Source organism: Massilia sp. YIM B02443, from assembly GCF_030411955.1.
Lineage (GTDB): Bacteria > Pseudomonadota > Gammaproteobacteria > Burkholderiales > Burkholderiaceae_D > Telluria.
Genome location: NZ_JASNRA010000008.1, coordinates 112,891 through 216,280, shown reverse-complemented (window position 1 = coordinate 216,280; position 103,390 = coordinate 112,891). Strand labels below are relative to the sequence as shown.

The following is a 103,390-nucleotide window of genomic DNA, read 5'->3' as shown; positions in this document are numbered from 1 at the left end:
TTCTACTTCTGATCGCGCTCTTTTTGTGGGGGGATTACCGCTGGGCGTTCAGTGTTCAGGTTTTACGCTGCTCATCACGATCTTCGTGGGTTTGGCGTATGGAGCGCTGAAAGCCCTGCTGGGACCGCCAAACGACGATCGTGCATGACGAGTCTGCTTCCGAACGTTTGCTTTGTGTCGATCGCTGACTATCGAGACAGTGGTGCTGCATGGACCCAGCCTGTAGGCCGCTACTCATCGGCAGCAACGGCAAGCAAATCCGCTCAAGGCTTCCGAAACACGACCACATGCTGGATCGGCAGCGACTTGATACTGCGCTCCCACTTCAGGCCATGCGCCGTGGCTTCACGCCGTATCTGCTTCTCGCTCATCTTGTGCAGCGCTTTGATCGCGACTGCCGGGTCCTCGGCGCGATACTCGACAAAAACGACGCGCCCGCCCGGCTTGAGGGCGCCGACGATGCTGTCGAGGACTTCCGCGGGATAGGCAAGCTCGTGATAGACATCGACCATGATGGCCAGATCAACGCTGGCCGGCGGCAGTTTGACAGTGGTCTCGCTGCCCAGTACCGAGACCACGTTGCGCACGCCGCGCTTTGCCATCTGGCTGTCGAGCATGCGGATCATTTCCGGCTGCACGTCGACTGCATACACACGTCCGCCCGGCCCGACCTGTTTCGCCAGCTGCCAGGTGTAGTAGCCGCTGCCGGCGCCGATGTCGGCCACCGTCATGCCCGGCGCCAGCGCCAGTTCGCGCAACAGCAATTCCGGCCGCTCCTCGCGTGCACGGCTTTCGCGCTCGAGCCATTGCGCGCCCTCCCATCCCATCACGCCAGCGATCTCGCGGCCCATGTAGCGCTTGCCGATGCCATCCGGACTGGGGACGACGCGTTCATAGCGCGTATCGGCGGCGGCTGCCTGTGCCACGGCATCGATACTGGCCGATGACAGCAGCGCCAGCGCCGACAGGCAGGCCAGCAGGATGGGGAGCGCACGGCGGGTGCGGCAGTTGCGCGGGCTGGTGCGGTGCATGCTCGGTGTTCCCGTTAGCCGCGAATCTTCGCCACCAGCTTGGTGGTCGACCGATCATGCTCGAAGTCGATCGCCACCGCCCGCCCGCCATACGCCAGCACCGCCTTGCCTTCCGGGATCTGGTCCATCGTGTAGTCGCCGCCCTTGGCGTAGATGTCGGGCCGCCCTTCCTGCACCACCTCGAGCGCCGTGTCCTCGTCGAACTCCACCACCAGACTCACCGACTCCAGCGCCGCCAGCACCGCCATGCGGTCGGCCATCGTATTGTGCGGACGGTCGTCGCCCTTGCCCAGGCGCTTGACCGAAGCGTCGGTGTTCACCGCCACGATCAAGGAAGCGCCCAGCTCGCGCGCCTGGGCCAGGTAAGTGACGTGGCCACGGTGCAGGATGTCGAACACGCCGTTGGTCAGCACGGTCGGCTTGGGCAGTTGGGCGATGCGCGCAGCCAGTTCGGCGCGGGTGCAGATCTTGTTTTCGAATTGAGGCATAAGAATGTAAAAGCAAATGTCAGTGTTTCGGCGGCTCGGCGTCCGGTTCTTCTTCGATCGCCATCGACAATTCTGCCGGCCGCGCGGCGCCACCCTGCCCCGGCTCCTTGCGCTCGCCCGAGAGCTTGATCTGCAGGCGCAGGCCGTTGGCCGAATCGGCGTTGCGGATCGCTTCGTCGTAGCCGATCAAGCCCTTGTTGTACAGCTCGAACAAGGCCTGGTCGAAGGTGCACATGCCCAGTTCGCGCGACTTGTGCATGATCTCCTTAATGTTCTGGAAGTTCCCTTTCAGGATCATCTCGCCGATGGTCGGGGTATTCAGCAGGATCTCGATCGCCGCCTTGCGTCCTTTTCCATCCTCGGTGCGCACCAGGCGCTGCGAGACGATCGCGCGCAGGTTCGACGACAAATCCATCAACAGCTGATTGCGCCGCTCTTCCGGGAAGAAATTGATGATGCGGTCCATGGTCTGGTTGGCGTTATTCGCGTGCAGCGTGCCAAGGCACAGGTGGCCGGTCTCGGCAAACGCGATCGCGTGCTCCATGGTCTCGGTATCGCGGATCTCGCCGATCAGGATCACGTCCGGCGCCTGGCGCAGCGTGTTCTTCAGCGCGTTGTGCCACGACAGCGTGTCGACGCCAACCTCGCGGTGCGTGATCAGGCAATTCTTGTTCTTGTGCACGTACTCGACCGGGTCTTCCACCGTGATGATGTGGCCGGCCGAGTGGCTGTTGCGGTAGTCGATCATCGCCGCCAGCGTGGTCGATTTGCCGGAACCGGTGCCGCCCACCACCAGCACCAGGCCGCGCTTGGTCATCACCACGTCCTTCAGCACCTCGGGCAGGTCGAGCTTTTCGAAGTTCGGGATTTCGGAGGCAATGGTACGCACCACCATGCCCACGCTCTGCTGCTGCACGAACACGTTGACGCGGAAGCGGCACACGCCGGGCAGAGAAATGGCGAAGTTCGACTCCATCTCGGCCTCGAACTCGGCGCGCTGGCGCTCGTTCATCACCGACAGCGCCAGCGCGCGCGTGACCTCGCCGCTCAAGCGCTGCCCGCTGAGCGGCTTCATGCTTCCCTGGTGTTTCATACTGGGCGGAAAGTCCGCCGAAATGAACAGATCGGAGCCGCCCTGGTGGTGCATCACGGTGAGCAGCTTGTGGATATAGGCCTGGGCTTCCGCCGGGCCGAACGTCGAGGACATGCGGGGCCTTTCTGAAAAGATGCAGGCGTCCAGCACTGCCCGGCAATTATATCGACTATCATTCGTTAAAATATTATTTCATGGCGGATGCGACGCCCCGCCAGGGCGCGACTTGTACGCGCGCCAACCAGAGACAGACAACTATGACACTGACCGAGCTGAAATACATCGTCGCCGTGGCCCGCGCCAAGCACTTCGGCCACGCGGCCGAGGCCTGCTTCGTGGCCCAACCTACCCTGTCCGTCGCCATCAAGAAGCTGGAAGACGAACTGGGCGTGACGCTGTTCGAGCGTGGCGGTTCCGAAGTATCGGTGACGCCGCTGGGCGCCCAGATCGTGGCCCAGGCCGAACGGGTGCTGGAACAGACCGCCGCCATCAAGGAACTGGCCAAGCAGAACAAGGATCCGCTGGCCGGACCGCTGCGCCTGGGCGTGATCTACACCATCGGCCCTTACCTGCTGCCGCCGCTGGTAAAAAACCTGATCGACACCGTGCCGCAGATGCCGCTGGTGCTGCAAGAGAACTACACGCATAAATTGCTGGAACTGCTGCGCCAGGGCGAGCTCGACGCCGCCATCATGGCGCTGCCGCTGCCGGACCACGGCATGTCGGTGCAGCCGCTGTACGACGAGCCGTTCATCGTGGCGATGCCGAAGAACCACCCATGGGCGGGCCGCAAGGAAATCTCGGCCGAAGACCTGAAGACCGAAACCATGCTGCTGCTGGGCGCCGGCCACTGCTTCCGCGACCAGGTGCTGGAAGTGTGTCCGGAAATGGCGCGCTTCTCGGCGCCGTCAGCCGGCAACGGCATGCAGCGCACCTTCGAGGGTTCGTCGCTGGAAACCATCCGCCACATGGTAGCCAGCGGCATCGGCCTGACCGTGCTGCCGCGCGCCTCGGTGGCCGACCTGAAGGATCCGAACGGCTTGCTGACCTACGTGCCGTTCCTGCCGCCGGCGCCGTCGCGCCGCGTGGTGATTGCCTGGCGCAAGAGCTTTACCCGGCGCGCGGCGATCGACGCCGTGATCCGCGCGGTGGGCGAATGCAACCTGGCCGGCGTCGAGATGGTGGCGCTGGAGGCGGCCGCCTGAGCCGCTGTCCTTACTGGCCCGCCGCATTTGAACGCGGCGGGGCTTTCCTGCTTATGCGCGCTTGATCAGGCTGGTTTCCTGCGGCGGCGCTTCTTCCTCTTCCTCGGCCTCATTGCTGGCGTCGCTGCCCGCGCGCTTGCCGATCACCTCCAGCTGGTCGTCCGAGAACAGCACCGTCCTGGTCTGGAACGCCAGGCGCACGCCCGCCGCTTCCAGCCGCTCGTAGATGGTCAGGTACAGGTTCTCTCGGATGATGACCTGGGTATCGAATTCCTTGACGTCGATGTACGAAAACACCTCGATGTTGAAGGCGCGGTCGTTGATGCTGCCCAGCCGGGCGCGGCCGCCTTCGGCCATGTTCTTTTCGCCTGCGATCACGCCCTGCACGATGGTGATCGCTTCGCGCAGCTTGTCCGACGGCGTGTCGGGCGCGATGGCGATGACCGGGTTGAACAAAAAGCGGTCGCGCTTGGCGAAGTTCTCGATCTGGCGCGCCGACAGGTCGCCGTTCGGGATCGTCACCACGGTGCGTTCGCCGGTGCGGATGCGGGTCGAGCGGATGCCGACGTCTTCCACCGTGCCGACCACGTCGCCGACCTTGATGAAGTCGCCCACCTGCAGCGGCCGGTCGGCGATCACGGTGACGCTGCCGACCAGGTTTTCCACCGTCTTCTGGGCGCCCAGCGCCAGCGCGATACCACCGATCCCCAGCGCCGCGATCCCCGTGGTGACGTCGATGCCGAAGGTGTCCAAGATGGCGATGCCGGAGAACACCAGCAGCAAAATCTTGGCGCCGCGCCGCAGCAGCGTGATCACGGATACGATCTGGCGCCGTCCGCTGGCCTGCATGCGCGCGATCGCCAGCTCGGCCACCGCGTCCACCAGCCGCAGGCCGAACCACACCACCGCGATCACCGACACGATGCCGGTGTAGCGCAGCAGCGTCTGGCGCGCCACGATCGAGACCGGCAGCGTTTCGGCCCAGTTATAGAACACGAACACCGCGATCAGCAGGCTCAGCGGCGGCAAGGCCGCCTCGCAGAAGCGGTAGGCGCCGCTGGCCGCCGGATCGGGCACCATCTTGCGCATCGCCGCCACCACCAGCGCCGACAGCATCCACAGGCCGCCGAAGGTCATCACCGCCAGTCCGATCAACAGCGCCCAATCCTTGAGCGGCGCGCCGGCCACCGCGACCTCGTTCTGCTGGGTTGCCTCGGGCACGGCCGGATTGCGCCTGGACTCGGCCAGCACCTCGGTCATGGTCTCGCGCGAAACGCGCCAGATCTGGTGGTCGCCCTCCTGCGTGCGGCGCAACAGGATCGGCAGTTTCTGGTCCTGCACCTTGATCTGGCCCACGTTCTCGCTATCGAGCGGCAATTCGTCGTCGATCTTGCCGGCGGCCTCGTTCGACAGACCGGCGAATGGGTCGAGCGAACCGCCGTTGTCGAGCAGGGTCTGGAAGGCGCGCGCCTGGTCGGCGGGGGCCAGGCGCTGGCGCCCGGCCGGCACGTCGAAGTACTCGGCGGCGCGGTCGAAGTCCTTGCGCGCCAGCGCTTCGATCAGGCCCGACACGGCCGAGCGCGGCGTTTCGCGGCCCAGCGGATCGGGCTGGACCGCCGGCGCCGCCGGTTCGGCCGCATCCTGCGCCAGCACCGGGGCGAGCGGCATGGCCAGGGTGATCAGGAACAGGATCAGCAGTCTGATAGAAAGGTTTTTGCTCAAAATGACTCCTTTGACTTGCAGGAAGCGCGAAGGCTTACGCTGATTAGGTGCAGGTCGCGGACGCCGGCGCGGCCGAAGGCCAGGCGCGGGCATGAAAAAAATGAAGCGACGCATGAAGCGACAGGTAGTGCAAACAGTTGGTGCGACGCAGTCGTTCGCACCTTGAGCCAAGCTCATGTCTGATGGCCAAGTCTAGCATTGGATGGCGCAGGCACCCGCACGGTTGCGCCTGCCCGAGCGCGGCGCTGCAGCTTTCTTCATGCACCGTTCATGGTGATTCCTGGTAGCGCCAGGATTGCAACAATCACCATACAATGATCATCAGAAAAAAACCAATGGCAACCTTCCGGGACTTCACGTGATCAAATCCCCTACTCTCTGGCTCATCCTCATCAATGTCGGCGTCGCCCTGCTCATGGTGTACCGCGGCGTCGACCCGATCCATCCCACCCCGCACGACCTGACGACTTGGGGCGGCAACCTGGGCGCCTATACGCTGACCGGCGAATGGCAGCGTCTGCTGTATGCGATGTTCCTGCATGGCGGCGCCCTGCACCTGGCGCTGAACATGTTCCTGCTGTTCCAGATCGGACGCGTGTCCGAAGCAGCCTGGGGCCGGCTGCGCTTCCTCGGCATCTACCTGGTCACCGGCCTGTTCGGCGGCCTGGCCAGCGCCTGGTGGAATGCGCGCGAGGCGGTGAACGTGGAAAGTTCGCCGCTGCAGATGGCGCTCGGCTTCGTGGCGGCGCCCAATATGGTGGTCAGCATCGGCGCTTCCGGCGCCCTGCTCGGCGCGGCCGGCGCCCTGCTGGTGCACGCGATGCGCGCCGGCGACCAGTCCCACGTCGACCGCAACGTGATCCTGCAGGTGGTGCTGCTGAACATCGGCATGGGGTTCCTGATCAGCGGCACCGACAATGCGGCGCACGTGGGCGGCGCGCTGTCGGGCATCCTGATCGGCGCCGGGCTGATGGGCTCGCGCGATGGCGCGCCACGCTTCAATCCGGTGGTGCAATCGGCCGCGGTGTTCGGGGTGATGCTGCTGGCGCTGGGCGGGCTGGCGTTGAAGGCGGTGCCGGAGGGGCTGGAGCAGGTCGCCGCCGCATTCCACAAGGCCGATGTCGAGCACGAGCGGCGCGAAGAACGGGCTGCCAGGAAACGGCAGGCCGAGCAGGCCTTCGAGCAGGAGCGGGCGTCGATTCCGGCGCCGGTGTCTGTGCAGCTGGCGTCCGGCGCACGTGCCGCACTGCCGGACGGTACCGTCTCCGAAACCTTCCTGCCCGATGCCGACCTGCTCTACGTCGGCAATGCGGAGACCAACAGCGTCGCCAGGATCAGCCTGGCCAGCCTGGAAATACTGAAGCAATGGAAAGGTCTTGCAGTGACGCCTGACAAGGAGTCCGGCTGTTCGAACAACCTCTGCCGCGGCATCGGCGCGGCCGGCATCGCGCCGTCGAAAGACGGCAAATGGGCCATGGTCAGCTCGCTGGTTCCCGACTCCTTGTCCAGACTGGACCTGGAAAGCGGCAAGGTGCTGTGGTCGGTCAAGGTCGGGCGTTATCCGCGCGATGTCTTCCTGAGCGACAACGAGCAGTACGCGTTCGTGGTGAACGGTCCCGACAACTCGGTGTCGGTGGTCGACATCGCGCGGCAGCAATTGCTATTCACTAAGCCGATCGGCAAGGAAATCGACGCTGCATTCGGCCGCCCCATTGGCGCCGTCAAGGGCAAGGGCGTGCTGTATCTTGCCGACGTGGCCGATAATGCCATCGCGACACTGGACACCGAACGGCCGAACGAGCTCAAAAGGGTCATCGAACTGGGCGAGGTCTGGCCTCACCTGCTGGCCCTGTCGGCGGACGGCAGCAGGCTGTTCGTTTCGGGCCGGGGTGGTTTGTACAGCTTCGACACGCGCGATTTCAAGCGCACTGACAGCTTCCGGACCTGCATGGATACGGATGTCATCGAATTCGCCGTAAGCCCGAATGGCGCCTGGCTCGCCGTTCCAGGCAGCGCGCCGGGAACGATAGGCATCGTCAGCACGCGCAGCCAGCGTACCGTGCGCGCCGTTCCAGCACCAGGCGAGCGTCCCGTCATGGGCTTTACCAAGGATGGCGGCGCGCTGATCGCGCTGAACAGGAGTTTTTACGGCGCCACCCTGCACCGCTTCGACCTCGCCAAAACGCTTGACGTCAAGCAGCTCACCGAAGAGCACGGCGACGTGTTCTGCTCGCGCGAACTGGGCGACGACGAATGAAAAAAGCCGGCTCGCGCCGGCTTCCGATGACCTCGATGCCGCGATCAGCCACGCTGGCGACGACGCGCCGCAGCCAGTCCCGCCAGCAGCGGCAGCACCAGCGCCAGGCTGGCCGGTTCCGGCACCTGCGCCACGATCGAGAAGCTGTCGCCGGCCTGCATGCCGGTGGTGTCCAGCACCCAGTCGAACTGGCCGAGGTTGCCGAGCGGATTGCCGAAGTAGAAGTCGGTGGTCTCACCGTGGCTGAACTTGATTTCGGCGTTGCTGGCGGTGTGGTTCACCGAGCCGATGGTGCCGAAGCCGGCGGTCACGCTGCCGTTTGAAGCGAAGCTGATGCCCTGCAGGCCGAAGTTGAACTTCGGCAGCGACAGCAGGGTCATGTTCTTGATGATCGCGTTCATGCTCAGCGGGCCGGCCAGGTCGGCTTCTTCCAGCACGAAGTTCAGGCGCGCGCCGCTGAAGTCCATCAGCTCGAGGTCGAACGAGACCAGGCCGGCCTCGCTGTAGTCGGCCACGGTGTTGGCCGGCACGCCGGTGCTGCTGACCAGCAGCGCGGCATTGGCCGAGGTCGAAAATGCGCAGGCCACTGCAGCCGCGGCGATGAGTTTGGTGAATTGCATGTGAGTTCCCCTGTGTGTGATTGGTGGCTGCTTACAGCGGGCCTTTGCCCCACGGACCCGAGATGGCGAAGGTGATGCCCGGGGTCTGGATGTTGACGAACAGCTGGCGCCCAAGCGGGTCGAAACAGGCGCCGGCGAATTCGTTGCCGCGGCCGTCGCCGGCGAGCGAGGCCAGCTTGCCCGCGCCCTGCAGCTGGGCGGCCGTCAGGTTGACGTTGTTCTTGGCGAAGATGTAGGCGTCGCCGGCCGAGGTGATGCCCATCAGGCGCTGGCCATAGCCGAACTGGTCGGTGATGGCGCTGGACGCGTCTTCGCAGATCAGGATCGCGTTGCGCGGGCTGACCGTCAGGTTGTCGCCCATATTGCCGACCAGCGGGCTTGGGCTCGAGTAGATGCACTTCATGGTCTGGCGCGCCAGGTCCAGTTCCCAGATCGCGCCGCGGCTCACCAGGCCGCCCGAGGTGTCCATCACGTACATCTTGCCCTGGGTGTACCAGATGCCTTCGCCGCGATTCATGCGCAGCGCGCCCTGGGTCCAGCCCTGCAGGAACGGGCCGGCGGCGTTGCTGATCGCCTGGCCGTTGAGGCCGGTGGCGTTGCCGCGATTGGCGTCGGGATTGGCGATGCGCACCCATTCCAGTTCATAGGTATCGTTGACCGAGGCGGTGGCCAGGTTGACGTTGTTCACGCCCTTGACCTTGGCCATTTCCAGCACGCCACCCATGATCAGCGAGCCGGCGGCGCCGCGCTTGACGTCCGGCACATAGCGGTAGAAGCCCGACTTGCCCGACGAATCCTCGGTCATGTAGACGGTGCTGTCGGTCGGGTCGACCGCGGCGGCCTCGTGCGCGAAGCGGCCCATGCCGACGATCGGCTGGCCGCTGGTCTGCAGCGGGTCGGCCGCGACTTCGAACACGTAGCCGTGCTTCTTGCCGGCGGCGCTGACGCTGTCCGAGCCGATCTCTTCGCAGGTGAGCCAGGTGCCCCACGGGGTGATGCCGCCGGCGCAGTTCTGCTGGGTGCCGCCCAGGCTCGGGGTCATGCTGACCCAGTCGTTGTCGCGGAACACCAGGTTGGTGGTGCCGCCGCAGGAGCGGTTGCTGGAGCCGTTGCCGACGGTGCCACCGTCGTAGACGCCCGGTGCGTTGATGAAATTGCCAGCCGAACCACCGCTGATCTCATGATTGCGCACCAACACCAGTTCGGTGCTGCGGCCGACCTTGCGGGTCTGGACGACACCCATGCCGTCATGGCCGCCAGGGCACGGCTGGCCGTTGGCCATCAGGTCGCCGCGCCAGCCGAAAGTTTTATAGCTGAAGCCCGGCGGCAGTTGCAGCAGCGGCAAGCCGGTGGTCAGGTCGTTGACCGGGGCGATCGGACCATAGGGGCTGGCGATCAGCGTGGTGGCGCCGTTGGCGGCCATGGCCTGCTGGGCCTGCATCGCGGCGAAGGCGCCGACGAACGGCAGCGCGCCGGCGCCCGCGATGCCCTTGAGCAGGTTGCGTCGCGAGGACGAGATGTCGTTGTTGTTCATGTGAGCTACTCCAATCGTTGGTGTCGCCGGTGGTCCGGCCTGTCGTGTGATTGGTCGGCGCCACGCATCGGCCCGCCCGGCCCATACCACCCCCGGCATGGACCGATGCATTAAAACAAACAAAGATGTCGTTCTTGTGACAACAAAATGGCAACATTCATGCATACAAGATGCCGCGAAACCATGGCCGTGTCATGCAATGTGCATCGGCTGGTGCAGCGCACGCCTGGACGGCATGGCGCGATCAAGGGAGTAGAATCGCTGTCTTCTGCTCAACAGTTCTTGCAACACAAGACGCGACTTTCCATGAACAAGCTGGCGCTGTATTTCCGCCTGATCCGGGCCGACAAGCCGATCGGGATTCTCCTGTTGCTGTGGCCGACCCTGTGGGCCCTGTGGATGGCATCCGAAGGCGTGCCCGACTGGCACGTGCTGCTGATCTTCGTGCTCGGAACGGCCTTGATGCGCTCGGCAGGGTGCGCGATCAACGACTACGCCGACCGCGACATCGACCGCCACGTCAAGCGCACCGTCGACCGCCCGCTCACCAGCGGCAAGATCCGCGGCTGGGAAGCGGTGATGGTGGCGGCGGTACTGGCGCTGGTGTCGTTCCTGCTGATCCTGCCTTTGAATACCCTGACCAAGCAGCTGTCGGTAGTGGCGGTGGTGGTGGCCGGCACCTATCCCTACTTCAAGCGCTTCTTCGCGATCCCGCAGGCGTATCTGGGCATCGCCTTCGGCTTCGGCATTCCGATGGCCTTCGCCGCGGTGCAGAACGGGGTGCCGGCGGTGGCCTGGTGGCTGCTGGTGGCCAATGTGTTCTGGGCCGTGGCCTACGACACCGAATACGCGATGGTCGACCGCGACGACGATCTAAAAATCGGCATCCGCACCTCGGCCATCACCTTTGGCCGCTTCGACGTCGCCGCCGTGATGCTGTGCTACGGCGCGGCGCTGGCGATCGACCTCGTGTGCGGCTGGCTGCTGGGACTGCGCTGGTGGTTCGTGGCGGGCATCGCGGTGGCGGCCGGGATGGCGCTGTACCACTACTTCCTGATCCGCGACCGCGAGCGCATGGCCTGCTTCAAGGCGTTCCGCCACAACAACTGGCTGGGCGCCGCGATTTTCATTGGTGTCGCACTAGATTATGCATTGAGTTAATATTGTCTTAAATACCATTCAGTCCGGGCATGTTTACGCATGCCCGGTTTCAACGATAACTACCAAGAGGCCTTAGCATGATTCAAAAGATCCCGACCCAGACCGGCACCCGCGACCAACTGGTCAACGACCTGAAAACCGTGATCAGCGACGCCGAAGCCTGGCTGCGCAACGGCGGCCAGCTGACCGGCGACGAACTGAAGGCGGCCAAGGCCAAGTTCGAGCAGACCCTGTCCAGCGCCAAGACCAGCCTGGTCGACATCGAAGAGACCGTGGTCGAGCGCGCCAAGGCGACCGCCAAGGCCACCGACGAATACGTGGCCGAGAACCCATGGAAGTCGGTCGGCCTGGGCGCCGCGATCGGCATCGTGATCGGCATGCTGATCGCCCGTAAATAAAGGGCAATCGCCATGACCATCACCGCGACCATCGGCCGCATCGGAGCCAACCTGCTCGCCATGGTGCGCACGCGGCTCGAACTGGCGGCCATCGAGCTGCAGGAAGATACCCATCGCCTGTTCGGCTACCTGGCCTGGGCCGTGGTGGGCGCCTTTTTCGGCGTGGTCGCGGTGCTGCTGGCCATCCTGTTCGTGCTGGCGGCGTTCTGGGATACCCATCGCCTGCTGTCGATCGGCATCATGATCGCCCTGTTCGCGATCGGCAGCCTGGTCGCCATCGGCCGCGTGCGCGCCGGTCTCAACAGCCGTCCGCCGCTGCTGGCCAATACGCTGGCCGAACTACGCAAGGACGTCGCCGCCATCAAGGGAGAAGCGCATGACCAAGTCTGAACAACTGGCCGCGCGGCGCAAGCTGCTGCAGGCCGAATGCGCCGAGCAGCGCCTGCAGATGGGCCACGAAGTGGCGCAACTGAAGGCGCCGTCCGAGATGAGCGGCGCCACCGGCGTTGTGGCGCGCAACAAGGGCTGGGTGCTGGCCGGCGTCGGCCTGGGGCTGGGCTTCCTGGTGACCAAGCCGAAGTGGGTGGTCGGTGCGGTGACGGCCGGGGTGTCGGCCTATAAGCTGGCGCAGCAGGTGCTGCCGGTGCTGGGGTGGCGCAAGTTCGAGGTGCACTGAGCTCGGGCTTTTAGCCGCCTGGGTACGGTAGCGGTATGCCGGCTGAACTTGGATTCCCGCCTCCGCGGGAATGACGTGCTAAAGAACGTGGCCCATCGTTTCTATCGTGGTCCGCAACGTGAGCACGTATAGTCCGCGAAGTGAGCACGTATGGTTCGCAACGTCAGCACGTGTAGTCCGCAACGTGAGCACGTCATTCCCGCGGAGGCGGGAATCCAAGTTTGCACGCGCAGCCGATAGCGCAAACAGCACCATCAATCCTTGCCCAGCTCTTCACCCAGCTCCTGACCACGCGCCGCGGCCGCCTGCATCGCCGCGACGATCGCTTCCTTCACGCCCGCCGCCTCCATGCTGGTGATCGCCGCATGCGTAGTGCCGCCCTTCGAGGTCACGCGCTGGCGCAGCACCTCGACCGTTTCGTCCGATTGCGCCGCCAGCTGCGCCGCGCCGGTGAAGGTGGCCAGCGCCAGCTCCCTGCCCTGCTCGGCATTCAGGCCCATCTCGCGCGCCGCCTGCTGCATCGCTTCCAGGAAGAAGAACACATAGGCCGGACCGCTGCCCGACACGCCGGTGACCGCATCGATCTGGGCCTCGTCATCGAGCCATACGGTCTTGCCGACCGCGCGCATCACGGCGTCGGCCGCGTCGCGCTGGGCTGCGCTCACGCCAGCCTGCGCCGCCATCCCGGTCACGCCCATGCCGATCAGCGCCGGCGTGTTCGGCATGGTGCGCACGATGGCGTCGTAGCCGCCCAGCCAGCGCGCCAGGTCGCTGCTGCGAATGCCGGCCGCGATCGACAGCACCAGCTGGCCTTTGAGGTGCGGCGCCAGCGCCGCCGCCACCTCCCGCATCTGCTGCGGCTTCACGGCCAGCACCACCACGTCGCTGTCCTCGACACCGGCGTCGATCGCCGTGGACGTGCTGGCGCCATACTGCTGCGCCAGGCGTTCCAGCGATTCCTCTTTCGGATCGACCACGTGGATGGCGGTGCCTGCCTGCTTGACCAGTCCCGCGATCAGGGCGCTGGCCATGTTGCCGCCGCCGATGAAGGCAATTTTCATGTGCTTCTTTCGATATGCGTTAGTCGTAATGGCGTGCGCCGAAGATGGCGCTGCCGATGCGCACGATGGTCGCGCCTTCGGCGATCGCCGCATCCATGTCGCCCGACATGCCCATCGACAGGGTGTCGAGCGCCAGGCCATCGGCGCGCAATGCGTCGCTCAATTTGCGCAGGCGCGCAAAGGCGGCGCGCTGCTGCTCGCCGTCGGTGGCGCGCTCGGGGATCGCCATCAGCCCGCGCAGGCGCAGGTTCGGCAGCTGCGCCACCGCGCGTGCCAGCTCGGGCAGCTCGGCTTCGCTGGCGCCGCTCTTGCTCGCTTCGCCACTGATGTTTACCTGCAAACAGATATTCAGCGGCCCTAGTTCCGGCGGACGCTGTTCGGACAGGCGCTGCGCGATCTTGAGCCGCTCGACCGTGTGCACCCAGTCAAAGCTGGACGCGATCGGGCGCGTCTTGTTGCTCTGGATCGGGCCGATGAAATGCCACTCGACCTTCGCATCCGGTTGCGCGCGCGCGACGTGTGCGATTTTTTCCAGCGCTTCCTGCAGATAGTTTTCGCCGAACGCACCTTGTCCGGCTGCCATCGCTTCGAGCACCGCTTCCGCTGGGAAGGTCTTCGAAACAGCCAGCAATTGCACGTCTGAACGCTGCCGTCCGGCAGCCTGCACGGCGGCCTCGATTGTCGCTTCGACAGCTTGCAAGTTGGCGGCGATTATGGACATAATGATTTTCTGTGGGAAATATTTTTTAGACGAGCCGAGACGGCGCCAAGCGGCATTTGCGGCACAGGGATTATAAATGGACATTTCGGAATTACTCGCGTTCTCCGTGAAGAACAAGGCCTCGGACCTGCACCTGTCGGCCGGCCTGCCGCCGATGATCCGCGTGCATGGCGACGTGCGCCGCATCAACCTGCCGCCGCTCGAGCACAAGGACGTGCACGGCATGATCTATGACATCATGAACGACGGCCAGCGCAAGCAGTACGAAGAAGTGCTCGAGTGCGACTTCTCATTCGCCATCCCCGGCCTGGCGCGCTTCCGCGTCAACGCCTTCAACCAGGAGCGCGGCGCCTCGGCCGTGCTGCGCACGATTCCATCCAAGATCCTGTCGCTGGAAGAACTGAATGCGCCCAAGATCTTCGCCGACCTGGCCCTGAAACCGCGCGGCCTGGTGCTGGTGACCGGCCCCACCGGTTCCGGAAAATCGACCACGCTGGCGGCGATGGTGAATCACCTCAACGAAAACGAGTACGGCCATATCCTCACCATCGAGGACCCGATCGAATTCGTGCACGACTCCAAGAAGTGCCTGATCAACCAGCGCGAAGTCGGCCCGCACACGCTGTCGTTCAACAACGCGCTGCGCTCGGCGCTGCGCGAAGACCCGGACGCGATCCTGGTCGGCGAATTGCGTGACCTGGAAACCATCCGCCTGGCGCTGTCGGCGGCCGAGACCGGCCACCTGGTGTTCGGCACCCTGCACACCTCGTCGGCCGCCAAGACCATCGACCGTATCGTCGACGTGTTCCCGGCCGAAGAAAAGGAGATGGTGCGGGCGATGCTGTCCGAATCGCTGCAGGCGGTGATCTCGCAGACCCTGCTCAAGACCAAGGACGGCTCGGGCCGCGTGGCCGCGCACGAGATCATGATCGGCACGCCGGCGATCCGCAACCTGATCCGCGAAGCCAAGATCGCGCAGATGTATTCGGCGATCCAGACTGGCAGCAACGTCGGCATGCAGACGCTCGACCAGAACCTGACCGACCTGGTGCGCCGCAACGTGATCTCGACCGGCGCCGCGCGCGCCGCGGCCAAGATCCCGGAAAACTTCCTCGGCTAACTTTTCAATAGAGGCGCACGATGGAACGCGACCAGGCATCCAAGTTCATGTTCGACCTGCTGCGCCTGATGGTGAGCAAGGGCGGTTCGGACCTGTTCATCACGGCGGGCTTCCCGCCGGCGATCAAGATCGACGGGCGCATGACGCCGGTGTCGAACCAGGCCCTGACGCCCGGCCACACGGCCGACCTGGCGCGCGCCATCATGAACGACAAGCAGTCGGCCGGTTTTGAACTCACGCGCGAAGCGAACTTCGCGATCACGCCGGGCGACCTGGGACGTTTCCGTGTGTCGGCCTTCATGCAGATGGGCTGCGTGGGCATGGTGCTGCGTGTGATTACCACCGCCATTCCCAAGTTCGAAGACCTGGCGCTGCCGGACGTGCTGAAGGACGTGGTGATGACCAAGCGCGGGCTGGTGATCATGGTCGGCGCCACGGGCTCGGGCAAGTCGACCACGCTGGCGGCAATGGTCGGGTATCGCAACGAGAACAGTTACGGCCACATCATCACGGTGGAAGACCCGGTGGAATTCGTGCACCCGCATCGCAATTGCGTGATCACGCAGCGCGAAGTGGGCGTCGATACCGACAGCTTTGAAGCGGCCCTGAAGAATTCGTTGCGCCAGGCGCCGGATGTGATCCAGATCGGCGAGATTCGTGATCGCGAGACGATGGAGCATGCGATTGCATTTGCCGAGACCGGCCACCTGTGCCTGGCCACGCTGCACGCCAACAGCGCGAATCAGGCGCTGGACCGCATCATCAACTTCTTCCCTGAAGAACGGCGCCAGCAATTGCTGATGGACTTATCGCTGAACCTGAAAGGCCTGATCTCGCAGCGCCTGATTCCGAAGAAGGAAGCCAAGGGACGCGTTGTGGCGATCGAAATCCTGCTCAATTCTCCGCTGATCTCGGACCTGATCTTCAAAGGCGAAGTCCATGAGATCAAGGAGATCATGAAGAAGTCGCGCGAGCTGGGGATGCAGACGTTCGATCAGGCGCTGTTCGATTTGTATGAGGCTGATCGCATCACTTACGAAGACGCACTACGTAATGCCGATTCGGTGAACGACCTCCGACTGAACATCAAGCTCAATAGCAAACATGCGAAAGACCGCGACTTCTCGAGCGGCATGGACAAACTCGGATTAGTGTAAGCGTCACCATTCACCTGCTACCTTAGCACCGTCGTTCCCGCGAAGGCGGGAACCTAAGTTCCTCGCGCACCGCCCACGTATCCAATTCTTCCACTAACGCTTGACCCGCAAATGCCTCGGCCCCACCCGACGGCTATGTATGTTTCCGCACCGAACGTCTTTACGATAAGGCGCACTCTGCAACTGTGATTCACCGCAGCTTGCAGAATATGACCGCGCCCACCGCCACCACGCCTGACCCCGTACCTCCCCTGGACCCGGCGGCGCCAAAAAAGAAACGCCGCAGCCCCCTGCTGTCGGTCACCGCCTGGAAGCAATTCGCCGGCCTGGCCAAACCCTACTGGCAAGGCGAAGAAAAGAAAAAAGCCTGGAGCCTGCTGATACTCCTGATAATCCTGATGCTGGTCGAGACCAAGCTGGCAGTCATGCTGAACGAACAGGCCGGCGAAATGACCTCGGCGCTGGCCGCCAAGAACGGCGACCGCTTCTGGAGCGCCGTGAAATTCTGCCTGCTCACGCTGGCATTCGCGGTACCGGTCTACGCGTTCTACTATTACATGCGCGACGTCTTCGCCAACGGATGGCGGCGCTGGCTCACCAGGCGCTTCCTCACGGGCTACCTGAACGGCCGCAAATACTACGAACTCGATGCCGACAAAGACATCGACAATCCCGACCAGCGCATCAGCGAAGACATTAACACCTTCACCGGCAGGTCGATCCACTTCCTGTTGATTTTCATCGGCTCGATCATGCAACTGGTAGCGTTCAGCGCCGTGCTGTGGTCGATCTCGCACGTGCTGGTTGGTGTGCTCGCACTGTATGCGACCATCGGCACCGCGATTGCCCTCTATGTCTTCGGCAATCCGCTGATCCACCTGAACTTCTGGCAGCTGCGGCGCGAAGCCGATTTCCGTTTCAGCCTGATTCGCATGCGCGAAAACGCTGAATCAATCGCGTTCTACCGCGGCGAAGAACAGGAACGGGCACGCATCCATCACAAGCTCGACAAAGCGATCCACAACTTTGCAAAGCTGATCAAGAAGCAGCGCAACCTGAACCTGTTCCAGCGCACCTTCAGTCAGCTCACCCTGGTGCTGCCCGGCGTGATCCTGGCCGGCGGCGTGCTGTCGGGCGAACTCGAAGTCGGACGCGCGATCCAGGCGGCCGGCGCTTTCACCGCCGTGCTCGGCGCCGTCGGCGTCATCGTCGACAACTTCGAAAGCCTCAGCCGCTTCATCGCCGGCATCGACCGCCTGCAAGCCTTGTCACGGCTGGTACTGGGCGATGCCGCGCCTGCCGTCCCTGGCGAAGACAAGCACCCGCGCATCCAACGGCAGCTGGGCAAGCACCTGATGCTGCAATCGCTGACCCTGCATCCGCCGCAATCCGACCGCGTACTCATCAAGGAACTGAGCCTGACGCTCAAGCCGGGCGATGCGCTGCTTATTACCGGCGACAGCGGTTGTGGCAAGAGCTCGCTGCTGCGTGCGATTGCGGGACTGTGGCAGACGGGCAGCGGTACGATCCATCATCCGCAGATGGAACAGTTCTTCTTCCTGCCGCAGCAACCTTATCTGCAGTCGGGCACGCTGCGCAGCCAGCTGATCTATCCGAGCGCCCAGTCGCCGCTCAGCGACGCGCAGTTGCTGGCCATTCTGGAACAGGTACACCTGCCGCGTCTGGCCGAGCGCGTTGGTGGTCTGGATGCCGTGCGTGACTGGGACAAGCAGCTATCGGTCGGCGAACAGCAGCGACTGGCCTTTGGGCGCGTGCTGGTGCATGCGCCGGACATCGTCATCCTCGACGAAGCTACCAGTGCGCTCGACAGTGCCAATGAAGCCGCGTTGTACACCTGCCTGCGTGCGAGCGGGACGACGCTGATCAGCATCGCGCACCGGCCGGCGGTGCTGCGACACCATACCCATGTGCTGCACCTGGAGGGCGAGGGAAAATGGGAACTCCTCGATGCGGTCGATTATCGGTTCGATGGCGGGCTTGGCGATCCGGTTATTGGCCAAGCGCACTTTCAGCCAGAGCGGCAGGCGTCAGGCATGGCGGTGGCCGAGTTCTCGGCAGCGAGCAACGGTCGGACTTTGGTCGAACTTTAAAGCAGTGTGCGGGCGATCCAGCACGTTATTGAAAGTCGCCGGATCAGTGTCGAAAATTGGACGCGCAGTAATTAAACCTATTGTCCAGTTCGTGTCCGCTTTTCGGCACTGCCCGGCATTGCCCATAAGATGTCGGGTTAGCCATCTCAACAGTAAAAACTATAGAATTGGCGATCATGGCCTGAAATAAAGAAAATTTATCTCTTTAGAAAAGCTATAGCCTTACCGAATAATAAAGAGCTTTTGCCATACCCTTTGCTCTTCCCTTAATTTCCTGCTGATCCCATTTGTCTGAATTTAGGAGTGCGGCTCCCAGTGGATAATTTATTTCACGCAAAAAATTTATTTTTTCAACCGGATCTTTTGACGCTAAATTCTCTGCGTTTGTTCGGCTGTCGGTTAATATAAGATTCCCAATATTTCCAACCAACTCCTCACTTACCCCTTGCCGAATCTTCGTCTCAGGCAATAAATGTTCAATAGTAAGGCTCTCATGTTGAATATTTAATCCGTTGGCATTTTCCCCAAGTTGTTTCGATAATGCATATTTAACAACTGGTTTATTTTTGGTTAAATTGGATAAATAATTCAGTGCAACAAACTTAACTTCGAATTCTTCAAACCCTGGAATTTTTCTTTTAAGAGATTCGAATAAACTATTTAACGTTGATTGAATTTCTGCTTCAGAAGATGCTTTCGTCAACTTTATAGCAAAATTAGAGTATGTTGTTGCAATAGTTCCAGACGATCTTTGAGAAGTTATGGCATTGAATACAAAATGAAAGAATTCGATTTTTCTTAGAGAATTCTTAAGATTTTTGAGCGAAAGTCTGCCATCTTCGTAGCTTCGGAGTAATGCAAGAATCATTGAGTATTGTTGCTTCACCTTGAAAGTATTTAAAGCAATCAATGATTCTTTTATTTCGTGTTCTTCCTTACTCCATTTGGCTCGACTCGGATGTAATAACTTGCAATAGATCGTCGCTACTTGAACCAACTTCTTTAACAAAATTGCTGCGTTACCATCTTCAGTGGATACATACTGTGATATCTCAGAGAATAATTTTTTATCCGTTGTATAGGCATGCTCGGAAATCCAATAATGCAGTAAAAAAGCATCCAAAATATCTGAATCATTAGTATCGTCGAATTTTTTCACTAGGCTATTCCAAGATTCCTTGGGAGAATCCAATCTGCTATTTGCAGATTTCATCTTTTTAAGCAACAAATTCTTAACGAGATCAGAGGTTTTTAAATCTCGCCCCCGAGCGTTTAATGTTTCAAATATCAAATACGCATCCTCTTCATTATCAAGCTGAATAAATACCAGCTTAAGCGACAGAATTTTATCGCGCAAAACCTTTAATTTTTCAATGGCTTCTGGATTCAGATCAGAGAAAAGATTAGACTGGCTATTATCGAGTGATAGCGGAATAAAGCTGACCAGCTTGTTAGTTATCAATTCAAAAGCCAGCTTCAAATTCTGTTCTTCAACGCCGACTTCGCAGTCAATATCTAATCCGTGAAAGCTTTGGATGTGATCCTGTAGATAAGGGAACGATGTCTCCGCATGAATCACAAATTCTTCTGAATTTTCAATATTAGGCTTTTCGATATATTTATGCACCCCTTTGGCCAGATTCGCCTCACCCAGTGCATTAAATGCATTGCGTACCGCCGCTAACATTAATGTTATTGTGGTAAGTCGCTGCTGACCATCAACTATACCAAAATATGGTTTTCTGGACTGATAGACAACCATAGATCCAATGAAGTAGTTTTCCGTAGCTTCATTTACAACATCATTCCAAAAATTTTCTACCTCATCACGCTCCCAAGAATACGGGCGTTGGAAACGAGGGATTTGAAAGTATCCAAGGGAGAAAATGTCTTGAATTTCTTTGTCATGCGCTTCTATTTTCATTTGATTTATATCAATGCCGTCAAAACTACGGGATAGGTTATGATCGCATTGGTGAATAATTGAAGTTTTTTAAATCACCACCTATACGTTCATACTGAAAATTTAAAACCGCGACTCCAACGTCACCCTCCCCATCGCATACCCCTCGCTATAACTCGTCCTCCGCAACGCCCCACCCTCATCCACATACGTCGACTCCGACACCCCATCCGTCCTGAGGAGATTGCTCACCGCAAACCGCACCTGATACTTCGGCGCCACCTTCCACAACGCATACACATCCAGATCCCGCCGCACGCTCTGATACCGGAACTGCTCCACATTCACCCGCGTCGGCACGCTGCTATTGAACGCAAAGCTCGCCCCCGTAGTCAGCTTGCCGTCTTTCGTGCGATAGTCGACACCCAGATTGGCCGACAACGGCGTCTGCCGATCCAGCCGGTTATCCGGCCCCGGCACCGCATCCACGCTCGACCAGTTGCGCGACACGCTCGCCCGCAGGTCCATATCCGGCACATCCTTCAGCACCGCCGACAGCGGAAACTTGGCCTCCAGTTCCAGGCTGCGCGACACCGCATCGCCATCGTTGATCGGCGTCTGAATCCAGCGCCCCTCCTCGAACACCAGCCCCTGCCTCGTGTAGTCCTCGATACGCCGCACCGACACGCTGGCCGACAGCAGCGCCTTCTCCGCCCAGTAATGCTCGTACGACGCGTCGATACCGGTCGCCAGTTCCGGCTTCAGATCCGGATTGCCGCGATAATCGGGTTCGGTCTGGCTGTTGTTCGGCGTGGTAAAACGGCGCGGGATCAGGTTGTTGGCCGCCGGCGCCTTGAAGGTGCGGGTCAGCGCCAGGCGCACCTGGTCGCGGCTGTCCGGCAGCTTGTACAGCGTCTGCGCCAGCGGGCTGAAGACGCTGGCGCGGTTGGTGGCGGTGTCGAAGGTATTGCCCTCGGTGGTGGTCTCGATGCCTTCCCAGCGCAGGCCCGCGTACATCGACCACTGCTTGCTGATGTTCCACTCGTCCTGGATGAACAGCGCCAGGCGCTCGATGGTGGCGTCGGCGCGTTCGTCCGAATCGTTGCGCGTGCCGCGCAGCGGGAACAGCTCATTCTCTGCCCGGCCGTCGTCACGTTCGGTATAGCCAGCATCCCAGCCCATCGACAGCGCATGGTCCTTCTTCCACGGCGTCGAGTACTTGCCGACGCTGGTCACGCCGCGTTCGTCGGTGTCGCTCAGCACCGTGGAGTCGCGCGCCAGGCGATCGGTGTTGTAGTCGAACTCGCGCCAGGTGCCGCGGTTGCGCGAGCCGTTGACGCCCAGTTTCAGGTCCAGCTTGGCGCCGTCTTCCAGGTTGTGCACCCAGTTCAGGTCCGAGCGCGCCAGGCCGCTGGTGCCTTTGCTATTCATGTCGCGCACGTCGTACAGCGGCGCAGGGCCGAGCAGCGTGTCGGTGACGGCGTCGCCCTGGTAGTTGTTGCGGTTGTAGCTGAACAGGGTCTGCCAGCTGATCGTGTCGCCGTTCTCCAGCGTCCAGTTCAGGCGCGGCGTCAGGTTGATGCCTTTCGGGCTGCCGCGATCCTGCTGCTCGGTGCGGCTCGCTTGCGTTACAACGCCTTGCGGATCGGTGCGCACGTCGTCGAACGGCGACGGACGGTCGAAGTTGTAGCGCCAGAAGCTGGCGCCGAGTGTATACGACAGCTTGCCGGCGCGGTCCGACAGCTGCACGCTGGCCGCCGGGTTGCTCGCTTCTTCGCTCTTGCCGTAGCCGACGCGCACTTCGCGCTGCGCGGTGCGCACGGTGCGCTTCAGGACGATGTTGATGGTGCCGGCGATCGACTGGGTCGAGAACTCGGCGCTGGCGGCGCGCAGGATCTCGATGCGCTCGATCACGTCGGGCGACAGGTCGTCGATCGAGAAGCCGGCCGGCGCGCGTTCGCCGTTGATCAGGATTTGCGTGTAGCCGCTACCCAGGCCGCGCATGCGGATCTCGCCGCCGCCACGTCCGCCGCCGCCGGCGACGGTGATGCCGGGCAGGCGCTTGAACACGTCCAGTATCGAGGTGTCGCCATAGCGCTTGATCTCTTCGTTCGAGACCACGATCTTGCTGGCCGTGTCGTCGCGCCGCGGGTCGTAGCTGTTGGCGCCGCCCTTGACCTCGACCGTCTGGATGGTGTCGGTAGTGGTCTTGGGCTGCGCCGACGCTGGCGCGGGAGGGGTTACGGGAGCGGGCGCGGACGGGGTATCGGTCTGGGCAAACGCTGGGAATGCAGTGGCGAGGGACAATGCGAGGAGTGTTGGGCGGAGCATCGAAAACCAGAAGGAGGAACGAAGGTGCCGTATTCTGGCATAGGCCGATCACGCTCAACTCATGGTTGTTCAAATATTTATACCGCATAAAAAACGGCAGCCGAATGGGCTACCGATTTGCGATACCGCCTGTATTTACCGGAAGCCAGGCCCCATGCCGCCACCCGGCGGCGGCCCCATTCCGGGACCGCCAGGACCACGCAGTCCGCGCTGGCCGCCGTTGCCGAAACTGCCGAAGCGGTACGACAGGCCGACGAACACGCGGCGTCCTTCCGGCCAGCGAACGCTGTATTCGCGCAGCAGGTCGGTCTCGGTGATCGACTCGGACTTCTGCGAATCGAAGACGTCGTTGATGTTCACCACCAGGCTCAATGCCTGGCTCAGGTTGCGGCGATAGCTGATGTCGGCGCTGCGGGTCGGCTGGCGATAACCTTCGCCGAACAGCGTCTTGCCCTGGGCGTTGAGCACCAGTTGCAGGTTGTTGGTCGGGTTGATCTGGTAGGCGATGCGCGCGCGGCCGCTCAGGGACGTGGCGTTGCGTTTCTCGCTGGTGTTGGCGGTGCCCAGCACCGACTGTTCGGAGTAGCCCAGGTTGCCGCTGGCATTGATGGTCAGCTTCGGCGTGGCGCGGCCGCTGAAGGTGAATTCGAGGCCGCCCGAACGGCTGCTGCCCTGGTTCTCGCGCGTGGTGAGCAGCACGGTGTCGGAGATGAAGTAGCGGCGCTCCGAAATCAGGTCGCTGTCCTTGCGCGCATACAGGCGCACGTTGGTCTCGACGGTTCCCAGCTTGGTCTCGAGACCGAGCTCGATCGAGTCGGTGGACGTCGGCTGCAGGTTCGGGTTGCCCGACGAGACGTTCAGTTCATCGCGGTAGATCACGAACGGATTCAGGTCGCCGGCGCCGGGACGGCGGATGCGTTTCGCGTAGCTCAGGCGCAGCGCGGTGGTGTCCGACAAATCGTAGGTCAGGAAGGCGCTCGGGATCGCGTCGAAGTAATGGTTGCCGGCCTGGATGTTGGTGGTCACCTGGTCCAGATCGAGGTCGGTGTACTCGCCGCGCAGGCCGCCCAGTACGCCCCACTTTTCGCCCAGGCGCATCTGGTACGTGCCGTACAGGGCGACCGTGGTCTCGTCCAATTCGAAGCGGTTGGTGCGCTGCGGGTTGATGCTCTCGCCCAGCGAGGCCGGGTCGACGTTCAGAAAGCGCGTGTCGATGGTATTGCTGTTGCGCGCCACCTTGTAGCCGAGTTTGAGCACGCCGGCCTCGCCCGGACGCTCGTAGTCCCCGGTGAAGTCGATCACGCGCGTTTCGTTCAGGTTGTCCTGGCGCGTACGCGCGTCAAGCGCATTCGCTGGACGCACGGTGTAGTCGTTGGCGTAGCGGATGTCAGTGTCCGAGGTCGAGCCGGACACGCGCAGGTCGAGCTTGAGCACCTCGCCCGGCAACTCGCCCTTGTGGTCCAGCCGTCCGCTGACGGCGTAGTTGCGGGTGTTCGCGTCGCGCACGCTGCTGCGCAGGTATTCGCTGTCGACCAGGCCGTCCAGGCCCGTGCTGCGATAGCGCTCGCTTGACGCGCCGTCGTTGGAGGTGGCCGAGAAGCTGGCGGTGGCGGCCAGCACGTCCTTCTGGCCCAGGTTGTAGCTGAACGAGCCGTTGAAGCCGGCAGAGTCGGTGTCGGTGTCGCTGTGCGAGGACTGGGTGCTGTGCGCCACCGCGCCGGTGCGCGGGTCGATGCGGTCGCGCGTGGTCTCGCCTTCCGAGCCGCGGCTGTCGCGGCGTCCGTACAGGCTGCCCTGCACGCTCATGCGGCCGGTGGTGTAGCTGCCGAAGCTCGAAGCATTGAAGCGTCCTTCGGTACCCTTGTTGGCATTGACCGCGGCGAAGCCGCCCGGCGTGCGTTCGCGCCGCATCACCAGGTTGATGATCGGGCCGCCGCCGCCTTCGTTGCCGAACTGGGCGCCGGGGTTGTTGATGACTTCCACCGATTCCAGGTCGGCCGCCGGCAGCGCGCTCAGGGCGGCGGCGCGGTTCTCGCCCTGCATCATGGCCGACGGCTTGCCGTCCACCAGGATCTGCACGTTGCTGCGTCCGCGCAGGGTGACGTTGCCGTCGGCGTCGACCGCTACCGACGGCACCTTGTTCAAGGTGTCGGCCACGGTGTCGTTGGTCGAGGCGGTGTCGCTCTTGACGTCGTAGGCCTGGCGGTCGATGCGGTTCGACGAGCGCGCGGCGCTGACGGCGACGGTGGACTGGACCGGCACTTCGGCCACCTGCGCGGCTACCTGCGCCGCGACTTGCGCGGCGGCTTGGGGTTCGACGGCGGTGGTGGCCGTGGCGGCGACAGTTGGCGAGACGGGCCCGGTTTGCTGGGCGGCGGCGAGGCCTGGAGCGAGCAGCGTACCGGCGACGATCGGGGCAAGCAGTAATACGGACTGGCGGAGAACTGGCATGGAGCGTGGATAAGGCTGGTCAATTTGAACGAGCGTGATTGTCGCATGCGCCCGCTTCGAAAATTGTTAAGAAATGCTAAGGGCCAACAAATGCAACAGTTGTCCCGCATTTGGATGGCATGCATATGTGCGCGACGATACGTGCGGCCGCGTGTTGTCGTAAACTCCACTACCTATAACAATGGAGAGAGAGAGATGGATGTGTTTGATTTCAACGCGATCAGCCTCGATGGCAGGCCGGTCGAGATGGAGCAGTATCGCGGCAAGGTGCTGTTGGTCGTAAATACCGCCAGCGCCTGCGGCTACACGCCGCAATACGCGGGGCTGGAAGAACTGCAGCGGCACTACCAGGAGCGCGGTCTGGTGGTGCTGGGCTTTCCCTGCAATCAGTTTGGGCACCAGGAACCGGGCAGCGAGGCCGAGATCGGCGCATTCTGCGAAAAGAACTACGGCGTCAGTTTCCCGATGTTCGCCAAGATCGACGTCAATGGCGAGAACGCGCATCCGCTGTTTCGCTATCTGAAGGGCGAGGCGCCGGGCGTATTGGGGACAGAGTCGATCAAGTGGAACTTCACCAAGTTCCTGATCAATAAGGATGGCGCGGTGTTCAAGCGCTATGCGCCGCAGACCGAGCCGGAAGAATTGAGCCGCGATATCGAAATCCTGCTGGCCCGCTGATTCGACCTGTTATCTGGAGCGGGGTCGCGTGTAACGACGCCCGCTTCAGTCCTCGACTACCTTCTGCAGGATCGCACCCATCTGCGCCTGCGCGATCGGGTCGCCCTTGGCGGCGGCGCGCGCGATCCACATCATCCCCAGGTTGTCGTCCTGGTCCACGCCCTGGCCTTCGATATGGCAGCGGCCCATCAGGCGCATCGCCGCCGCATGCTCCTGCTTTACGGCCGCCTCCAGCCAGGCGACGCCCTGCTTCAGCTTGTGATGCGAGATGAACAGCAGCGCCAGGTCGGTCTGCGCTTCGGCGTTGCCGCCGTCGGCGGCCTGCACCAGGGGATAGTCGTCCGCGCCGAGCGGGATCAGCATGTGCGGCTTGATCGAGTCAAATTCCACCATCGACTTGCCGGCGGCGCTGTTGGTGTCGCGCCTGACGGAGCCGTCGGCGAAGCGGCGCCAGAAGGTGCGTTCGCTCCATCCGGTCAGGGTCATGGCGGTGGCGATGTTAATGAACTGCATGGCACTCTCATTCTTTTGCCACATGGCAATCAAAATACGCTGCCAGGATTCTGGCAGACTCAACAGCACTGACAGGTGGCAGGGGTTTTTCGGTGCCAAATGGCTGGCACGGCCGTAAAAATGCGTTCTTGACAACGAAAAATGGGGATTTCAGCCTGGCACAGCTATTGCTCTAAGTAAAGTACAGCCAACCCGGCTCACGAAACATCATCCACTCGGAGAATCTCATGAAATTCGCACCAATGAAGCAGCAAGCACAAAAAGGTTTCACCCTGATCGAACTGATGATCGTTGTTGCGATCATCGGTATCCTGGCCGCAGTGGCGATCCCAGCTTACAGCGACTACACCGCGAAAGCAAAAGTCAGCGAAGCAGCATCGATTTCGGGCCCAGCACGTCTGGCAGTTGCACAGGCATTCAACGAAGGCTCACTGTCTTCCACTACGACTAACGCGACGCTGAATCTGCCAGACGCAACTGCAATCACCAGCAAGTACGTAAAGTCGGTCACTGTAACCGCTACCTCCGCAACTGCAGGTGTTGTGACCGTCGCAATGCAAGGTTTCAACAGCACTACTTTCGATGATAAGACCGTTGTGTACAACATTACCTGCGTCGAAGGTGCTCAGTGCACGACCAAGTATCCTGAAACCATCACCACTGCAATGGTTCCAGCGAAGTACCTGCCAAAGCTGTAATCATCTAGTATGTGTGGAATCGGTTTAATCACCGATTCCCGCCGGCCCGTTCGCTAAGCGACCGGGCCGTTTGTTATTCCAGCTTTTTGTAATAAGGGCTGGAAGCATGGATGGGATATTGTGCAACGATAGGCAACATGCGCTGCGCTACGGCGCGATAGCGATCACCTCGTCGCCCGGGAGCGGCCGGCAATCCGGTCCGAGCTGCTCCCAGCCGCGATGCACCACTACCCGCCCCTCGTCGTGGCACAGCTCCACGCGCTGGGCCTGCGGCGCATGGCGCCGCACGAAGTCCTCGATCGAGGTCGGCACGCTCACCTGCAGCGCCAGCGCATGCAGGTCGTCCACCGGATGGTCGGCCACGTGCACCAGCGGCACGAACTGCCCGGCGAACATCATCCAGTGCGACGGTATTCTCACTGGCCCCGCCGTGTAGCCCTGCTCGCGCAGCCAGGCCTGCGCATGTTCGCGCGTGCCGCCATGCGCGCCATCGTGTCCATCGAAGCCGCCCCATGCGCTGGCGATCAGCTCCGCCACCCACTGGTTGCAGTTCTGGTAGCGGGTGCCGAAGGCGTACGCGTTGGCGCTGTACTTCCCGGCCAGCAGCTGCAGCGCCAGGCGCTTGTCGGCGGCGGCGCGTTCGAGCAGTACGCTCTCTTCATCGGGCAGGAACACCAGCGAGACGTGCCCGCGGCTCGGCGCTTCGGCGCCGAGCGTGAAGCCGGCCACGCCCTGGTCGAACAGGTGCGGACGCGCGTCGTCGCAGGCGTAGTACAGCTGGCGCACGGCCCACGGGCCGCCCGGATTGTCCCGGAGCGCGATGCCGGCGTGCGAATACAGCAGGCCGAAGCGGCTCAGGTCGAGCCCCGCGCGCGCGATCAGCGCCACGCGCGCGCCGGAGCGCTCCAGCTCCTGCTTGACCACGCCGGCGAAGCGCAGCACGCGGTCCTGTTCGGCGGCGGTGATCTTGCTGGTGCGTTCGCAGAAGTCGGGCATGCCGGCCGCCGCGCCGGCGCTCGCGCACAGCGCCAGCGCAGCCAGGGCAAGCCTGGATGCAGCTACGTGGAATGGCATCAAAGAGGGATCAGATCGTGACCTTGCGCGATCCCAGGTCGTTTTGCCAGTCGTCCTGCAGCGCCAGGAAGAACGGGCGGCGGGTGTCGGCGTAGGCGAACTCGTAGCCGTAGACGCGCTCGTTCACCTGCACCAGTTCGCCCACGGACACGCCACGCTGGGCCAGCGCGCGATTCGGCACGTCGAGGTGATAACTCTGCGCCGGGCCGCCGGCGACGGCGCGCAGCGTCATGCGGGTAGTGTTCGGTTTGGCCGGCGCCTGGGCGATGTCGATCACGCGGTACTGGCCGGCAGCCATGCGGTCGTCGCCGCTCGAGCTGTTGCTGGAGCTGCTGATCGAATCCGAGATGCTGGCCGACGAGGCCGAACCCGCGCTGGAGGCCGAGGAAGCGAAGCTGTCGGCGTGCACCGGCGCCATGAAAACTGCAGTCGAGGCTGCGGCGAAGGTCGCGGCGCACAGGGCGCGGGCAAGGATGGAAGTGGTCATTGAATTAAGTTCCGGTCGAGCTGAATGTCCTTATGGTACAAGCAGTTGCAGCCGGCGACTACCCATCCGTCGCGGCCGCGACACGGTTTGACGACTCAACGCGTCCGAATCCACGCCGCGCCATGCGTGATGCAGCCGCGGTTGACGTTGTCGAGGAAGCGGATCGCTTCGTTCATCGACACGCCTGGCGGCAGCAGTTGCTGCAGCGTGGCGTCGTCGGTGACGCGGTCCAGGCCATACGAGATGGCGCGCGATACCTCGCGCGCCAGCTGGCCATCGCTGTTGTAGAGCGCATCGTAGACGCCGGCCGCTTCCCAGACCGGGACCAGGCCGGGGCTGGTACTGTCCTCGAAGACCACTGCGGTGGGAAAGCCCTCGTCATCGCGTACGAGTTGAAAGGTGAAGCTCACGTTGGTATGTGGTGGTGGGTGGATGGTATCGGCGCGATGCTATCACGTGTGTGGATCGGGTGCAGGCGGATGCGGGCAGATACGCGGCTCACCAGCCATGCTCCCGCGCCCTCAAGACCGTCACCCCCGCGAAGGCGGGGGCCCAAGTTTGCTCGCACCACCAACTACGCTCGCCATATCGGCAATGCGGCGAACTTGGATTCCCGCCAAGGTGGCCGACGAGGCCGGGAACGACGTGCTGAGGGGCGCGGGCCAAAAGGTTTCGCTAGCGGTGATTTCCAATCATCGAGTCGAGCAACTCGATCCAATGCGTCACCGGCGCCGCAGTCCCCGACTGCAGATGCGTGATGCAGCCGATATTCGCCGACACGATCTCGCGGGCGCCGGTCGCCGCCAGACTGGCCAGCTTGCGCTCGCGCAGTGCGTGTGCGATATCGGGATGCAGCATCGAATACGCGCCGGCCGAACCGCAGCACAGGTGATTGTCGACGCACAGCGCCACGTCGATGCCGGCCGCATTCAGCACGCTCTCCACCTTGCCCCGGATTTGCTGCCCATGCTGCAGCGTGCAGGGCGGGTGATACGCGACGCGCCCGCCGCTTCTACCCTGCGCCAGCACCGCGACCTGCTGCTCGAACTGCAGCAACACCTCCGACAAGTCACGCGTGATAGCGCTGATGCGCCGCGCACGCTCGGCATACTGCGGATCATGCGCCAGCAGGTGGCCGTATTCCTTGACCGTCACACCGCAGCCCGACGCCGTCATCACGATCGCCTCCACCTGCCCTTGCTCGATGTACGGCCACCACGCATCGACGTTGCGCCGCATGTCGTCCAGCCCCTTGTCCTGGTCGTTCAGGTGATAACGCAGCGCGCCGCAACAGCCGGCCTTCGGCGCCGCGATCAGCTGCACGCCCAGCGCATCCAGTACGCGCGCCGCGGCGGCGTTGATGTTGGGCGCCAGCGCCGGCTGCACGCAGCCGTCCAGCACCAGCATCTTGCGCGCGTGCGCCCGCGCCGGCCAGCGGCCGGGATCGCGCGCCGGCCGCAGCTTGTCCTGCAACGCGGGCGGCAGCAAAGGACGCAACGCCTGCCCCGCCCTGAAGGCCGGTTTGAACAGCCGCGCGCGCGGCAAGACCTCCTTGAGCGTGATGCGCCGCATGCGCTCGCCCAGCGGCCGCGCCACCCGCTCGTCGACCAGCTTGCGCCCGATATCGAGCAGCCGCCCGTAGCGCACGCCCGACGGACAAGTGCTCTCGCAGTTGCGGCAGGTGAGACAGCGGTCCAGGTGAAGCTGGGTCTTGCGGGTCGGCTGCGCGCCCTCCACCACCTGCTTGATGAGATAGATGCGCCCGCGCGGGCCATCGAGTTCGTCTCCCAGCAACTGGTAGGTGGGACAGGTGGCGGTGCAGAAACCGCAATGCACGCAGGCGCGCAGGATGCTTTCGGCCTCGGCGCCTTCTGGCGTCCCCTGGAGGAAAGCGGCGAGCGTGGTCTGCATCGTTCAACCCTCGCGCTGCGGGAACATGCGGCCACGGTTGAAGATCCGCTGCGGATCGAACGCGTCCTGCATCCTGGCTTGGATCGCCTCCAGCGCCGGCGTCAGCGGCTGGAACACGCCAACCGCTTTGTCGCCGTCCCGGAACAGCGTCGCATGCCCGCCGCAAGCCTGGGCCGCGCGCCGGATCGCCTGCGCGGTGGCGGCGCCGCTGCCCGCCCGCAGCCAGCGCTGCGCCCCGCCCCACTCGATCGCCTGCGCGCCTTCCAGCCCGATGGCGCCGGAGGTGGACGGCAGCGACAGGCGCCACAACGCCTCGTCGCCGGCGAAGAACGGCAAGCGCTGCTCGCGCACGGCGGCCCAGAATGCGTCGGCATCCGGCACGGCTTCGCCTCCCAGCAGGCGCCGCGCCGCGCTCACCGCCGCCTCGGCCCCGGACAGGCGCAGCATCAGCACGCCGCCGCACCACCAGCTGCCCGACAGCGGCAACGGACGCCCGCCCCATTCGTTCAGGCGCCGGATGGCATCAAGCTCGCCCAGCTCGAAGCGCAGCGTGGCTGCGGCGACGGGACGCGGCAGCACCTTGAGCGAGACTTCCAGGATCACGCCGAGCGTGCCGAGCGAACCGGCCAGCATGCGCGAAACGTCGTAGCCGGCCACGTTCTTCATCACCCGGCCGCCGAAGGCCAGCACGTCGCCCTTCCCGTCCAGCAGCTGCGCGCCCAGCACGAAGTCGCGCACGGCGCCGCTAGTGGCGCGACGCGGGCCGCACAGGCCGGAGGCGACCGCGCCGCCGACCGTGGCCCCGGGTCCGAAGTGCGGCGGCTCGAAGGCCAGCATTTGATGGCGTTCGGCCAGCGCAACCTCGATGTCGGCCAGCGGCGTGCCGCAGCGCGCGGTGATCACCAGTTCGGTCGGCTCGTAGTCGACGATGCCGGCATGGCCGCGCACGTCGAGGACGTCGCCCTGCGGCTGCTGGCCATACCAGTCCTTGGTGCCGCCGCCGCGGATGCGCAAGGGCCGCCCGGCGCGCACGCGTTGCTGGAAGTAGTCGATGAGCTGGTCCAAGGCGGCCCCATTCAAAAACGCGGCAGGTCGGGGAAAGGCAGCGCGCCGTGGTGCACGTGCAGCTTGCCGAATTCGGCGCAGCGGTGCGGCGTGGGAATCGCCTTGTCCGGATTGAGCAGCATCGGAGGGTCAAACGCGCGCTTGACGGCAAAGAAGGCGTCCAGCTCCTTGCGCCCGAACTGCACGCACATCGAATCGATCTTCTCCGCGCCCACGCCGTGTTCTCCGGTGATGGTGCCGCCCACCTCCACGCACAGCGCCAGGATCGCCGCGCCGAAGGCTTGCGCGCGCTCGAATTCGCCCGGCCGGCCGGCGTCGAACAGGATCAGCGGATGCATATTGCCGTCGCCCGCGTGGAACACGTTGGCGCAGCGCAGGCCATACGTGGTCTCCATCTGCGCGATCCCCGCCAGCACGCGCGCCAGCTGCCTGCGCGGGATGGTGCCGTCCATGCAGTAGTAGTCGGGCGAGATGCGCCCCGCCGCCGGAAACGCGTTCTTGCGCCCGGACCAGAAGCGCACCCGCTCCGCTTCGCTGCGCGACACCGTGATCGCGGTCGCCCCGGCCGCGCCCAGCACCGCGCGCATGCGCGCGATCTCTTCCGCCACTTCTTCCACCGTGCCGTCGGCCTCGCACAGCAGGATCGCGGCAGCGTCTAGATCATAGCCGGCCTTGACGAAGGGCTCGACCATGCGCACCGAGGTGCGGTCCATCATCTCCAGCCCGGCCGGGATGATGCCGGCCGCGATCACGGCGGCCACCGCGTCGCCGGCCGCCGTCACGTCGAGAAACGAGGCCATGATCACCTGCGCCAGCGCCGCCCGCGGCGCCAGCTTCACCGTCACCTCCAGCGCCACGCCCAGCATGCCTTCGCTGCCGATGAACACCGCCAGCAAATCCAGCCCCGGCGCATCGGGTGCCGCGCCGCCCAGCTCGACGACCTCGCCCTCGATGGTGGCGACGCGCACGCGCAGCACGTTGTGCACCGTGAGGCCATATTTGAGGCAATGCACGCCGCCCGCATTCTCGGCCACGTTGCCGCCGATGGTGCAGGCGATCTGCGACGAGGGATCGGGCGCGTAGTACAGGCCATACGGCGCGGCCGCTTCCGAGATCGCCAGGTTGCGCACGCCCGGCTGCACGACGGCCGTGCGCGCAATCGGATCGACATGCACGATGCGGTTCATGCGCGCGGTGGACAGCACCACGCCGTCAAGCATCGGCAGCGCGCCGCCCGACAAGCCGGTGCCGGCGCCGCGCGGCACGATCGGCACCTGCAATTCGCGGCACACCGCCAGGATCGCCAGCACCTGTGCTTCATCGGTCGGCAGCGTGACGATCAAAGGCAATTGGCGGTAGGCGGCCAGGCCGTCGCATTCATAGGGACGGGTGTCCTCGGGATCGGACAGCACGCAAGCCGCGGGCAGGCGCGCGCGCAGCGCGGCGGCGACCTGGGCGCGCCGCGCTGCGATGTCAAAAGCCGGGTCTGTAACCATCTCTTGCATGGCTCGATTGTAAGCACTTTTACAGCGTTTTGGCGTATCCTCGACCCATCGTTTTTTTAGCTGAAAGATAAGGCAAATCATGGGCAACCGACTTTCGAAAATCGCGACCCGCACCGGCGACGACGGCAGCACCGGCCTGGGCGACGGCAGCCGCACCGGCAAGGACAGCGCGCGCATCCACGCGCTGGGCGAGGTCGACGAGCTCAATTCCTTTGTCGGCCTGCTGCTGTGCGAAGACATGCCGGCGGATACCCGCGAAGAGCTGGTCTCGATCCAGCACGACCTGTTCGACCTGGGCGGCGAGCTGTGCATCCCCGGCTACCAGATGATCAAGGAAGAACACGTGGCGCGCCTCGACGCCCTGCTCGAGAAGTACAACGCCGACCTGCCGGTGCTGAAGGAATTCATCCTGCCGGCCGGCTCGCGCGCGGCCTCGACGGCCCACGTGTGCCGCACCGTGTGCCGCCGCGCCGAGCGCGCCATCGTCGCGCTGTCGAAAGAAGAAGACATCCACGCCCACCCGCGCCAGTACGTGAACCGCCTGTCCGACCTGATGTTCGTGCTGGCGCGCGTGCTCAATCGCTTCGCCGGCGGCAGCGACGTGCTGTGGCAGCACGAGCGCAAGCGGGGCTGAGCGTGAACGCCATGGACGACTTCATCGGCGTCTACGACGACGCCCTCACGCCACAGCAATGCGACGCCCTGGTGGCGCGCTTCGACGCCAGCGACAAGGTGGTGCGCGGACGCACCGGCAACGGCGTCGACGTGGTCAAGAAGGACAGCTACGACATCACCATCAACGGCTATCCCGAATGGGAAGACGCCACCCGGCTGCTGCTCGCATCGATGATGCGGCACCTGGTGCAGTACGTCGACCGCTACCGCATGATGCTGATGGGATCCCTGTCGCCGACGCTGGCGCACCCGCAGACCGGCGCCCCGACCGTGCTGACGATGGCCAACTTCGACGAGATCGGCCGCGGCTACATCGAAGACCTGGTGCGCGTGCTGTACCGCCCCGGCACCATCAACCTGCAGAAGTACCTGCAGAACAGCGGCGGCTACCACCACTGGCATTCCGAGATCTATCCGCAGAACGCCAGCTGCGAGTCGCTGCACCGGGTGCTGCTGTGGATGTTCTACCTGAACGACGTGGAAGATGGTGGCGAGACCGAATTCATGTACCAGGGCCGCCGCATCGCGCCCAAGAAGGGACGGCTGGTGATCGCGCCGGCCGGGTTCACCCACACGCACAAGGGCAACGTGGCGAAAAGCGGCGACAAGTACATCGCCACCTCGTGGATCCTGTACCAGCGTGCCGAAGCGTTATTCGGGCAGCCGGCTACCTGAACGACTTCCCTACGCAATATTACCGATATTTCGCAATTGAACCATAACAAAATGCGGTATTTAATGTTCAGTCTGCGATTTTGTTCATTATTTCGTGAAAAGCACGCAACGGAATTTCATGATTTTTCGCTTTTAGCGGATTTGTATCGGTAAAATAGTGACGTGCGGAAACATCCCGGTCCGCGCTCTCACTTCCGGTACATTCATGAGCCTGCAAAGCAACTACGTCTCCACGATTCAATCCGCCTACCTGGCGTTCTACGGCCGCCCGGCCGACCCCGAAGGCCTGGCGTTCTGGTCCGCCGCCCTCGCTGCCAACAATGGCAACTTCAGCGCCATCAGCGTCGACTTCGCTCATTCCGCCGAAACGCAGGTGCGCTTCGGCGACGCTGCATCCACCGTCGATCGCATCACCGACATCTACCAAAATCTGTTCAATCGCGCACCGGACGCCGAAGGCCTGGCCTTCTGGAGCGATGCAGTCGACAACGGCCACCTGTCGATGGCCGAGCTGTCGCTTTCCATCATGCAGGGCGCCAGAGGCGATGACCTCCCAATGGCCGCGCTGCGCCTGCAAGCCGTCGAGTCCTTCACTGCCCAGGTCGAGGCCAGCGGCAGCGACTACGCCGGCTACCCGGCGATCGAAGCCGCGCGCGTGCTGGTGCGCGCCGTGACGCTGGACGCCAGCGCCACCGACATTGCCGACCTGGTCGATGCCGCCGTCTCGTTCGCCGCCACCGCCACCAACACCCCGGCCGTGGTGGATGCCTTGGCTTCGGGCGGCGCGCTGCTGGCCCTGTACGACACCGTGCGCGGCACGGGCGACCCGGTCGCCCTGACCCAGACCCTCGCCGACACCGCCGCAGCGGCCGCCGGCAACCCGGCCACGCTCGATTCGTTGCTGCGCGGCGGCGGCATGACCAAGGTGCTGCAAGTGATGCCGAGCGACGCCAGCCTGCAGGACGTGGTCGACGCCCTCGCCAGCGGCGGCCTGCCGGCCGCGGTCGAGGTGGTGTACCCGACCCAGCCGGTATCCCCGACCGTGCCCGTGTCCGGCGTGGAACTCTCGTTCGTGAGCGTCACCGAAGGCCCGCTCGACGCCAAGCCTGACAACGTCACCAACCAGGCGGTGGCCGACGTCACCTTCAGCTACACCGGCAAGGGATTGAGCGCCGGCCAGCAGTTCGAATACAGCATCGACGGCGGCAAGAGCTGGATCGACACCGGCATCGACGTCGTGCCCGAGACCGGAATGGTCGTCATCAAGGATCTCGCCCTCGGCGGCAAGGGCGACATCGAACTGCTGCCGCTGCGCGGGCAGGTTCAGGACGCCGCCACCGTGGTGATGCTGCGCGCAGCGGACGCCAGCGGCGCCGGCGCGACGATCAGCCAGGCCATCGTCTACGACAGCGCGGCTGACGCGCCGCAGGTCGCCCTGGCGCACCCCGGCGCCGGCAATGCGCTGTTCACCAACGACGCCACCCTGCTGGTCACCGGCACCGAAGCGAACGCGAAGATCGAATACCAGGAACTGTCGTTCGTCACCCAGAACGCGTGGAGCACCAGCCTCCCGCAGATGCAGGACGGCGAGCACACCGTGCTGGTGCGCCAGACCGACGCCGCCGGCAACGTCAGCAGCGCGCGCGCCATCAGCTTCACGCTCGACACCGGCGCGCCGGCGGCGCCGGCCGTCACGCTGGCGCACGACACCGGTATCTACTTCGGCGACGGCATCACCGCCGCCGGCCAGGTCAGCATCGCCAACCTCGAAACCGGTCCCGGCACCGCCTGGGAATACAGCCTGGATGGCGGCGACAAATGGCTGCCGGGCGGCGCCAACGACGGCAGCGGCAAGGCGACGCTACCGCTGACCGGCGACGGCGCCAAGACCGTGCTGGTGCGCCAGATCGACGCCGCCGGCAACCCGGGCGAGGTCTCCAAGCCGCTCTCGTTCACGCTCGACACCTCGGTGCCGGCGATCGCGATCACCTTCGAGGGCGTCGACGGCGCCGACGCCGCCGGCTCGAATGCCACCGAGGCCACCACGGCCGACGTCCACTTCAGCTATGCGGCCGACCTGCCGGCCGGCTACTACGTCGAATGGCGCGTGGGAGAAGCCCAGTGGGCGATCCTCGACGGGAGCCAGATCGACACCGGCGCGCGCACCATCACCATCCCCGACGTGGCCCTGGACACCTCGGACCCGACGGTCGAACTGCGCCTGGTGACCCCGGCCGGCAGCCGCGGCGAGATCGTCAGCCAGCCGATCGATGGCCCGTTCGGCAACATCGTGCCGACGCTGGAACTGGCCCCCGGCGCCGGCGGCGTCTCCGTGACCAGCAACGTGGCCGGCGACATCTACCTGACCTCGACCGAAGGCGACGTGCAGGTGTTCTCCAACGACCCCGGCATGGGCGCCATCAACGGCACCGTGCTGGTGGGCGCGCAGCAGGACATCGTCTCGGGCAGCTTCAAGGTGGTACCGCAGGACGGCGACGCGCTGCGCGACACCGGCGGCGGCATCTACACCCTCGGCACCAGCGGCGACGACGTCGCCGGCGACAGCGCCGTGTGGGGCTTCGGCGGCAACGACACCCTGACCGGCACCGCCGGCGACGACACCCTGGTCGGCGGAAAAGGCGCCGACATCCTCACCGGCGGCGCCGGCCACGACGCGTTCGTGATCGCCGCCAGCGGCGACTCGACCCAGCCTTTGATGAACAACGGCGTGGCCGTCATGGGCGGCATGGACAGCATTACCGACTTCGATGCGGCCGACGACCTGCTGGTCTTCGCACCGGGCACGCTGTACGCCGACAAGAACGGCATGACGGTGAGCACCACCTTCTACGCCTCGCTCGAGGACATGCTGACCGATGCCAGCGCCCACCTGCGCAATTACCAGAACGAAGGCGGCGTGTTCGCCGGCCAGGTCGGACGCGACGTCTATGTGGCGGCGCTCGGCACCGATGCCCCGCCGAGCTACGGCTTCGTCGGCAACAGCTCGCCACTGGTCAAGCTCGAGAACGTCTCGGTGCTCGACCTGACGCTCGACCAGATCGGCGGCGTGAGCGGCGAGCTGCACTACAGCGGCAACGGCACGGTGGCCGACGACGCCAAGGACCTCGGCCTGCTGCAGGCCGAAAGCCCGCTCGGGGCGGTCTACCTGCGCGGCCTGGCCGGCAACGACATCATCGAAGACAGCGCCCAGGACGACGTCATCATCGGCGGCGCCGGCGGCGACGATATCTACCTGAGTGGCGGCGCCGACATCCTGGTGGTCGGCTCGGGAACAGACTCCAACCTGGCGAGCATCACCGCCATGATGGAGCGCAGCTACGATGTTGTAGAAACGTCGTCGGGCGACGCCTTCACCTTCGACTTCGGCTTTGCGGTGCAGGGCGTCGGCGCGACCGAGATGCCAATGCCGCAGGGCGGTGGCGCGGACGGGATCTGGGCCGCCATCAACAGCGGCTATGACAGCGCAGCCCACTCGCGCTACGACGCGGTGCTCATGAACATCGAAGGCAGCGACTTCCTGATCGTGAACAACGGCGACGACGTGATCGACGCCAACGACATCGGCATCCTGATCGTCGGCTCGGGCAATATCACGCTCGATACCTTCGGCAACGTGGTGTACACGCCATACGTCGACAACGGCGCCGGCATCCCGGGCGATACCGGCATCGGCATCCCTTGATCGCTTGACGGCTGATGCGGCGCTCGTTGCGGCGCGCGCATGACGCAGCACCCTGAAACCCGCTTTCTCGCGAAAGCGGGTTTTTTTCATGGGACGCCGGCGCGCGGCAGGAAGGCGTCCCACGGCGGGTGTTCGCCCATCTTCTCGAGCAGAAAGTCGATGAACACGCGCACCTTCTGCGGCAGGAAGCGGTCCTGCAGATAGACCGCCACCACCTGGCTGCCGAACATGCCGACCGGCCGCAGTTCCGGCAGCACGTGCAGGGCGCGTCCGGCGCGGATGTCCCCGCCCACCACGAAGGTCGGCAGCAGCGCGATGCCGGCGCCGCCCAGCATCGCTTCGCGCAGCGGCTGGCTGCTGTTGATCGCCAGCGCGGCAGCGGGCCGGAACTGCAGCAGCGCGCCGTCGTGCTCGAAGTTCCAGGTCGCGCCCGGGCCGCTGTCGGCAAAGCACAGGCAGCGGTGCACGGCCAGCGCAGCGAGGTCCGGCGGCATGCCGTGCCGTTCGACGTAGCCAGGCGCCGCCGCCAGCACGTAGCGCAGGGGCGCGATCGGCCGCGCCACGGCGCTCATCAGGTCAATCCTCGGCGTCAGGCGCAGGGCGACGTCGATGCCCTCTTCCACCAGGTCGACATGGCGGTCGGTCAGGTTCAGCACCACGCGCACTTCGGGGTAGCGCGCCATGAACTCGGGCAGCAGCGCGGCCAGCTGGCTGTTCCCGAACGCCATCGAGGTGCTCACGCGCAACGTGCCGCTGGGGCCATCCTGCATGCCGGCCAGCGTCGACTCGATCACGCGCGCCTCGTCGACCATGCGCTGCGCATGCGCGTGGATCGCGCGCCCCGCTTCGCTCAGGCCGATGCGGCGCGTCGAGCGGTTCAGCAGCTTGACCTGCAGCGCGCGCTCCAGGCGCGCCACCGCTTTGCTGACGGCGGCCTTGGTGCTCCCCATCTGGCGCGCGGCTTCAGAAAAACTGCCCGTGTCGACCACGCGCACGAAGGCCCACAGGTCGGGAAAATCGCGCGGTTTCAGCTCCGGCATGGTGTCTCCCTGGGAAACAGTGAGTTGTCGTTGCGCCGTATTGTAACGACAAACGATAACCAATAGTCTGATTGCCATGACAACCGGAGGAAATCATGACGACCCTGACCGCTTCGAAAACCGCCCCCGTGCATGCGGGACCGTTCGCGCTGCCCTTGCTGTTCATCCTGATGTGGAGCTCGGGCTACGTGGTGGGCAAGCTCGCCCTGCCCTATGCCGGGCCGTTCACCTTGCTGTTCCTGCGCTTCGGCGTGGCGGCGCTGGTGCTGTTCGTGGCCGCGCTGGTGACCCGGGCGCCGTGGCCGGCGAACGGCAGGCAGTATGCGCACCTGGTGGTGGTCGGCCTGCTGATCCAGGCGCTGCAATTCTCCGGCCTGTACACGGGACTGAATCTGGGCGTGAGCGCCGGCGTGTCGGCGTTGATGGTCGGCACCATGCCGCTGTTTACGGCGCTCGGCGCCAGCGTCTTTTTGCACGAGCGCGTGAGCACGCGCCAGTGGCTGGGACTGGCTGGCGGCCTGTTCGGCGTGGCGCTGGTGGTGGCGGACAAGATCGGCGCCAGCGACGCCGGGCCGGCAGCCTACAGCGCGGTGCTGCTGGCGCTGGCCGGCATCACGCTGGGCACGCTGTACCAGAAGAAGTACTGCGCCGGCATGGACCTGCGCACCGGCGGCTGCGTGCAGCTGGCGGTGGCCAGTATCGTGGCGCTGGTGTTGTCGCTGCAGGTCGAGGGGTTCCAGGTGCAGTTGACGCCCGCGCTGCTGCTGGCGTCAGGCTGGCTGTCGATCGTGAACTCGATCGGGGCGATCAGCCTGTTATTCTTCATGATGCGCAAAGGGGAAGCGAGCAAGGTGGCGAGCCTGTTCTACCTGATTCCGGGGGTGACGGCGGTGCTGGGGTTTGCGCTGCTGGGGGAGACCTTGAGCGTGATGGCCGTAGCAGGCTTCCTGGTTACCGCCGCAGCAGTCTACGTGTGCACAAGGACAGCGCCCGATCGCAAATGATTGATCATCCTGATGACGCGTCGACGCCAGGCCGACGCGTCACCATGCATCCCAACCAACTCGACAACGCCGCTTCAGGCGGCTTGTGCGTAGCCGTTATTTGTCGACGTTTTCGGAACAACCTGGATCGCCAGGCCCAGCGCATCGAGCAGGGATGCGATCGTTTCGAACCTTGGCTTGCTCGACGGTCGCAAGGCCTTGTAGGCACCTTCGCGCGTCAGGCCAGCTTCTTCTGCCACTGCCGCCATGCCTCTGGCCCGAATCACATTCTTGACTGCTTCGTTGATGAGTGCCTGATTTCCACTGGAAATAACATCGTTGATGTACGCGGCGATCGCCAGATCGCTTGTCAGGCTGTCGACGACATCCAAATCGTCCAGTCCTTCGACGCCGTCCAGCGTGTCCAGTTTGTATTCGTCGTCATGGTGCTGCATGATCACCTCCTTTTGGCCTTCGGGATCGTTCGAGCGACGGCCGCCTGTTCCTTCACGATGGCGTCGCGCTGCTTTTTCAATTCAGCCAACAATTCCTGAGCATGCCTGATATCTGCTTGTTGGCTTGACTTGTCGCCGCCCACGAGCAACAGAAGAATACTGTTGTCCAGCGTCTCGGTGAAGTAGACGCGGTAGCCGGGCCCATGGTTGATCCTGAGCTCGGATACACCCTTGCCACACGGCTTGACGTCCCCGTAAAGCCCTGCCTGCACGCGCTCGATTCGCGCACTGACCATGGTTTTAGCGATTGCATCGGCAAGATCGTCATACCAGCGACGAAATGTCGGAGTACGCTTGATGGACTTCCTCTGCATCGAAGCATTGTAATCACTTGTTCACACAAGTCAACCAACTTCTGCAGACAAATATCCTCTCCTGAACGGCGCAATGCACCGTCTGCTGGTCCGATGCCACAAAAAAAAGCGGCGCACACGGCGCCGCTTTTCATGTCGAAGCACGTACGCTTCAGCCGTTGTTCACCACCAGCCGCGGCTCGCCCGCCGTCACCAGGCGTGCGCGGATCGAGGCGGCGATGCCCTTGGCGTCCAGCCCCACCGACGCCAGCAGCGCGGCCGGGTCGCCCTGGTCGATGAAGCTGTCCGGCAGGCCCAGGTTCAGCACCGGCTTGGCGATGCCGGCAGCGGCCAGCGCTTCCATCACGGCGGCGCCGGCGCCGCCCATGATGCAGCCCTCTTCCACCGTCACCAGGTAGTCGTGTTGTTCGGCCAGGCGCTTGACCAGCTCGACGTCGAGCGGCTTCACGAAGCGCATGTTGGCCACCGTCGCATCCAGTTCCTCGCCCGCTTTCAGGCTTGGCGCGACCATCGAACCGAAGGCCAGGATGGCGACGCCGTGGCCGCTGCGGCGCACTTCGCCCTTGCCGATCTCGATCGACTCGAGCTTTTCCTCAATCTGCGCACCGACGCCGGCGCCGCGCGGATAACGCACCGCGGCCGGGCCGGGATAGTGGTACGCCGTGGTCAGCATCTGGCGGCATTCGTTTTCGTCCGACGCGGCCATCACCACCATGTTCGGGATGCAGCGCAGGTAAGCCAGGTCGTAGTTGCCGGCGTGGGTGGCGCCGTCGGCGCCGACCAGGCCGGCGCGGTCCAGCGCGAAGGTCACGTCCAGGTTCTGCAGCGCCACGTCGTGGATCAGCTGGTCGTAGGCCCGCTGCAGGAAGGTCGAGTAGATCGCGACGACTGGTTTCACACCCTCCGTGGCCATGCCGGCCGCGAAGGTCACCGAATGCTGCTCGGCGATGCCGACGTCGTAATAGCGCTGCGGGTATTCCTGGTGGAAGCGCACCATGCCCGAACCTTCGCGCATCGCCGGCGTGATGCCGACCAGGCGTTTATCGACTGCCGCCATGTCGCACAGCCAGTTGCCGAACACTTCGGTGTAGGTGATCTTGCCCGGCGCGGTGGCCGGCTTGATGCCTTCCAGGTGATTGAACTTGCCGGTGCCGTGGTACAGGATCGGCTCGGCCTCGGCCAGCTTGTAGCCCTGGCCCTTCTTGGTCACCACGTGCAGGAACTGCGGGCCTTTCAGCTTCTTGATGTTTTCCAGCGTCGGGATCAACGATTCCAGGTCGTGGCCGTCGATCGGGCCGATGTAGTTGAAGCCGAATTCCTCGAACATGGTGGCCGGGACCACCATGCCCTTGGCGTGTTCTTCGAGCTTGCGCGCCAGGTCCAGCACCGGCGCCGGCAGCACGCTCTTGCCCACGTTCTTGGCGGCGGCGTAGAACTGGCCCGACAGCAGGCGCGCCAGGTAGCGGTTCAGGGCGCCCACCGGCGGCGAGATCGACATGTCGTTGTCGTTCAGGATCACCAGGAGGTTGCAGTCTTCTTCCACGCCGGCGTTATTCAACGCTTCGAACGCCATGCCGGCGGTCATCGAGCCGTCGCCGATGACGGCGATCGCATGGCGGTCCTCGCCTTTCAGCTTGGCCGCGGCGGCCATGCCGAGGGCCGCCGAGATCGAGGTCGACGAGTGGGCGGTGCCGAAAGTGTCGTATTCGCTTTCGTCGCGCTTCGGGAAGCCCGACAGGCCGTTCAGCTGGCGCAATGTGGGCATGCGGCCGCGGCGGCCGGTGAGGATCTTGTGCGAATAGGTCTGGTGGCCGACGTCCCACACGATGCGGTCGCGCGGGGTGTCGAACACGTAGTGCAGCGCGATGGTCAGCTCCACCGTGCCCAGGTTCGATGACAGGTGGCCGCCGGTCTTCGAGACCGACTCCAGCAGGAACTGGCGCAGCTCGTGCGCGAGCGGGGTGAGCTGGGTGCGCGGCAACTGGCGCAGGTCGGCGGGGTCGTTGATGTTCTCTAACAGGTTCATTTAGGCCTTCCGCTGCACGATCAGGTCCGCGAGTTCGCGCAGACGCTGTGCTTTGTCTCCGAATGGCGCCAGCGCATCATGCGCCTCGCGCCGCAGTTGCTCGGCCAGCGCGCGCGATGGCTCCAGTCCGAGGATCGACACATAGGTCGGTTTGTTGTCCGCCGCATCCTTGCCGGCGGTCTTGCCCAGCGTGGCCGAATCGGCGGTGGCGTCGAGCACGTCGTCGACCACCTGGAACGCCAGGCCGATGGCGGCCGAATAGGTATCGAGCGCCTGCAGTTCCTGCGCGTTCAGGTCGCGCCCGGCCAGCGCGCCCAGCACCACCGAGACGCGCAGCATGGCGCCCGTCTTGAGCTGGTGCATGCGCTCGAGCTCTTCGCGGCGCAAGGCCAGGCCGACGCTATCGAGGTCGATCGCCTGGCCGCCGCACATGCCGGCGGAACCGGCGGCTTGCGCCAGCAGGCGCACCATCTGCACCAGGCGCGCGGGCGGCACGACGGCGGTGTCGGTATCGGCCAGCACCTGAAAGGCCTGGGCCTGCAGCGTGTCGCCGACCAGCAGCGCGGTCGCTTCGTCGTAGGCCACGTGCACCGTTGGTTTACCGCGGCGCAGGGCGTCGTCGTCCATGCACGGCATGTCGTCGTGCACCAGCGAATACACGTGGATCATCTCTACCGCGCCGGCCACGCGCGCCAGCGCCTGCGCGTCGGCGCCGAACAGCGCGCCGGCGGCATACGCCAGCAGCGGGCGCACGCGCTTGCCGCCGCCGAGGGTGGTGTAGCGCATCGCTTCGTGCAGCTTGTGCGGCACGGCGCCGGCCGGCGGCAGGAAGGCGTCGAGCGCGCGCTCGACTTCAGCCTGGACTTCCTGGGTCCAGACGGCGAATGCCGGCGCCGTCATTGATGTGGTCATTGAGCACCCTCGTCGTCCGAGAACGGCTTGAGCATGTCGCCTTCCAGCACCTTGACCTGGGACTCGACCTTTTCCAGCTGGGCCGCGCAGTACTTGACCAGCTCCGAGCCGCGCGCATAGGCCGCGACCGAGGCTTCCAGCGGCAGCGCGCCGGATTCCATCTGTGTCACCAGCTGGGCCAGTTCGGCCATCGCCTGCTCGAAGGATTGCGGTGGCGTCGCCTTGGCAGGCGCGGCGTCCGCTGTCATATTCTTTGCCATAAGTCGGTAGTGTGAGGGCGCCCAGTTGTGCGCCATGGGTCAATCCAATCGCGTATTTTAGATCAATCCATCCCAGCAGGGGGCGCACATTGCACCAATCGCAACTCCCGGATTGGCCCGAATGTTCACAGAACCCTCCCCTTCGTCATGAAACCGATGTTTTTTCGGCAAATCTCAAGCTTCCTGCCGCCACAATCGCGCGCCGGCCCACGACGGTAGAGCCCGTTCCACGGTATAATCTCCGGTTCTGTCCGAAATACCGTATTCCTTCCAATAAAGATACTGGTCTTTGGATTCTTTTTCTCTTCTTTGGCTTGACGCTTAATGAAAAGGGGGGTTGGGATGTCCGATCTGGCTACCCACGCCAAGCTGGCGCGCTCGAACGCGCAGCTTCCGGTAAATGTGTACTTTGATGAAGCGCTGCTCAAGCGCGAGATGCAGCAGCTGTTTCAGGCGGGCCCGCGCTATATCGGGCACGAATTGATGGTGCCGGAGATCGGCGACTTTGCCACGCTTGCCGCCGAAGACGAAGGCCGCATGCTGGTGCGTAACGGTGCCGGCATCGAGGTGCTGTCCAACGTCTGCCGTCATCGCCAGGCGCTGATGTTCAATGGCCGCGGCAACGCCAACAACATCGTGTGCCCGCTGCACCGCTGGACCTATGACCTGAAGGGTGAGCTGATCGGCGCGCCGCATTTCGCCGACACGCCGTGCCTGAACCTGTCCAAGACCCCGCTCCAGAACTGGAACGGGCTGCTGTTCGAACAGAACGGCTACAACGTCATGGACAAGCTGCGCACCCTGTCGGTGACGAAGGACCTCGATTTTTCGGGCTATATGTTCGACCACGTCGAGATCCACGAGTGCGACTACAACTGGAAGACCTTCATCGAGGTCTACCTGGAGGATTACCACGTCGAGCCGTTCCACCCCGGATTGGGCAACTTCGTCTCGTGCGACGACCTGAAATGGGAATTTGGCCAGGACTACAGCGTGCAGACCGTGGGCGTGAATCGCGCGCTGCAGAAGTCCGGTTCGCCGGCTTATAAACGCTGGCAGGAGCAGGTCCTCAAGTTCAACAACGGCCAGCCGCCCAAGCACGGCGCGATCTGGCTGACGCTGTACCCGAACATCATGGTCGAGTGGTATCCGCACGTGCTGGTGGTGTCGACCCTGTGGCCGATCGGGCCGCAGAAGACGCGCAACGTGGTCGAGTTCTACTACCCCGAAGAGATCGTGCTGTTCGAGCGCGAATTCGTCGAGGCCGAGCGCGCCGCCTACATGGAGACCGCGGTCGAGGACGACGAGATCGGCCTGCGCATGGACGCCGGCCGCAAGATCCTGCTGGCGCGCGGCGTCAACGAAGTCGGCCCGTACCAGTCGCCGATGGAAGACGGCATGCAGCACTTCCATGAGTGGTACCGCAGCAGGAACGTGCTCTGACCCTGTTTTAGAAAACCGCAGCAAATCCGTTCGCGCGCCCTCCTCCAGCGCGCGCGAACGCCTCACCTGGATTCCCATGGCTTCACTCTGGATGCTGTTCGCCAGCTTCGCCTTCGCCGCGATGGGCGCGGGCGTCAAGCTCGCGTCCGAGTTCTACACCACCTCCGAACTGCTGATGTACCGTGGCCTGGTCGGCACCACCGTGCTGCTGTTCCTGGTGCGCCATAAGAAAGGCACTTTCAAAACGCCCTTCCCCCGCGCCCACCTGACGCGCAGCCTGGTCGGCGTGCTGTCGCTGTGGCTGTGGTTCTTCGCCATCAGCCGCCTGCCGCTGGCCACCGCCATGACCCTGAACTACATGGCGCCGATCTGGATCGCGGCCTGGATGTTCGCGCTCGGCTGGTGGACCAAGACCAAGCACGCGGAGTGGCCGCTGGTGGTGGCGATCGCGATGAGCTTCTTCGGCGTGACGCTGGTGCTGCAGCCGGCGGTGGAAAGCCAGCAGTGGCTGGGCGGCCTGGCGGGCGTGTGCTCGTCGGTGATCTCGGCGATGGCCTATATGCAGGTGCGCAACCTGGGCCAGCTGGGCGAACCGGAATACCGCGTGGTGTTCTACTTCTCGCTCACCACCACCCTGGTCGGTTTGACGATGACGCTGGCCGGCGATGGCCCGCAAGGCGCCGTGTTCCATTCGCACACGCCATACAGCCTGATGCTGCTGCTGGGCCTGGGCCTGGCCGCGCTGATGGCGCAGATGGCGATGACGCGCGCCTACCGCGTCGGCAAGGTGCTGGTGGTGGCCAACCTGCAGTACACCGGCATCGTGTTTTCCAGCCTGTGGGGCCTGGCGATATGGGGCGACCGCTTCGACTGGCACGTGTGGCTCGGCATCGCGGTAATCCTGGTCTCGGGCCTGGCGGCGACCTTCTACAACACGCGCAAGACGGCGCGCGGGGCGGTCGTCAAGGATACCGATCCGATCGCCAGCGAAACCTGAGCCGCTGCGCGGGAATCCAGCGCGCCGGCTTACGCCGCCAGTTCCGGCACCTGGTCACGCACCAGGTGGCCGATCAGGTCATCCAGCGGCATCGGGCGGCAGAACAGGTAGCCCTGCATGCAGGGAGCGCCGTTGTTTTCCAAAAAATGTACCTGCTCGGCAGTCTCGACGCCCTCCGCCACCACCCGCAGGCCGAGATGGGCGGCCATCGCGAGGATCGATTGCACGATCGCGGTGCCGTTGATGTCGTGCGGCGTATCGCGCAGGAAGCTCTTATCGATCTTTAACTCGTACAACGGCATCTTGCGCAGGTAGGCAAGGTTGGAATAACCGGTGCCGAAGTCGTCGATCGAAAAGCGGATGCCGAGCTGCGTCAGGTCGCGCATGCGCGCGGTGGTTTCGTTCAGGTCGTCCACCAGCATGCCTTCGGTGATTTCCAGGATCACCTGATCGGGTGGCACGCCTGTTTCGCTCAAGGCGGCGCGCACGGTATCGGCGAATTCGGGTTCGCGGAACTGGCGCGGACTGACGTTGATCGACAACGGCAGCGGATAACCGGCGCGTTCCAGTTCCAGCCAGGCGGCGAGCGCCTGGCGCAGCACCCAGTTGCCGATCGGGACGATCAAACCGCTGGCTTCGGCGACCGGAATGAACACGTCCGGCGGCACCAGCACGCCGTCGTCGCGGCGCCAGCGCAGCAGCACCTCGGCGCCGATCGGCGTGCCGACGCGGTCGACCTGCAGCTGCAGATGCACCGCCAGCTGGTCCTTGTCCAGCGCGTTGGCCAGGTCGCGCTCGAGCGTCAATGCGTTCTCGGCGTCGGCCAGCATTGCCGTTTCAAACAGGGCCACACCATTGCGTCCGACCGATTTCGCATGGTACATGGCGGTATCGGCTTCGCGCAGCAGGTCCTGCACGGTATGGGCTGGACGAATCGGCAAGGCCACGCCGATACTGCCCGACGACTGATAGATCTGGCCATCGATCTCGATCGGCTCGGCGAGCGCGGCGCCCACTTGCTCGGCCATTGCCAGAGCGGGGGCGGTGGCGGCATCGCCCGGCCCGAGGTTTTCGAGCAGCACGACGAATTCGTCGCCGCCGAGGCGCGCCACCGTGTCGCACTGGCGCACGGCGCCGCTCAGGCGCGCCGCCACATGCTTGAGCAGCGCATCGCCGGTGGCGTGGCCGCGGGCGTCGTTGACGCTCTTGAAGTTGTCGAGGTCGATGTACAGCACGGCGCCGTGACCGGCGCCGGCGTTGGCCCTCGCCACCAGCGTATCGAGCCGCTCCATCAGCAGGCGCCGGTTCGGCAGCCCGGTCAGCACGTCGTAGAAGGCCAGCTGGTGGATCGCCTCGGCGGAACGCCGCTGCTCGGTGATGTTGCGGCCTACCACGACCCAGTGGGTGATCGGCCCGCCTTCGCTGGCGAACGGGATCGTTTCGACCTCCACCCAGCACGGCTCGCCGGCCTTCGTGTAGTTCATGAGCTCGGTGCGTATCGGTTCGCAACGCGCCATCGCATCGTCCATGCTCTTGACGGCCTCGGGATCGGTGTCCGGGCCATGCAGCATGCGCATGTTTTTGCCGAGTATCTCGTCCACGCGATAACCGCTGTTGCGCTCGAACGAGGCATTGGCGAAGATGATCGGCTGCGTGCTGTCTTCGGTTACTTTGACGATCAGCACCATATCGTTCAGGTTGGCCAGCGCAGCCGAGGTCAGCCGCAATTCGCTGTTCAGCGCGTGCAGCCTGTCGCGTTTTTCTTCCAGCGATCCGGCGAAACGGCGCACATCGTTCAACGACCCCGACAGTCCTTTCAGCAGCGTGCCGCAGGTGTACGTGATGAAGCCGCCCACGCAAACGAAATTCAGCGTGAAGATGCCGACGCCAAACAGCGAATCCTGGGCGAAATCGGCGACCCTCAGGTCGCTATGCCCGGTCAGGCCGAGCACCAGCATGCTGAGTGCGCAAATGCTCAGTACGCCGAAAGCCGGGCGCATGCCGAGCAGAATCACGGTCATCACCGGCAGAGCCATCAGATAGCACAGGCCGAGCGTGCCGACGGTGATCATCGAACCGACCGCGACGCCGAACAGCATCGCCAGGTAGTTCCAGACACGCAGCCGGTAAGACAAACGGTCGAGGCGCCAGATGGCCATGATCCACGCAAGCGCCAGCCCATCCATCAGCGCTACTTCGGGAGACCCGTGGTGGATGGCCAACGCCGCGCTCGGCACCGCCGCGACAAGGGCCACGACGGGCACGATCGACATCAGCGAAGTAAAAATGCGAAATCGCCATTGGCAGATGTCGTCGAAGTGAACCATAATGTTTTCCAAACCCAAACAGATGCAACGTTGGCAATTTTTATTGCGCAAGTGAAATATAGTAGCATTGCATTGCAGGAACTCTTGTACGCCGGAGTACCGTCTGTATGTAGGCGTGATCTGGCATGACCCTGTCGAGTCGCTGATGTGCGGGTCGCGCTTCCCGGACGGGGTATTCGCATCCAGCCGTTCAGCGCGTGGTCGCTGCGACGTTCTACAATACGTGCAGGACGGCGCCGTGCCGTCGTCACGGACACCGATCCGATCTCCAGTGAAACCTGAGGAGTGCGCATGTACAAGACCCTGATCCCGGCCGCAGCGTTATCGAACCACATCGATGATCCGAAATGGGTCGTGGTCGACTGCCGCCATGACCTGATGAACCTCGCGGCCGGCCGCGAAGGCTATGCCATTGGCCACCTGCCCGGTGCGGTGTTCGCCGATATCGAGCACGTGCTGTCGGGCGCCAAACATGGTGCGGACGGGGTGTTCCGTGGGCGCCATCCCTTGCCTGAAAAAGAGGCGCTGGCCGAGGCGCTGCGTGCGTTCGGGATCGATGACGATTCTCAGGTGGTGGCGTATGACGCGCATGGCGGCATGTTCGCGGCGCGCTTGTGGTGGCTGCTGCGCTGGCTGGGGCATGAGGCGGTGGCGGTGCTCGATGGCGGGATGGCGGCGTGGCAGGCGGCCGGGCAGGCGTTGACGACCGAGGCGCCGGTCAAGCCGCGCGGCGCGTTCAGCGTGCGGGCGCCGTTCGTGCCGACCGTGACCGTTTCCGAGGTGATGGACAACCTGGAGCATGGGCAGCGCATCGTCATCGACGCGCGCGCGGCCGATCGCTTCCGCGGCGAGAACGAGACCATCGATCCGGTCGGCGGGCATATTCCGGGGGCGAAGAACCGCTTCTTCAAGGATAACCTGCAGGCGGATGGGCGGTTCAAGCCGGGCGAGCAGCTGCGTGAGGAGTTCGGGGCCCTGGTAGACGATCCGGCGCGGGCGATCATGCAGTGCGGGTCGGGGGTGACGGCTTGCCACAATCTGCTGGCGCTGGAAGTGGCCGGGATGCCGGGGGCGGCGCTGTATCCGGGGTCGTGGAGCGAGTGGGTTGGCGATCCGTCGCGGCCGGTCGCCAAAAACTGAATTGGTTTGCCGGCGCGGTCAAGCACGCAGCCTTTGAAGGCGCGCTGGACCAAGGCTTTACATGACTTTCACTTCGACCGGCGACGCCTGACGGCCCAGACAATCGACATCAGGATTGCGAAATACAGAGCGATGTCGGCGGTCAAGGCCCATGGGTGCAGATTGTCCTCGAAAAACGCGAGCTGTCGCTGTACGGAGATGCCTGGCGCATCAACCAGATACGGAACCGGAAAGCCGCCCTTCAATGCGGGCTTATAGCAGGGATCCATGCCAGCGGGTCCGCAAACGTTCCCGTATTGGATGAGATCAGGACCGATACGCTCTATACGCACCGACAAGAGGGTCAACGTGATCGCAGCGATGAGGACCAGCACCATGCGGCCCAGTGTCGATAAGGTGTTTTTCATGGCGCTTGATGCACGCTTTCATGGATTGGTCGATGTACGCTTCCGGCCGGTTGCTGTCAGTCGAGTGTACGACAGCGTTCGACCCGGGCTCTTATCAGCTACAAGGAAGGTCTGCGCGTCTTCGACAAGCCTTGGCCTACTGACCCTCTTGGCGTACGAAACGGCCGGTCGCTAAAGGCCGACTTGCGCTGCCGACAAATCGGGCGACTCCATCACTTCGCACCAGACGGAAAATCCGCCGGAACTGCCAGTTGTTCAAGCAGTTCCTCGACGATGGCTCGACCTTTCAAGGCTTGTCTCCACCGTTCTGGAATGGCTTGCTCGCCATAGAATATGCCTGCCAGACCGCCGGCGATGCAGGCCGTGGTATCTGTATCGTTGCCGAGAGCGATCGCTTCGCGAACGCAATCCTCATAGTTATCCGTCGCAAGCACGCATCGTATCGCCGACCAAAGACTGTCGACGACATACCCGGACCCCATTGACGGGTCCAGGCGGCCGTCCAGGATAATGCCAAGCTCCGTTTTCTCTGCCGGGTTGAGGGCTTCCTCGAGAGTATCTTGCGCATAATCGAGTGCGTCGACGGGCCCTTTACCTTCGACCATCTGCCATGCCATCAGCGAATAAAGGGCGCAAGCCAGTTGTGAACGTAGATGAGCATGTGTTGGCAGACTTTGGCGCCTGGCGCGGTCGATGATATTCGTCGCGGTCGATGGCGATATGAATGCGCATGGAAGCGTCCGCATCAGTGAACCATTGCCATTGTTCCAATCGTCGAACGGACTGCACGTAAGTGGATTACCGTGCAATGCGTAAATCCGAAGCGCCTGCATTGTCTGGTTACCGATATCGAAAACTCTTCCGTCTGGCGTCATGGAGCCATTGCGGTACCAGTCCAACAAGCCATCGGTGAATCGCCGAAGGTCGAGCGATTCGCACTCGACAAGAGACTTCAATAGCGTCAGCGCTTGCGCGCCATCGTCACTCCAGGTCCCTTCAGGGACGCCGCTATGCGCCCGGGCAAAGCTGCTCGGCGGAGACATGTCGATCAGGTGTCGTTCAGGGATGCTTGCTGGCGGCGAAAATTCATAAGGCACCCCCAGGGCATCCCCGACCAGCAAACCGTAAACTCCACCGCGGATTCGATCCAATTTCGCATGCATGACGAAGCCCAATCACAAACAGGTCTGGCAGATGGTTTTACTCTGAATTGTCGCGGTCGGGTTGTCGATAGCCCGGCTTCATGCGGCCGATTCGCTGTGAACGATAAATGCCTGCGTGGCCTGAGAACAGATAGCTGACCACGCATGCCATCATCGCATACACGCCGATTTCGGCCCCAAACAATTCCATCGCCATCAGCGTCGACGCCAGCGGCACATTGGCTGCCCCCGCGAACACCGCCACGAAGCCAATCCCCGCCAGCAGCGCGAACGGCATGTGCAGCAGCGGCGCCAGCGCATTGCCCAGCGTGGCGCCGATGTAGAACAGCGGCGTCACCTCCCCACCCTTGAAACCGGTCCCCAGCGACAGCACCGTGAGCGCCATCTTGGCCAGCCAGTCATACCACGCAACCGGCTGCTGGAACGATTCCACGATCACCGGGATGCCCAGGCCGATGTAGCGCTCGGTGCCGATCAGCCAGACCGCGACGGCGACGATCAGGCCGCCCACGAACGGCCGCAGCGGTGCGTACGCAATGCGGGCACGCATCCAGCAGCCCAGCGCATGGGTCGATGCGGCAAACGCACGCCCGACCAGGCCGAACACGGCGCCGGCCAGCATCATGGCGCCGACGCCCCATGCCGACAGCGGCGGGATCGCGTCCAGCGGATAGTGGGTGTGGCGCACGCCCCACCACAGGCCGACCGCATCGGCCGTCACCGCCGCCACGAGACACGGCAGGATGGCGTCGTGACGCAGGCGGCCGATGACCAGCACCTCGATGGCGAATACGGCGCCGGCCAGCGGCGTGCCGAATACCGAGGCGAAGCCGGCGGCGATGCCGGCCATCAGGACGATGCGGCGGTCTTCCAGGCCGAGCTTGAAGCGGTGCGTAATTTGATCGGCCAGGGCGCCGCCCATTTGGACGGCGGTGCCTTCACGGCCGACCGAGGCGCCGAACAGGTGAGAGATGACGGTGCCGCCCAGGACCAGCGGCGCCATGCGCAGCGGGATGGTCTGTTTCGGGTCGTGGATCTCGTCGATCAGGAGGTTGTTGCCGAATTCGGCGCGGCCGGCGAAACGCAGGTAGATCCAGCCGACCGCGAAGCCGGCGATGGGCAGGAGCCAGATCAGCCAGGGGTGGGCGCTGCGGGTGCCGGTGGCCCAGTCGAGGGCGAAGAGGAAGAAGGCGGAGGCGGTGCCGGCGAGCACGGCGACGGCGAGCGAGAGGGGGAGCCATTTGGCTACGTGTCTCAGAAGCGCGATCAGTTCGGAGGGTTCTCGACGGTTCATGCCACGTTCTACATTATTGGCTGTTCACAGGACTTAGGGGGCGTAATGCCATTGGCATTACGCCCCCAAGTTCGCATCGCAGCCGCTAACGCAAACAGCACTGCGTACGACCGTTTAAAACGCGTGCAACGCCACCACCGCCGCCACGCCCAACGCGATCAACAGCACCTGCGGCACCGACTCCTTCACCGTCGAGCGCCGCTGCATCTGCGGCATCAGATCGCTCACCGCAATATAAATGAACCCCGACGACGCAAACACCAACACGTACGGAATCAGACCGCTCGCCCGATCCAGCGTGTAGTAGCCAAGCAGACCGCCCACCACCGCCATCAGGCTGCACAACAGATTGAACACATACGCCCGCAAGCGCGAGAACCCGGCATTGAGCAGCACGATGAAGTCCCCGATCTCCTGCGGAATCTCGTGCGCCACGATCGCCAGGGCGGTGACGATGCCCAGCTCCGGGTCGGCCAGGAACGCCGCCGCGATCAGGATGCCGTCGGTGAAGTTGTGCATGCCGTCGCCGAGCAGGATCATCCAGCCCGACTTGCCCGCCTCGCGCGCGTCGTGGCCATGCGCGTGGTGATGACCGTCGCCCTCGTGGTGGTGCGAGTGGCGCAGCAGCGCCACCTTCTCGAGCAGGAAAAACGCCAGCAGGCCGCCCAGCAGCGTGGCGAACAGGCTGTGGGTGTCGGCGCCCGAGTCGAATGCTTCCGGCAGCGCGTGCAGCAGCGAGGTCGCCAGCATGATGCCGACCGACAGGCTGACCATCTTCTCCACCGCCTTGGACAGCAGCGTAAACGAGAAGAAGGCAGCCCCGGAGATGCTGACGACGCCGGCGATGACGGTCGCCAGGAGGATGGAGCCCAGTGTCGGGTCTAAAAGCGGAGCGATTTCGAAGCCTCTTGTTCTTTACTTGCGACGAGCCGCAAAACCGGACATTGTACCGTCCCGCGCCTGCGGCCGTGCAAGCCGTGCGGGCCTCACGCCACGCCGTGCTGGCGGAACCAGGCCAGCGCGCGGTTCCAGCCGTCCTTGGCATCGGCCGCGTTGAAGCTCGGACGGTAGTCGGCGTGGAAGGCGTGGCCCGAATTCGGGTACACGTGGATGCTCGAGCGGCTGTTGCCCTTGTCCAGCGCGGCGCGCATGCGCTCGACCGATTCCAGCGGAATGCCGGTGTCCTTGCCGCCGTACAGGCCGAGCACCGGCACCTTCAGGTTCTGCGCCACGTCGATCGGGTGCTTGGGCGAATTCGGCGTCGCCTCGCCCACCAGCCGGCCGTACCAAGCCACGCCGGCCTTCACGTTCAGGTTGTGCGCCGCGTACAGCCAGGTGATGCGCCCGCCCCAGCAGAAACCGGTGATGCCCAGCTTCTCGGTATTGCCGCCGCGCTGCTTGGCCCAGGCCACCACGGTGTCGAGGTCGGACATCACCTGCGCATCCGGGGTTTTGGAAATGATGTCCTTCATCAGGTCGGCGATGTTCGCCACCTTGGTCGGGTCGCCCTGGCGCACGAACAGGTCCGGCGCGATCGCCATATAGCCCTGCTTGGCGAAGCGGCGCGCCACGTCCTTGATGTGCTCGTGCACGCCGAAGATCTCGGAGATCACCAGGATCACCGGCACGTCCGTCTTGCCGCGCGGCTGGGCGCGGTACACCGGCACGTCCTGGCCGTTGATGACCAGGATGCTGTCGGCTGCGTCCAGGCCGTCGGTATCGGTCTGGATCATCGTTTGCGCCGCCACCGGCAGCGCCGCCGCGGCGAAGCCGGCGCCGGCCGCCACTTTCAGGAAGTCGCGGCGCTTGGGGCCGTCGGTGTAGGCGCTCGCGCCGAGCAGGCTGCTCGCGTCGTTGACGAGATCTTTCATGGTCATCCCCTTATCAATGTTGAACACGGTGTTGAACAGGCTTGCCAGTTTAGCATCGGGACTGATAAGCCATGCGCAGCGCACGGATGAGTAAAAAACAATTGAATTATCAATAATGAATGGTGTGGTGCGTCATTACAACGCTATACTTTTTTTTCGTTTATTTTTAAGCCTAAAGGATAGATACTTTCTTTGCGGAATTTCCCGTTTCAACGGATCAACGATATGCTGTTAACCAACTTACGCATCGGCTCCCGTCTGGCTTTCGGTTTCGCCCTCATTCTCGTTCTCGCGCTGGCCGGCACCGCCACGGCGCTGTACAACACCCACACCAGCGCAGCTGCCACCAAGGAAATGATGGACAAGCCGCTGACCAAGGAACGCCTGGTTTCGGACTGGTACGTGCTGACCTATTCCGCCATCGCGCGCACCTCGCTGATCTCGCGCAGCACCGATAGCACCCTCGCCACCGTGTTCGCCAAGCCGATCGCCGACAGTGTGACCGACACCACCGCCATCCTCAAGAAGGTGGAGGTTTTGCTGGATTCGCCGGAAGAAAAAGAAACCCTGCAGACCATTCTTACGCTGCGCAAGAAGTACCAGGATGGCAAGGTCGCGGTGATGGATGCGCGCAAGGCCGGCGACGGCCCCGGCGCCGAGCGCCAGTATGACGAAGTGTTCGCCCCGGCCGCGGCAGCCTACGGCGCCAAGGTCCAGAGCCTGCTGCACCTGCAGCGCAAGGCCATCGACGATACGGCGCACAAGATCGAGGCCGCCAATGCGCGCAGCACGCGCCTGGTGATCCTGCTCGGCGTGCTGACCGTGGCGCTCGGTTCGGTGTGCGCCTTCCTGATCACGCGCAGCATCATCGCGCCGCTCGGTTCCGCCGTGGCGGTGGCCGAAACGGTCGCCGCGGGCAACCTGGGCAACCACTTCGGCGACTACCCGCGCGACGAAGTGGGCGACCTGATGCGCGCCCTGCACAGCATGAACGATGCGCTGGTGACGGTGGTCGCGCAAGTCCAGCACGGCACCACCGCGATCTCCACCGCCTCCACCGAGATCGCCGCCGGCAACCTGGACCTGTCGGCGCGCACCGAGCAGCAGGCCAGCTCGCTCGAAGAAACCGCCGCCTCGATCGAGGAACTGACCTCCACCGTGCGCCAGAACGCGGACAACGCGCTGCAGGCCAACGGCCTGGCCAGGACCGCATCCGAAGTGGCCGAGCGCGGCGGCGCCATCGTCGGCCAGGTGGTCGACACCATGGGCTCGATCGACGCCTCGGCGCGCAAGATCGCCGACATCACCGGCNCCGAAGTGGCCGAGCGCGGCGGCGCCATCGTCGGCCAGGTGGTCGACACCATGGGCTCGATCGACGCCTCGGCGCGCAAGATCGCCGACATCACCGGCGTGATCGACGGCATCGCCTTCCAGACCAATATCCTGGCGCTGAACGCGGCGGTGGAAGCGGCGCGCGCCGGCGAACAGGGACGCGGCTTCGCCGTGGTGGCGGCCGAGGTGCGCAACCTGGCGCAACGCTCGGCCAGCGCGGCCAAGGAAATCAAGACCCTGATCGGCGACTCGATGACCCAGGTGAATGCCGGGACCACGCTGGTGCAGCAGGCCGGCGCCACCATGGGCGACGTGGTGTCGAGCGTGGCACGCGTCACCGACATGATGGCCGAGATTACCAGCGCCAGCCAGGAGCAGCGCGCCGGCATCGACCAGGTGAACGTGGCCGTGACCCAGATGGACCAGATGACGCAGCAGAACGCGGCGCTGGTGGAGCAGGCCGCCGCGGCGGCGGCCAGCATGCAGGAACAGGCGGCGCGCCTGGCGCAGGTGGCGGCGGCGTTCAAGCTGGCCGACGCCGGCGCCTCCGGTTCAACGGCGCGGCCGGCGCTGGCGAAACGCGTGGCGCCGGCGCTGGCTGCGGCCTGACGATGGCCGTCCGGGCGGCGATTCACGCTCGTTCAGGCAGAGGCAGGGGAATGTGCGCGGCGACGGACGGCTGCTCGCCTCAATCGCTGCCTGCATCGAGCCTGGCCAGCCTGCCTTCCTTCACGCGGTACCAGGGACGCGGCGCCGCGCGCCCAGCCCGCCGTAGTATCGTGCCCACGACCAGCGGCGGCGCAGCCATCAGCAGCGTCATCAGCAGCGCCGCAAGCGGGGGCGCTCGGAAAAAGAGCACGACGCCGGGCAGGTACACCAGCGCGATCAGCGCCGCGATGACGTACAGGGCGGTGCCGACGATGACGCACAGTCGTGCGAAGAAATGGCTCATGCGCCCATCTTAATCCGGCGCCGCGATCGGCGCCATGCCCCTGTCCGCTCGCAAGCCGCCTGCGCTGCGCTCACGCGCCGGCGAGGGTATATCCGCCATCCACCATCAGGCTCTGCCCCGTGACGAAACGCGCTTCGTCGCAAGAGAGCCACACCGCGACGTCGCCGACATCGGCCGGCTGGCCGGCGCGACCCAGCGGCGTGACGGCGGCAAAGCGCGCCAGCGCCTGCTCGTCGCCCAGGCGGTAGAACATCGGCGTGTCGATGACGCCCGGGTAGACGTTGTTGATGCGGATGCCTTCCGGACCCGCCTCCAGCGCCACCGACTGCATCATGGCGTCGATGCCGGCTTTGCTGGCGGCGTAGGCCGACGCTCCCGCCACCGGCCTCCTGGCCAGCCAGGACGAAGTGTTGACGATGGCCCCGCCCTGCCCGCCCGCGCGCATCGCCGCGACTTAGTATTTGAGGCACAGCCGGGCGCCTTTCAGGTTGGTGGCCACCACGGCATCGAAGTCTGCTTCGTCCAACTCGCCGATCGGTGCGAACTTGCCTTCGACGCCAGCGTTGTTGAAGGCGATGTCGAGGCGGCCGTGGCGGCATCCGCCTTGGCGAAAGCCTGGACCAGGACATGGTCGCGGTGCGCGTGACTGACCGGTTGCGCTCGATCGTGGTCGGTTCGCCCGCCTATTTCGCCAGCAACCCAGCGCCGCTCGTCACGCCCGAAGACCTGCACGCACACGCCTGCATCGGCTACCGCGCCAGCGGCAGCCGCACGCTGTACAAATGGGAATTCGAGCGCGACGCGCGCGTGCTCAATATCGCGACAAGCGGGCCGCTGGTGCTCGACAACCACGACCTGCTGGTCAAGGCGGCGCTGGCCGGCGCCGGGCTGGCGTACGTGATCGAAGCGGCGGTGACGGAGCACCTGGCGGCCGGACGCCTGGTGCGCGTGCTGGACGACTGGTGCGCGCCGTTCGACGGCTTCTTCCTGTACTACCCGAGCGCGCGCCAGATGTCGCCGGCGCTGCGCGCGCTGTGCGGCTGGCGCCGCAAGGCAGCACCTAGACAGCGCCAAGGAACGGCGGGCGCTCAGTGCCCGGGCGCGAGCACGCCCCCCTCCTTGTCGTGCACGGCGAAGCGGTCGATCATCATGGCGCTGGCTTCGTTCAGGCCATGCACCTCGACCGTCGCGCCGGCGCGGCGCAGCTTGAACACCACTTTGTCCAGGGCGCCGACCGCGGTGATGTCCCAGAAGTGGGCGTGGCTGACATCGATGTGCACGTGCTGCGGCACGCCGCCGTAGTCGAACGCGTGGAACAACTGGTCGGCCGAGGCAAAGAATACCTGGCCGGCGACCCGGTAGCGGCGCACGCGGCCGTCCTCCCCGTCGTGCACGCTTACCGACAGCATGCGGCCGACCTTCTGGGCGAAGAACACGCCCGACAGCAGCACCCCGGTGAGCACGCCCTTGGCCAGGTCGTGGGTGGCGACCGTAACGACGACGGTGGCCAGCATCACCACGCTCGAGCTGACCGGATTGGCGCGCAGGTCGCGCAGCGAAGTCCAGCTGAAGGTGCCGATCGACACCATGATCATGACCGCCACCAGTGCAGCCATCGGGATGCGCTGCACCCATTCGCCCAAGAACACCACCAGTACCAGCAGCACCACACCGGACGTCAGCGTCGACAGGCGTCCTTGCCCTCCCGACTTCACGCTGATCACGGACTGGCCGATCATCGCGCAGCCCGCCATGCCGCCGATGAAACCGGTGGCGATGTTGGCCAGGCCCTGGCCGACGCATTCGCGGTTCTTGTCGCTGGGAGTATCGGTCAGGTCGTCGACGATGGTGGCCGTCATCAGCGATTCGAGCAGGCCGACGACCATCAGCGTGACCGAATACGGCAGGATCGTCGCCAGGGTGTCGAGGTTGAACGGCACGTCGGGCAGCAGGAACGACGGCAGGCTGTCCGGCAGTTGGCCCATGTCGCCCACGGTGCGCACGTCCAGCCCGAGCGCGATCGACGCCGCGGTCAGCACCACGATCGCCACCAGCGGCGAAGGCACGGCGCGCGTCAGGCGCGGCAGGCCGTAGATGATGGCCAGGCCGGCCGCGGTGATCGCATACACGTGCCACGTCACGCCCGTCAGTTCCGGCAGCTGGGCCAGGAAGATCAGGATCGCCAGCGCATTGACGAAGCCCGTGACCACCGAGCGCGAGACAAAGCGCATCAGTCGGCCCAGGCCGACCCAGCCCGCGGCAACCTGCAGCACGCCGGCCAGGATGGTGGCGGCCAGCAGGTAGTCCAGGCCGTGCTCCTTGACCAGACTGACCATGACCAGCGCCATCGCGCCGGTGGCGGCCGAGATCATGCCCGGCCGGCCGCCGACGAAGGCGATCAGCGTGGCGATGGAAAACGAGGCGTACAGGCCGACCTTGGGGTCGACGCCGGCGATGATGGAAAAGGCGATGGCTTCCGGGATCAGGGCCAGCGCGACCACCAGGCCCGCCAGCAGATCGTTGCGGATATTCGAGAGCCACTCCTGGCGAATTGTTTGTAGAGACATAGGGGTCCTTCCCGGCCCGGATCCGGCGATCGACGGGCAGAATGCAAATGGATGAGCGATCCGGGCGGCGCCAGGCGGCGCTGCCGGCGACGAGCCGACGCAAGAAAGCCGGTGTCGCATCGACGACATCCAGCCATGATGGTCAGCGGGGAACGGGAAGGATCAGGGCGGGGTAACCGAGCAAAAATACCCGCGAGGCAGTTCGGAGCCAGGGAAAGATACCGCTTCCAGGATGTTCTGGACAAAGCGCGCCCATTCCACGCTGACGGGAGCGTGAACTGGTGGCTGGCACATTGGGCGCGGTGCGATCATGGCCGGTATTTTGCAGTGCAACAAGGCGCTGCGTCAAGGCGCCAGTGTCGCGCCTTCAGGTATCGCGAAGCCATGACACGCCTCTCAGGCCGTTTTCTTCTTGCGCGACCAGGCAAGCGAACCGAGACCGCACACGATGCCGACGGCAAGCGCGCGCCCCCACTCGGGTTGCTGCGCACTACTGAGCAAGCCTGTATAGATCAGGGTGCCTGTCGCGGTGCCGAGCGCCGTGCTCAAAAAATGTTTCATGTCCCTGCTCCATCCTTATCAACCAAAATGATATCAATGCCGCCGCTGAGCATGTTCGCGCACGACCGGGTAGGCGTCCAATAGCGCGCGCAGCGCGTTCGCATTGCCTTCCGGCGGCCAGCCCCTCACTTCATCGACCACGCGCCCGTTCTTCAACAGGAAGAACATCGGGACGCTGCGCACGTTGACGCTGGCCCATTCGCGATGGCTGAACGGGATATGCATGGGCAGCGCCGGATTGGCCGCGTTCCAGTCGGCGACAAGTCCGAACGGGATCGGCGCTGCGGGCGGGACGGTGATAGTCAGCCCGGCCTGCTGCAGTCGCGCGCGCAGGGCGGCATCGTTGCGTAGCGCCTCCAGCGCGCGGCGCGAAGGCTGGCAGTGCACGTCGACCACCATCACCAGTTCGGTGCCGGCGGCGACTGGCAGATCCTTGCGCGTGAGCGTGTGGCTGGCGCGGTCGTAGTCGAACACGCTGCAGCCGGCGAATGCGGCGCCCAGCGTATCGACCACCTGCGGCACCGCGTTCGGGGCCAGGTGCGAATGGGGGGCGATGAAGGCGCGCGCCTGCCCGAACTCGCGCGCCGCGATCAGGGCGTGCAACACCGTATCATCGAGCGTGCGGCGGGTATCGACGCCACGCCGCGCGAGTTCGCGGTGCACGCGCAGCAGGTGCGCGAACGCCGGCGAGCCGGGATTGACCAGATTGGTGAACGCGGCGGCGTTGAACAGCAGCAGCAAGTCGCCCGGCGGCTGCGCGCGCAGGCGCTGTTCGCGCATCCTGTCGCCGAACAGGGCCAGGTAAGTATCGATGGATTTGTCCGAGGCCAGCGTTGTAGCGCTTGCAGATTGCGGCGATGGATCGGCGGACCTGAGCGCGTTCTCCAGCTGCCGCCAGTCGCGCGCGACGGCATCGGAAGGCGGCATGCGCAGCGGCGCGCCGACCAGCTGGCGCTCGAGCATGGGGAAGTACGCTTCGCTGTCGAGAAAGACCAGCACGGCGCGCAATTCTTCGCGGTTCAGCTCACGCACCAGGATCCCGCTCGGCAGGCTGGGCAAGCCATCCTCGCGGAACGACGCGGACAGCATCTCGGTGACGACCTGTTTGCCATAGGGCGTCAGCGCATCGAGCGGGGTTGCACGATTTGAAGCGAGCAGCGCCTGCCACTGCGCCTGGGTGCGCACGACGAGTGGTTGGGACACCACTGGGGCGGCCATGGCCTGGGCACAGCCGATGACTGCGCACATGAACAAGACCCGCAGCTGCATTGAATCGAGCACTCTGGTTTCCGATCGAGGATGACCGGGAAAGAGTAGCAGACGCGGTCGAGGGAGTTATGCGCGCATTGTCACCATGATGGGTGCAGCCTCAGTGCGCCTCTTCCCAGTTCTTGCCCACGCCGGTCTCCGCCAGCAGCGGCACGTTCAGCCTGGCCACGCCCGCCATCAGTTCCGGCAGCTTGACGCGCACCAGTTCCAGTTCGGCGTCCGGCACTTCGAGCACCAGTTCGTCGTGCACCTGCATGATCATGCGCGTGCCCAGCTTTTCGCTCTCGATCCAGCCCTGCACCGCGATCATCGCCAGCTTGATCAGGTCCGCCGCCGTGCCCTGCATCGGCGCATTGATCGCGGCGCGCTCGGCGCCGGCGCGGCGCGGGCCGTTCGGGGAATTGATCTCGGGCAGCCACAGGCGGCGGCCGAACACGGTCTCGACGTAGCCGCGCGCCTTGGCTTGCAGGCGCGTCTCGTCCATGTATTGTTTGACGCCCGAGAAGCGCGCGAAGTAGCGCTCGATGTAGTTGCTGGCGGCGCCGCGCTCGATGCCCAGGTTCTGGGCCAGGCCGAAGGCGCTCATGCCGTAGATCAGGCCGAAGTTGATCACCTTGGCGTAGCGCCGCTGCTCGCTCTGCACTTCGTCGCCCGGGATGCCGAAAATTTCGGCGGCGGTGGCGCGGTGGATGTCCTCGCCCTCGGCGAAGGCTTTCAGCATCGCGGCGTCGCCCGAGATGTGCGCCATGATGCGCAGCTCGATCTGCGAGTAGTCGGCAGAGACGATCATGCTGCCCGGCGGCGCGATGAAGGCTTCGCGGATGCGGCGCCCTTCGGCGTTGCGCACCGGGATGTTCTGCAGGTTCGGCTCGTTCGACGACAGGCGGCCGGTGATCGCCACCGCCTGCGCATAATTGGTGTGCACGCGGCCGGTGTTCGGGTTGACCATCTTCGGCAGCTTGTCGGTGTAGGTCGACTTCAGCTTGGACATGCCGCGGTGCTCGAGCAGGAGTTTCGGCAGCGGATAGTCTTCGGCCAGCTTCTGCAACACCTCTTCGTCGGTGGACGGCGCGCCGGTGGCGGTCTTCTTGATCACCGGGAGACCCAGCTTGGTGAAGAAGATCTCGCCGATCTGCTTGGGCGAGCCGAGGTTGAACGGGCCGCCGGCCGCTTCATAGGCCTGCTGTTCCAGCTCCATCATGCGCTTGCCCAGTTCTCCCGACTGCACGTCCAGCAGCGCGCTGTCGATCAGGACGCCGTTGCGCTCGATCTTGTGCAGCACTTCCATGGTCGGCATCTCGATCTCGCGGTAGATGCGCGTCAGGCCCGCGTTTTCTTCGACGTGCGGCAGCATGGTCTGGTGCAGGCGCAGGGTGATGTCGGAGTCTTCGCCCGCGTATTCGGTGGCGCGCGCCAGTTCGACCTGGTCGAAGCAGATCTGCTTGGCGCCCTTGCCGCACACGTCGACGTAGGGAATCGTGGTGTAGCCCAGGTGGCGCATCGCCATCGTGTCCATGTCGTGCGGCTTGTGCGACTCGAACACGTACGACTGCAGCAGCGTGTCGTGCACGATGCCTTTCAGGGTCACGCCATGGTTGGCGAAGATGTGCATGTCGTACTTCAGGTTCTGGCCCAGCTTCGGCTTGGCCGGGTTTTCCAGCCATGGCCGCATTTTCTCCAGCACGTGCTCGCGCGAGAGTTGATCGGGCGCGCCGGCGTAGCGGTGCGCCACCGGGATGTAGGCGCCCTTGCCCGCTTCCACCGACAGCGAGATGCCGACCATTTCGGCCGTCATCGGGTCGAGCGAGGTGGTTTCGGTGTCGACCGAGGTCAGTGGCGCGGCGTCGATCAGCGCCAGCCATCTGTCCAGCTGTTCGTCGGTGAGGATGGTCTCGTATTCGCCCTTGATGACCGGCATGCCGGCCAGCGTGCCCTGCGCACCTTCGGGGGAATTCAATGGGCCGCCACCCGGCGCGCTGCCGGCGGCCGGACGCACGCTGCCGTCGTTCGGGCGGGCGCCGCCCAGGTCGCGCAGCATGGTCTTGAAGCCGTAGCGCTGGAAGAAGTCGCGCAGGCCTTCGGCGTCCTCGGGACGGCCGACCAGGGTTTCCTCGAACGAGACCACGTGCTTGACCAGGTCGCAGTCGGTCTTCACGGTGATCAGTTCGCGGCCCTTGGGCAGCCACTCCAGCGCCGCCTGCAGGTTGGCGCCGACGGCGCCGCCGATGCTGGCCGCATTCTCGATCACGCCATCGAGCGAGCCGTGCAGGCTGAGCCACTTGACCGCGGTCTTGGGGCCGCACTTGGCCACGCCCGGCACGTTGTCGACGGTGTCGCCGACCAGGGTCAGGTAGTCGATGATGCGGTTTGGCGGCACGCCGAACTTGGCCAGCACGCCGGCTTCATCCATGCGCTCGTTGGTCATGGTATTGATCAGCATGACCTTGTCGTTGACCAGCTGCGCCAGATCCTTGTCGCCGGTCGAGACCACGGTCTTCATGCCGCGCTGGGTGGCCTGCACCGCCAGGGTGCCGATCACGTCGTCGGCTTCGACGCCTTCGACCATCAGGATCGGCCAGCCCATCAGGCGCACCACTTCGTGGATCGGTTCGATCTGCTTGCCCAGGTCTTCCGGCATCGACGCGCGCGTGGCCTTGTATTCGGGATACAGGTCGTCGCGGAAGGTCTTGCCCTTGGCGTCGAACACGCAGGCGATGTAGGCGGCCGGGAAGTCGGCGCGCAGGCGGCGCAGCATGTTGACCATGCCGTGCATGGCGCCGGTCGGGAAGCCGTCCGGGCTGCGCAGGTCGGGCAGCGCGTGGAAGGCGCGATAGAGATAACTGGAACCGTCAACGAGCAGCAGGGTATTGTCCATATGGGGCGAATTCAGGGTCGGGCATTGAGGGGCGCGGAGGGTAGCGTCGGAATGCAACGCCGGGTGGCGGAAACCGCGCGCCGGAGTAGCCATCATTATCGCAGAATCCGGATGAGGGGAAGCACGTCAGGGCCGCGGCCCGATCCCCGTTTTCGGCGCAGGCGCCCGGCCAACTCATTTCACAGGTCAGCTGCGCTGTTTGCTACAATGGACTAAACGACATTAGGTGATTAACATGCTGCGCACGACTCCCCGCCTCGCCCTCCTGACACTGTGCCTGTTTGCCCATGCCGGCTTCGCCGCGGCCCAGCAGACGGCGACGCAACAGCAGACGCCGACGCAGCGCGCGCAGCCGGCTGCAGCGGCAACTCAGCCGCAAGCCCGGCCGGCGCAGCAACAGGGGCGTTCGCTGCAGGAACCGCCGCAGCTCGAGCGCATCGAGCCGGGCAGCGACGTGCCGGCCACCACCATCGAGCCGCGTCCGCGCACCCGCATCACCGAAAAGCGCGCCAACGACGGCCAGGTCACCGAAGTCGAAGTGCAGAGCGGCCCGAGCCGCTACATCATGAAACCCAACGTTGCGGCCGGGAATGCCCAGCCGGGCGACGCCCAGAGCAGCGGCATCCGCGCCCCGCAATGGCAGGTCATGGAATTTGATTTCGGCAATCCCAAGAAACAGGAAGCCGCGGAAACGGTCAACCCGGCCCCGGCGCGTCCGGGCGTGCCGGGCCGCGCCGACGCGCCGCCGCCGCCGGCGCTGGAGCCAACCACCAAACAATGAGCGTGCCGCCGCGCCTGCCCCCACGGCGCGCGGCGCACCCGATCCCAACACCTTTTTTGCTAGCACATGGCAGTTTTTACCGCGGTCTCGCTGGATGACCTTCACCAGTGGATCAAGCAGTTCCCGCTCGGCCAGGCCGTCGGGCTCGAAGGCATTTCCTCCGGCATCGACAACAGCAATTTTTTCCTGACAACTGAGACCGGCCAGTATGTACTGACCATCTTCGAAAACTTGCGCTTCGAGCAGCTGCCGTTCTACGTCGGCCTGATGGCGCACCTGGCCGCGCGCGGCATCCCGGTGCCGGCGCCGGTCGCCAACCGGGATGGCGAACTGGTGGTGCTGCTGCACGGCAAGCCGGCCATCATCGTCAGCCGCCTTAGTGGCGCTTCCCAGCTCGATCCGCAACCGGTGCACTGCGCCGAAGTCGGCTGCATGCTGGCGCGCATGCACCTGGCGGCGCAGGATTTCAGTCTGCAGCAGCCGAACCTGCGCGGCCTCGACTGGTGGGTGGATACCGCGCCTGCCGTGCTGCCGTTCCTGAACCAGGACGAAGCAAGCTTGCTCGTCAGCGAAGTCGCCTTCCAGCGCGATGTCGCCGGCCAGGCAAGCTACGCGCAATTGCCGCGCGGCCCGGTGCACGCCGACCTGTTCCGCAATAACGTGATGTTCGAGGGCGAGCGCCTGAGCGGCTGCTTCGACTTCTATTTCGCCGGCGTCGACACCTGGCTGTACGACGTCGCCGTCACCGTCAACGACTGGTGCATCGACCTGGCGAGCGGCGAGCTCGATCCGGCGCGCGTGCGCGCCCTGCTCGACGCCTACCACGCGGTGCGGCCATTCACGGCGACCGAAGCCGAAGCCTGGCAGCCGCTGCTGCGCGCCGGGGCGCTGCGCTTCTGGCTGTCGCGCCTGTACGACCTGCATCTTCCGCGCGCGGCCGAGCTGCTCACGCCGCACGACCCGACCCATTTCGAACGCATCCTGCGCGAGCGCATCGCCCATCCGGCGCCGCCGCTCCCGTCGTCTGCAACTGCATCTGCTCCTGTATGAACACTCTGCCTGCAATGACCGGCTGGACCTGGCTCAAGGGCGGCGCCCGCCTGTTCCGCCAACAACCGGCGGCGCTCACCACGCTGCTGTTCGCCAATATCCTGTTCAGCATCCTGATCAGCTCGGTGCCGCTGCTGGGCGCGATGATTGCGGTGGTCCTGATCCCATCGTTCTCGATGGCCTTCATGCAGGCCTGCCTGATGATCGACAGCGGCCAGCGCGTGACGCCGGCGGTGGCCCTGACCGGCTTTCGCAAGCCGCTGCTGCCGCAGCTGTGCAAGATCGGGGTGATCTACCTGGGCGTGTCGCTGGTGCTGACCGTGATCGCGCGCTTCGTGATCAGCGAACAGTTCTGGGAGCAGGTCGCGGCCCAGAGCCAGACCGGCACTCCGGCCCAGGTGCAGGGATCGGACATCCTGGCCCTGTTCGTGTTCATCGCGCTGAACGTGCTGACGCTGATCGCGCTGTGCTTCGCACCGCCGCTGACCCACTGGCAGAAGATGCCGCCGTTCAAGGCGGTGTTCTACAGCTTCTTCGCCGTGGTGCGCAGTGCCCGCGTGTTTCTGGTGCTGCTGCTGGCGTGGTTCGGGCTGTTCTTCGCAATCTGCTTCGTGCTGACCATGCTGCTGGGCGGCAGCAGCATCGCGCGGGTGGCGATCATGTGGCTGATCTTCCTGTTCGTACTGTTGCTGCAGTGCTCGATGTATGTGGGATATCGGGAGATTTTCGGCAAGCCGCAGGATGCGGTGGCGTCGGAGGGCAAGGTTAATCTCGATAAGTAGACAAGTAAGTTACCCTAGAGACCGTCATTGCTTCCATTGGTCGCAATGACTTCCCGCGCAGGCGGGAATCCAAGTTTCTACGCGCACCACTTAAGCAGGCCGAAGTGGCAGCGCACAGGACTTGGATTCCCGCCTGCGCGGGAATGACGGTTTTTAGGGTGGCGAATAATTATTTAGCGCCCGATCCGCTCCAGCTTCGCGATCGACAGATCCAGCACCTTCATCCCCGCCGCGCCGAAATTGATCTGCGCGCGCGCCGCGCCCGCCCCGCCTTCGATATTCACGATCACGCCTTCGCCGAACTTGGCGTGCGACACCGACTCGCCCACGCGCCAGCCGCTGCCGCCGCCCGACTTGGCCGTGATCTGCTGCGCGATCTTGTTGTCGCTGCCGCCTTCACGGAATGTGGCGTCGTCCCAGGCCGTGGTCGACTTGCGGCCGGCGAACCAGTTGCCTTGCACGCGCGGCGACAGCCACTTGAGCGACTCTTCCGGCAACTCGTCGAAGAAGCGCGACTTCATGTTGAAGCGGGTCTGGCCGTGCAGCATGCGCTGCTGGGTAAAGCTCATGTACAGGCGGCGCCGCGCGCGCGTGATCGCCACGTACATCAGGCGCCGCTCTTCGTCCACGCCATCGAGTTCGCGCGAGCTGCTTTCGTGCGGGAACAAGCCTTCTTCCAGCCCGGTGATGAACACGGCGTCGAATTCCAGGCCCTTGGCCGAGTGCACCGTCATCAGTTGCAGCGCTTCCTGCCCGGCTTGCGCCTGGGCGTCGCCCGCTTCCAGCGAAGCATGCGACAGGAAGGCCGACAGCGGCGACATCACCGACGGCAGCGGCGCGCCGCCGTCCAGCACCTCGATGCCGTCGGCATCGACCAGCGCTTCGCCGGCCTGCGGCAGGGCCGGCGGTCCGAGATGGGCCGGGGCCTGGGTGCCGAAGCCTTCTTCCTGCACGAACTGGGTCGCGGCGTTGACCATCTGCTCCAGGTTCTCGATGCGGTCGGCGCCTTCCTTTTCGTTGGCGTAGTGGCTCAGCAGCGTACTGCGTTCGAGCACCACGCGCACCAGTTCCGGCAGCGGCAGTTGCTGGGTCTCGAAGCGCGCGCTTTCGATCAGTTTCACGAAACCGCCCAGTGCGCTGCCGGCCTTGCCGCTCATGTAGGGCACCGCCGCGTACAGCGAGATGCCGTAGCTGTCGGCCGCCATCTGCAACTGCTCGATGGTGCGCACGCCGATGCCGCGCGTCGGGAAGTTCACCACGCGCAGGAAAGCCGAATCGTTGTGCGGATTGTCCATCAGCTGCAGGTAGGCGATCGCGTGCTTGACCTCGGCGCGCTGGAAGTAGCGCAGGCCGCCGTACACGGTGTACGGCAGGCCGGCCGCGAACAGCGCGTGCTCGATCACCCGGCTCTGGGCATTCGAGCGGTACAGGATCGCGATTTCATTGCGCGTAAAACCGTCCTTGATCAGGCTCTTTGCCTCTTCGATGATCCACTGCGCTTCTTCCAGGTCGGACGAGGCTTCGTAGACCCGCACCTGCTCGCCCTGGCCGGCGTCGGTGCGCAGGTTCTTGCCCAGGCGCTTGGCGTTGTTCGAGATCAGCACGTTGGCGCTGTCCAGGATGTGGCCGTGCGAGCGGTAGTTCTGCTCCAGCTTGATCAGGTTCTTGACCTGGTAGTCGCGCTCGAAGGCCGACATATTGCCGACGTTGGCGCCGCGGAAGGCGTAGATGCTCTGGTCGTCGTCGCCCACCGCGAAGATGGCGCCGCCTTGCTCGCCCTGCCCCGCCAGCAGCTTCAGCAGGTTGTATTGCAGGTCATTGGTATCCTGGAACTCGTCGACCAGGATGTGGCGGAAGCGCATCTGGTAATGGTGGCGCAGCGGCGCGTTGCGCGCCAGCAGTTCGTACGAGCGCAGCAGCAGCTCGGCGAAGTCGACCACGCCTTCGCGCTGGCATTGCTGGTCGTACAGTTCGTACAGCTCGACCATGCGGCGCTCGATCGGGTCGTGCGCCTCGAGCTGCGACGCGCGCATGCCCTGGTCCTTGGCGTTATTGATGAAATACATCAGGTTCTTGGCCGGATATTTTTCATCGTCGACGTTGTGCGCCTTGAGCATGCGCTTGATCAGCGAGATCTGGTCTTGCGAATCGAGGATCTGGAACGTCTGCGGCAGCGCGGCGTCGCGGTAGTGGGTGCGCAACAGGCGGTTGCACAGGCCGTGGAAAGTGCCGATCCACATGCCGCGCGTATTCACCGGCAGCATGGCCGACAAACGGGTCAGCATCTCCTTGGCCGCCTTGTTCGTGAACGTCACCGCCATGATGCCGGCGGGCGACACCTGGTTGGTCTGGATCAGCCAGGCAATGCGCGTGGTCAGCACGCGCGTCTTGCCGGAACCGGCGCCGGCCAGGATCAGGGCGCTCTGCGACGGCAGGGTGACGGCGGCGAGCTGTTCGGGATTGAGGTTATGGAGGAGATTCTGCATCCGGCCATTATACCGCCGGGCCTACTGTATGCCCATCCAGTTCCGCCAGCCGTGCCGCGCCGTTACAACGCAGCGTCAGACACAACGATCTCAAGCCGGGTTGTCGGCGAAGTCGGCGCTGCAGGCAACTTCACGCTGCTTCCAGCGCATTCAGGCGCGACTGCAGCGCACGGCCGCCGAGGACAATCTACCCTTCCGTTCGCGTGCGCCGGTATTCGGGCAAGCCATCGCGCAGGTTCATCCAGCTCAGGCGACTGTGCACGAAGGTATGGTCGCGCGGCGGCACTTGTTCCGGATCGTCCAGGCTGGCTGTGGCGATGTCGATCTCGTCCGGCCATTCCTCGTCGAGGAAAGCCAGGCTGGCGCCGCACGACGCACAAAAGCCGCGCAAGGCGTGCGCGCTGGAACGGAACAGCCGGGGCTCGGCGCCGATCCAGCGCAGCTCGTCGCGGCGGACGCTGAACCAGGCCAGCGCCGGCGCGCCCGAGGTCTTGCGGCAGTCGGTGCAATGGCACAAGGTACTGTTGAAAGGTTCGGCCTCAGCTTCGTAGCGCACGGCGCCGCAAAAACATCCTCCCTGCAATTTCATCGTGTTCTCCCCGTCGTCCGATCGTCGTCGATTGCGCTGCGGAATCGCCTGGAACGCCGCACAACGTTGCGCTCAGGCCGCTAATGCTGCGGTGCGGAAATCCCATCCTTTCGCGCGCCGCCCTATTGTCTTTTCGCTTATTTTAATGACAGATTCGCGACAGATCGCGGGGCCCGTCGTATCGAGCACTGATCGAGTCGCACCAACCGCATGCACGGGACGGGCCGGTAGCTTTTCACGCATGCGGCGCGACATCCAACCAAGGAGAACGAATATGCTGAGTCGAGTAATCACCGTGGCCGCACTGGCCTATGGCGGCGTGCTGCTGTCGAAGAAACTCAAAGGAACCCGTGGCTTTGGCGCCAGCTCGTCGATCGTCGAGACGATCGAAGTCAACGTCCCGGTGCGCACCGCCTACAACCAGTTCACCCAGTTCGAAGACTTCCCGCAATTCATGAAGAGCGTGAAGGAAATCCGCCAGCTGGACGACAAGCACCTGCACTGGAAAGCCAACGTGGCCGGTGAAGACAAGGAATGGGATGCCGAGATCACCGAGCAGATCCCCGACAACCGCATCGCATGGCGCAGCGTCACCGGCGTCAAGAACGGCGGCGTGGTCACCTTCCACAAGATCTCGGACACCGTCACCCGCATCGCGCTGCAGATGGACTACGAGCCGGAAGGCGCGCTGGAGTCGATCGGCGACGCCCTGGGCGCGGTGCGCATGGAAGCGCGTTCGAACCTGTCGAACTTCAAGGAACTGCTGGAAAAACGCGGCAGCGAAACCGGCGCCTGGCGCGGCAAGATCGATCAGCACTGATCGACGGGCCTCGGCCTTCGGCCATCTACAGTGCGGCGCTGGCGCGGCGCCATGAATGGTCAAACCAGGTCAAAGAGCTACATGCCGTGAGGCTGTAGCTCTTTGACCTTACGTGGGACCAGGATTGCTGGCTGTCTGATCGGCAGACTCTTCGGCGGGCTTGAAGTCTTCTTCGGTTTCCACCACAAGATCATCTTCCGCCGGCTTACTCTTCTCGGAGGCCTTTGTCGGCACACTTTCCTCAAGCGGCACTGGTTGCGAGACGTCCTCCGTCTTCCTGTAGCGGGCCAGCGGATCCTCCCAAGGATACGTGTCGAACCCTTCCGGCATCTTGCACTGGTAAGCATCGTTCAGCTTGAGATGCTCTGCTTTGGTCACCCAGACCAATACCGTGCTTTCTTCAATCAGGTCTGCGACCTGCCTGGCCGCCGCCGCTTGGTCGGAGCCGACGATTTTATAAAACAGCAGATTCATCAGGCATCCGACCGGGATCGCATGCTCCAGTTCGATCTGACTTTTGTCCCGCTGCCTGGCAGCTTCAGTGATCCAGATATTCTTGATCACCTTCTCCGCGATCATGCGCCGCTGATAGGCGCGCACATTATGTCCGATTGCATGTTTGCAATCGTTCTTCGTGCCCATCCCCTGGCCCTTGTTCCACAAGAGAATGGAGCTGGCGATATGTGACGCCAGTCCCGGCAGTGTCAGGCCTTCGTACGTCTTGCCGTTCATCGACGGGCTTCGTGCTTCGTTGGAACTCAATGTGCGACCTTTCAGATTTTATTGTCGAGATGGTGCGAACGGAGACGGCAAGCCACACGTGCCGGGACTCGGGTCTGCCTCTGCCTCCATGGCGCTTGCCACATTGCGCGTGAACGCCTCGTGCAGGCCGGCCAGTGACGGCGCGCTCTGCGCCAGTTCCCATGCCAGCTTCGCTTGCTGGTCGCCATCGGCATGCGGTCCCAGCGCCGCCCGGCGCGGCAGCCAGAGGCGTGTTGCCTCGTCCAGCCGTTGCGGCCCGGTCTGCGCCAGCCAGTCGGTGACGATGCGCGTTTTCCGTAGCCATGCCACGTGCCGCCGCTGGCGTACCACCGTCCGGTCGGCCGACTCCGGATACAGCGCAACATCGAGCGCCTGCTGCAATCCGCGGCCAAGCATCACCACAAGGTCGACGGTTTCAGGCGCCAGCGCCTTGTCGTCCGGGACGTCCTTCCAGTGCACGGCCACCGGCACGTAGGCGGCGTCAAACCAACTGATCGACTCACCGTTGTCGCGCATCACCAGGAAAACCGGCAAGTCCAGCGCCGCCGCGATCAGGCGCGCCGCTGTCACGCCTGCCCTCCTCCGAACGCAGCCGCTCCCAGTGTTATCAAAGCGGCGCGATGCGCTTCCTCCAGATCGTCTCGTTCCAACAAGGCTTCCAGCACGGTTTCGCCATCCTCGGCGGCACGCAAGGCGAGCGCCACCGCGGGATGCGCCGCATCGGCGCCATGGCGCAACAGCGCCAGCACCAGCTCGGCGCGGGCGAAGACGAATTCCGTTTCGCCGTTGTACAGCTCGAACGGCTGCGCGCCGAAGGCGGTGCGCAGGGGCAGTTCTTCTCCCGCATGCAGGTCGGCGCCGGCCGCCAGCAAGGTCTCGACCAGCGTATCGTCGAGCGCCGCGGCGGCCCCGGCCAGCGCAGCTTCGCCATCGGCATGCACGTCGGCGCCGTGGGCGAGCAGCCATTCGACGGCGCCATGCGCAGCGCTGGATGCGGCTGTCGTCAGCGCGCCCGCGCCGTGAAGATCGGCGCCGCGAGCACGCAGGCTCTCCAGCATGTCGGTATTGTCGACTGCCGCTGCAGCCGGGGCCATCACCTCGGACAATTTCTCCGTATCGAGACCGAGCGCCAGCAGGCGGTCGAGCGTGGCCACATAGTCGACGTGGCTGCGGCCCGCATTGTAGTAAGGCGCATGCACATGCACGCCCTCCGCCAGTACCCTCAGCGCGGCCGTTCCGGCCTGGTTGACCTTCGCACCGTGCCGCAAAGCCAGCTCGAGCGCATCAAGGTCGGCCCAGCGACAGGCCAGCTCAAGATAGGCGTGCCAGAACACCGGTTCCCAGTCGGCCACCGTGGCGCCGTCCTGGCGCAGCGTATCGCGCAAGCCGGTCAGGCGACCGAGCGCGAATGCGGCGACTTGCGCGTCTTGCGTGTCGAGCCGCAGGCTGGGGCCGAGCAACGATGCCTCAATGCCGAACGGAGCGGTCCATTCGACATCGGCCTCGTCGACCTGCGCACCCAGGGCGCCGAGTGCCAGGCGCAGGTCGAAGTCGAAGCCGCTGACGCAGCTGAGCACGGCGCCCAGTTTCAGCGGCGCCGGCAAGGGCGAGGTGGCAAGGAAGGACAGCAGCGCATCGCGGTACTCCGGCGTGCCGTGTCCGGGATTGAGGTAGTGCTCCTGCGCCACCTCGTCCCAGCGCGCGCGCAGCTGGTCTAAATCAGTACAGGAATCGAAAACATGGTGCCACTGCAGAAGACGCATGGGTGTCCGGATCGAAGGCAGGGATGGAAGACGCCGCAAGGCATCGGCTTTGCACAGATATTTTATTCCAGAAACTATTGCCGATCTTAAAAGACACCGCCACCAAAGCAAAAACGCCGGCCCACACGGACCGGCGTTTTCTTCGAACCTGACATACTTACGTGACGGTCAAACCACGCTGTTCCAGGACTTGGACAGCCGCATCGCGCAATTGATCAAGCCAACCATCGAGTATGTCTGCGGGAAATTACCCCACATCTCGCCGGTAACCGGGTGCGTATCTTCCGACAGCAAGCCCAGATGATTGCGCGCCGCCAGCATCGCCTCGAACACCTCGCGCGCTTCCTTCACGCGCCCGATGCGCGCCAGCGCGTCGATGCGCCAGAAGGTGCAGATATTGAAGGCGGTCTCCGGCTTGCCGAAGTCGTCCGGCGCCTCGTAGCGGCGCATGTAGGGACCGTCGCACAAGGTCTTTTCCAGCGCATCGACGGTGGCCACGAAACGCGCATCCTTCGGGTCGATGAAATTGATCTCGGCCATCAGCAGCACGCTGGCGTCGAGGTCGCGTCCGCCCAGGCTCTCGGCAAAGGCCTGGCGCTCTTCGCTCCAGGCTTCCTTCAGCAGGCGCTCGCGGATGATCTCGGCGCGCCCGGCCCAGAACCCGGCGCGGTCTTCCAGCCCCAGTTCGTCGGCGATCTTGGCCAGGCGGTCGCAGGCGGCCCAGTTCATCAGCACCGACGAGGTGTGCACGCGGGCGCGGGTGCGCAGTTCCCACATGCCGGCGTCCGGCTCGGCGTGCACGCGCCAGGCTTGCTCGCCCACCGCTTCCAGCTGCGCGAATTCGGCCAGGCCGGCGCGCCGGAACAGGCGGTGGTCGAAGAAAGCCTGGGCCGCGCCCAGCACGATGTTGCCGTACACGTCGTGCTGGAAGTGTTCCTGGGCCTGGTTACCGATCCGCACCGGGCCGTTGTTGCGATAGCCCGGCAGGTGTTCGACGATCGATTCCGGCAACTGCTCTTCCAGCCCGATGCCGTACAGCGGCTGGATGTGGCCGCCCTTGGCGCGCGCCACCACGTTGCTCAGCCAGCGCAGGTAGTCTTCCATGGTGCCGACTTCGGACAGGCTGTTGAGCGCGCGGATCACGAAGAAGGCGTCGCGCAGCCAGCAGAAGCGGTAGTCCCAGTTGCGCTGGCTGCCCGGCGCTTCCGGCACGCTGGTGGTCATGGCGGCGATGATGGCGCCGGTGTCTTCGTACAGCGACATTTTGAGCGTGATCGCGGCGCGGATCACCACGTCCTGCCATTCGAGCGGCAGCGCCAGCCGGCGCGACCAGGTGCGCCAGTAGCCGATGGTGTCCTTCTCGAAGCGGTGCGCGGTTTCCTCGATGCCGCCGTTCAGCGTCTCGTCCGGCCCCAGCAGGAAGTCGAGCGGGCGGTCGAGCAGGAAGAACGATTCGGACAGCACGTGGCTGAGCGAAGCGTCGGTGTTCAGGCGCAGCGTCTGCGCCGGCCCCACGTAGCGGATGTGGTGGCTGCCCTGGGTGATGGTCGGCAGCCTGGCGCCGTACTCGAAGCGAGGCCGCAGTTTCACGCGCACACGCACGCCGCTGCCGATCGGACGCACGCGGCGCACCAGCATCAGCGGACGGAACATGCGGTCGCGGCTCAGGAAGCGCGGCGCGAAATCGGTGAGCTCGATGCCGTTGCCGGCCGCGTCGTACAGGCGCGTGCGCAGCACCGCCGTGTTCGGTTCGTAAAACTGCTCGCTGCGCGCGAAGTCCTCGATCTCGATGCTCCACAAGCTGCCGTTCTCGCTCGGGTCGAGCAAGGCGTTGAACACCGGGTCGCCGTCGAAGCGCGGCAGGCAGCACCATACCATGCGGCCCATCTTGTCGATCATGGCGCTAAAGGCGCAATTGCCGACCACGCCGCAATCGAGCGAATTCGGGGTCACGTCCTTGTCGGTTGCCTCAGGCTTGCGGGAAACATCGTTCATGCTGAATCCTTTCAGGTAGTTGGCATGGCGGCCGCCTGCGCCAGCGCCGCGCGCAGATCGGACGCCGACGCGATACGGTAGCGCGCCGCGCTCGGGCCGGGCCCGATCTTGACGCCGCTGCCGCCAATGCTTTGCAGGTATTCGAAGCCGGCCTCGTCAGTGGTGTCGTCGCCGGCGAACACGGGATGGTGGCCGGCGAACGGCGCCTGCGCCATGATGTCGCGGATCGCCGTGCCCTTGCCGATGCCGGCCGCCTTGACCTCGACGATCATCTTGCCTGGCATCACCAAGAGCTCCGGGCTGCCCTCGACGGCCGCGGCGATGCTGGCGCGGCACACTTCTTCCAGTTGGGGCGCCTGACGATAGTGCAATGCCAGCGCGCCATATTTTTTCTCGACCCACAGGCCGGGATGCAGTTCGGCCAGCGCCTGCGCCGCGGCGCGCACGCGGGTGAAGTCCGGCGCCGGCAGGCGCATAATCGCGTCAGCACCGGCCCCGGGCGCGCGCCGCTCCATGCCGTGCACGCCGGCCGCCGGCAGCACCAGCGGCGCCAGCATCCGGTCGAGCTCGGCGATCGGGCGGCCGGACACCACCGCCAGCCGGCCGCCCAGGCGCGCCTGCAGTGCCGTCAGCGCCGCCGGCATGTCCGGCTCGACGATCACCTGGTCGGGATGCGGCGCGATGTCGACCAGGGTGCCGTCGAAATCGAGGAACAGCGCGCTGTCCGGCGCGCCCAGCAGGGCCGCCAGTTCGGCGATGGTGCAGTCTTGCGGCGTCACGTCGGCCTCCCCAGTCCGTCCTTGCTCAGCTTGCCGATCTTGGACATCACGCGCTCGCGCTGGCGCAGGCGCGCCGCGTCCTGCAGCATGCGCCCGGCCCAGCGATACACGTTGAAGTCGCGCACACGGCTGCGCATGCTGCGCATCCGTTCGCGCTGTTCGACGTCCGGCATGGTCAGCGCGTGGTACAGCTCCTCGGCGCCCTGCTCGATGTGGTACGGATTGACGATCAGCGCTTCGTGCAGCTCGCGCGCGGCGCCGGTGAACTGGCTCAGGATCAGCACGCCCTGCTCGTCGTCGCGCGCGGCGATGAATTCCTTGGCCACCAGGTTCATGCCGTCATGCAGGCTGGTCACGCTGCACACCTCGGCGGCGCGGAAGTAGCTGCGCAGCTGGTCCTGGCCATGGTGCTCGGCCTTGAGGATGATCGGCACGTAGCTGCCGCTGGAGAAGCGCTGGTTGATGCGCTGCACCAGGGCGCGCACGCGCGCCTCGAAGTTCTGGTATTCGTCGAGCGCGGAGCGGGTCGGCGCCGCGATCTGGACGAAGGTGAACTTGCCGACCATTTCCGGGTGCAGCTCGAGCATGCGCTCGACCGCCTGGAAGCGCTCGACGATGCCCTTGGTGTAGTCGAAGCGGTCGACGCCGATGCCCAGCAGGTGGTCTTCCGGCAGGCCCAGCGCCTGGCGGATCTGGGTACGGCTGGCGGCGGCGTCCGGTTCGCCCTCCACCGCTTGCGGCCATGCGATCGAGATCGGGTAGTGCTCGACCTGGGTCAGCTGCCCGCCATAGCTGACGGTCGAGGCTTCGGTTTCGATCCGGGTTTCCAGGTAGCGGTCGACGGTGTCGAGGAAGTTCTTGCGGTGGAACGGCGTGTGGAAGCCGAGGATCGTGCTGCCCAGCATGCCGTCCAGGATTTCTTCGCGCCACGGGCAGATGCCGAACGATTCCGGGTTCGGCCAGGGGATATGCCAGAAGGTGATGATGGTGGCCTTCGGCAGCACCGCGCGGATCATGCGCGGCAGCAGCGCGAAGTGGTAATCCTGGATCAGCACCACCGGATTGTCCGAATGCGCCTCGCGGATCACGGCGTCGGCGAAGCGCTGGTTGACCTTCACGTATTCGGCCCAGTCGGACGAGCGGAACACCGGACGCACGTGGGCGATGTGGCACAGCGGCCACAAGCCTTCGTTGGCGAAGCCGTAGTAGTAGCCCTGCTCTTCTTCTTTCGACAGCCAGACGCGGCGCAGCGTATAACTTGGATTCTCGGGCGGCACCGGCACGTGGTCTTCCTGGTCCACGGTGGCGCGGTCGGCCGAGCCGGCGCCGTGCGCGATCCAGGTGCCGGAGCAGGCCCGCATCACGGCTTCCACCGCGGTCACCAGGCCGCTGGCCGGGCGCTGCACCTTGACGCCCTCGGGGGTGGCGACGTGGATGTACGGTTCGCGGTTCGACACCACCAGGATCTGGTCGCCGGCCAGGTCGCGCTGCAGCAGCGACTTGAGGGTGTCGGGATTCCAGGTGCGGCCGTCGACCGCGCCGTTTTCCTGCTGCTCGCGGTGGTATTCGTACAGCAGGCTGCGCAGGTCGCTGGCCAGCGGCGCCATCTCGGGAGGCGGCGCACGCCGGCCCGAGCGGAACAGCAGTTCGCCGCGCAGCATCTCGCGCACGCTGTCGATCCAGCCGCGCCAGCTGAAGTGCGCGACCAGCACCGTGATCGCCGCCACCGCGCACGCCAGCAGGGCGAACACGCCGATGACGTATTTCTTGGTATTGGCGCTGCGGCGCTCGATGAAGCTCATGTCGTGCACCAGGATCAGGCGACCGGCGACGGCGCTGTCCCGATTGACCGCCTTGACCGAGACGTGGACCGGGCCTTGCGGCAGGCGCACCACGGGGTTGCCGGCCTCTTCGTTGATACCTTGGCGGCAGCCGAGCGCCGCAGGATAGGTCGTGGTCTGGTACGCCAGCTTGCCGTCGGGCGTGCAGAAGGCCAGCGCGAACAGGCGCTCGTCCTGGATCGCGCGGTTGAACATGTCGGTGATGCGTTCGGGCGAGCCCTCGTCGAGGTAGTTCAGCAGCGGCTGCTCGAGGGTGGTGGAGACCAGTTGCGCGCGCATGTCGAGGTCGCGCACGAACCAGCGTTCGATGGCGCTTTCCAGATAAGGAATCGCAATGGCGCCGAACAGGATCAGTACGCAAGCCAGCGGCAGCAGGAAGCGCATTGATAGTTTTGCCGATTTCAACTGCATGTAAATCCTTTGAAGCGACGGTTGGGTCGATCAGTTCATTATATCTTTGCACCAGAAATATTGTTGAAATTGCACTATCGTGCGCGACATGGCGTCTTTTGAACGAAAAAGCCGCGTCTTGACGGCGTGTTGAGCGCCGAACCCGACACCTCCAGTCACCATACCCGAGCCTGGAAAAACCCGGTGTACCGGTGACGCCGGCGCGTCAGCGGGAGCACGGATGCAGCAGGTCCGCGATCGTGCAATGCGTCGCAAAGCAGGATGACAGCGCGCGGTTGAGCTGCGCATGCGCGGTCTCGGCATCGCGCACTGCGGCGCTCAATGCCGCCATCGCCGCAGCGCTCGACAGGTCGAAACGCTGGCGCTGCACCAGTTGCCGGCCTTCGAGGTCGTCGATCCGGACGCGCGTGTCCGGATCGGCCAGCAGGACGGTGCGTTCGAGAACCTTGCCGTCGGCGCTCACTCCCGAGCCGCGCCCGCCGCTCGTGAGCGCCTGATACCAGGCGCTTTTGGGGTGGACGTGCGCTTTCAGACGCAGCAGGGCCGCTTCGTTGCCGGCAGTCCTGTCGATCGACCGCGACACGTGCCATAGTCCATGGACGATCGCGCGGGCACGCGCATCGAGCGCCGCGAACTGGGCGTTGAAGCCTTCGACCTGGTCGGCCAGCGTGCACCGCTCCTGCTCCTGCAGCGGCTGCGCGAAACTGCGGTGCAGCGCCGCGATCTGCCAGGCCATGCGATCGATGTCGACGTACAGCATGTACAACGAAGGCCAGTGCCAGGCCGAGGGCGGCGAACCGGTCACCAGGTCGAGCAGCAGATTGTCGAGGTCGCGAATGTCGCGCAGCAGACTGGATGGTGTGGTGAATGCGTTCATTTGTGTCCTTCCGTGTCGGGCGGGTCGGTATCGTCGTCCCACGCCGGTGCGAATGTCCAGCCCTGCCATCGCGCGTGTGTCAGGTCCCACGGATTGGCCGGGTCGTTGCGCGGACGCCGGAAGCCGTAGACCAGGCACGTCAGGCCCAGGTCGGCCAGCCGTTGCACTTCGCGCCGGAAGTCGGCGTTGCACAGTACCGGCGCGTGTTCGAAAAACGCCGCTTCCTGCCACGGCGACTCCGCGCTGAAGACTTGCCACAGGTATTTGTAGTGGCGCGGATTGCCCTGCGGTGCGGGGGAGCCGGAAGCGTAAGACACGCTCCAACCCCAGGCGCGCACCTGCGCGAGCGCTGCATAGGTGGGTTTTCTCATGAGAAGTCCGACTTCCGTCGACGATGACCGGTGTGGAGACGAATGGCTAGACCATGCCTTGCTTGCGCCAGCGGTCGAAATGGCTGCCGGGATAGCGCAGATATGACGGTTTCAGGTCGATGCCGAATTCTGCGGCCGCTTCGCGGATCGCTTGCGCCTGGGTTCGCCCCTCGTTGCGCAGGGCCACGGCGCGCCGCTTGAACTGTTCCGAGTCCGAGCCGACCACTGGCGCATGCGCTGTGCTGTCGTCCGCGGTGTCGTCGCCGTCCGCCTCCTGCACCAGGGCGCCGGCGCAGAGCGCGGCCGCGCGCTTGCCCAGTACCCAGAGTCCGGCGTCGAGTTCCTTGAGCTGCCCGAGCTGGGCCGACATCGGCGCCAGCTGCGCTTCGGCAAGCAGATCCAGCCAGAACGGCTGGTAGGCGATGTAGCTGTCGACCGACATGGCCATGCCAGCGCCCTCTTGTGCGCTTGGACACAGCAGGCGATGCGCCAGCAGCACCCAGCGGTCCACGATCGGGAAGATGCGCGGATTCAAGGCATGCAGGACCATGACGGGAATGACGACGCTGTTCCACAATCCAAACTGCTGCATCTGGCCGATCAGGGCTGGCTCGAAATGCTCGATCTTTCGCACGCCCGCGGCCCAGGCGAAGAACGCGTCGGAAGACAGAATGGCCGCATGCCGCGCGCTGTGGGTATTCGGCTTGGGCATGCCGACCAGATAGCGCGTGGCGCCGCCCGTCGTCACGTGCGGACCGGACTGGTCGCGCCGTACCTTGCCGTCCTTCCAGGCCAGCATCTGCGCGAGCGCGCCGCCCATGGCTTCGGCCGTGCTGGCGTCGCGCACCATGCCAAGCAGATGAAAATAGACATCGGACGGATAACGTCCGTCGTCGAACTCGAGAGCCAGCTCACGCAACGATCGAATCAGTATCGACAACATTCACTCCTTCATTTTTTAGTGAATGAAGTTTATCGCGTGAATGAAGTTCGTGCAAGTGTCCTAGCTTTCCTCCGTCGAAGGTTGCGGCCGCCTGCTGGTGACCATCAGGGCGCTCGCCGGCAAGGCGACCCTTTCCACCGGCGTCGCCTGGGCCCGGATGAAGCCGTCCATCGCCGCCGACAAATCGTCCACCAGCTGCTTGCCGTAGGCCTGTTCGATCAGCAGGTACTGGCGCTCGATCAGCGGCGCGATCTCGTCGATCAGGCGGTCGCCCTTGGCGGCCAGGCGCACCAGCACGCGGCGCTGGTCGGCCTGCACCCGCTCGCGCCGGATCAGGCCCAGGTCTTCCATGCGCGACAGCACGCCGGTCATGCTGGGGCTGAGGATCTGGCACAGGTCGCACATCACGCGCGGCTCGAGCTGGCCGTGCTCGTCGAGCACGCGCAGGATGCGCCACTGCTGTTCGGTCACGCCGAAATGATTGAGGATCGGACGAAAATGCGACATCAGCGCGTCGCGCGCCTTCAGGAACACCTGGGGCAGATTGTGGTGGGTGATGCGGCGGGCCAAGACTACTCCGTGATAAGTGGCGGATCGGTGAACGTTGGCCGTCAGTAACGACAGCTTGACTAGTTAATATATTAGTGATTTACTGCGAGCATATTAGGCATCCGCGGGTCGGTCAACCGGGCTGTCGTCGATTATTCTTGCAAAGGCGCGTCCAGCGCCATGTTCCAGCGTGATTATCCGAGAGCGCCCCTCCGGGCTCAAGTTGTTCCTCCTGTTGCGCGGCTCGGTCTTGCCGCGCATCCTGCCTACCCTGCTGGTCAATATCGCGGTCGCGACCCTGGTCACCTGGTCGCACGGCGACCTGTGGGACCTCAAGATCACGCTCACCACGATTCCCTTTACCCTGATCGGCCTGCCGATCTCGATCTTCCTCGGCTTTCGCAACAACTCGGCCTACGACCGTTTCTGGGAAGGCCGCAAGCTGTGGGGCGAGCTGGTGCTGCGCTGCCGTAACTTCGGGCGCCAGTGTACCGGCTTGATCGAGGATCCCGCCCCTGCCCTGGCCAGCAACGGCTTGCAGGACACGCGGGTGCGCATGATCCGGCGCGCCATCGCCTTCGTGCAGGTGCTGCGCGACCGCCTGCGCAGCCAGGAGACCGGCGCCGCCGTGGCCACCCACCTGCTGCCGGCAGAATACGCGGCGCTGCAGGATGCCGCCAACAAGCCCGACTTCCTGATGCTCGAAATGGGCGCCGACCTGCAGCGCTGCCTGCGCGAACGGCGCATCGAAGCCTGCCTGGCGGCGAACATCGACACCACGCTGTCGGCGCTGACCGCGGCCGCCGCCTCGTGCGAGCGCATCAAGAATACCCCGATTCCGTATTCGTACACGCTGCTGCTGCACCGCACCGCCTACATCTATTGCTTCCTGCTGCCGTTCGGCCTGGTCGACTCGATCGGCTTCATGACGCCGTTCGTGGTGGCGATCGTGGCTTACACCTTCTTCGGGCTCGATGCGCTGGGCGACGAGCTGGAAGAACCGTTCGGCCTGGAACCGAACGACCTGCCGCTGGACGCGATGTGCCGCGCCATCGAGATCGACCTGCTCAGCGCGCTGCGCGCCGACCAGATACCGGCGCCGCTGGAGGCGGTCGACTATTGCCTGACCTAGCCGTTGGAGAGACGCCCTTCAAAAAGGGCGCATGTTGAAGAGGACCCGAGGAACCATGCATCACGATCACGATTTTGCTCACGAGATGGCCAACGACATTGCGAACGACCGCATCCGCCTGCCCGCGCTGCGCGAGCGCATCACCACCCCGGCCGCGGCCGCGGAATGGATCCGCGATGGCATGACCGTCGGCATGAGCGGCTTCACCCGCGCCGGCGACGCCAAGGCGGTGCCGCTGGCGCTGGCCGAACGGGCGCGGCGCGATCCGCTCAGCATCACCCTGATCACCGGCGCCTCGCTCGGCAGCGACATCGACGCCACGCTGGCCGAGTCCGGCGTGCTGGCGCGGCGCATGCCGTTCCAGGCCGATCCCAAGTTGCGCAAGGCGATCAATGCCGGCGAAGTGATGTTCATCGACCAGCACCTGTCCGAGACCGTCGAACTGCTGCGCACGCGCCAGATCGCGCCGGTCGACGTCGCCATCGTGGAAGCCATCGCCATCACCGAAGACGGCGCGATCGTCCCCACCACCTCGGTCGGCAACAGCGCCAGCTTCGCGATCCTGGCCGAGAAAGTGATCGTCGAGATCAACCTGAGCCAGTCGCCGGCGCTGGAAGGGCTGCACGACATTTTCATCCCCAAGCAGCGCCCGGCGCGCGAACCGATGCCGCTGATGACCGTGAGCGACCGCATCGGCACCAGCACCATCGATATTCCGCCCGAAAAAATCGTCGCCATCGTGCTGACCGAAAAGTGCGACAGCGCTTCGACCATCCTGCCGCCGGATGCGGAAACGGCGGCCATCGCCGGCCACCTGATCGGATTCTTCAACAGCGAGATCGCGGCCGGCCGCCTGACCGAGCGGCTGATGCCGATCCAGGCCGGCATCGGCACCATCGCCAATGCGGTGGTGAGCGGCCTGATCGATGGTCCGTTCAGCGGCCTGACCATGTATTCGGAAGTGCTGCAGGACTCGACCTTCGACCTGTTCGACGCCGGCAAGCTGGACTTCGCGTCGGGCTCCTCGATCACGTTGTCCGAGGACAAGGGCCGGCAGGTGTTCGGCGAACTGGAACGCTACAAGGAGCGGCTGGTGCTGCGTCCGCAAGAGGTCAGCAACCATCCGGAAGTGATCCGCCGGCTCGGCATCATCGCGATCAATACCGCGCTCGAATTCGACATCTACGGCAACGTGAATTCGACCCATGTGCTGGGCACGCACATGATGAACGGGATCGGCGGCTCGGGCGACTTCGCGCGCAATGCCTACCTGTCGGTGTTCGCCACCAAGTCGGTCGCGAAAGGCGGCAAGATCTCGAGCATCGTGCCGATGGTGTCGCACGTCGACCATACCGAGCACGACGTCGACATCGTGGTCACCGACGTCGGCCTGGCCGACCTGCGCGGCCTGGCGCCGCGCGAGCGCGCCGAGCGCATCATCGAGCGCTGCGTGGCAGAGCCGTACAAAAGCATGCTGCGCGATTATCTCGAAGAAGCCAAACGCGGCGGCGGGCAGACGCCGCACGTGCTGGAGAAAGCGTTCTCGTGGCACGTGCGGTATCGCGATACCGGCTCGATGCTGCCGCCAGACGCGGCGTAAGGATCAGCCAACGCCTGGCGCCGGGCGCGCCAGGCCCTTGGCATGGGCGTCGCGGATCAGGGCGCGCACGGTGCGGTCGGCCGCCTTGCTCTCGCGCTCCATCTCCTTGCCGAGCACGCCCATCTTCTTACCCACAGCCTCCATCGGCTGCCCGGCCAGTTCCATCTGGCGTCCGATCTGCTTCATCGAAACCTGGGCCTGCCGCACCTGCGGCGAATCATGGGCTTGCTCGATGCGGCGGCCCGCCGCCTCCATGCGCTCACCCACCTCTTCCATTTCGCGTCCAAGGCGCACGCGTTCCGCATCGTCACGGGTGACGGCCATCTTGCGCCCCAGCGCATCCATCTTGCGTCCCAGCGCCTCCATGCCTTCGTCGACGCCGGCCATGTCCTCCCTGCGGGGCAGGTGCTGCATGCCGGCCGCTGCCTGGTCCATGTCGCGGCCGAGCGCGTCCATTTTCTTGCTGTGGACTTCCATTTCCTTGCCGTAGCCATCCAGCTGCTTGCCCAGGCGGTCGAGCGGCGCCCAGGCGGCGCGCGCCCTGGCCATCACGGCCGGATCCTGGATCACGTACGACCGGCCGCCGTCGCGGAACCAGATGAACTCGCCCTTGATGCTGCGCTGGGCGGCGCGCACCTCGTCCCAGTCGTCGCTGCTGCCGCTGATGTTGAAGCCCTTGCCGTCGGCGCGCACCAGCGCATACGGTTCGCTCGCGGCCGCCACCCGCGTCACGCGCGCGCCCTCGCCTGCGGCCTGGGCCGGAATGGTGAAGGTGGCCAGCGCGGCGCTGGTGGCCAGGCCGAGCATGGGCAGGGCGAGTTTCCAGGTGGATTGACGGGTGCGGAACATGGGCTTCCTCCTTGCGCCGTTGCGGCGGATGGTTGGGCAGGCGGGGCTGCCGATGGACGCACTGTAGGGAAAGCGGGAGGACGCGGCTATCGGGGTGCGACAGACGGTTGAAAATGCGGAGTGGACGGATAAAACCTTGGCTGGAACGATGCCGGCACCGTCCCAGCCGGGTCAGCCGTATCAGTAGACCACGACCGACCGGATCGACTCGCCCGACTTCATCAGATCGAAGCCTTCGTTGATCCGGTCCAGCGGCAGGTGATGGGTAATCAGATCGTCGATATTGATCTTGTTTTCCATGTACCAATCCACGATCTTCGGCACGTCGGTACGCCCGCGCGCGCCGCCGAACGCCGAACCCTTCCACTCGCGGCCGGTCACCAGCTGGAACGGACGGGTCGAGATTTCCTGCCCCGCCGCCGCCACGCCGATAATGATCGACTGGCCCCAGCCCTTGTGGCAGCACTCCAGCGCCTGGCGCATGGTGTTGACGTTGCCGACGCACTCGAACGAGTAGTCGGCGCCGCCGTCGGTCAGCTGCACGATGGCGTCGACCACGTTCTCGACCTTGGTCGGGTTGATGAAATGGGTCATGCCGAACTTGCGCGCCATCGCTTCGCGCTCGGGGTTCAGGTCGACGCCGATGATCTTGTCGGCGCCCACCATCTTGGCCGCCTGGATCACGTTCAGGCCGATGCCGCCCAGGCCGAACACGACCACGTTGGCGCCCGCTTCCACCTTGGCGGTGAAGATCACGGCGCCGATGCCGGTGGTCACGCCGCAACCGATGTAGCAGATCTTGTCGAACGGCGCGTCATTGCGCACCTTGGCCAGGGCGATCTCGGGCACCACGATGTAGTTCGAGAAGGTCGACGTGCCCATGTAGTGATAGATCGGCTGGCCGTCGAGCGAGAAGCGCGAAGTCGCGTCGGGCATCAGGCCGCGTCCTTGCGTGGAGCGGATCGCCTGGCACAGATTGGTCTTTTGCGACAGGCAGAATTTGCATTGGCGGCATTCCGGCGTGTACAGCGGAATCACGTGGTCGTCCTTGCGCAGGCTGGTCACGCCCGGGCCGACATCGACCACCACGCCGGCGCCTTCGTGGCCCAGGATGGCCGGGAAGATGCCTTCAGGATCGGCGCCCGACAGGGTGTAGTAGTCGGTGTGGCAGATGCCGGTGGCCTTGACTTCGACCAGCACTTCGCCGGCCTTCGGGCCTTCGAGCTCGACTTCTTCGATCGTGAGCGGATGGCCCGCCTTCCATGCAATTGCTGCCTTGGTTTTCATGTCGTAATCCTATTGCTTGATGAAAATTTGCGCCTCATGCGTGCGCCGCAAGGGTGACATGATAGCAAGCTTGAAAAATCACGTGCGTCCACGTCCCCGGATGCGCTCGCCGATGACGGCGTGCATGGCGTTCAAGGTCTCTTCCGCCGCCAGGATTTCCTCTGCCACCTCGCCCACCTTGCGCCGCTGCGTTCTAGCCTGGTCGCGCATCGCCTCGAAAGCGGTGTGGCGGTCGATCCGGAAGCGCGCCATCAGGATGCCGACCGCGATGCTGGTCTCGCGCCCGGCCGCCAGCGCCGACGTCAGGTTCGCTTCGCTGCGCTGCAGGCGCCGGATGTCGTCGCCGCGCGCCAGCGCCGCCTCGAATGCCGGCAGCAGGCGCGCCGCGTCCACCGGTTTCACGACGTAGCCGACCGCGCCGGCATCGGCGGCGGCGCGCGAACTGGCGGCGTCGTCGCTGGCGGACAGGAACATGAAGGGGATGGGCGACTCTTCGCGCAGCAGGCGCGCCAGGTCCAGGCCGGACATGCCGGGCATCTCGATGTCGAGCAGCACCAGCGCGATGTCGGCGCCGCGCTCCTCGATCACGCGCAGGGCCTGGGCCGCGGTGCCGGCGTCCAGGGTGTCATGGCCGGCGTGGCGCAGCACTTCGCCCAGGTATTCGCGCAGCAGTGCGTCGTCGTCGACGATCAGGACCAGGCGGCGTGGGGACGATGGCGGATTCATGCTGCCTCCTGTACGGACTGCGGTGGCGCCGCGGACGGCGATGTTGCCGGACACATGCGGAACACGCGAAAAATATAGCATGCGCCTTCCATGCGGCGCCAATCGGGAAACGGATCATGCCAGATTCGCGGAGAGGGCTGGCGCGGCCGTGGGGAATCGGATAGCATCGTTCCCTGCACCTTTGCAGGGCCAACTGGAGAAACACCATGCCCCGTACCGCGAAAGTGCCTGCCGCACCCCGTCCGCTCGACCTTTCCCTTGCCTTCCCTGCCGCACTGCGGCCCACCGTGACCGCACTGAGCGCCGGCTGGGACCCGGACCGCGATCTGTATTCCTATTCCGTGACGTTCGAGGGCGAACAGCTGACGATTCCATCACGCGTCTACTTCGACCTGAACCTGATCTGGCAACACCAGGGCCGCAGCCAGCTACAGCAAGGCATCGCCTGGTGCCTCGGCACCTGCCACCACAGCGGCTACACGCGCGAGGAATCCGTGCGTCACATACTGGCCGCGCCACAGCCCTGGATGGTGCCGTTCATCGTGCAACTGATCGGCGACTACGTGGTCGAGATCGTGCAGCCGATCGCAGACGCGCTGCCGACGCTGGCGCCGGACATGCAGCACGCCCTGGCCGCGTTCGTGCGCGACAATCCGCGCTACCTGAACACCGTCGACAGCCGCACGATCAGTTACTGGATGTACTACATGCCTACGTATCCGGCGCGCGCCGGCTATCCCGGCGTGCGCGCGGTGAACTATTTGCGCGCGCTGGCGGCCGGGTAAGGTGGCATCTCAGCTTGCCAGCGCCAGCCGCATGCGCTGCTCGACCAGTTCCGAGCCGGGGCGGAACGGTTCGCGCAGGCCGGTCTCGAGAAAGCCGGCGCGCTGGCACAGGCGCACGGCCGGCAGGTTGGCGCAATTCACGCCCAGCTGCAATGCCTGCGCCCCGCGCGCGCCGGACCAGCGCACGGCTTCGGCCAGTAGCGCCGCCGCCACGCCCTGCCCGCGCGCCTCGGGCGCGACCCACATCTGGAACAGGTTGACGATGGCGGGATCGTCGGCATCGACCTTGGTCCAGGCCATGCCGACCGGCTCGCCGTGCAGCTCGGCCACCAGCGGGCAGTCCTTGCCGGAGGCGGCCGCCGCGCTCAGGCGCGCGGCCCAGGTCTCGGGCGGCAACTCCTGCTGGGTGTCGAGCGTGGTGCTGAACGCATCCGGCGCATCGGCCAGCGCGCGCAGGCGCAGCGCGCGATAGGCCGGCCATTCCTCGGCGCGGAAGGGCCGAATCGATAACGCGGCAAGCTGGTGAACCATGGTCGACTCCGGTAAAGGTGGAGTGATGATTCTAGCAAGCAATGCCGGGCGTGGGCATCAGTCCTGTTCCCACTCCTCGCGCTCGCGCCGGCGTGCGCGCCCGACCGCGATCCGGGTGCGGGTGGTGAACGCGATCAGGCGCGCCACCACCACCGCCAGGTACATCAGGCCGACCAGCATCTCGACGCTGGCCAGCGAGCGCGCGTGCACCGTGAGCGGGATCACGTCGCCGATGCCGGTGCTCGACAGCAGGGCGAAGCTCAGGTAATTCAGTTCGGTCCAGGTGCGCGGGGCGTCGGGGTTCACCGCAGCGCCGAACGAGCCGGGATGGACTTCCTGCAGCAGTATGTACAGATGAGTGAAGGCCCAGGCCAGCAGGGTGAAGGTGGCGCCGGCGGCGAACAGCTCGTCGGTGGTGGCCAGTTCGTCGTCCATCATGTAGGCGATCAGGCTGCCGGCCGCGTAGAAGTAGAACAGCGCCTCCAGGCCCGACGACCAGGGCAGCAGCTGGCGCAGGCCGAACAGGATCTGGGCCAGCAGCAGCGCGATGATCGGCACCGCCAGCGCCCAGCTGACGCGCACCTCGCCCGGCGTGCGCCGTACCATGCGGATGGTAAAGGCCAGCACCACGATGCCGAAGGCGTTGAACGCCACCTGCCCGGCCGGGGTGCGCTCGATGAACGGATAGGCCAGCATGCCGGCCAGCTGCACCAGCAGCAGGATGGCGGACGGGTGGCGGCGGGTGTGGATGAAGAGGCGCAGTGGCGACATGGGCGCAGCAACGAAAGTCACGATGCGCCATTGTAGGATCAAGCAGGCCTGAACAGCGCTCCGAACGCGCGCGCGGCCGCGTCCGGTTCGGGCGATCCGTACACGCTGGTGATCGCCGCGACCATGTCGGCCCCGCGCGCCACCAGCGGCGCGGCATTGCTGGGGGTCATGCCGCCGATGACCACGACCGGCAGCGTGATCTCGGCGCGCGCCTCGTCCAGCCGCTCGGGCGGCGTGACGAAGGTGTACTTCTTGACCGGCGACGGATAGAAGCCGCCGAAGGCCACGTAGCTGGCCCCGGCCGCCTGCGCCGTGCGCGCCAGCGCCAGTTCGCCGTAGCAGGAGGCGCCGACGATCTTGTCGCGGCCCAGCAGCGCGCGCGCGCCGGCGATGCCCTGGTCGGTGTGGCCCAGGTGCACGCCGTCGGCATCCAGCGCCTGGCACAGGTCGAGGTGGTCGTTGATCACCAGCGGCGTGCCATGGCGCCGGCACAGCTTCAACAGGGCCGCGGCCTGCTCGGCGCGCAGCTCGGGACGGGCGTCCTTGTGGCGGTACTGCACCAGCGCCGCGCCGGCTTCCAATGCCTGGGCGGTGACGGCCAGCAGGCGGTCGGTGTCATCCCAGTTGGGGGTGACCAGGTACAAGCCTCGCATGGGGAACTCCTTTCATGGCGATTGCATAATGCGGAGCGGGATGCGCTGCCCCGGCGCCAGCGCGTACGACTCGACCAGCGCGCGGTAGGTATAGGCCTGGGCGCCGTCGAGCGCCTGTTCCAGTTCCTGGCCCAGCGCCAGGCGCGCCACCACGGCGGCCGCCAGCGTGCAGCCGCTGCCGTGGTAAGTGGACTGCAGCTTGGGCCAGCGCCAGCTGCGCACCGTTTCGCCGCTGCGCAGCCAGGTGTTGTGCACGACCTCGCCGTCAACGTCCCCGCCGGTGATCATGACGTTCTCGCAGTCCATCCGGCCCAGCTGCGCCGCCTCGTGCAGATTGGGCAGCGCGATCGTCGCCAGCGGCAGCAGCGCGCGCACGGCGGCGATGGCGTCGCCCTGCCCAAGCGCGTAGCCATGGCCGCTGAACAGCACCGGGTCGAGCACCACCGGCAAATCCGGTCGGCGCGCGCGCAAGGAGCGCACGATCCCGGCGATGGTGGCGGCGTTGTCGCCGTTGCCGGGAATGCCGATCTTGACCGCAGCGATCTCGAACGCGTCCACTAGCGGCTTGGCCTGTTCGACGATCAGGTGTCCGGCCACCGGCATGCTACCGAACACGCGGTTGTTGTCCTGGGCGGTAAGCGCGGTGGCTACCGGCAACGCATGCGCGCCCTGCGCGGCGATGGCCAGGATGTCGGCGGCCAGGCCGGCGCCGCCGCCCGGGTCCAGGCCGGCAAAAACGAGCACTGCGGGCGGCGTCATGGGGTGATCTTTCCAGCGACCGGCGACGAGGGCGAGGCGGCGAAGCGCTTCGGCATGCGTCCGGCCAGGTAGGCGTCGCGCCCGGCCAGCACCGCGTGCTTCATGGCGCGCGCCATGCGCACCGGGTCTTGCGCGCCGGCGATCGCGGTGTTCATCAGCACGCCGTCGCAGCCGAGCTCCATCGCGATCGCCGCATCCGACGCGGTGCCGACGCCGGCGTCGACCAGCACCGGCACCGTGGCCTGCTCGACGATCAGGGACAGGTTCCACGGATTGACGATGCCCATGCCGGAGCCGATCAGCGACGCCAGCGGCATCACCGCCACGCAGCCGATCTCCTGCAGGATGCGCGCCTGGATCGGGTCGTCGCTGCAGTAGACCATCACGTCGAAGCCGTCGCGCACCAGCGTTTCCGCCGCCGCCAGGGTTTCGGGCATGTGCGGGAACAGCGTCTTCTGGTCGCCCAGCACCTCCAGCTTGACCAGCTTGTGGCCACCGAGCAGCTCGCGCGCCATCTGCAGCGTGTACACCGCGTCCCTGGCCGTGTAGCAGCCGGCGGTATTCGGCAGGATCGTGAATTCGGACGGCGGCAGCACGTCCAGCAGGCTGGGCGCGTTCGGGTCCTGGCCGATATTCACGCGCCGGATCGCCACCGTGATGATCTCGGCGCCGGCGGCCAGCGTCGCCGCGCGGGTCTGCGCCAGGTCGCGGTACTTGCCGCTGCCGACCAGCAGGCGCGAGTTGTAGGTGCGGCCCGCGATGTTCAAGGGCGCGTCGTTCTTCAGTTCAGTCATTGCATTCATCTTGTCTCCTCTCAGCCGCCACCGATGGCGCGCACGATATCCACTTTGTCGTCCTGCTGCAGATGGCGTTCCAGCCACTGCTGGCGCGGCACCACTTCGCGGTTCACCGCCAGCGCCATGCCCTGCCCGCTCAGGCCCAGCTGCTCGAGCAGGCCAAGCAAGGTCTGCCCGGGCGGCACGCTGCATGGCGCGCCGTTGACTTCGATCCGCGTCATTCAGACCTCGCGGTACAGTTGGGCGCCGTTGCGTACGAACTCGATCGCCTTTTCCTGCATGCCGCGGTCGAGCGCGGCGCCATCCTGCACGCCGTTGGCGGCGGCGTACTCGCGCACCTCCTGGGTGATCTTCATCGAGCAGAAATGCGGGCCGCACATCGAGCAGAAGTGGGCTACCTTGGCCGAATCCTTCGGCAGGGTCTCGTCGTGGAATTCGCGCGCCTTGTCCGGGTCCAGGCCCAGGTTGAACTGGTCTTCCCAGCGGAACTCGAAGCGCGCCTTCGACAAGGCGTTGTCGCGCAGCTGGGCGCCCGGATGGCCCTTGGCCAGGTCGGCGGCGTGGGCCGCGATCTTATAGGTGATGATGCCGTCCTTGACGTCGTTCTTGTCGGGCAGGCCAAGGTGCTCCTTGGGCGTCACGTAGCACAGCATGGCGGTGCCGTACCAGCCGATGTTGGCGGCGCCGATGCCCGAGGTGATGTGGTCGTAGCCGGGCGCGATGTCGGTGGTCAGGGGGCCCAGCGTATAGAACGGCGCCTCGTGGCACTGCGCCAGCTGCAGGTCCATGTTCTCCTTGATCAGGTGCAGCGGCACGTGGCCCGGACCCTCGATGATGGTCTGCACGTCGTGCTTCCATGCGACCTGGGTCAGCTCGCCCAGGGTCTTGAGTTCGGCCAGCTGGGCTTCGTCGTTGGCGTCATAGATCGAGCCGGGACGCAGGCCGTCGCCCAGGCTGAACGAGACGTCGTAGGCCTTCATGATGGCGCAGATATCCTCGAAGTGCGTGTACAGGAACGATTCGCGGTGGTGCGCCAGGCACCACTTGGCCATGATCGAGCCGCCGCGCGAGACGATGCCGGTCAGGCGCTTGGCGGTCATTGGCACATAACGTAAAAGTACGCCGGCGTGGATGGTGAAGTAGTCGACGCCCTGCTCGGCCTGTTCGATCAGGGTGTCGCGGAAGATCTCCCAGCTCAGGTCTTCGGCCTTGCCGTTGACCTTCTCCAGCGCCTGGTAGATCGGCACGGTGCCGATCGGGACCGGGCTGTTACGGATGATCCATTCGCGCGTCTCGTGGATATGCTTGCCGGTGGAGAGGTCCATCACCGTGTCGGCGCCCCAGCGGATGGCCCAGGTCATCTTTTCCACTTCCTCGCCGATCGACGAGGTGACGGCCGAATTGCCGATGTTGGCGTTGACCTTCACCAGGAAGTTGCGGCCGATGATCATCGGCTCCAGCTCGGGGTGGTTGATGTTGGCCGGGATCACGGCGCGCCCGCGCGCCACTTCGGAACGCACGAATTCGGGCGTGATCTCGGGCGGGATGCTGGCGCCGAACGACTGGCCCGGGTGCTGGCGGCCGAGGAGGTCGGCGACGCGCTGGCCCATCGGCCCGGAAGCGTGGAGCGAAGCGATGTATTCCTTGCGCCGCATGTTCTCGCGCAGGGCGATGAATTCCATCTCGGGCGTCACAATGCCCTGGCGCGCGTAGTGCATTTGCGTGACGTTGGCGCCGCCGCGGGCACGGCGCGGGGCGCGCTGCAGGTTGAAGCGCAGGGCCGCCAGGGCCGGATCGTTCAGGCGCGCCTGGCCGTAGAGGGAGCTTGGACCGTCCAGCTGCTCGGTGTCGCCGCGGCCCGCGATCCACGGCGCGCGCGGCGAACCCAGGCCGCTGCGGATGTCGATCGCGGCCGCCGGATCGGTGTAGGGGCCGGAGGTGTCGTACACGTACAGCGGCGGATTGGCTTCGCCGCCGAAGCTGTCGGGCGTGGGCGACTGGCTGATCTCGCGCATCGGCACGCGGATGTCGGGCCGGCTGCCTTCGATATAGACCTTGCGGGAATTGGGTAGCGGCTTGATGGCCGCGTCGTCCACCATGGCGGTGGCCGAATCAAACTTCAGAGGTGCGTTCATGTGGCTCCCTTTGCTTGCGGAGCCAGCAAAGGAGGTGCCAAGGTGGGACGCGGACGGCACGGGCGCAAGCGCGCACGGCCACCGGTCGTCAAGATCGGCTGCTTCCCTTCGCTGGCATTATCCAGATCAGGTTCGGAGGGTATTTCTCACCCGCGTACCATCGGCACGCAGGACCCCTAGCGTTTGCTGCCAAGAAGGCAGCACGGGAATTATAGCCCTGTTGATCGAACAGATTGCAAAAAAATTTACAGCATCGGGGGCTCCTCTCCCATCGGCAGCAACTGCAGCTCATCGTTCACCAGCCGCACTTCGACGAACGGCGTCCGTGCCGGGTCGATCGAGCGCGCCACCCGCGGTCCTCCTTCGACCGCCACGTCGAGCTGCACGCTGGCGGCCCCGGTTTTCACATCGACCGCGTCGGCGCGCGAGATGGTCCAGTCGGTGCTCACCCCCGATTTGCTGAACACCTCCTTGCCATCGACCCGCACGCTCACGGTGTTGTTCTGGAAGCCTTCGCCCAGCCTTACGCGTAACGTCATGACCGCCCTCGCCTTCTCGCTTGTTACGACAGGAACCCCGGACCAGGCCGATGCCGGCGCCGCCGCTGTCGATGACAGCAGCGGCGCCAGCATGGCCATCACTTTCCACATCTTGCACGCCATGATCGCATCATGGCTTGCGGGCGGTCGACGCCGCCGCGGACGACACCGACAGCTGGCTCAGGGTCGCGTTCGCGCCCTTGTCGTCGCCGATCGCCTTCTGCACGCTCGACAGCATCATCAGCGCCTGGTCCTGGGTCACCGGATCGAGCACCGCTGATGCGGTCACGTTCGACAGCAGCGCGATGCTTTCCTGCGGCCTGGCTTCGCGCACGCCGAGCGGCTTGCCTTCGCTGGCCGCAGCCTGCCCGCCCGCGCCCACGGTCTTGAAGGTGCGGCCCAGGTTGACGCCCTTGATCATGCGCACATAGGTCGCCATCGGATGGGCGCCGAAGCGGTCCAGCACTTCCTCGAACGCTTCGTTACCGGCGCGCAGCGCTTCGCTGTCCGAACCCTGCAGGTACAGCAGCGCGCCCTGGTCGTCGCCCAGGAACAGTTCGGCCATCCGGTCTTCTTCGGCACTGACCGGATAGCGCACCCGGATCGTGATCAGGTCGGACAGCACCTGCGAGCCGTCCAGCGCCGCATACACCGCGCGCACCCGGTACTGGCCCGGCTGGTCGAAATAGAAGCCGTCCTTGCCGTAGCCGATGTAGGCGCTGTCGCGGATCGCGTCGTTCGCCTTCAACACCGTGGCGCGTTCGCCCACCAGGTGGTCGATCATCGGCTCGTAGGCCTTCACCTCGCCGCTCGGCTTTTGCACGATGACCTTCACCAGCCCGCAATTCGGATGCAGCCAGCTGTGGGCGCGGCGGCCGCGCATGTCGTTGGCCTGCAGCTTGAGTTGGAGCACCACCGGCTCGCCCAGCGCAAAGCTCTTCTGGTGGGTCGAGATCTCGAAGCGCAGGCCCGATTCGTCCTCGATCGCGTCGGCCATCACTTCCCTGCCGAGCGAAGCGCCGGCCGTGAAGTTGTTGCCGCCCATGATGACGTCGTTGCGGAAGCCGTGGCGCAGGTGGATCAGCTCTTCGTCGTCGAAGCGGAAGTCGAAACTGTTCCAGAAGCCCGATGCGCCGCCGCTCGGGTAGTACCACGGGTAGTTCATCCACGACAGCGCGCTGGGGCGGTTGGCCTTGGGCGGCGAGGCATACGATTTCTGCCACGAGTGCATCAGGTTGAAGCAGTGCCCCAGTTCGTGCACGTAGGTGTACAGCTGCAGCCGCAGCTGCTCGGCCGAGGTGCCGCCGATCCCTGCATGGAACACGGCGCAGCCCTGGCGCTGCTTGCCCTGCTGGTCGAACATGATGCCGTATAGCCCGCTGCCCAGGTCGTGGTTCTGCGCCACCAGCTCCCACACGCACCACTGGGCCACGTCGGCCCATAGCGAGAACTGGGTCTGCATCGAAGCATGCAGCTCGGCGTTGCTCCAGCTGGCGCCGGCGCCTGCACCGCTGATGTCGACAACGCCGCCCGGGACGGTGGACATGCCGATGCCGGCTTCGCCGAAGGCGCTCACCACGCTGATCGAGCGCGCCGCGCCGCCCGACGGCAGCGAACCGGTGTTATAGCTGCTGAACACGGGCGTGGTGACGTCCGACACGCGGTCGGTTTCGATGCGCACCGTGCGGTAGCGCGAGGTCGTGAACGGGCAATGGTAGTTGGCGCCCGGCGCATTGGTGACGGTATAGAACTGCAGGCTGGCCGGCGCCTGCGGCAGGAACAGGCTCACGCGCGGGATGGTGACCTGCACCACCGGCGCGCCGGCCGAGAACGTGAAGCGGCCCAGGCCGCGCGCCACGATGCGGGTCGCGGTGACCGTGATCGCCGGGCTGTCCACGGTGAAGGAGCCGAAATAGGTGGTGGTCTTGCCGACCGTCTGGTAAAAGTCGCCGCTGACGCGCTTCATGGTGCGGCCGCGGTCGACGTCGACCCGCAGCTCGACCTGGAAGCTGCCCAGCGCGCCCTTGTAGCAGCCGCTGACCGCCTTCTTGATGACCGGGATCGGGATCGGCGGGATCGGGATCGGCGGTTTCGGGGTCGGAATCGGTAGCGGTTGCGGCGGTAGATACGGCGTGCCTTCGGCCGCGACGCCGGGCGCTTCTTCGTCGTGCTCGCCCAGCCCCAGTTCGCCGTTCGTCAGGTTCGAGATTTCCTCGTAGCTCATCTGCGTACCAGTTTGCTGCGGACTGGCGTCGTCCTGAATCTCATCGACGACGGACTCGAGCCCGGTAGGATCCAATGGTGCCATGGTGTTCTCCTTGTAACAGCATTCATCGCTTGCGCCGCCACCGGAGATAAGGCGATGCCCGCCTTCCTGCACGGCTGCGCGCTCTTGTTTATGGACAGAACGATCCCCTCCTCTAAAAACCCTTGTCCGGGTTTGACAGCGGGAGCGAAGAGTGCGATTCGTCGAGGCTGTCGCGATTTGGCCCGCTAAACGGGGCGTTTAGAGGCAAATCAAAGGAATCCCACAGGATTGCACCGACATGCTGCGCAAGCGCGTTGCATCCGTGCCGGCGAGATAGGCTGGCGCTGCAAGGTGACCTATAATGTTTTTTTTCGCAAAAATTCACACGCCACCACATCATGGAATTAGCCAAGTCTTTCGAGCCAGCCGACATTGAACAATTCTGGCGCGCCGAGTGGGAAAAGCGCGGTTACTACAGCGCCACCATGGACGAGGGCAAGCCATCGTTCAGCATCCAGCTGCCGCCGCCGAACGTGACCGGCACCCTGCACATGGGCCACGCGTTCAACCAGACCGTCATGGATGGCCTGACCCGCTATTACCGCATGCGCGGCCACAACACCGCCTGGGTGCCGGGCACCGACCACGCCGGCATCGCGACCCAGATCGTGGTCGAGCGCCAGCTCGACGCCCAGAAGATCTCGCGCCACGACCTCGGCCGCGAGAAGTTCCTGGAAAAAGTCTGGGAATGGAAGGAACAGTCGGGCAACACCATCACCGGCCAGATGCGCCGCCTGGGCGCCTCGCCCGACTGGAAGCGCGAATACTTCACCATGGACGAGCCGCGCTCGAAGACCGTGGTCGAGGTCTTCGTGCGCCTGTACGAGCAGGGCCTGATCTACCGCGGCAAGCGCCTGGTCAACTGGGATCCGAAACTGGGCACCGCGGTGTCGGACCTGGAAGTCGATTCGCAGGAAGAAGACGGTTCGATGTGGTACATCCAGTACCCGCTCACCGACGGTAGCGGACGCCTGACGGTGGCCACCACCCGTCCTGAAACGATGCTGGGCGACGTCGCCGTGGCGGTCGATCCGACCGACGAGCGTTACACCCACCTGCACGGCAAGACTCTGACCCTGCCGCTGACCGGCCGCGAAGTGCCGATCATCGCCGACAGCTACGTCGACAAGGAATTCGGCACCGGCTGCGTCAAGATCACCCCTGCGCACGACTTCAACGACTACGCGGTCGGCCAGCGCGCCGGCCTCGAGCCGATCAACATCTTCACGCTCGACGCGAAGATCAACGAGAATGCGCCCGCCCAGTACCAGGGCCTGGACCGCTTCGCCGCGCGCAAGCAGATCGTGGCCGACCTGGAGGCGCAAGGCTTCCTCGAGCAGGTCAAGCCGCACAAGCTGATGGTGCCGCGCGGCGACCGTACCGGCGTCGTCATCGAGCCGATGCTGACCGACCAGTGGTTCGTCGCCATGACCAAGCCGGCCCCGGAAGGCACCTTCAATCCGGGCAAGTCGATCACCGAAGTGGCGCTGGAAAAAGTCGCCGACGGTTCGATCAAGTTCGTGCCCGAGAACTGGAGCACGACCTATAACCAGTGGCTGGGCAACATCCAGGACTGGTGCATCTCGCGCCAGCTGTGGTGGGGCCACCAGATCCCGGCCTGGTTCGCCGAGGACGGCCGCATCGTGGTCGCGCGCAGCGAAGAAGAAGCCAAAGCCAAGGCGGCCGAGCAAGGCATCACCGGTGAATTGACCCGCGACAACGACGTGCTGGACACCTGGTTCTCGTCGGCGCTGGTCCCGTTCTCGACCATGGGCTGGCCGGAAGAAACGCCGGACATGAAGATGTTCCTGCCATCGTCGGTGCTGGTGACCGGCTTCGACATCATTTTCTTCTGGGTGGCGCGCATGGTCATGATGACCAGCCACTTCACCGGCAAGGTGCCGTTCGAGACCGTGTACGTGCACGGCCTGGTGCGCGACTCGCAGGGCCAGAAGATGTCGAAGTCGAAGGGCAATACGCTCGACCCGATCGACCTGATCGACGGCATCGACCTGGAGCAGCTGGTTGCCAAGCGCACCACCGGCCTGATGGACCCGCGCGCGGCGGAGAAGATCGCCAAAGCGACGCGCAAGGAATTCCCGGATGGGATTCCGGCGTTCGGCGCCGACGCGGTGCGCTTCACGATGGCCAGCTACGCTTCGCTGGGCCGCAACATCAACTTCGACCTGGGCCGCGCCGAAGGCTACCGCAACTTCTGCAACAAGCTGTGGAACGCGACCCGCTTCGTGATGATGAATACCGAGGGCAAGGATTGCGGCCAGCCGCAGCCTGAAGATCTGTCCCCGGCCGACCGCTGGATCATCTCGCTGATGAACCGTGTCGAGCAGGACATCGCCAAGGGCTTCGCCGACTACCGCTTCGACAACATCGCATCGAGCATCTACAAGTTCGTCTGGGACGAGTACTGCGACTGGTACCTGGAAGTGGCCAAGGTCAGCGTGCAGCAAGGTTCGGAGGCGCAGCAGCGCGCCACCCGCCACACCCTGCTGCGCGTGCTGGAAGTGATCCTGCGCCTGGCGCATCCGATCATCCCGTTCGTGACCGAAGCGCTGTGGCAGAGCATCGCGCCGCTGGCCGGCAAGACGGGCGACACCATCATGCTGCAGCCGTACCCAATCGCCGACGAGTCGCTGATCGACGTCGAGGCCGAAGCCTGGATGGAGCAGTTCAAGGCGCTGACCGACGCCACCCGCAACCTGCGCGGCGAGATGTCGCTGTCGCCGTCGGTGCGCGTGCCGCTGATCGTCGAGCCGGGCAACGAGGCGGACCGCGCCAACATGGCGGTGTTCGCGCCGTACATCCAGCTGCTGGGCAAACTGGCCGAGGTGCAGATCGTCGATGCGCTGCCGGAATCGCCGGCCGCGGTGTCGATCGTCGGCACCACCAAGCTGATGCTGAAGGTCGAGATCGACGTCGCTGCCGAACGCGAGCGCCTGTCGAAGGAGATCGCGCGCCTGCAGGGCGAGATCGCCAAGGCCAACGGCAAGCTGTCGAACGAGAGCTTCGTCGCCCGCGCGCCGGCGGCCGTGGTGGCGCAGGAGAAGGAACGCGTGGCGAACTTCTCGGCGACGCTGGAGAAGATGCAGGAACAGCTGGCCAAGCTGGCAGCGGCGTAAGCTTCTTCGAGCTTGAACGGAACGCGGCCCGGGTGGCCGCGTTTTTTTTGGTCTGCCGGGCGCCTCCCATGCATGCGACATATGTCGCATAAACCCCTTGCGGTGCATGTGACAAGTGTCGCATAATCGTTTGCAACATCAAGGAGGCACCATGCAAGCGACGTCCACGATTCCTTCTCCCACCGAACTGAGCCTCTTGAAGGCGATGTGGCGCCAGGCGCCTTTGACTGCGCGCGAACTGCATGCGCGCGTCGAAGATGAACTGGGCTGGTCGTTTTCGTCGACCCGCAAGACGCTGGAACGCATGCTTGACAAGGGCATGGTGGCGCAAGCGTCCCAGGACGGCATTCAGGTGTACCGTCCGCTGCTGGAAAAGGTCGGCACGCTGGCCGCGTTCGCGCGCGACTTCAGCGTGCGCGTGATGGAGATGGAAGCGCCCTTGTCGGTGGCGATGTTCACCGGCAGCAAACTGGTCGACCAGCAGGAGCTCGAACGCCTCGACAATCTGCTGCAGGACTGGCCGGGGGACGAGGCATGAGCGCCGACCTGTGGCTGATGCTGGCGCGCTTCGGCGCGGCCTGCGCCGGCAGCCTGGTGCTCGCTGGGTCGCTGGCCATCGTGCTGCGCGCTGCCTGCCTGCGCTGGCCTGCGCTGCGCGCCCATCGCAGCATCTGGTTGCTGGCCCAGGCCGCCGTGGTGCTGGTGTTCCTGCTGGCGCTGGTTCCCGTGCCGCGCAGTGCGCTGGCGCCGACCCTCGACGTGGCCGTGCCGGATGCCGGGCCAATGGCGGCGCCGGCCGCGATGCCGGCGTCCTTCGCCGACGCCGACGCAGCGGCGCCGCTGGCATCCGGCGCAGTGCCGCAGCCGGAATTCAACGCCACGCTGCTGCACTGGCTGCCAGCCGCCTGGCTGACCGTCTACCTGGCCGCCCTGGCGCTGCAATCGGCACGCCGCTGGCATGGCGCGCGCCGCTGGCAGGCGCTGATGCAGGCGCATAGCCGCCTGATGAACGACGCCGAGCTGCAGGCCTGCAGCGCGATGACGCCGTCGCAGCGGGCACGGATCGCGGCCGCGGGCCTGGCGGTGCGCACCACCACGCTGCAGGTCTCGCCGCTGCTGCATGGCGTGCGCCGCCCTTGCCTGCTGCTGCCGACGCACCTGTCCGCGATGAACGTCGCGCAGCAGCAGCTGATCGTCGAACACGAACTGACCCACTGGCGCCGCACCGATCCGCTGTGGCTGGCGATTTCAAGCGCCCTGGCGCTGGCGTTCTGGTTCAACCGTCCCCTGCGCCGCCTGGATGAAGCCCTGCGCGAAGCGGTGGAACTCGGATGCGACGATGCGGTGCTGGCCGGGCGTGCGTCCGTCGAACGCCGCAGCTATGCGGCGGCCCTGGTGGCGCAGCTGCGGGTGCAGGCTTCGTGGCAAGGCCCGGCCGGCGCCAGTTGGGGCGCGGCCTTCGGCGCCGCCGGCAGCGGCATGACGGAGCGCGTCCAGCGCATGCGCATGGCGGGCCCGCAGCGCCTGTCCGGGCGCGCTCGCGCACTGGCCGGCGCCGGCGCGGCGGGCATCGTCCTGATCGGCGCGGCATTGCAGCCGGCCTTCTCCTCGGCCCCAGTGGCGCAGGCGCCGGCGGCGCATGCCGTCGCCAACGCACCAGCGCCGGCGCACGTGCACGAAGCCTGGCAATACCCGATGCCGCAGCCGCGCGTCACCAGCCTGTACGGCGTGCGCAGTCCCAGCCGGCCGCAGGGCCATCGCGGCATCGACTTTGCGGCGCGGCGCGGCACGCCGGTCCATGCGGTCGCCGCCGGGGCGGTGCTCGAAGCCGGCTTCGACGACGCCTGGGGCCATTACGTGCGCGTCGGCCACGGCGGCGGGCGCAGTTCGCTGCTGATCCATCTCGACCGCATCGACGTCGTACCCGGCCAGCTGGTGGCCACCGGTGAAGCGCTCGGCACGGCCGGCGCCAGCGGCAAGGCCACCGGTCCGCACCTGCACCTGGAATACTGGCAGGACGGCCGCCGCCTCGATCCACGCCTGGTGCTGCCGCACCTGCTCGGGCACGCCACGCCGAAAGCGCTGGCCCAGCGCAGCGCGCAGGGCAATCCCCTTCCTACCGATCTGTAACCCGGACCTGTAATCACCATGCGAATCAACCGAAACGGCAGCGCCGGCGCGCTGCTGCTGGCGGCGCACGCCTGTGCGCTGGCCCAGTCCCTGCCGCAAACCGAAGCCGCGCCGCCGCAACAGGTGCTGGTCAGCGCCTCGGCCGACACCCGCACCGGATCGACCACGAGCGCGATCGTCGTCGGGCGCGACGAGCTGACGCGCCAGGGCGACGCCAGCCTGGCCGACGTGCTCAAGCGCCAGCCCGGCATCACGCTCGAATCCGGCCCCGGCAAGCCGGCCACGATCCGCATGCGCGGCATGGGCGGCGAGCACGTTGCGATCCTGCTCAACGGCTTGCCGGCGCCGGCCGGCTTCTCGCTCGAATCGCTCAGTCCCGACCTGATCGAGCGCATCGAGATCCGCCGCACCGCCACCGCCGAGACCAGCGGCCAGGCCATGGCCGGCACCATCAACGTGATCCTCAAACGCACGGGCGGCGGCGCGAACGGCACCGAGATCAAGCCGGGACTGTCCGTGACCGACGGCGACGCCGCACCGCAGTTGCTGGCCCAGCACAGCGCGCGCAGCGGCGCGCTGTCGTATGGCGCGAACGTCACGCTCAGGCGCAACCGCAATCCGATCAGCGCCATCACGTTCGAGGAAGGCAGCAATCCGCCCCTGCTGCGCCGCACCGACTGGACCGACCGCCAGGTGGAAGACGTGCTGGAACTGGCGCCGCGCCTGGCATGGCAGCGCGATGCGCTCGACAACGTCAGCCTGCAAGGCTACCTGCGCCGGCGCCGCATCGACAACGTCAAGAGCGAGGACGAGACCACCCGGGCCGGCAGCGCCACCGCCTTTCCCCGTGCCGGCCAGCGCTACGCCGCGCGCGCCGCGCGCGCGTATGCCGAACTGGCGTTGACGCGCCGGCTCGAAGGTGGTGCACGCCTAGCGCTCAAGCTGGCGGGTTTTCACGTGACGCGCGACGCCGATTTCGACTACCGCGGCATGGACCTGCAAGACACCCTGCTCGAAACGCGCCGGGTGGCCTCGGGCCCGAGCGAGCGCGAAGGGGTCTTCAACGGCAGCTGGCGCCGGCCGCTGTGGGGCAATCACACGCTGGCGGCGGGCTGGGAAGCGGGCCGCAAGCGGCGCGACGAATACCGCCGCGAGCAGCGCCGCGATCCGGCCGGAACCTTGCTGCTCGAGAGCGACGAGGACTACCGCGCCACCGTGACACGTACCGCCTTCTTCGTGCAGGACGAATGGGACATCACGCCGGCATGGTCGGCCTACGCCGGCCTGCGCCGCGAAGACCTGCGCACCACGGGCCAGGGCAATGCGGCGGCGGCGGTCGACGTCGACGCCGGCGCCTGGAGCCCGATCTTCCAGACCCTGTACCGCGCGCCGTCCGCCGAAGGCGCGGCGCAGGACGGCTTGCGGCTGGCCGTCAGCCGCACCTATAAAGCGCCGAACATCGTGCAGCTGATGCCGCGCCGCTACGCGGTCGACAATAACAACAATCCCACCAATCCGGACCAGCTGGGCAATCCGCGCCTGCGTCCCGAACTCGCTCTGGGCATCGACCTGGCGTGGGAGCGCAGCATGGGCAAGGACGACATGATCGCCCTCACCGCCTTTCATAAACGCATCCGCGACATCACGCTGACCCGCGTCGCGTTGGACGACGGTGTGTGGACTGCCAGTCCGGACAACGCGGGCAACGCCACCGTGCGCGGCCTCGAGTTCGAAGGCAAGACGCGGCGCGGACAGCTCGGCGCGCGCGTCAACCTGGCGCGCAACTGGTCGCGCATCGACAGCCTGGCGGGGCCAGGCAACCGCATCGCCGGTCAGCCCGCCTGGAGCGGCAACCTCGGGCTCGACACCACGCTGGAGCGCGCCCGCCTCGACCTGGGCGGCAGCTTCACCCTGCGCGGGCGCGCCGCCTACCGCGCCGGCGCATGGGTGTTCAACGAAGAAGGCAGCACGCGCCAGCTCGACCTGTACGCCGTCTGGCGGCGCGACGCCACATCGCGCCTGCGCCTGTCGGCCAGCGACCTGCTGCGCCGCGACACCCGCGACAGCAGTTTCTTCGACGGCAGCAGCCCACTGCTGCGCACCACGCTGTATCGCCCGGCCACCACCTGGCGCCTGACCTGGGAGCAAACGCTATGAAACCGTTACCGGAACGCGCGATG

General features: G+C 65.0%; 88 protein-coding genes, 4 pseudogenes and 1 riboswitch. Of the genes and pseudogenes, 31 read left to right on the top strand and 61 right to left on the bottom strand.

Going from position 1 to position 103,390, the window contains the following annotated elements:
• Positions 1 to 263: 263 nt before the first annotated feature.
• The 3 genes from QPK27_RS11175 to QPK27_RS11165 are packed head-to-tail and all read right to left on the bottom strand — an operon-like array spanning position 264 to position 2,726.
• Positions 264 to 1,031, bottom strand: coding sequence for a class I SAM-dependent methyltransferase (locus QPK27_RS11175; RefSeq protein ID WP_290418309.1), 768 nt, complete (start codon positions 1,029 to 1,031; stop codon positions 264 to 266).
• 14 nt (positions 1,032 to 1,045) lie between these two features.
• Complete coding sequence (gene rfaE2 / locus QPK27_RS11170; protein WP_290418308.1) at positions 1,046 to 1,519, bottom strand: D-glycero-beta-D-manno-heptose 1-phosphate adenylyltransferase; 474 nt, start codon at positions 1,517 to 1,519, stop codon at positions 1,046 to 1,048.
• A gap of 19 nt (positions 1,520 to 1,538) precedes the next feature.
• Positions 1,539 to 2,726 carry a PilT/PilU family type 4a pilus ATPase gene (locus QPK27_RS11165; RefSeq protein WP_290418307.1) on the bottom strand — a complete coding sequence of 396 codons (1,188 nt, stop codon included), beginning with the start codon at positions 2,724 to 2,726 and terminating at the stop codon, positions 1,539 to 1,541.
• A gap of 143 nt (positions 2,727 to 2,869) precedes the next feature.
• Here QPK27_RS11165 and QPK27_RS11160 point away from each other — a divergent pair, with 143 nt between their 5' ends.
• Entirely contained in the window at positions 2,870 to 3,817 is a 948-nt protein-coding gene (locus QPK27_RS11160) for a hydrogen peroxide-inducible genes activator (protein WP_290418306.1), read from the top strand.
• Positions 3,818 to 3,868: 51 nt separating this feature from the next.
• Here QPK27_RS11160 and QPK27_RS11155 read toward each other — a convergent pair whose 3' ends face one another.
• A complete protein-coding gene (locus QPK27_RS11155) occupies positions 3,869 to 5,539 on the bottom strand; it encodes a mechanosensitive ion channel family protein (RefSeq protein WP_290418305.1) in 1,671 nt (556 codons plus the stop codon).
• Between the two features lie 358 nt (positions 5,540 to 5,897).
• Between QPK27_RS11155 and QPK27_RS11150 the strand changes: the two genes are divergently transcribed.
• Positions 5,898 to 7,796 carry a rhomboid family intramembrane serine protease gene (locus QPK27_RS11150; RefSeq protein WP_290418304.1) on the top strand — a complete coding sequence of 633 codons (1,899 nt, stop codon included), beginning with the start codon at positions 5,898 to 5,900 and terminating at the stop codon, positions 7,794 to 7,796.
• 44 nt (positions 7,797 to 7,840) lie between these two features.
• On the opposite strand, the gene QPK27_RS11145 is transcribed toward QPK27_RS11150, so the two are convergent.
• Together QPK27_RS11145 and QPK27_RS11140 are read right to left on the bottom strand one after the other, a co-directional pair.
• On the bottom strand, positions 7,841 to 8,416 hold the full coding sequence (locus QPK27_RS11145) for a PEP-CTERM sorting domain-containing protein (protein WP_290418303.1): 576 nt from the start codon (positions 8,414 to 8,416) through the stop codon (positions 7,841 to 7,843).
• Between the two features lie 31 nt (positions 8,417 to 8,447).
• Positions 8,448 to 9,950 (bottom strand): PhoX family phosphatase, encoded by a 1,503-nt coding sequence (locus QPK27_RS11140; RefSeq protein WP_290418302.1) that lies wholly within the window; start codon positions 9,948 to 9,950, stop codon positions 8,448 to 8,450.
• A gap of 306 nt (positions 9,951 to 10,256) precedes the next feature.
• Here QPK27_RS11140 and ubiA point away from each other — a divergent pair, with 306 nt between their 5' ends.
• The 4 genes from ubiA (at position 10,257) to QPK27_RS11120 (ending at position 12,185) form a co-directional block, all read left to right on the top strand.
• Positions 10,257 to 11,111, top strand: a complete 855-nt coding sequence (gene ubiA, locus QPK27_RS11135) for a 4-hydroxybenzoate octaprenyltransferase (RefSeq protein WP_290418301.1) — start codon at positions 10,257 to 10,259, stop codon at positions 11,109 to 11,111.
• 77 nt (positions 11,112 to 11,188) lie between these two features.
• Complete coding sequence (locus QPK27_RS11130) at positions 11,189 to 11,509, top strand: YqjD family protein (RefSeq protein ID WP_290418300.1); 321 nt, start codon at positions 11,189 to 11,191, stop codon at positions 11,507 to 11,509.
• A 12-nt stretch (positions 11,510 to 11,521) separates the two neighbouring features.
• Positions 11,522 to 11,899, top strand: a complete 378-nt coding sequence (locus QPK27_RS11125) for a phage holin family protein (RefSeq protein ID WP_290418299.1) — start codon at positions 11,522 to 11,524, stop codon at positions 11,897 to 11,899.
• A complete protein-coding gene (locus tag QPK27_RS11120) occupies positions 11,886 to 12,185 on the top strand; it encodes a hypothetical protein (RefSeq protein ID WP_290418298.1) in 300 nt (99 codons plus the stop codon). The genes QPK27_RS11125 and QPK27_RS11120 overlap by 14 nt, the downstream gene beginning before the upstream one ends.
• Before the next feature lie 254 nt (positions 12,186 to 12,439).
• Here QPK27_RS11120 and proC read toward each other — a convergent pair whose 3' ends face one another.
• Positions 12,440 to 13,246 carry a pyrroline-5-carboxylate reductase gene (gene proC / locus QPK27_RS11115; protein ID WP_290418297.1) on the bottom strand — a complete coding sequence of 269 codons (807 nt, stop codon included), beginning with the start codon at positions 13,244 to 13,246 and terminating at the stop codon, positions 12,440 to 12,442.
• A 19-nt stretch (positions 13,247 to 13,265) separates the two neighbouring features.
• Positions 13,266 to 13,967, bottom strand: coding sequence for a YggS family pyridoxal phosphate-dependent enzyme (locus tag QPK27_RS11110; RefSeq protein WP_290418296.1), 702 nt, complete (start codon positions 13,965 to 13,967; stop codon positions 13,266 to 13,268).
• Positions 13,968 to 14,043: 76 nt separating this feature from the next.
• On the opposite strand from QPK27_RS11110, the gene QPK27_RS11105 reads away from it, so the two are divergent.
• The 3 genes from QPK27_RS11105 (at position 14,044) to QPK27_RS11095 (ending at position 18,355) form a co-directional block, all read left to right on the top strand.
• Positions 14,044 to 15,087: a type IV pilus twitching motility protein PilT gene (locus tag QPK27_RS11105; RefSeq protein ID WP_290418295.1), complete on the top strand. Its 1,044-nt coding sequence runs from the start codon at positions 14,044 to 14,046 to the stop codon at positions 15,085 to 15,087.
• 20 nt (positions 15,088 to 15,107) lie between these two features.
• Positions 15,108 to 16,244 carry a PilT/PilU family type 4a pilus ATPase gene (locus QPK27_RS11100; RefSeq protein ID WP_290418294.1) on the top strand — a complete coding sequence of 379 codons (1,137 nt, stop codon included), beginning with the start codon at positions 15,108 to 15,110 and terminating at the stop codon, positions 16,242 to 16,244.
• Positions 16,245 to 16,453: 209 nt separating this feature from the next.
• Positions 16,454 to 18,355: an ABC transporter ATP-binding protein/permease gene (locus QPK27_RS11095; RefSeq protein WP_290418293.1), complete on the top strand. Its 1,902-nt coding sequence runs from the start codon at positions 16,454 to 16,456 to the stop codon at positions 18,353 to 18,355.
• Between the two features lie 214 nt (positions 18,356 to 18,569).
• Here the strand turns inward: QPK27_RS11095 and QPK27_RS11090 are convergent, their stop codons facing one another.
• The 3 genes from QPK27_RS11090 to QPK27_RS11080 all read right to left on the bottom strand — a co-directional run bounded on the left by QPK27_RS11090 (position 18,570) and on the right by QPK27_RS11080 (position 25,040).
• The gene (locus QPK27_RS11090; RefSeq protein ID WP_290418292.1) at positions 18,570 to 20,279 is read right to left on the bottom strand and encodes a DUF262 domain-containing protein; all 1,710 of its coding nucleotides are present in this window, start codon (positions 20,277 to 20,279) and stop codon (positions 18,570 to 18,572) included.
• A 102-nt stretch (positions 20,280 to 20,381) separates the two neighbouring features.
• Positions 20,382 to 22,565, bottom strand: coding sequence for a TonB-dependent siderophore receptor (locus QPK27_RS11085; RefSeq protein WP_290418291.1), 2,184 nt, complete (start codon positions 22,563 to 22,565; stop codon positions 20,382 to 20,384).
• Between the two features lie 159 nt (positions 22,566 to 22,724).
• Entirely contained in the window at positions 22,725 to 25,040 is a 2,316-nt protein-coding gene (locus tag QPK27_RS11080; protein WP_290418290.1) for a TonB-dependent receptor domain-containing protein, read from the bottom strand.
• A 195-nt stretch (positions 25,041 to 25,235) separates the two neighbouring features.
• Between QPK27_RS11080 and QPK27_RS11075 the strand changes: the two genes are divergently transcribed.
• On the top strand, positions 25,236 to 25,718 hold the full coding sequence (locus QPK27_RS11075; RefSeq protein ID WP_290418289.1) for a glutathione peroxidase: 483 nt from the start codon (positions 25,236 to 25,238) through the stop codon (positions 25,716 to 25,718).
• A 45-nt stretch (positions 25,719 to 25,763) separates the two neighbouring features.
• Here QPK27_RS11075 and QPK27_RS11070 read toward each other — a convergent pair whose 3' ends face one another.
• Complete coding sequence (locus QPK27_RS11070; RefSeq protein ID WP_290418288.1) at positions 25,764 to 26,231, bottom strand: tetratricopeptide repeat protein; 468 nt, start codon at positions 26,229 to 26,231, stop codon at positions 25,764 to 25,766.
• Positions 26,232 to 26,458: 227 nt separating this feature from the next.
• On the opposite strand from QPK27_RS11070, the gene QPK27_RS11065 reads away from it, so the two are divergent.
• Positions 26,459 to 26,929, top strand: coding sequence for a pilin (locus QPK27_RS11065; RefSeq protein ID WP_290418287.1), 471 nt, complete (start codon positions 26,459 to 26,461; stop codon positions 26,927 to 26,929).
• A gap of 147 nt (positions 26,930 to 27,076) precedes the next feature.
• Here the strand turns inward: QPK27_RS11065 and QPK27_RS11060 are convergent, their stop codons facing one another.
• From QPK27_RS11060 to QPK27_RS11035, 6 genes are all read right to left on the bottom strand, one after another.
• Positions 27,077 to 28,003: a DUF2145 domain-containing protein gene (locus QPK27_RS11060; RefSeq protein WP_290418286.1), complete on the bottom strand. Its 927-nt coding sequence runs from the start codon at positions 28,001 to 28,003 to the stop codon at positions 27,077 to 27,079.
• Between the two features lie 10 nt (positions 28,004 to 28,013).
• Positions 28,014 to 28,490: a hypothetical protein gene (locus QPK27_RS11055; protein ID WP_290418285.1), complete on the bottom strand. Its 477-nt coding sequence runs from the start codon at positions 28,488 to 28,490 to the stop codon at positions 28,014 to 28,016.
• Between the two features lie 95 nt (positions 28,491 to 28,585).
• Complete coding sequence (locus QPK27_RS11050; RefSeq protein ID WP_290418284.1) at positions 28,586 to 28,900, bottom strand: hypothetical protein; 315 nt, start codon at positions 28,898 to 28,900, stop codon at positions 28,586 to 28,588.
• Positions 28,901 to 29,165: 265 nt separating this feature from the next.
• Complete coding sequence (glcF, locus tag QPK27_RS11045; RefSeq protein ID WP_290418283.1) at positions 29,166 to 30,401, bottom strand: glycolate oxidase subunit GlcF; 1,236 nt, start codon at positions 30,399 to 30,401, stop codon at positions 29,166 to 29,168.
• 3 nt (positions 30,402 to 30,404) lie between these two features.
• The gene (gene glcE, locus QPK27_RS11040) at positions 30,405 to 31,466 is read right to left on the bottom strand and encodes a glycolate oxidase subunit GlcE (protein ID WP_290418282.1); all 1,062 of its coding nucleotides are present in this window, start codon (positions 31,464 to 31,466) and stop codon (positions 30,405 to 30,407) included.
• Positions 31,467 to 31,477: 11 nt separating this feature from the next.
• Positions 31,478 to 32,962 (bottom strand): FAD-linked oxidase C-terminal domain-containing protein, encoded by a 1,485-nt coding sequence (locus tag QPK27_RS11035; protein WP_374047051.1) that lies wholly within the window; start codon positions 32,960 to 32,962, stop codon positions 31,478 to 31,480.
• An 88-nt stretch (positions 32,963 to 33,050) separates the two neighbouring features.
• Here QPK27_RS11035 and QPK27_RS11030 point away from each other — a divergent pair, with 88 nt between their 5' ends.
• From QPK27_RS11030 to QPK27_RS11020, 3 genes are all read left to right on the top strand, one after another.
• The gene (locus QPK27_RS11030; RefSeq protein WP_290418280.1) at positions 33,051 to 33,605 is read left to right on the top strand and encodes a cob(I)yrinic acid a,c-diamide adenosyltransferase; all 555 of its coding nucleotides are present in this window, start codon (positions 33,051 to 33,053) and stop codon (positions 33,603 to 33,605) included.
• 11 nt (positions 33,606 to 33,616) lie between these two features.
• On the top strand, positions 33,617 to 34,321 hold the full coding sequence (locus tag QPK27_RS11025; RefSeq protein ID WP_290418312.1) for a 2OG-Fe(II) oxygenase: 705 nt from the start codon (positions 33,617 to 33,619) through the stop codon (positions 34,319 to 34,321).
• 205 nt (positions 34,322 to 34,526) lie between these two features.
• Positions 34,527 to 38,024, top strand: a complete 3,498-nt coding sequence (locus QPK27_RS11020) for a DUF4214 domain-containing protein (RefSeq protein ID WP_290418279.1) — start codon at positions 34,527 to 34,529, stop codon at positions 38,022 to 38,024.
• A gap of 86 nt (positions 38,025 to 38,110) precedes the next feature.
• Here the strand turns inward: QPK27_RS11020 and QPK27_RS11015 are convergent, their stop codons facing one another.
• Positions 38,111 to 39,064: a LysR family transcriptional regulator gene (locus QPK27_RS11015; protein WP_290418278.1), complete on the bottom strand. Its 954-nt coding sequence runs from the start codon at positions 39,062 to 39,064 to the stop codon at positions 38,111 to 38,113.
• A gap of 95 nt (positions 39,065 to 39,159) precedes the next feature.
• Here QPK27_RS11015 and QPK27_RS11010 point away from each other — a divergent pair, with 95 nt between their 5' ends.
• Positions 39,160 to 40,068, top strand: a complete 909-nt coding sequence (locus QPK27_RS11010; RefSeq protein ID WP_290418277.1) for a DMT family transporter — start codon at positions 39,160 to 39,162, stop codon at positions 40,066 to 40,068.
• 74 nt (positions 40,069 to 40,142) lie between these two features.
• Here QPK27_RS11010 and QPK27_RS11005 read toward each other — a convergent pair whose 3' ends face one another.
• From QPK27_RS11005 to QPK27_RS10985, 5 genes are all read right to left on the bottom strand, one after another.
• Entirely contained in the window at positions 40,143 to 40,502 is a 360-nt protein-coding gene (locus tag QPK27_RS11005) for an addiction module antidote protein (protein WP_290418276.1), read from the bottom strand.
• A gap of 2 nt (positions 40,503 to 40,504) precedes the next feature.
• On the bottom strand, positions 40,505 to 40,876 hold the full coding sequence (locus QPK27_RS11000; RefSeq protein WP_290418275.1) for a type II toxin-antitoxin system RelE/ParE family toxin: 372 nt from the start codon (positions 40,874 to 40,876) through the stop codon (positions 40,505 to 40,507).
• Positions 40,877 to 41,027: 151 nt separating this feature from the next.
• Positions 41,028 to 42,902: a 1-deoxy-D-xylulose-5-phosphate synthase gene (gene dxs / locus QPK27_RS10995; RefSeq protein WP_290418274.1), complete on the bottom strand. Its 1,875-nt coding sequence runs from the start codon at positions 42,900 to 42,902 to the stop codon at positions 41,028 to 41,030.
• On the bottom strand, positions 42,903 to 43,802 hold the full coding sequence (locus tag QPK27_RS10990) for a polyprenyl synthetase family protein (RefSeq protein WP_290418311.1): 900 nt from the start codon (positions 43,800 to 43,802) through the stop codon (positions 42,903 to 42,905). It abuts the gene before it with no gap.
• 8 nt (positions 43,803 to 43,810) lie between these two features.
• Positions 43,811 to 44,062 carry an exodeoxyribonuclease VII small subunit gene (locus tag QPK27_RS10985; RefSeq protein WP_374047049.1) on the bottom strand — a complete coding sequence of 84 codons (252 nt, stop codon included), beginning with the start codon at positions 44,060 to 44,062 and terminating at the stop codon, positions 43,811 to 43,813.
• Between the two features lie 354 nt (positions 44,063 to 44,416).
• Between QPK27_RS10985 and QPK27_RS10980 the strand changes: the two genes are divergently transcribed.
• Together QPK27_RS10980 and QPK27_RS25455 are read left to right on the top strand one after the other, a co-directional pair.
• Positions 44,417 to 45,517, top strand: coding sequence for an aromatic ring-hydroxylating dioxygenase subunit alpha (locus tag QPK27_RS10980; RefSeq protein ID WP_290418272.1), 1,101 nt, complete (start codon positions 44,417 to 44,419; stop codon positions 45,515 to 45,517).
• Positions 45,486 to 45,986 (top strand): annotated as a pseudogene (locus QPK27_RS25455) (EamA family transporter); the annotation flags it as partial. The gene QPK27_RS10980 and the pseudogene QPK27_RS25455, both read left to right, overlap by 32 nt.
• Here QPK27_RS25455 and QPK27_RS25450 read toward each other — a convergent pair.
• Positions 45,938 to 46,060: pseudogene (locus QPK27_RS25450) on the bottom strand (hypothetical protein); the annotation flags it as partial. The pseudogenes QPK27_RS25455 and QPK27_RS25450 sit on opposite strands and share 49 nt — an antisense overlap.
• Positions 46,061 to 46,543: 483 nt before the next feature.
• Positions 46,544 to 48,841: a putative bifunctional diguanylate cyclase/phosphodiesterase gene (locus QPK27_RS10970; protein ID WP_374047048.1), complete on the bottom strand. Its 2,298-nt coding sequence runs from the start codon at positions 48,839 to 48,841 to the stop codon at positions 46,544 to 46,546.
• Between the two features lie 291 nt (positions 48,842 to 49,132).
• Here QPK27_RS10970 and QPK27_RS10965 point away from each other — a divergent pair, with 291 nt between their 5' ends.
• Positions 49,133 to 49,981, top strand: a complete 849-nt coding sequence (locus QPK27_RS10965; protein ID WP_290418269.1) for a sulfurtransferase — start codon at positions 49,133 to 49,135, stop codon at positions 49,979 to 49,981.
• A gap of 68 nt (positions 49,982 to 50,049) precedes the next feature.
• On the opposite strand, the gene QPK27_RS10960 is transcribed toward QPK27_RS10965, so the two are convergent.
• From QPK27_RS10960 to QPK27_RS10940, 5 genes are all read right to left on the bottom strand, one after another.
• Entirely contained in the window at positions 50,050 to 50,388 is a 339-nt protein-coding gene (locus QPK27_RS10960) for a hypothetical protein (RefSeq protein WP_290418268.1), read from the bottom strand.
• Between the two features lie 212 nt (positions 50,389 to 50,600).
• Positions 50,601 to 51,551 carry an ADP-ribosylglycohydrolase family protein gene (locus tag QPK27_RS10955; protein WP_290418267.1) on the bottom strand — a complete coding sequence of 317 codons (951 nt, stop codon included), beginning with the start codon at positions 51,549 to 51,551 and terminating at the stop codon, positions 50,601 to 50,603.
• Positions 51,552 to 51,588: 37 nt separating this feature from the next.
• Positions 51,589 to 52,845, bottom strand: a complete 1,257-nt coding sequence (locus tag QPK27_RS10950; RefSeq protein ID WP_290418266.1) for a voltage-gated chloride channel family protein — start codon at positions 52,843 to 52,845, stop codon at positions 51,589 to 51,591.
• A gap of 114 nt (positions 52,846 to 52,959) precedes the next feature.
• Complete coding sequence (locus QPK27_RS10945; protein WP_290418265.1) at positions 52,960 to 53,619, bottom strand: ZIP family metal transporter; 660 nt, start codon at positions 53,617 to 53,619, stop codon at positions 52,960 to 52,962.
• A gap of 212 nt (positions 53,620 to 53,831) precedes the next feature.
• Positions 53,832 to 54,716 carry a dienelactone hydrolase family protein gene (locus tag QPK27_RS10940; protein ID WP_290418264.1) on the bottom strand — a complete coding sequence of 295 codons (885 nt, stop codon included), beginning with the start codon at positions 54,714 to 54,716 and terminating at the stop codon, positions 53,832 to 53,834.
• 225 nt (positions 54,717 to 54,941) lie between these two features.
• On the opposite strand from QPK27_RS10940, the gene QPK27_RS10935 reads away from it, so the two are divergent.
• Positions 54,942 to 56,657 (top strand): methyl-accepting chemotaxis protein, encoded by a 1,716-nt coding sequence (locus QPK27_RS10935; RefSeq protein ID WP_290418263.1) that lies wholly within the window; start codon positions 54,942 to 54,944, stop codon positions 56,655 to 56,657.
• Positions 56,658 to 56,736: 79 nt separating this feature from the next.
• Here the strand turns inward: QPK27_RS10935 and QPK27_RS10930 are convergent, their stop codons facing one another.
• Positions 56,737 to 57,000: a hypothetical protein gene (locus tag QPK27_RS10930; protein WP_290418262.1), complete on the bottom strand. Its 264-nt coding sequence runs from the start codon at positions 56,998 to 57,000 to the stop codon at positions 56,737 to 56,739.
• Between the two features lie 70 nt (positions 57,001 to 57,070).
• A pseudogene (locus tag QPK27_RS10925) lies at positions 57,071 to 57,703 on the bottom strand (SDR family NAD(P)-dependent oxidoreductase).
• On the opposite strand from QPK27_RS10925, the pseudogene QPK27_RS10920 reads away from it, so the two are divergent.
• Positions 57,628 to 57,990: pseudogene (locus QPK27_RS10920) on the top strand (LysR substrate-binding domain-containing protein); the annotation flags it as partial. The pseudogenes QPK27_RS10925 and QPK27_RS10920 sit on opposite strands and share 76 nt — an antisense overlap.
• A gap of 98 nt (positions 57,991 to 58,088) precedes the next feature.
• Here QPK27_RS10920 and QPK27_RS10915 read toward each other — a convergent pair.
• The 4 genes from QPK27_RS10915 to polA all read right to left on the bottom strand — a co-directional run bounded on the left by QPK27_RS10915 (position 58,089) and on the right by polA (position 64,272).
• The gene (locus QPK27_RS10915) at positions 58,089 to 59,567 is read right to left on the bottom strand and encodes a SulP family inorganic anion transporter (RefSeq protein ID WP_290418261.1); all 1,479 of its coding nucleotides are present in this window, start codon (positions 59,565 to 59,567) and stop codon (positions 58,089 to 58,091) included.
• 396 nt (positions 59,568 to 59,963) lie between these two features.
• On the bottom strand, positions 59,964 to 60,128 hold the full coding sequence (locus tag QPK27_RS10910) for a hypothetical protein (protein WP_290418260.1): 165 nt from the start codon (positions 60,126 to 60,128) through the stop codon (positions 59,964 to 59,966).
• A gap of 33 nt (positions 60,129 to 60,161) precedes the next feature.
• Positions 60,162 to 61,331, bottom strand: coding sequence for a hypothetical protein (locus QPK27_RS10905; protein WP_290418259.1), 1,170 nt, complete (start codon positions 61,329 to 61,331; stop codon positions 60,162 to 60,164).
• Positions 61,332 to 61,497: 166 nt separating this feature from the next.
• A complete protein-coding gene (gene polA / locus QPK27_RS10900; protein WP_290418258.1) occupies positions 61,498 to 64,272 on the bottom strand; it encodes a DNA polymerase I in 2,775 nt (924 codons plus the stop codon).
• A gap of 235 nt (positions 64,273 to 64,507) precedes the next feature.
• Here polA and QPK27_RS10895 point away from each other — a divergent pair, with 235 nt between their 5' ends.
• The 3 genes from QPK27_RS10895 (at position 64,508) to QPK27_RS10885 (ending at position 66,885) form a co-directional block, all read left to right on the top strand.
• The gene (locus QPK27_RS10895; protein ID WP_290418257.1) at positions 64,508 to 65,053 is read left to right on the top strand and encodes a hypothetical protein; all 546 of its coding nucleotides are present in this window, start codon (positions 64,508 to 64,510) and stop codon (positions 65,051 to 65,053) included.
• 66 nt (positions 65,054 to 65,119) lie between these two features.
• A complete protein-coding gene (locus QPK27_RS10890; protein WP_290418256.1) occupies positions 65,120 to 66,103 on the top strand; it encodes a homoserine kinase in 984 nt (327 codons plus the stop codon).
• Positions 66,100 to 66,885, top strand: coding sequence for a BPSS1780 family membrane protein (locus tag QPK27_RS10885; RefSeq protein WP_290418255.1), 786 nt, complete (start codon positions 66,100 to 66,102; stop codon positions 66,883 to 66,885). Before QPK27_RS10890 ends, QPK27_RS10885 begins: the two co-directional genes overlap by 4 nt.
• 173 nt (positions 66,886 to 67,058) lie before the next feature.
• Here QPK27_RS10885 and QPK27_RS10880 read toward each other — a convergent pair whose 3' ends face one another.
• Together QPK27_RS10880 and QPK27_RS10875 are read right to left on the bottom strand one after the other, a co-directional pair.
• Positions 67,059 to 69,371: a UvrD-helicase domain-containing protein gene (locus QPK27_RS10880; protein WP_290418254.1), complete on the bottom strand. Its 2,313-nt coding sequence runs from the start codon at positions 69,369 to 69,371 to the stop codon at positions 67,059 to 67,061.
• Positions 69,372 to 69,558: 187 nt separating this feature from the next.
• Positions 69,559 to 69,960: a GFA family protein gene (locus QPK27_RS10875; protein ID WP_290418253.1), complete on the bottom strand. Its 402-nt coding sequence runs from the start codon at positions 69,958 to 69,960 to the stop codon at positions 69,559 to 69,561.
• Positions 69,961 to 70,234: 274 nt separating this feature from the next.
• Between QPK27_RS10875 and QPK27_RS10870 the strand changes: the two genes are divergently transcribed.
• Positions 70,235 to 70,780 carry an SRPBCC family protein gene (locus tag QPK27_RS10870; RefSeq protein ID WP_290418252.1) on the top strand — a complete coding sequence of 182 codons (546 nt, stop codon included), beginning with the start codon at positions 70,235 to 70,237 and terminating at the stop codon, positions 70,778 to 70,780.
• A gap of 108 nt (positions 70,781 to 70,888) precedes the next feature.
• Here QPK27_RS10870 and QPK27_RS10865 read toward each other — a convergent pair whose 3' ends face one another.
• The 10 genes from QPK27_RS10865 to hpaR all read right to left on the bottom strand — a co-directional run bounded on the left by QPK27_RS10865 (position 70,889) and on the right by hpaR (position 81,092).
• Positions 70,889 to 71,512: a hypothetical protein gene (locus QPK27_RS10865; RefSeq protein ID WP_290418251.1), complete on the bottom strand. Its 624-nt coding sequence runs from the start codon at positions 71,510 to 71,512 to the stop codon at positions 70,889 to 70,891.
• Between the two features lie 48 nt (positions 71,513 to 71,560).
• Positions 71,561 to 72,112 (bottom strand): hypothetical protein, encoded by a 552-nt coding sequence (locus QPK27_RS10860; RefSeq protein WP_290418250.1) that lies wholly within the window; start codon positions 72,110 to 72,112, stop codon positions 71,561 to 71,563.
• Positions 72,109 to 73,305 (bottom strand): hypothetical protein, encoded by a 1,197-nt coding sequence (locus QPK27_RS10855; RefSeq protein ID WP_290418249.1) that lies wholly within the window; start codon positions 73,303 to 73,305, stop codon positions 72,109 to 72,111. Before QPK27_RS10855 ends, QPK27_RS10860 begins: the two co-directional genes overlap by 4 nt.
• 168 nt (positions 73,306 to 73,473) lie before the next feature.
• Positions 73,474 to 75,300: a glycoside hydrolase family 15 protein gene (locus tag QPK27_RS10850; protein ID WP_290418248.1), complete on the bottom strand. Its 1,827-nt coding sequence runs from the start codon at positions 75,298 to 75,300 to the stop codon at positions 73,474 to 73,476.
• 11 nt (positions 75,301 to 75,311) lie between these two features.
• A complete protein-coding gene (gene otsB / locus QPK27_RS10845) occupies positions 75,312 to 76,079 on the bottom strand; it encodes a trehalose-phosphatase (RefSeq protein WP_290418247.1) in 768 nt (255 codons plus the stop codon).
• The gene (locus QPK27_RS10840; protein WP_374047047.1) at positions 76,076 to 78,304 is read right to left on the bottom strand and encodes a trehalose-6-phosphate synthase; all 2,229 of its coding nucleotides are present in this window, start codon (positions 78,302 to 78,304) and stop codon (positions 76,076 to 76,078) included. The genes otsB and QPK27_RS10840 overlap by 4 nt, the downstream gene beginning before the upstream one ends.
• A 232-nt stretch (positions 78,305 to 78,536) precedes the next feature.
• Positions 78,537 to 79,208, bottom strand: a complete 672-nt coding sequence (locus QPK27_RS10835) for a hypothetical protein (protein ID WP_290418245.1) — start codon at positions 79,206 to 79,208, stop codon at positions 78,537 to 78,539.
• Positions 79,205 to 79,579 carry a hypothetical protein gene (locus QPK27_RS10830; protein ID WP_290418244.1) on the bottom strand — a complete coding sequence of 125 codons (375 nt, stop codon included), beginning with the start codon at positions 79,577 to 79,579 and terminating at the stop codon, positions 79,205 to 79,207. Before QPK27_RS10830 ends, QPK27_RS10835 begins: the two co-directional genes overlap by 4 nt.
• A gap of 46 nt (positions 79,580 to 79,625) precedes the next feature.
• The gene (locus QPK27_RS10825; RefSeq protein ID WP_290418243.1) at positions 79,626 to 80,498 is read right to left on the bottom strand and encodes a hypothetical protein; all 873 of its coding nucleotides are present in this window, start codon (positions 80,496 to 80,498) and stop codon (positions 79,626 to 79,628) included.
• An 84-nt stretch (positions 80,499 to 80,582) separates the two neighbouring features.
• Complete coding sequence (hpaR, locus tag QPK27_RS10820) at positions 80,583 to 81,092, bottom strand: homoprotocatechuate degradation operon regulator HpaR (RefSeq protein WP_290418242.1); 510 nt, start codon at positions 81,090 to 81,092, stop codon at positions 80,583 to 80,585.
• Positions 81,093 to 81,261: 169 nt separating this feature from the next.
• Between hpaR and QPK27_RS10815 the strand changes: the two genes are divergently transcribed.
• Together QPK27_RS10815 and QPK27_RS10810 are read left to right on the top strand one after the other, a co-directional pair.
• Positions 81,262 to 82,203: a bestrophin family protein gene (locus tag QPK27_RS10815; RefSeq protein ID WP_290418241.1), complete on the top strand. Its 942-nt coding sequence runs from the start codon at positions 81,262 to 81,264 to the stop codon at positions 82,201 to 82,203.
• A 55-nt stretch (positions 82,204 to 82,258) separates the two neighbouring features.
• Positions 82,259 to 83,803 (top strand): acetyl-CoA hydrolase/transferase family protein, encoded by a 1,545-nt coding sequence (locus QPK27_RS10810; RefSeq protein WP_290418240.1) that lies wholly within the window; start codon positions 82,259 to 82,261, stop codon positions 83,801 to 83,803.
• A 3-nt stretch (positions 83,804 to 83,806) separates the two neighbouring features.
• Here QPK27_RS10810 and QPK27_RS10805 read toward each other — a convergent pair whose 3' ends face one another.
• The 3 genes from QPK27_RS10805 to QPK27_RS10795 all read right to left on the bottom strand — a co-directional run bounded on the left by QPK27_RS10805 (position 83,807) and on the right by QPK27_RS10795 (position 86,665).
• The gene (locus tag QPK27_RS10805; protein WP_290418239.1) at positions 83,807 to 84,652 is read right to left on the bottom strand and encodes a hypothetical protein; all 846 of its coding nucleotides are present in this window, start codon (positions 84,650 to 84,652) and stop codon (positions 83,807 to 83,809) included.
• A gap of 180 nt (positions 84,653 to 84,832) precedes the next feature.
• Entirely contained in the window at positions 84,833 to 85,939 is a 1,107-nt protein-coding gene (locus QPK27_RS10800) for an S-(hydroxymethyl)glutathione dehydrogenase/class III alcohol dehydrogenase (RefSeq protein WP_290418238.1), read from the bottom strand.
• A 78-nt stretch (positions 85,940 to 86,017) separates the two neighbouring features.
• A complete protein-coding gene (locus QPK27_RS10795) occupies positions 86,018 to 86,665 on the bottom strand; it encodes an ANTAR domain-containing response regulator (RefSeq protein WP_290418237.1) in 648 nt (215 codons plus the stop codon).
• Positions 86,666 to 86,871: 206 nt separating this feature from the next.
• On the opposite strand from QPK27_RS10795, the gene QPK27_RS10790 reads away from it, so the two are divergent.
• On the top strand, positions 86,872 to 87,450 hold the full coding sequence (locus tag QPK27_RS10790; RefSeq protein WP_290418236.1) for a hypothetical protein: 579 nt from the start codon (positions 86,872 to 86,874) through the stop codon (positions 87,448 to 87,450).
• A gap of 9 nt (positions 87,451 to 87,459) precedes the next feature.
• On the opposite strand, the gene QPK27_RS10785 is transcribed toward QPK27_RS10790, so the two are convergent.
• The 9 genes from QPK27_RS10785 to QPK27_RS10745 form a co-directional block, all read right to left on the bottom strand.
• Positions 87,460 to 87,981, bottom strand: a complete 522-nt coding sequence (locus tag QPK27_RS10785; RefSeq protein WP_290418235.1) for a GNAT family N-acetyltransferase — start codon at positions 87,979 to 87,981, stop codon at positions 87,460 to 87,462.
• Positions 87,982 to 88,038: 57 nt separating this feature from the next.
• A complete protein-coding gene (locus QPK27_RS10780; protein WP_290418234.1) occupies positions 88,039 to 88,752 on the bottom strand; it encodes an ion channel in 714 nt (237 codons plus the stop codon).
• Positions 88,753 to 88,790: 38 nt separating this feature from the next.
• Entirely contained in the window at positions 88,791 to 89,405 is a 615-nt protein-coding gene (thiE, locus tag QPK27_RS10775; RefSeq protein ID WP_290418233.1) for a thiamine phosphate synthase, read from the bottom strand.
• A gap of 12 nt (positions 89,406 to 89,417) precedes the next feature.
• Entirely contained in the window at positions 89,418 to 90,164 is a 747-nt protein-coding gene (locus tag QPK27_RS10770; RefSeq protein ID WP_290418232.1) for a hydroxymethylpyrimidine/phosphomethylpyrimidine kinase, read from the bottom strand.
• Positions 90,161 to 90,967 (bottom strand): thiazole synthase, encoded by an 807-nt coding sequence (locus QPK27_RS10765; protein WP_290418231.1) that lies wholly within the window; start codon positions 90,965 to 90,967, stop codon positions 90,161 to 90,163. Before QPK27_RS10765 ends, QPK27_RS10770 begins: the two co-directional genes overlap by 4 nt.
• Positions 90,968 to 90,978: 11 nt before the next feature.
• Positions 90,979 to 91,182 carry a sulfur carrier protein ThiS gene (gene thiS / locus QPK27_RS10760; protein ID WP_290418230.1) on the bottom strand — a complete coding sequence of 68 codons (204 nt, stop codon included), beginning with the start codon at positions 91,180 to 91,182 and terminating at the stop codon, positions 90,979 to 90,981.
• The gene (thiC, locus tag QPK27_RS10755; RefSeq protein WP_290418229.1) at positions 91,183 to 93,096 is read right to left on the bottom strand and encodes a phosphomethylpyrimidine synthase ThiC; all 1,914 of its coding nucleotides are present in this window, start codon (positions 93,094 to 93,096) and stop codon (positions 91,183 to 91,185) included.
• Between the two features lie 86 nt (positions 93,097 to 93,182).
• Positions 93,183 to 93,284: riboswitch (TPP riboswitch) on the bottom strand.
• A gap of 57 nt (positions 93,285 to 93,341) precedes the next feature.
• Positions 93,342 to 93,635 (bottom strand): hypothetical protein, encoded by a 294-nt coding sequence (locus QPK27_RS10750; protein WP_290418228.1) that lies wholly within the window; start codon positions 93,633 to 93,635, stop codon positions 93,342 to 93,344.
• Positions 93,636 to 93,765: 130 nt separating this feature from the next.
• Positions 93,766 to 95,943, bottom strand: a complete 2,178-nt coding sequence (locus QPK27_RS10745; protein WP_290418227.1) for a hypothetical protein — start codon at positions 95,941 to 95,943, stop codon at positions 93,766 to 93,768.
• A 338-nt stretch (positions 95,944 to 96,281) separates the two neighbouring features.
• Here QPK27_RS10745 and QPK27_RS10740 point away from each other — a divergent pair, with 338 nt between their 5' ends.
• The 4 genes from QPK27_RS10740 (at position 96,282) to QPK27_RS10725 (ending at position 103,367) form a co-directional block, all read left to right on the top strand.
• Entirely contained in the window at positions 96,282 to 99,080 is a 2,799-nt protein-coding gene (locus tag QPK27_RS10740) for a valine--tRNA ligase (protein ID WP_290418226.1), read from the top strand.
• Positions 99,081 to 99,231: 151 nt separating this feature from the next.
• The gene (locus QPK27_RS10735; RefSeq protein WP_290418225.1) at positions 99,232 to 99,618 is read left to right on the top strand and encodes a BlaI/MecI/CopY family transcriptional regulator; all 387 of its coding nucleotides are present in this window, start codon (positions 99,232 to 99,234) and stop codon (positions 99,616 to 99,618) included.
• Positions 99,615 to 101,210, top strand: coding sequence for a M23/M56 family metallopeptidase (locus tag QPK27_RS10730; protein WP_290418224.1), 1,596 nt, complete (start codon positions 99,615 to 99,617; stop codon positions 101,208 to 101,210). The genes QPK27_RS10735 and QPK27_RS10730 overlap by 4 nt, the downstream gene beginning before the upstream one ends.
• A gap of 18 nt (positions 101,211 to 101,228) precedes the next feature.
• Positions 101,229 to 103,367: a TonB-dependent siderophore receptor gene (locus QPK27_RS10725; protein ID WP_290418223.1), complete on the top strand. Its 2,139-nt coding sequence runs from the start codon at positions 101,229 to 101,231 to the stop codon at positions 103,365 to 103,367.
• Positions 103,368 to 103,390: the final 23 nt, after the last annotated feature.

Bases quoted from the DNA above. Each gene is read 5' to 3' on its own strand.
- QPK27_RS10770 (WP_290418232.1), bottom strand. From the start codon at position 90,164: ATGACGCCGCCCGCAGTGCTCGTTTTTGCCGGCCTGGACCCGGGCGGC.
- polA (WP_290418258.1), bottom strand. From the start codon at position 64,272: ATGGACAATACCCTGCTGCTCGTTGACGGTTCCAGTTATCTCTATCGC.
- QPK27_RS11070 (WP_290418288.1), bottom strand. From the start codon at position 26,231: ATGCAGTTCATTAACATCGCCACCGCCATGACCCTGACCGGATGGAGC.
- QPK27_RS10780 (WP_290418234.1), bottom strand. From the start codon at position 88,752: ATGTCGCCACTGCGCCTCTTCATCCACACCCGCCGCCACCCGTCCGCC.
- QPK27_RS11110 (WP_290418296.1), bottom strand. From the start codon at position 13,967: ATGTCCATAATCGCCGCCAACTTGCAAGCTGTCGAAGCGACAATCGAG.
- QPK27_RS11075 (WP_290418289.1), top strand. From the start codon at position 25,236: ATGGATGTGTTTGATTTCAACGCGATCAGCCTCGATGGCAGGCCGGTC.
- QPK27_RS11060 (WP_290418286.1), bottom strand. From the start codon at position 28,003: ATGCCATTCCACGTAGCTGCATCCAGGCTTGCCCTGGCTGCGCTGGCG.
- QPK27_RS10950 (WP_290418266.1), bottom strand. From the start codon at position 52,845: ATGAACCGTCGAGAACCCTCCGAACTGATCGCGCTTCTGAGACACGTA.
- proC (WP_290418297.1), bottom strand. From the start codon at position 13,246: ATGAAAATTGCCTTCATCGGCGGCGGCAACATGGCCAGCGCCCTGATC.
- QPK27_RS10940 (WP_290418264.1), bottom strand. From the start codon at position 54,716: ATGAAAGATCTCGTCAACGACGCGAGCAGCCTGCTCGGCGCGAGCGCC.
- QPK27_RS10945 (WP_290418265.1), bottom strand. From the start codon at position 53,619: ATGGTCAGCCTGTCGGTCGGCATCATGCTGGCGACCTCGCTGCTGCAC.
- QPK27_RS10915 (WP_290418261.1), bottom strand. From the start codon at position 59,567: ATGTCTCTACAAACAATTCGCCAGGAGTGGCTCTCGAATATCCGCAAC.
- rfaE2 (WP_290418308.1), bottom strand. From the start codon at position 1,519: ATGCCTCAATTCGAAAACAAGATCTGCACCCGCGCCGAACTGGCTGCG.
- QPK27_RS11105 (WP_290418295.1), top strand. From the start codon at position 14,044: ATGGACATTTCGGAATTACTCGCGTTCTCCGTGAAGAACAAGGCCTCG.
- QPK27_RS10890 (WP_290418256.1), top strand. From the start codon at position 65,120: ATGGCAGTTTTTACCGCGGTCTCGCTGGATGACCTTCACCAGTGGATC.
- QPK27_RS11140 (WP_290418302.1), bottom strand. From the start codon at position 9,950: ATGAACAACAACGACATCTCGTCCTCGCGACGCAACCTGCTCAAGGGC.
- QPK27_RS10795 (WP_290418237.1), bottom strand. From the start codon at position 86,665: ATGAATCCGCCATCGTCCCCACGCCGCCTGGTCCTGATCGTCGACGAC.
- QPK27_RS11065 (WP_290418287.1), top strand. From the start codon at position 26,459: ATGAAATTCGCACCAATGAAGCAGCAAGCACAAAAAGGTTTCACCCTG.
- QPK27_RS11175 (WP_290418309.1), bottom strand. From the start codon at position 1,031: ATGCACCGCACCAGCCCGCGCAACTGCCGCACCCGCCGTGCGCTCCCC.
- QPK27_RS10840 (WP_374047047.1), bottom strand. From the start codon at position 78,304: ATGCGCTTCCTGCTGCCGCTGGCTTGCGTACTGATCCTGTTCGGCGCC.
- QPK27_RS10970 (WP_374047048.1), bottom strand. From the start codon at position 48,841: ATGGTTCACTTCGACGACATCTGCCAATGGCGATTTCGCATTTTTACT.
- QPK27_RS11095 (WP_290418293.1), top strand. From the start codon at position 16,454: ATGACCGCGCCCACCGCCACCACGCCTGACCCCGTACCTCCCCTGGAC.
- QPK27_RS10960 (WP_290418268.1), bottom strand. From the start codon at position 50,388: ATGAAAAACACCTTATCGACACTGGGCCGCATGGTGCTGGTCCTCATC.
- QPK27_RS10735 (WP_290418225.1), top strand. From the start codon at position 99,232: ATGCAAGCGACGTCCACGATTCCTTCTCCCACCGAACTGAGCCTCTTG.
- QPK27_RS11015 (WP_290418278.1), bottom strand. From the start codon at position 39,064: ATGCCGGAGCTGAAACCGCGCGATTTTCCCGACCTGTGGGCCTTCGTG.
- QPK27_RS11145 (WP_290418303.1), bottom strand. From the start codon at position 8,416: ATGCAATTCACCAAACTCATCGCCGCGGCTGCAGTGGCCTGCGCATTT.
- glcF (WP_290418283.1), bottom strand. From the start codon at position 30,401: ATGCAGACCACGCTCGCCGCTTTCCTCCAGGGGACGCCAGAAGGCGCC.
- QPK27_RS11125 (WP_290418299.1), top strand. From the start codon at position 11,522: ATGACCATCACCGCGACCATCGGCCGCATCGGAGCCAACCTGCTCGCC.
- thiS (WP_290418230.1), bottom strand. From the start codon at position 91,182: ATGACGCGGATCGAAGTCAACGGCGCGCCATGCAGCGTGCCGCCCGGG.
- QPK27_RS10830 (WP_290418244.1), bottom strand. From the start codon at position 79,579: ATGAGAAAACCCACCTATGCAGCGCTCGCGCAGGTGCGCGCCTGGGGT.
- QPK27_RS10965 (WP_290418269.1), top strand. From the start codon at position 49,133: ATGTACAAGACCCTGATCCCGGCCGCAGCGTTATCGAACCACATCGAT.
- QPK27_RS10875 (WP_290418253.1), bottom strand. From the start codon at position 69,960: ATGAAATTGCAGGGAGGATGTTTTTGCGGCGCCGTGCGCTACGAAGCT.
- QPK27_RS10985 (WP_374047049.1), bottom strand. From the start codon at position 44,062: ATGACAGCGGACGCCGCGCCTGCCAAGGCGACGCCACCGCAATCCTTC.
- QPK27_RS11120 (WP_290418298.1), top strand. From the start codon at position 11,886: ATGACCAAGTCTGAACAACTGGCCGCGCGGCGCAAGCTGCTGCAGGCC.
- QPK27_RS10980 (WP_290418272.1), top strand. From the start codon at position 44,417: ATGTCCGATCTGGCTACCCACGCCAAGCTGGCGCGCTCGAACGCGCAG.
- ubiA (WP_290418301.1), top strand. From the start codon at position 10,257: ATGAACAAGCTGGCGCTGTATTTCCGCCTGATCCGGGCCGACAAGCCG.
- QPK27_RS10910 (WP_290418260.1), bottom strand. From the start codon at position 60,128: ATGAAACATTTTTTGAGCACGGCGCTCGGCACCGCGACAGGCACCCTG.
- thiE (WP_290418233.1), bottom strand. From the start codon at position 89,405: ATGCGAGGCTTGTACCTGGTCACCCCCAACTGGGATGACACCGACCGC.
- QPK27_RS10850 (WP_290418248.1), bottom strand. From the start codon at position 75,300: ATGAACGATGTTTCCCGCAAGCCTGAGGCAACCGACAAGGACGTGACC.
- QPK27_RS10750 (WP_290418228.1), bottom strand. From the start codon at position 93,635: ATGACGTTACGCGTAAGGCTGGGCGAAGGCTTCCAGAACAACACCGTG.
- QPK27_RS10885 (WP_290418255.1), top strand. From the start codon at position 66,100: ATGAACACTCTGCCTGCAATGACCGGCTGGACCTGGCTCAAGGGCGGC.
- QPK27_RS11165 (WP_290418307.1), bottom strand. From the start codon at position 2,726: ATGTCCTCGACGTTCGGCCCGGCGGAAGCCCAGGCCTATATCCACAAG.
- QPK27_RS10765 (WP_290418231.1), bottom strand. From the start codon at position 90,967: ATGAATGCAATGACTGAACTGAAGAACGACGCGCCCTTGAACATCGCG.
- QPK27_RS11030 (WP_290418280.1), top strand. From the start codon at position 33,051: ATGGGCAACCGACTTTCGAAAATCGCGACCCGCACCGGCGACGACGGC.
- QPK27_RS11080 (WP_290418290.1), bottom strand. From the start codon at position 25,040: ATGCCAGTTCTCCGCCAGTCCGTATTACTGCTTGCCCCGATCGTCGCC.
- QPK27_RS10855 (WP_290418249.1), bottom strand. From the start codon at position 73,305: ATGCGTCTTCTGCAGTGGCACCATGTTTTCGATTCCTGTACTGATTTA.
- QPK27_RS10990 (WP_290418311.1), bottom strand. From the start codon at position 43,802: ATGACGGCGCCGGCATTCGCCGTCTGGACCCAGGAAGTCCAGGCTGAA.
- QPK27_RS10730 (WP_290418224.1), top strand. From the start codon at position 99,615: ATGAGCGCCGACCTGTGGCTGATGCTGGCGCGCTTCGGCGCGGCCTGC.
- QPK27_RS10790 (WP_290418236.1), top strand. From the start codon at position 86,872: ATGCCCCGTACCGCGAAAGTGCCTGCCGCACCCCGTCCGCTCGACCTT.
- QPK27_RS11090 (WP_290418292.1), bottom strand. From the start codon at position 20,279: ATGAAAATAGAAGCGCATGACAAAGAAATTCAAGACATTTTCTCCCTT.
- QPK27_RS10955 (WP_290418267.1), bottom strand. From the start codon at position 51,551: ATGCATGCGAAATTGGATCGAATCCGCGGTGGAGTTTACGGTTTGCTG.
- QPK27_RS11100 (WP_290418294.1), top strand. From the start codon at position 15,108: ATGGAACGCGACCAGGCATCCAAGTTCATGTTCGACCTGCTGCGCCTG.
- QPK27_RS10870 (WP_290418252.1), top strand. From the start codon at position 70,235: ATGCTGAGTCGAGTAATCACCGTGGCCGCACTGGCCTATGGCGGCGTG.
- QPK27_RS10880 (WP_290418254.1), bottom strand. From the start codon at position 69,371: ATGCAGAATCTCCTCCATAACCTCAATCCCGAACAGCTCGCCGCCGTC.
- QPK27_RS10805 (WP_290418239.1), bottom strand. From the start codon at position 84,652: ATGTTCCGCACCCGTCAATCCACCTGGAAACTCGCCCTGCCCATGCTC.
- dxs (WP_290418274.1), bottom strand. From the start codon at position 42,902: ATGAACCTGTTAGAGAACATCAACGACCCCGCCGACCTGCGCCAGTTG.
- QPK27_RS11130 (WP_290418300.1), top strand. From the start codon at position 11,189: ATGATTCAAAAGATCCCGACCCAGACCGGCACCCGCGACCAACTGGTC.
- thiC (WP_290418229.1), bottom strand. From the start codon at position 93,096: ATGAACGCACCTCTGAAGTTTGATTCGGCCACCGCCATGGTGGACGAC.
- QPK27_RS11055 (WP_290418285.1), bottom strand. From the start codon at position 28,490: ATGACCACTTCCATCCTTGCCCGCGCCCTGTGCGCCGCGACCTTCGCC.
- QPK27_RS11160 (WP_290418306.1), top strand. From the start codon at position 2,870: ATGACACTGACCGAGCTGAAATACATCGTCGCCGTGGCCCGCGCCAAG.
- QPK27_RS10835 (WP_290418245.1), bottom strand. From the start codon at position 79,208: ATGAACGCATTCACCACACCATCCAGTCTGCTGCGCGACATTCGCGAC.
- QPK27_RS10785 (WP_290418235.1), bottom strand. From the start codon at position 87,981: ATGGTTCACCAGCTTGCCGCGTTATCGATTCGGCCCTTCCGCGCCGAG.
- QPK27_RS10810 (WP_290418240.1), top strand. From the start codon at position 82,259: ATGCATCACGATCACGATTTTGCTCACGAGATGGCCAACGACATTGCG.
- QPK27_RS10740 (WP_290418226.1), top strand. From the start codon at position 96,282: ATGGAATTAGCCAAGTCTTTCGAGCCAGCCGACATTGAACAATTCTGG.
- QPK27_RS10930 (WP_290418262.1), bottom strand. From the start codon at position 57,000: ATGAGCCATTTCTTCGCACGACTGTGCGTCATCGTCGGCACCGCCCTG.
- QPK27_RS11020 (WP_290418279.1), top strand. From the start codon at position 34,527: ATGAGCCTGCAAAGCAACTACGTCTCCACGATTCAATCCGCCTACCTG.
- QPK27_RS11005 (WP_290418276.1), bottom strand. From the start codon at position 40,502: ATGCAGCACCATGACGACGAATACAAACTGGACACGCTGGACGGCGTC.
- QPK27_RS10725 (WP_290418223.1), top strand. From the start codon at position 101,229: ATGCGAATCAACCGAAACGGCAGCGCCGGCGCGCTGCTGCTGGCGGCG.
- QPK27_RS10800 (WP_290418238.1), bottom strand. From the start codon at position 85,939: ATGAAAACCAAGGCAGCAATTGCATGGAAGGCGGGCCATCCGCTCACG.
- QPK27_RS11010 (WP_290418277.1), top strand. From the start codon at position 39,160: ATGACGACCCTGACCGCTTCGAAAACCGCCCCCGTGCATGCGGGACCG.
- QPK27_RS11035 (WP_374047051.1), bottom strand. From the start codon at position 32,962: ATGGTTACAGACCCGGCTTTTGACATCGCAGCGCGGCGCGCCCAGGTC.
- QPK27_RS11000 (WP_290418275.1), bottom strand. From the start codon at position 40,876: ATGCAGAGGAAGTCCATCAAGCGTACTCCGACATTTCGTCGCTGGTAT.
- QPK27_RS10865 (WP_290418251.1), bottom strand. From the start codon at position 71,512: ATGAACGGCAAGACGTACGAAGGCCTGACACTGCCGGGACTGGCGTCA.
- QPK27_RS11025 (WP_290418312.1), top strand. From the start codon at position 33,617: ATGGACGACTTCATCGGCGTCTACGACGACGCCCTCACGCCACAGCAA.
- QPK27_RS10745 (WP_290418227.1), bottom strand. From the start codon at position 95,943: ATGGCACCATTGGATCCTACCGGGCTCGAGTCCGTCGTCGATGAGATT.
- QPK27_RS10895 (WP_290418257.1), top strand. From the start codon at position 64,508: ATGCTGCGCACGACTCCCCGCCTCGCCCTCCTGACACTGTGCCTGTTT.